Here is a 115,343-nt window from a genome sequence, read left to right as displayed (position 1 = left end):
GATCGCGCAGGGCGTCCGGTCCTTGTCATGCGCCCATGACATCAAGGGCAGCGACGCCATGACGAGGAACAGGCAGACCGGGACCATAAAGCTGGATTTCACTGACATCACTTCACGCCCCTTCTGCTGTCCTGTCTGTCGGCATCTGCACAGTCACCCCTTACGATACGGTGTGGTTCGTGCCGGCGTCAAATGATGTTGCCGGGCCGCGGGAGACGCCGCTTTACAGGCGGCAAAACGCCCTGCTGACAATGTTTTTTCGCCCGTGCCACATTTTATCCCGGCCATCGCAGCAATTTCGCGCCTGAAGATTCCATGACCCCTGCATCAACCCTGTTTCAAGGAGATGCAGATGAAAACGACAAAGCTTGTGTCAGTGATGATCATGGCCGGCGCGCTGTTCGGTGCGGCCCAGGCCAGCGGTCAGGTGATTGACGAAACCCGTACCGGCTATGTAACGGGCGTTGAAACTGTCTGGACACAGCGCATTGTCCAGGAACCCGTCACCACACGATCCTGCGAGACAGTCCGGTCGCATTCGCGCCTTCAGGGAAATGTTGGTGATATGGTTGTGGGCGGCCTTGTCGGCTCGGCCATCGGCAACAAGCTCAGCGACAATCACGGCGCTGGCTCGCTTGGCGCGCTGTTCGGCGCGATGGCCGCAATGGACCGGACATCGGGCGCCCGCAAGGTCTGCCACGACCGGACAACCTATCACCAGACAACCGAGCAGGTCGCCGATCACTATGTGATCCATGTTCGCTCTGGCGGCCGCGACCTGACATTCCGGTCAAACCACCGGTATCGCGTGAACCAGAGTGTCAGACTCTCCGTTTCCTCGAATTATGGTCTCCTGCGCTGATGCCCGACGCGCCAGCGCCCTCGCAATTCCGACATCTGAAGAAGCAAAGAAGGATTTCACCAATGAAGCGTCTTTCCCTCCCCATGATCGTTCTCGGCGCCTTTACGGTTGCCGCCTGTCAGCAGACGGCCCTGACGTCGTCGACACCAACCGTCTCGGTCATTGATCGTGCCAACGAGATGCAGAACGTCCTGAATTTCGATTCCTGTTTCAGCAACGGGCTGGAACAGGACGCCCAGGCGGCTGCCACCGATGAGCGTGGCCAGTATCTTGCCAGCGCCGAAACCCTTGCCGGATGTGATTCCAAACTTCGTGATTCCGCCTCGCTTGTGCAAATCGAGACGCGGATGCAGGCCAAGGCAATCGCCGTTCAGAACTACATCAAGGGCGGCGATATTCAGGCCGCACGACTGGCCCTGATCGATTTCGAGACAAGCTTTGACGGGGCCGATCTGGTCTATGCCGACGGCAGTTCCTTTACCGACACGATGCGGGTTCTGCTGCACCGGTTCGATGACCGGGTCGGGTACAAGCTGGCGTCGCTGAACGCCCGCCGCAAGGTCAAGGACGAGGTGCGTCGCGCCTGGTACTGGCAGACCAACTGAACCGGCAGAAAGGATCAAACGCCATGAAACACCTTCATCAGATTGCGCCGCGTGCCAGATTTGCAGTCACCATCGCCACGGGGATGGCCCTGGTGATCTGGACGCCGGCCTTCGCCAAGAGCAATGCCGGCTGGCAACCCCAGATCAGCGAAAAGGTGCTGGTTCTGCCACAGAAACAGCTGGAACGAGCCATTCAACGGGACTTTGCCGCCTCACCGCTGGCAAGTGACATGATGGATATCGATCAGCAGATCGCCTCGGAAGTGACCAATATCCAGTCGTTGAATGACTCCCTTCATCTCTATGAAGGTGACGCCGCGATCGAAGCAAAACACCAGACCCTGGCGGCAAAGCGCGCCTATATCGGGCTGATGGGCGAACAGATTGGTCTGAAGCGCGCCAAGCTGAAGACCAAACTGCGGCTGTATCAGCATCTGACGCGCACCGCCAGGCGCAACGCCAGCAGCCTTGAGGACCAGCGCGAGATGACCGCCGCCATCGACGCGGCGCAGGAACGGGCAGGCAAGGTTGAAAGCGCCCTTCGCGAGGAGCTGTTCTATTCGAGCAATCTTCCGGAAAGCAAATTCGGCGAGGATTATGCAGCCAACAGACAGGCCATTGAGGCGCTTCGCAACGCCATTGCAAATCATCCGCTGAACCAGATGGATGCCGGTATCGACGCGCCGGCAAACAAGATCGAGGAGCTGCAGAGACTTGCCATGAATGTCGAGGCACAGCTGGCAATTCTCGACATGGAGGATGAAGTGCTTGGCCATATGGCAAAGCTGCTGTCACTCGACGCCATGGCGTTTGCCGAAGAGGTGGCCGAACGGGCCTATCTCGAAAATGGTGAAACACCCGACATCACCGAAGACTTCAGGTCGCCATCCGCCGGCGTGAAGCTGTTCGTGAATTTCTGATCGTCCAGACCCATACGAAGTCAAACAACGCATGTTAGAGGAGACCCGAACATGACCAGACACATCATCTGCACCTGCCTTGTCGCAACCGCCCTTCTGGCTGGTGCGCCGGCCTTTGCCGGATCGCTTGAAAATATGGAACGCGAGCGGTCGATTATGGTTTCACATCTGCTTGACCCCGACCTGAATGTGGCTCAGCGCGAGGAGAAAATCGCCTTTTCCAAACGTCGGCTTGCCGATCTGGAACGGATCGCCCTGAATGACAAATCGCTGAAATCATCGCGCAGCCCGCTGGTGATGAAGGTGTTCAAGAATTACGAGATGTCCTTTCTTGTCCATTCGGCCGCCGAATCCGGTCGGTCGATGTCCACGCAATGGCTCGAGGGCATTGGTCTGTCGACCAGCGATCTGATGAATGCGCGGTCGATCCCATGATGGCTCTGGCAATCAGATCCCCGCGCAGGCTGCTGGCCGGACGCCCCGCTGCGGCCGGTCGGCAGACGAGCCTGATCGGACTGGCGATGCAGTCACTCAGCCTGTTCCTCGGCCTCGTCGTTGTGGTCACCGCGATGGCCACCTTTGCCACCGGCATGTCGCCGTCGCAGATCCTTGACTGGGCGCTCGACATGCTTGGCGGCGGCTTTCTGCTGCTGTTGTCAGCGCTGGTGCTGACGGCCATGTTCAGCTGTGTCCAGCTGATCCACAGCGCGCATCACCCACAGCCCGATCTTGAACGCCAGAAATGGCTGCAGGCAGGCCTGCAATCATGCAACGGCATCGCCACCCTGGCGCTGACATTCACGCTTCTTGGAATCAGCCTCGGCATTGGCCAGCTGTCGCACAGCAGCCTGACACCCGACAGCATCGACAAGGTGATTGCCACGCTGACCGATGATTTCAGCATGGCGTTTCTGACCTCGGTGATCGGCCTGCCTCTTTCGGCCATTCTTCGCACTGTTCTGATCGTTCTGAACGCGTCACTGGCGTTGACCAGCCGCCCCTGCAGCGATCCGGATACCGGCGATATCGAGGACAGCCCCCCCGTTTCTTCTTCCTGAACAGGAGATCACAAGACATGCGTTACCTCATCTTCAACATTACCGTCCTGTCGGCACTTGGGTATCTTTTCATGGCCTCTCCCGACCAGTCCTTCACCAGCTGGCTAGGCAAGGCGCCGCAGATGTTCGACGCGGCGCGCACCGCCGGTCGTGACGCCGGCGCGGCCGGTGATCCATCGGAAACCGCGGGCACGGCCCTGCTGGAAGCGATGGAACCTGTCATCGAGGAGGTGCTGTCCCCGAAAGCGCACTCCGCCGCCGACCGGGCCGCCTCTGACCGGGCCGCCTCTGACCGGGTCGTCGCCGACCGGATTGTCGCCGACGGCCCGACAGCGGGACAGGTTGCATCAAGCCGGCCGGCCACCGAGCAGGGCGCTGCGGCTGTCGACAGCGACAATCAGCCGGTCACCATGCGCGACATCGAGACGATGATCCGGGCACTGCTCGAAACAAGGACAGAGCCGGCCGGCACGCCGGATGCCGTGAATGCCGCAAATCACCGGTCCCGGCAGGCACCGGATGATGGAGGTGACAAGGCATCTGTGGAAAATCGACCGGCCATTGTCGACGCACCGCCAAAGCCCGTCGCATCAGAACTGGCTGCGGCAGCGCCAGCCGTCAGCGTTCCCGAACCCGATGTCGATACCGTCGGTCAACCTGTGGTTGCTGGCAACGGGTCTGGAACCACCGCGCCCGCCATTTCCGAGGAGATGAGTGATGCCGACATCGCTGCCGCCTTCGCACAGCTTCAGCAGTCAGCCACCGAAGGTGACGTGGCGACAGCCGGGCCGGCGACACCCGAACAGCCGGGTCCGGCAGGTGATGTTGTCGCGGCACCTGCGACCCCGGCATATATGTCACCCGGACAGCGTGCCGACAGTCTGGCCCTGATGGTTGAAGAGCTGCAGCTGATGTATCTGGAACGGACCGGTGGCTGATCGACGCGATATCAGCATCCCGGTCAATCTGGGATTTCTGCTGGCCCTGGTGGTGGCGTCGGCCTTTGTTGCGGCGCCATCACCCGACCAGACTGTCGACATGGCATCCCCCCCGCCGCCAGCCCAGTCAGCCCAGGCAGCGCCAGCGTCCGAACCTCTGCCTGCCGCCCCACCGCCTGCCGCCATACCATTGCGGCTGGCAGCTGTTTCGATGCCGCCGGTTCCGGATATGCCGGAGGCCGAAGCTGCAGCACAACAGCCTGCGCCGGACGCATTGCCAGCCCCGAAACAAACCAAACCCGAGCCGTCCAAGGCGCTCCCCGGTGCCCAGAAGCCAGCCATCCAGAAGCCAGCCACCCCAAAGCAGATCATCCCAGAGCCGATGATCCCAAAGCCGATGATCCCAGAGCCCGTCATCCCGAAACAGGTGGCCCAGCTGACGCCGATGGCACCACGTCAGGATAATTCGCCCCGGCGGGCACCGGTCCAGCCGGACCCTCTCGATCCGCTGACACCCTCGCAGCATCGCCGGACAGACCCGGCACCACCTGTCCTGGCAGCGATGTCTGCGGCCCCGGCAAAGGTACCGGCGGCGGTGTCACAGGCCGAAATACCGGCTGCGCCCTCTACCGATATCGGTGCCGATCAATTGTCGGAAACGATGCCTGCCCTGCAGCCGATGACAGCCGCGGCGACAACCGACATGAAGGTGAATGTCAGCGACAGCGCGCAGGACGTCACGGCCCCTCAGGCGGCCGACTGGCAGGTGGCGGACAGATTGATGGAAACCGCGCCGCAAAGGCTGTCACTTGAATTTCTGTGGCCTGCCGACAGGCAAAGCCATGCCCGGATCTACGCGCATCTTACCAGCTGCCTTGGGGTGGAAACCGGTGTTGTCGATGCGGCGAACAGGGTGCATATGGGTTCCGGCGGCGGCAGGTCGTTCAACGCCGCCCTGCATTCCCCGTTCATGCGGATTGTCGAGCGACCGGTTGACCCGCGCGAGCGCAGCGACATCGAGCGGATCAGGGACCGCCGGCAAGTTGGCGTTGACGGGGGGCGGGCTGTGCGTGTGTTCAGACGCTCGCATGATATGTGGCTGCTGGCGGCACTGAACCGGGCCTTTGGCGGTCTGCCGCCGAATGGCCGGGTGACAGCCGAATATGAGCTTGACCAAGGCGGCCTGTATCTTGGCAAGCTGACACTTGACGGGCGACCTCATGAAGGCCGGATATCACTCGACCGTGACAGCTGCGTCTGATCGCCGGGCCGTTCATCCGGTATGTCGATGCTGGCTAAAGGAGCTATCTCAGGTCGGCATTTTCCGGTTGCCGCGCCACCACAACGCCGATCCCGCTTCCGGTCAGTCGGTTGATATTGGCCTGCTGCACGGAACCGGCAGGGGTCCGGATCAGGTTTTCGAACCATTGACGCCATCCGAAATCCGGCCTGTCGGACACCACGGCATAGAGCGAGAGGCTGTTATTGGCGACGGTAAAGGGCGGGGTCTGGAATCTGTCCCCGGGCTTCAGGTCGGCGCCGCTGCGAAATTCCACATTCGTCGCGTCATCCCCGGTCCGGCTTGTTACGGCAAGCCAGACCCGAACCTTGTCAGAATGGCCGTTCTCCACCGAAAGCCGGATCGGACAGCCGGCTGCGGGCAACATCGGGAATACGGCACCAACCTTCTGGGGTGTGGCCAGTGCCTCGTTGCAGGCATTCGGCGTGCCGGTGCCCGCGGTTCCGGCTGTTGCGGCCTGTTCGAGGCTGTCATCCGTGCTGATCGAGATGTCGAGCGCGTCGCCAAGCTTTTGGGATCGCCCGCCAAGATAGAACACCTCGAAGAAATAGAAGGCGTTGGTAACAACCCAGTTCTTGCGTGCCAGGTTGGTTCTGATTTCCATCAGCAACGCCCTGTGCTGGCCCGCCTGTTCAAAGGCAAGGGCGTTCTGAAGTGCCTGTACAGGAAGATGATAGGCAATCAGGCCAAGCATCAGCGCAAGAATGCTTCCCCCCAGGGCAAGGCCGCGCCAGCGCCGTGGTCCGGGCCGGGGGTGCGGCGTCTCGATACCCGGTGACGGGGCAATCTCGACGCCGATCTGTGTCAGGGCATCCGGGATCGTCGATGCGGTGATGACCGTCCACCCGTCGGGGACGAGATCGACAATCTGGTCTGCATTCGACGGGTGTAGAAGCACCATGATCTGCTCGCCATCATCCTCGAGTGTCTGCAAGGTGGCACGTGACTCGGTGAATTTCTGACGCATATGGTCGACAGGCTTGATGTCGAGGGCGGGGCTGACCTCGCCGCTTGCCCAGATTGTCCGTCCGCCCCGCTGTGCGGCACGCGCGCCGGAAAACATGTCCGCCGCCACAATGATATGGGCCAGAAAGATCCCGAACTGCCAGCTGTCGCCTTGTGTGACCGGGGCGTCGAGGTCGGTCCGGTAGGATCCTTCACCAAGATATTTCTCGATAACGCCGGTTGGCCGCCGGACAAACTGGTCATAGCCGCTGCTGACGGGAAGTGCCTCGAAACTGCCCTCAATACACAGGACCGATCGGATGTCGGGAGCTTCCCTGGTTATGGAGAGGATCTGGACGGCACCTCTGGTTGTCGGGATAAAAACCTTGAAAGGGTTCACCGGATAAAGAACTCCGTTTCCGGGTCGCGGAATGCCTGCACGATATCGTGTGACTGATCTAGCATGATTTGTGCGGTCCCATCCACGATTTCAGGCAATCTCACCAGCGCGAACTGTCCACTGCGGTCGGCAAACAGCATGGTGGGGCTTGCCCGGTCGGGCCCGGACGGCCCCGATACCGTGCCGCCATCCGGTGTGGCGTGAAATTTGACCTGAAGATAGAGGATGCCGTCATTTCGTGACGAGGGCGAAATGATCAGATCAAACATCTGGCCAGGCCGTGTGGCGGTGGTCCCGGTATCAATCGAAGCTGCGGCGGCCTGTTGGTCCTGCCGCGCCACTGCTGTCATGCCAAGAATGTCACGGAATTGCCGGCGCGCGCTGAAGTCGGCCGAAATGCGCGCCAGCAGGGGCCGGGCATCGCCCTCGAAGGTGCCGGTGACGAGCTGGTGCATGATCCGATAGGTGATCCGCGAGCCGGCGTCCCGGTCTGTATTCTGTGCAGTCGGCGTCGCAAGCGCGGTGTGTACCGCCTCTGCCGACAGCCGATTTGCGAGCCGGGCTTCGGCGGTATCGCGGTCGATCCGCGACGGGCTGGATGGGGATGATGGGGTCATGCTGCCGTCTCGTGAAGCTGGGTAAACTGGGTGCCGAAAATGGTCAGATCACCGGTAATCCGGGATGCCGGCGACGGGTCGGGGTGGCTCATTCTGGTCAGCATGGCGGCAAGTTTCAACAGCCTGTCGCCGCCGCATGCCAGCGCGTGTGATCTGTCCGCAGCCTTGGTGGGCGGTTCGCTCCGGTCGGTGCTGCGCAGACCCTGCCGCCGATAGGACTGGGCTGTGCGTTTCATCTTCTGGCGCGTGATGGAAATCGCGCTGTCCGACGGCAGTTGATCCATCGCGCCAAGCATCTGTATCGCAAGCCGCGTCACCGGGTCGTCATCCAAATCCTCATCCGGGGTTTGGCTGGCAAGCTGGCGCTGAAGATCGGCGGCAATGCTGGCCATTTCCTGTCTTGTATCTTCATCCGCCTGTTGCGACAGAAATTCAAAAATGGCGACATCGCCTTCCTCCCACAGGCGCAGATAGGCGGTTGTCGCGATATCCTCGGCGACTGTCCGAAGCGCCTGCCAGCCTGCCAGCAGATCGGCATATATGGCATCATCCATCGCTGTCATTTCGCGCTCGATGTCAGCTGGCTGAAGTGTCTTGTTCCGGCTGGCCTGAACAAGCCTGTTCTGCAGCGGGCCGAAGGCTGCCAGCCTGAGACAGGTCAGCACAAGATTGTGGCCGGTACGTCCCGCCATCGCCGGGATCGCGATCTGCGCAAGCTCGGTCTTGGTGAGGAACTTTATCTCATCACAGGGTGGGCGCTGCAGGTCGGCAAGCCAGTTTGCGGGGGTGGCTTCGTCACCGACAAGCTGACCGAGAGCGGCTGTGGCGCCGTCACTGTCATCGCCGGCGCCAACCGCAAGCTGCGACAGCCTGTCGAAATCCTCATCCTCATGGGCGATGCTCAATGACAGGTGGATATCAAATCCGTCCCCGCGTGACCGGATCAGACAGTCGCGAAATGTCAGCCATGCTCTGGCAGCCGTGCCGAACAGCCTGAATGACATTGTTTCATCAAGGCTCTTGTCGAGCCAGAAATCCAGGATCAGCTGGTCGTCTATATCTTCCGCGGCGAAAGCCGGTGCGCCGACTTCAGCCTCCAGATGTTCGGCAAGTATGCGCGCCAGATTGCGTTCCGCCGCCTGCGGAAGATGCTCTCCGAGAAAATGGTAGAGCCTGTTCGAAAGATCCTTGGTGACCGCTTTTCGCGCGGCGGCACCGGTGTCATCCGCCAGGGTGGCAAAGGCCTCGTTGATGCGGGTGAATCCAAGCGCCTCGACCAGGAATTCAAGACATGCCGTGGCAAGGGGAACCTGCTGGCTGCCGAGCTTGAAAACAGGGTCTTTCGTCCCCGGCTCGACAAATTCCAGCATACCGTCATTCACCTTCAGGGCCGGTGGCGGCGTGGCGGGGGACATCAGGATCCGCTGTGCCTGCCGGGCTGTCAGCGGCCGGTCGGTCACCAGCAGCTGATCAAGCCTGATCTCCATCATCGCCGCAGCCGACATCACATGCACGGTGCGGAACAGCAGCGGCCCGTATCCGCGGCTGGCAATTGTTGTGATCAGTTGTGTGACAATATCCGGCTGATAGGCGGGGTCGCCATTCAGCGCTGTCGCCTCGCCGACCGACCGCAGGCAGTTCAGGAAATATTCCGATGGCGGTGTGACGGTGAATTCCGACCAGCCACCCAGAATCTCGGTCGGATCTACCATGCCGCGCCGCCCTGGCTGGCCACAGGGCAGATGCCGCAGACCACGCCGACCGGGCGGCATTTCAACAATCGTGGCACTGCCTTTTCCATTCGCCCATAAACCCTGATAATCCGGTGCCGCCGCCATAGAAACTACCCCGATCATTGGTTTGCTTTCAACCAGTGACGAAAGGCGGTGCGATTTCCCTGCATGCTGGTGACAAGCTGTTCGGCCGGTCCGGTACCGCCGGTCAGCGCAGGCGGCGAGGGTGGATCGGCGGCAAGCGTTGCCCGGGCCGCGGCAAACCAGAAATCCGCTTCCTTCAGATGCTGCTGCCATGCGGCTGTCGCCGCCGGCACTGTGCCTGTCGATTGCCGATATGGGGCCTTGATATGGGTCTTGGCCTTGAAAGGGGTTTCGGCTGGCATTGATGGATTGTTTGCGGACGCAACTGCCCTGCCGGCACCGTCCCGGTCACTGATCACGCCGGCCCAGCCAGCTTCATAGGCCTGCGCGGCGGCAAGAACCTTGATGACATAGCCTCTGGTAACCGGGATGATTTTCGGCTCCGGACCGGCGGTGACCCGCGAGCCGCCATTATAATGCGACAGGGCCAGATCAATCCTGCCGTCATAGCGTGTGATAAGCTGGTCAAGGAAGGTCACGCCGGCCTTGATGTTGATTGCCGGGTCAAAAAGCTCTGTGCGGCTCAGCCCGAATACATCACGCCCCGTCTTCGGCATGATCTGCATGACGCCGATGGCCCCGGCAGAGCTGACGACGTGGGGCCGGAAGCCGGATTCAATCTTCGCAACGGCCAGCGCCACGCTTGGTGTGACATTGGCTGTCTTTCGGGCCTCCTGCACGACAAGCCGCATCAGGCTGTCCTTTGTGTGCAGCGATTGTGAAGGTGATGCTGCCTGTGCAGACAGCGTCAGTCCAAATGCCCCTGTGACGAGCAGGGCCGAAACCAGCAGATATCTCAGTAACAGTGAAATCATTGACCGGTCCTTTCCTGTGATGCGGCAAGCCGGGCCTGCCAGTCCGGTGTCAGTTCGGCAATTTCCAGGGTCAGACCCGGATGCTGGCGCTGGAAGCTGGTGAGGCTCGAGATTGGCATTCTGTCAGACACGGCAAGAATGACCGGCTGCTGCCGGTCGATGCTGGCCGGGTCGATCCGGGACAGCGTCGAGTCAAACAGACCGTCTTCGGTGTAGATGATCAACTGACGTTCCCGGTCATCGGTCGGTTTGGTGCTTTTGTCGGTGGTGATCTCCACCGTCGCGGCTGCGGTGGCCGTGCCGTCCGTCTGCGGTGCGTTCACCATCGCGAACAGCATCAGGATCATCAGGCTGAAAAAGGCCATGGCGAGGGCCAGAGCCACTTCGGCCAGGGGGTTTGCGCCATCATTGATCATTGGACTCTCCAGAAGCGTCTCTTTCTTCTGAAGACATGAAATTTTCAGGACTGTTTTTGGCTGATCCGGCCTGACGATCAGATGCCGGGCAGGGCGGTCAGTTGAATTTTACCGAGTTGCCGGTGCTGCCCTTGCGGTTGGCAATCGAAATGCGCCGAATATCGATGCGGTTGCCACTCATCACGAACTGCACATCCTCGCCGACATTCAATCCGATTTCCGCAAGCGACACCATGATCCATTCACCAAGCCGGTCAAGATCGGCGGTGGTGTGATAGCGAAGCCGCTGGCGCGGACCGGATGATTGCGAGCGGGTGATATCCACAAAGCCCGGAAATTCGTTGCGCATCAGATCCACCAGCTGGATCCGTTCATCCGCGCTGAGATCGATGAGTTCAACCTGAAGGATGGCAATCGCCCCGCCGTCACCGGCCAATGTGCCGCCCGGTTCCTGCAACAGAAACACAAGGCTTTCACCGAGCGTGTCGGCCATTCTTTCGACCTCGGCCTGCAGCGCCATCGCCTGGCAGTCGGCGGCACAGGGTGTTGGCGGCACAAGCGTGGTGTTTGGCACCGACCAGCTGGCGATGAGCTGCTGGCTTGCCGGCTCGTAGATTTCCGAACTCAGACGGATGTCATATCCGGGCGACCCGGCACCTGTTTCGGTGACTTCGAGATCAACCAGCACGATGATGGACTTGCCGATGATGGTCACGATGTCATTGCCGCGGGACATGATGTCGGATCGTGACACCACCGGGCCGATATTCAGCTTGTCGAGCAGCGGCGTCGGCGACGCCACCCTGTAGCCGGACCGGCTGAGGCGCGAGCCGACTGTCACCGCGGCTCTGGTCTGGACATCATTGTTCACCGTCGGGATGACGATAACCGTATCCTCGGCCTGCGCTCTGCCGATGCCGCCAATGGTCAGGCATAGCCATGCGGCAAGGCATATCAGGATGAGGTATGAAATCCGCATCGGTGGCCGCGCCGCACGGGCAGGGGTGGCAAGGCCGGTCACCATGCTGGCAGGGATTCGGGAGGTGGGATTTACTGAAGTCATGATATCACCCGTCACATAGCGGAGAGTAAATTCTTGTCGCGCGATCCTTCTGGATCCGGATGCTGTCATCCTTCACCAGAAGTCTGGATGTCGGCGAGGAGGCCAGGCCATAGGACACCATCAGCTGTTCCAGCCATTTCTGCATCCGCTGGCTGGTTGCCGTGCTGTCATAAAGATATATGGCGAAAGACGGATTGGGTGCCTTGACCAGTTCGATCGACACGAAGCCGGGAAATTCGGTCTCCATCGTGGCCAGAAGGCCGCGTCTTTCACAAAGGTCAAAGCCTTCCAGCGCCAGCCTGTATTGCGTCGTGCGACCGCCCCAGGGCTTTTTCGCGGCGGCGGACAGGACATACCCGTTCTGTTCGAGCTGGCGTGCCAGTGTGCGTGTCAGCGATGCTGCTGCGGCGGCAATGGCCATGTCATTTTCCGGCTCCAGGATCGGCAGGGTCGATGTTCTGGCCACCAGCTGGCCAAACTCGACATCGACCACCGAGGCGGCCGGTACCGGCAGGCTGTCAGGTCCGGCGGAGGTCAGCAGGTCGAATTCGACAGCCAGCAGTCTGCCCGGACGCTGCGCGGCAACCTGCCTGAGGACCTGCAGACGCTGCGAACGGTAATCGCCGGCTGCCGAGGCGTCGCCGGCGTTCTTTGGTGCCGGCATGAAATCAGGATCGATCGGCAGAACGCCGATATCCATGAATGCCGCGCCAGCCGCAAATTCAAGACGGGTCTGCAGGGATGCCAGATCAGCCTTGCCATCCGCCGCCGGGATGATCAGCAGGCTGTCGATGTCACTTGCTGCTGTCTGGGCGTGCGCGGCCGGGGCAAACCCGGCCAGCGGTGCCAGCGCCAGAATATATAGCAGCATCGCAACAGCCCTTGTTGTCGTCTTGTGCATGATCACGTCCCGCATTCTTTTTTGTACCCGTTCATTTCCATCGGCGCGGCATGTTTTTGTGTTATCGACAGCCGGCTCATATCCGGTAGATGAAATTTTCTGGCTGAATTTTGCATAGACCCTGAAAGTAACCGGCTTTGCCCCCAAACCAAAGCCAAGCTTGTTTAACAAATGGTGTTCTTGCTAATGTAGCTGATGGGGGACAATAGGAACATCGAACGTGGTGGATCATATGCGTTTCCAGAATATCTTCAGCTTCACTTCTGTCTCTGTCATCTCCGGATGGGTAAAAGCGGCACTGCTCTTTGGCGCCGTGACCATCGCCGGGCAGCAGGCGATGGCGCAATGCGTGACAGACCAGCCCTTTTACGGATCTGTCGAAACCGCCTATGAGGCGAAGAGCAATTTCAACAGCAAGCCCAAGGATGAAGACATCGCGGCGGCGCATGATCAGGCTGTTCAGAATGCCTGGCAAAGCTATGTGGGAAGCTGCATGGGCGCTGGCCGGATGCAGCAATATCTGGCCCAGCAGAATGACATTCTGCGCAACCTCGACACTTATCTGCTCAACAAGCAGGTTGCCCATGAGGTGGACAAGAAGGCAAAGACAATCATGGCCGAGGCGCTGTTGCTGGTGAACCAGCCGCTGATCGACGGCATGTTCACCAGTACATCGGGCGGCGGCGACGGCGATGGCGCCTATATGGTCTGGATTTTCGCGGCGAAGCAGGCGGTCTATACAAAGGAAAGCGACGTCACCACCTATGATGCGGACGTCTCCAAGCAAAGCAGTTCCAAATCCCTGAAGTCGGAAGAAACGGTCCTTGCCGAAGATGACACCACAACCGTTGAAACCACATTGAAGGAACAAAAGAGCAAATCGTCGAGCGGCGGTGAAACAACCCAGCGCGGCGCTGAACGCACGGCCGTGATCCGGGATTTCGATCTTGTTCCAACCCTGCAGTTCAATACCCAGTTCTCGGAAATCATGTCGCTCAACAATTATGAACCGACCGATTATCTGGATGTGCTGGACAGCTGTGGCGGCGAGGACCTCGAGGTCATCGAAGAAGAACTGGCCTTTGACGGCAGGATGAGCCGCGAGACACGTCGCGCGGTGATTACGGCTGTTCGCGACTGCGACGTCCAATATCTGGCCATCGGCACGATCGAGGTCAATCAGCCGAAAGTGTCGGTTGTCGACGGCTACACGGTGTCGGTATCGATCACCGGCGAGGTTCTGGATGTGTCGCGCCGGCTGCCGAAAAAGGTGGCCGCGATCGGCCCGGTTCTTGGACAGGCCGGTGGTGATGAAGACAACACCGCGGTTACAAATGCGCTGAAAATTGCCGGCGATCTTGCCGCCCAGGAAATTGTCAGCCGTCTCAACGCAAAGGGCGTCAACTAGACCCTCGGATCAGGAATCATCCGGCAGGGGCATCGCTCTGATGCCCCCCGCGGATATGATTATGGTGGAAATATCATGACTACAGCAAAAATGATGGCAGCCGGTCTGTTGTTCGGCCTTGTGGCCCTGGTCACCGGGTTTGTCTCGACGCCGGCCGAGGCGAGGGGCGGGGTTGAAATTGTCACCGTTCAGTCGCAGGGGCTTGGCATCTCGCAACGCGATGCCGTTCTTGACGGCGTCCGCGAGGCGGTGTCGATGGTCAATGGCATGGCCATTGCCTCGCAGACCGCGCTGGCCGAAATGACCACCGAGGTGACAACAGAAACCGATTCATCCTTTCTTGCCTCGTCAGCCTTCATGGAACAGATCAGCACCGCCACCAGCGGCATCGTGGAAAGCTACAACATCCTGTCCAGCGGCACAGATGCCGGCACAGGGCTGGTTACGGTCAATCTTTCGGTTCAGGTGGCGCGTTACCAGACGTCAAAACAGCTGGACAGGCTGCGGATGGCGCTGAGCGGTATCCTGATCGACAATGATGTTCAGGACCGGGCGGCGGCGGCGGAATTTGCCGAAGACCTGCAGGACGGGGTGATCGACTATCTGACCCAGACCCGCAGGTTCGCGATGATTGACCGGCAGCTGATGGCAGAAACACAGGCCGAGCTGAACTATGTTGCCACGGCCAATGTTCCGACGCGCGAGCTGGCCAGACTCGGCAATCGGGTCGGCACCGACTATCTGGTCGTGATCGAACTTCGCGATCTTGTGACAACGGTTACCGAACGTCAGATGGCAACCACCAACCGGGTCCGGCGCAAGACAGTCCTGACAAGCGAGGTTGGGGTGCGGATCATCGATGTGGCCACCTCGCAGATCAAATTTTCCGGAACGGTCGACACCAGCGCCACAACCGACTATCGCGATCTTGCCCGCAGCGCGGCGCGTGCGATTGGTCGCTATGTCCAGAATGCCATCTATCCGATCCGGATCGTGGCCATTGACGGCAACGTGCTGACGCTTGGTCAGGGTGGCAAGACGATCGACCAGGGCGAGCGTTACAGCCTGATCCGGCTTGGCGAGAGGATGTATGACCCCTATAGCAAGGAAAGCCTCGGCTACAAGGAAACCACCGTTGGCACGGTTGTCATCACAACGGTCAGAGCCAAACAGTCAAAGGCTGAAATTGAAACTTTCGACGGCGGCGATATGGCCTCGCTGACGGGCTATGAATATGTGGTCCGCCCGCTTGAACCGGCACCGGATGCCGATCTGAAGGCGGCGCGCGAACGTGTCAAGAAGGCCCGCGAACAGTCGCAGTCACTGAAGGACAAATTCGACAACTAGCTGGATGAGGCTGGCGGGATGAGGCTGGGCCGTATCTCGGCCACATGCCGGTCAATCGGTCGTGGCGTTGGTGGCGCTGCTGTCCGATACGGCCATATAGGCCGCAACGGCCTCTTCCATCACGGTTTCATATGTTGCCAGCAGATCCGGGTCCGTGACCTCGTCAAGCCGGTCAATCAACAGCTCGTCACGGGCAAAGCCGGCATCCAGATCACCTGCCTTCAGCGCACTGACAACCTCGCTCACAAGCATGTTGGGGTTGTCGGTATCCTCAAAAATCTCTCGATACCGTCTGGCGGCATGCTTGTATTCGGCGTCCGCAAACAATGCGCCGGCCACCGCCACCCGTGCCGCGACAATGTCGGACGGTGTGATCGTGACAGGCGCGCTGGTGACGCCCTGATCCGCAACCAGGCACAGCGTGACAGCGTAGTCTTCATCGGCAACGCGGCGGGTCAGGACTTTGGAGTCGACAATCTTGCCCCGCGAGCGCCAGGTCTTGAACATGCTGGTGGAAACCAGCTTGTCCGTCACCTGTCGTGTGAGCGCATCCTCGAACACGGTCTGTTCAGGTGTCAGCAGTCTGCTGCGGCAGTAGGGTTCGCCAATTCGTTCGGGCTTGATGCTGCCACGAACGGGAAAGGCGACAAGCGCATAGCGTGTTCCCTGCCGGGCGGCGAATTGTGAGGCCCGGCCACCAATGTCGCCAACAACGTCGCTGCCGTCGAAGATGTCCCGGAGCTTTTCGTCAGCCTGCCTGAAGTCCGACAGCAGCTGGATGCCCCTGTTGTCCTCGGCATTTGCGGTCGTGATTGTTGGCAGGGTGATGGCTGCAAGGGCCAGCCAGATACCGCCTATGCGGCCTGGCAAGCCTCGGCACCGGAATGCCGAGGTTTCCATTTGGGTGGGCATTGATCAGAAATCTTCCTTGTCTGATACCTGACCGGTCGGGCCTTGGGGATTGATGCTGCCGGCGTTCATACCGCCCTCGATCTGCAACGCCCGCGAGGTGCTTTTTGCGGGTGCGGCGCTACCCTGCTGCGACTCCATCTTGTCAAGCTTGCCTGCCGCAGCGGCATTTTCACGGCCGGCCTGACGCGCCTGGGCCGTGGCCGACTGCGAAAAGACGGCGACACTGAACTGCCAGTAGCCATCATCCGATTTGAAAGACCGTGTGCGCACACCGGGCGGCACCTTGCCGGCGCTGACGGTTGAATAGGCCTGGCTGTCGGTCAGGACGTTCAGGAAGACATTGCGTTCATTGTCCAGAACCTGCGGGTCGCCGACATTGCCGTCTTCATCGACCGGGATCTCGAACTGCTCGCTGCCTTCAATCTGGGATTCGTCAAATCCGCCTTCCCAATAGAGATTGTCACCTTGCAGAAACTGGACCAGCGCGTTGCGCGCCCGTGTCTCGGCATTGTTCTGGGCCGCCTTCGCCAGACGTTTGGCGACGTTCTTGTTCTTGTTGGTTCTGATAATGGACGAACCGAATCCGACCACAACCTGCTCACCTGTATCAGGGGCGGTGATCAGGCGTGCGCCCATTGGCGGGGTCGCGAATTTGGCGATCTCGACCATCAGGCTCTGGAAGGCGGCATTCGGATCACCGGTCTGGATCACCGCTTCGCCAAGGCGGGAAAAGGCGGACCGGGTCTTGGTGCTGGACGCAACCGAAATCGAGACTTCCTGTTCATTGACATTGTCGTCGACATCGAACACGACAAACGCCGCCAGAAGCCCGGAGATGGTCTCCTTGCACACTTCCGAGGTTTCGGTCAGCGTATTGGCGGCGGATTCGACGCCTGTCTGAAGGTCGACAAGATCGTCAGTGACAGCGCCCTCGCACTTGTTCCGGACACCTTCGAAATTGACCAGAAGCTGGCGTTTGGCTTCCTGATAGGCACGGAAATAGGCGCCGCGCTTGGACAGCAATGTCGCATTGAGATTTTGATAGGTGTTGTAGCCGACCGATGCGCGCGCGATCGTGCCAAGGCCGGTTTTGGTGCTGACCAGCAACACCCCGTCACCATCCTCCGCCAGCAACCCGTTGGCGGCGTTCAAGCCGTCCTGCATGGTTTCGGCATGGACGGTCTCGCCCACCTCGACATTGCCTTCAACAACGTCACTGCCACCCTGCACAGGCGCCAGAAAGCTGTCGAGATCGAGGTTCTGGGCCATCGCATGACCACTGCCAAACACCAGCGTGGCAACCACCGCTGCCATGCGCAAGCCGAGGGTTCCTGTTGGTTTCGCAACACGCTTCATCATCTTTCGACCATCCCTGTCTCTGTCTTCACACTCTTTAATTTACGACTCAATTGTTCTTGATATCCAGTGTCTTCCCGCCATTTGGTCGATGCGAAAACGCAAAACACTTTTCTGTTCCTGAGACACAAAACACCACGATGCTCTGTTACCATGAAAAATCCAGGACAGTTTTTTGCATTGAGGTTTGCCTATGTCTCCGAGACCATTTTTGTTTGTTGCGGTTGTTGTCATGCTTGTTGGGCTGGTCGCGCCCGTCGAGGCCAACCTGTTCAAGGATCTTAAGAAAGCCCTCGGTGATGTCGAGAAAAGTCTGGGGTCAAAGGGCAACGGCAATGGCAATGGCAACACCAACAATTCTACGCAAGGGTCAGGCGGGTCTGTTTCCGGATCATCATCCGGATCCGCATCGGCGGCGGCCTCGCAGCCTGACGATTTCGGCGACAGTGACTCCTTCATCAAGACCATCTGCGAGCCCATTCCAACCTCCAGCATCTACAAGAAGCTTGCCAAGCCCGACTTTGCGACCGTCGAAAAGGATTTTGGCCGGTCTGCGGACCAGCTTGATATCGCGTTCCGGAAGTTCAAGCCCATCTCGCATCCCTATCTGATCAATTTCGACGTGTACAAAACCGGCTTTTCCAGTGTCGAGGTCGAGGAGCTGTTTGCAAACTTCCTGCGCCGCCCGAATGCCAAGGATCTTGCCATCATGGTGGCGACGGCAAATGCAAATTCCTTCGATGCCAAGAAAAAGGTCTGGGCCGCCGATGCCAGATTTGCCTATGGGCTGGTCCACAGTTTCTTCCCTGACGCCGGCGGCAAGGAATCGCGCGGTGAGCAGTTGATCAAGGATGCCGCGAAATCAAACCAGTTCGCGGCGCGTTATGTCGAGGGGTTGCGCTGGTACAAGGGCTATGGTCGGCAGGTCAATCTCAAGAATGCGGTGTCCTGGATGCGGCCGGGCTATGAAGAGGCCCAGAACATGCCGGGCGATCTGGCCCATATCATCGAAGACACTTTCATGCGCCTGGTCGTCGAGCCGGGTTATGAAAACCGCGATCTCTATATCGGGCTGATAGAAGAGGCACAAAAGAACCGCGCGGCTCTCGAAGAGCAGATGAGGGCCAATTCCGGCAATTCGGCAGTCACCCAGTCGCTGCGACCGCAGGTCATGGAACTGACCAGAATGCGGGGCGAATTGCTGATTGATCTGGCGACGCTTGGTCAGGTCGGGGCCGATGTCGAGAAATACAAGGCGGATTACAACATGCTGGTCAGCCAGTCGGACCCGTCTGTGGCCACGGTGAACGAACTGATCGTCAAGACGCAGGCCTTTGACGATTTCCTGAAACAAAAGCAGAGCAATTTTGCGACCCTCGAGGCTGGGGGACAGGAAAGGCTTCAGGGAATCTATCAGCGAACCGAGGCCTATGTGATCAAGGCGCGGACAATTGGCGCGACATTCGCCTTTTCCTTCATGATGGGGGGCAGTGGGGCCGGGGATCTGCTTGATGAAGAATCGATCGCCCTGTTCAAGGAGGTCGCGCAGTCGCGGCCATATGCCTGCGAGCTGAGACGTTCCATTCTTGCCTATGCAAAGCAGGTGAATGCAAAGCTGGAATCAAAGCCGGTTGCGTTCAATGAAAATGTGCTTCCGACCCGTACAGGCAAGAAAAAGCGGCGTTAGGAGCCGATCAATCTGGCCCTGACCCCGCCTGGCGCGCAATGCGCAGGGCAAGGGGGTCAGGCGCCAAAGGCCCGTGGCAGCAGAGCCGCGACATCATCGCATTCGCCGCTCATGATATCCCAGTCCTCGCTCAGCGCTTCCAGATAATAGGCTTCATCCGCCTTCTGCTGTATCGACAGCCCATCATAGAGCTGGCCGCGCATATCTTCATTCAGGATGGCGTCAAAGGCACGATCCAGCAGCGTTTCGTGAAGCAGATAGATGCGGCTTCGCCGATCCATCTGGAACTCGCGCTCTGCATATTCCAGAAACGCCCATTGGCCGAAGAATTGCTGTGTGAAGATCGGGCGCCCGCCATCTATCTCGAAAATCTGGATCTCGATGCGCGCGCCAAGCGTCACTTCAACCTGATTGAAATCCACCAGCGATTCATTCTGCAGGCTCTTCAGCTGGCCAACTTTCATGCGCCCCTGCAATTCAACGTCGGCTTCCTGGAATTCCCATCCATGATTGACCAGACGAATGCCGATCTGCGCATCGGCAAGCGGAAGGCGGGTGTTCAGCGCCGAGCTGCCGGTCGCGGTGGCGATTGTCATTTCACGGCGCATGCGCCGGTTCACCGCGCTTGTCTTCCTGTAAGGCACCACCGGCACCTTCAGCTTTTCGGAAAAGGCGGTGGTGACAACAAGCGCCATTGTCTCTCCATAGGCCTCGATATCGAGCCCGATCAGATCAGCCGCCACCGCGGCAAACTCGGTATTGACCGTCTCGATATACTGGAAATTCTTGCCCCGGTATTTGACGTCATATTCGTAATTCAGCGCGATGTCGGTCATGAAGCGGGCGATGCTGCCGCTGTTGTTCTTGTTGGCCAGAAGGTCGAAGAACAGCTTTGGCAGCGCGTCATCGCCGGCCTTTCCGGCAAGGGCCGTGAAATAGCGGCCCCGCACGGCAAAGGTCGCAATCACCCGGTTGTCAACGATATCAAAGACAATATTGTAGCCGGTCAGGCGCAGATTGAAGGCTGTGGCGTCTTCGGATGGTCTGTAGCCGCTCTGCAATACGGTTTCGCGGGACAGGCCGAACACCATGCCGTATCGCGTTGTGGTCTTGTCCATGCCGGCCCTGAGGTCAATCCCGGCGGATGACCAGTCGGCCCCGCGAATGGCCTCAAGCAGCGCCCTGTTGACAGTCTGGCCTGTGGGGCTGGTATTGGCTGTCATTGCCAGCGCGGCCTTTGTATGCGGCGTCCGGTTGGTCTCCTCATCCAGCAGATAGGCGCCGCCCCATGTTACCGTACCGGGAATTGCCGCGTTGGCGGATGTTACAAACGGCAGATGACGGTTGATGCCATAGAGGCCGCCCGTGGCGGTGGCGAGGCCAAGAAATGTACGACGCTTCATGGCGACAGACTCCGGCTTGCAACAAATGACAGACGACTACAGGCCGCAACTCAGGCCGCGCGCCTTGGCTTCCTTAACATAGGGCTGCCAGCGCAGATTGTCGTCGTTCCAGCGCTTGATGTTATCCTCTTCGAATATGGCAAGACGGCACAGATCATCAGCGTTGCACACCGCCGGGTCGGTCACGCAGCTGTCGAGCCCGCCATAGGTTACCGCCGGTTCCGACGGGCCGCCGCAGGCAGCCAGTGTGGCCGCACCGCAGGCAAGCAGGCCAGCCGTGACGAGACCTCGGATCCGGGCGGCATGGCCTGAGCTGTCGGGGGTTGCGGCGGGTTCAGGGGAAAACAGATGACGTGACGACATAGATCAAAATCCTTATCCAGAAAAACGAACCGACAGGCTGCATACAACCACATGTCGGTCTGGCATATTTCAGTCTGGCATATTTCAGTCTGGTTTAATAGATCCCGGACAGTGTCCTGTCCGGCTGTCCGGCGTCATCCGATTTCAATTGGTGACGGCATTTGCTAGAGTGATCCAAGGGCTGTGGGTGTTGTGGCCGACTGTGTATGTGGAATGATGTGAATATGAAACCCGATTGGAAACCCTCGCTGGTTGGTCTGCCCCTATATCTGCCCCTGTATCTGCCCCTGTATCTGTCTTTATATCTGGTTGCATGCTGTGGGCTGGTCCTGTCCGGGGCCGCCATCGCGGCGGAGAAATGGAACGGCGCGATCAGCGCCCAGTACCCGATCAGTTTTGAAATGTCGCCAAAGGAGGCGTGCGAGAATGCCGAGGAACAGGCCAAGCTCGACGCGATGAGCCTCGCCGGATGCGAGACATTGTCCTTTCGGCAGGTCGAAACATGTGAAAGCTCGGATGACAGCGAGAGATGCGCCTTCTTTCAGGAAACGTTCAACGCATATGACAATTGTTTCATTGCCAAATATGACCTTCTGGACCGGAACACCAGAAAGCTGGATATCAACCAGAATCAGGTTTGCGAGGTCAGGGCGGAGATTGCTGTCAGGGGGTTCAGAAACAATCATGACCCGCAATTGATCGTTCGGGTTGATGATACGCTTGGCCGTGTATTCAGGCCGGGTGAAGAGGTGGTCGTGTCCGGCCAACTGAGTCAGGCGGCCTATGTCAATGTGCTTGGGTGGTATCCTGAAATCGATCAGGATCACCTGTACAGGCTGCACACCGATCAGGCGCTGGACTCACCGAGATTCAAGACTGATTTCCTGTTGCCGCCCGAAACACAGGTCGAAAGATGGTGGGCCGCTCTGGCTGATGATTACCAGCGTAACGAGAGCAATGAATTCCTGATCGTGCTGGCGTCCAAGACGCCATTCAAGGTTTTGGAAAAGGAGTCGCGGTCCGATTTCTTCCGACGGCTCGACGAATTCGGGCGTGAGAACTGGCGAATTGCCAGATACAGCTACCGTATAGTGAAATGATAATGATGATGACCAAAATGACATCACGCCAGCTGCCTGTCGTGACCATGCCCGTGACCATGACCATGACTGTGGCGCTGGTGTTGCTTGCCTTGCTGGCGCCGGTTACGGGTGCCAGTGCGCTCACCTTCAAAAAGGATGGAAGCGTCATCCAGAAGGATGGCAAGGTGGTGCAGCCATCCGATGCGCCCGCCAGCACCGGTTCCGCCCCGACAGCGGCGCCGGCCACCACAACAGCGCCAGCCAGGGCAATGGCGGCGGGGCGAATTCCCGATTGGTGCGCGTCGCCGCCCGAAAATACGATTTTCAGGGTTTCAGCCTGTGGCACCGCCAGCTCCACCTCGCTGTCGATGGCCAAGAACAGGGCGCTTCTTGACGCCAAAAGACAGCTTGCCGATGTGGTGAATGGCGCGATCGAATTTGCCAATAACAGCATCGTCAGTTCGGCCAATGAGGTTCCGATCCGCGGTTATCGCCGGATTTCGGAGGAAACGATGACGATCAAGGGCCGCCTTCACCATTTCGTGCTGTTGCAGATGGAAATCGGCCCGGCTGCGGATCTGATGACAAAATCGCTGGAATACAGCATCGACAGGTTCAAGAGCATCTGTCCGGATGGCTGGACGACGGTTGATGGTGGGTGCGTCATCTACTGACGGGGGTATCTACTGGCGGGGGGCGCTATTCGAACCTCACCAACACACGGTCGGCATCTCCCTGCAATTCCGGCGTCTGGCTTCCCGATGATTGCTGGATGACGTTCTGCTGAACATAGGCGTGAAGCTCGCCGGCGGTGATCTGCCGGTCATTGTTGGCATCGGCGCCGCCTTCCATTCCCTTCATCAGGAAATAGCTGAACATGCCGTGCTTGACTTCTTCCAGTGGCTTGGCCGTCTGTTCGCCGCCGGCGGCGGTCATGACGGTAAAGCCGTCTGGAATGGCCTGTTCCCTTGCCCGGATGGCGATCGGGCGGCTGGCAATCAGGCTTTCAGTGCCCCGTGTCGTGCCGGAATAGCAGGTGTCGAGAAATACCGTTACCGAGCGCGGATTGGCGGCGGCAATATCAGCAAACAGTTCCTTGCGCAGCAGCGCGGTGCGATCAAGCAGCCGCGGCGAGCCGTCATGCGGAAGCAGATACATGTCCTTGCCGTCTTCGCTCGCCAGCCCATGTCCGGCAAAAAATACATAGATGTCGGACTTACCGGGACGGTTGGCGCGATACAGCCAGTCCTGGACGGTGAGCAGGATACCCTTTTCGTCTGCCACATCATCGACCAGTGTCTTGATGCGATTGCTTGGAATGCCAAGCTTGTGCGCCGCATAATCGGCAAACACGCTGGCATCACTGTTGGCATAGGCGGCCTTGACCGGTGTTTCGGTGTAGGTTTCCACCCCGATGATCAGCGCCAGCGCGTCCTTGTTCCGGGCTGCCATCTGACCAAGCGGGTTCAGCCTGTCAAAGGCAATGGCCGTTGATACGGGCGCGGCAACACGGTCCAGCTGGACATCGAGGCTTTTTGACGTGCCGCGCATGTTTACCGCCACAATACGGACGGTCACCCCACCTGTCGGCACATAGGTCTGCGCGCTGAAGCTGCCATTACCCGCAAGGGGCACCAGACGACCATCGATCCGCAGTTCGGCGATGCCGGCGCTGTCGGTAACCTGCCCGCTGACCGTGCCCTGCGGGCCGACAGAGGTGGCGCTGACGATGGTAATTTCGGGTATCGTGGGTTCAGGTGCCGGTGTTGGTGCCGGTATTGGTGGCGTTACTGCTGCTGTTGCCGTTGGGGGTTGCGTCGGGGCGATCTGATCCTGCGCATTGGTTGCCAGATCGGTTTCGGCGGCTGCAGGTTCTGCAGGTTTCGCCGCTGTCAGGGTTCCCGCAATGGCACAAGTCAACTGACGTGACCTGGCTTCATCAACAAAGGCGGAAAAGGCTGCGCTCTGGCGCAAGCCGCCCTTTTTGTCGGTCGCCAACCGGCACAGCGCCATATCATCAAGCTGCTGCGCCAATGCCATGGTCGGGCTGGCCTCTGCGGCGGGCTGGCGCGCAGCCACTGCCGGCGGCGGTGCCTTGTCCGTTGTTCCGCCAGTCGCGACCGGGTCATCCGACCTGGATGGAGATGCCGCGATGACCGGCGGTGTTTCAGCTGCCTCTGGAACTGCCTCTGGAACTGTCTTTGGGGTTGCCTCGGCAACTGCCTCGGGGACTGTTTTCGGCGTGGCGGCCGGTGTTACGGCCGGCGTAGTGGCTGGCTTGGCTGTCGAGCGTGACAGCAGGTTGCCGTCACCGTCGCAGGTGATGCCGCGCCGCAAGACCTCGGTGCGCCACACCGGCAGGACCATGGCGAATTTACACACCGCCTCATCAGACTTCGAATCTGGATTGATCAGCGTTGACCCGTTCTGCGACAATGAATTGGCACTGGCCGTTGCGACCGTGAGGGCAAGCAGGCCCATCATTGAAAACGCAATGGCATATCCCCACATCCGGGCGATGCTGGACAATTCTTTCTGTCCTGATAGTCTATCATTTTGGAGTATCTTGATCATGCGACTGTCTAAATTCTTACTCGTCAAAAGCTGGATTCTTGCTGCGTTTCTACTTGTTCCCTCAATGCAGGCTGTCGCTGTCGAGGATGGGGCCTATGTAGGATTTTTTCAAGTCACATACGCCATTCCCGAGGCGAACAGGGAACTCAACGATACCGGTGAACTTCTGCTTGTCATCGAAGACAACAAGATTGTCGATATCCAGTATGACGATGAAGGATTCGTGAAGGGCAAGGTTACATACAAGCTGAAGATTGACAAGAAATCGGGAAAGCTGAGTGGCTATTTTATCGAGCGGGACCGCCTTTACGAGGGCAACAGGCTGACGCTTCGCTGGCAGATGAAGGGTGTCTTTGCCGGTGAATATTTCGCTGGTAACGCCTCTATCTATCTGACGCAATGGAATGGCCAGACCCCGGAGGCCGGGATGCTGAAAATCGCCACATATGCGTTTGAAAGCCCCTGATCCATTGTTGGCCAGGTGGCGTCATCACCGGTGATTCCCCTGTTCAAAACAGGAACAATATCGCCTAGGGTAAGCGGCTGATGACCGGAAGAGGTGCGCGCCCATCTGGCGAAGGCCGCCCTGCTTTTCCCGGTTGAGCTGGTCCGAGGGTTTTGGCAGTGCATCCCAAGATTGACATCCTGTCCGGGCCCACCGCGCTGGAGCCGGCGCGCGCGCTTTCAGACAGGCTTGATATAGACCTTCACATCAAGCGGGATGATCTGGCCGGGCCGTCTTTCGGCGGCAACAAGTCACGACAGCTTGAATATTATTTCGGTGAAGCGGCGTCACAGAATGCCGACACAATTCTGATTACCGGCGCGGTGCAGTCGAATTTCACACGCACTGCTGTTGCTGTTGCGCGGTCGCGTGGCATGCGGGCCATTGTGCAATTCGAAGATCGGGTAAGGACCACGTCGGAGCTGTACAGGAAATCTGGAAATGTCCTGCTGTCTCGGCTCATGGGCGCGGATATCGAATTCTATCCGGATGGCGAGGATGAGGCTGGAGCCGACGCGGCGCTCGACCACAGGGCCGGGCAACTCCGTGCCTCGGGTCGGCGGCCCTACATCATTCATCTTTCCGAGACGCACCCGCCTCTTGGCGCGCTGGGCTATGTCGATGCGGCTGCTGAAATTCTTCAACAGAAGGCCGATTTCGATGTGTTTGTGGTGGCATCGGGAAGCGGTGCCACCCATGCCGGTTTGCTGGCTGGACTGCGCGGTGGCGGGTCCCGGGCGCTTGTCATCGGCAGCTGTGTAAGGCGGACGGCTGATCTGCAGGGACCACGCATCGAACGGGTGATGAAACGGCTGGCTGCGCTCTATTCCCCGGCAGGTGAGGTGACGTCAGACGACATATCGGTCTGGGACGGCGCTCTTGCTCCGGGCTATGGCAAGCTTGGCAAGACCAGCTTTGAGGCCATGCGGATGATGGCCACCACTGAAGGCCTGTTTCTTGACCCGGTCTATACAGCAAAGAGTTTTTCAGCCGTGCCGGCGCTTGTAGAGTCCGGTCACATTCCAAAGGGCAGCCGGGTATGTTTTGTGCATACTGGCGGCCTTGCCGCGCTGTATGCGTATGAGGATCAGATTTCCCCGATGCTTGACCAATTCGCCGAATAGATGTCCCGGGCGAAAGCGTATTTGACCGGGGCTCGGCTCTTTTCACTTGAGATGAAGTGCGGTTTTGGGCTTTCATGAAGGCATGAGGGGGGATCATCGATCACTCTGCGACGGCATTTTTGTGACGGATGGCTTGCGCTGTTCTTTAGCGGATATGGCAAGGCGTAGTCAGGTCGGTTTTGAGTCTCCCCAGGTTTCAATATGACCAAGCCAGGGAGTTACATAATGAAAAAATGGGTTAAATTGGTCGCGACCCTGCTTACGGCAAGTTTTGCCTTTGCGGGTGTGGCGTCAGCACAAGAAATGCGGTTCTTCAAAATCGGAACCGGCGGCACCGGCGGCACCTATTACCCGATCGGTGGTCTGATCGCGAACGCGATTTCCAATCCTCCGGGTTCCCGCCCGTGCGACAAGGGCGGCAGCTGTGGCGTGCCTGGCCTCGTGGCCATCGCGGTATCGACAACAGCATCCGTTTTCAACGCGAACGCCATTCAGGCAGGTTCGCTTGATGCCGGTCTTGCCGGCGCGCAGACCGTTGTCCAAAGCTATAATGGCGAAGGCAAATTCGTTGATAACAAAAAGGACAAGATCCGCGTTATTGCAAACCTGTATCCGGAAAGCATGCACCTTGTGCTGAAAAAGGGTACCAAGCTGAACAGCCTGAAAGACCTGAACGGCATGAAGGTTGGCGTGGCTGCGGCCGGGTCTGGAACCCAGGTTTCCGTGCGGATGATCCTGAAGCATTATGACATCAAGGCAGATGAGTATGAGCTGAATGTCGGTCAGAGCGCGCAGCGTCTTGCCGACGGCCAGATCGATGCCTTCTTCTACGCTGCCGGCACACCGCTGTCGGCGCTGATCCAGCTTGGTTCGACAAAGGGCTTTGATCTCTACAGCTTCTCTGCTGCCGAGCAGAAGGCAATCAACGAGATCATTCCTTACTATGTCGAGGATGTCATCCAGTCGGGTGTCTATGAAAATATCGGCTATGACGTTAACACCGTTGCTGTGAACGGCCAGCTCATCACCTCGATCGATCAGCCTGAAGATCTGATCTACGACATCACCAAGGCATTGTGGAACGACAATACCCGCAAGCTGCTGGACAAGGGTCACCCGAAAGGCAAGGCCATCCAGCCTTCGACCGCTCTGAAGGGCGTTCTCATCCCGCTGCATCCGGGTGCAGAGCGCTTCTACAAAGAAGCAGGCTTGATGTAATAATTGTCAGTGAGGGCGCTTCGGCGCCCTCATTTTTTTTGCGTGAGGGTTACTATGGAAAAGTTCAGTCTGGAGCGGGCGCTCTCCTTGGAGAGTAAATATGATGACTCATTGCAAACACGCCCCATCGGCGACTGGCTCGCGAAATTTGTTCTTTGGTTCAGTGTTCTTTTTGCCCTTTATCACTATGTGACTGCCGGCATTGGTGTGCCGGTGGATTACTGGCATATGGGCGCCCATATGTCGGGCGTCATCATCCTGATTTTCATTTCCTTTCCGGCGTTCAAACGTCTGAAACGCAATACTGATGAACAGACCGTCACCGGGATGCTGTCAGGCGTGCCGTTCTATGACTGGGTGTTCATGATCGTCGGTGTGGCCGCGTCCCTCTATGTCGGGATCACGTGGTATGGCGTTGATCTGAACCTCTTCGGCTTCAGCTATTCCATTCCGGAGCAGGTGCTGCGCATGGGCGTGCCGCTGCCGGTGGATGTTGTGTTTGGCACCTTGTTGATCCTTGTGCTGCTTGAGGCGGTGCGAAGGACCATTGGCATTGTCGTGCCGATCATCATTCTGGTGTTCATCAGCTATGCTGTGCTTGGCCCCTATATTCCGGTGCAGATCCTTAAACATCCAGGGCTGAGCTGGTCGCTGTTCGTCAACAACATGTATTTCCCGGATCTGGGAATCTACGGCGTTACCCTCTGGATCGTCTCGACGGTGGTGTTTCACTTTGTACTGTTCGGCGTGTTGGCGCAGCGCATTGGCCTTGGCCAGTTCTTTGTCGATCTCGCCACCGTGGCTGCCGGTCGGTATACAGGCGGTCTGGCCAAGGTGTCGGTGGTGTCATCGGCGCTGTTTGGCACGATCTCCGGTTCGTCGATTGCCAATACGGTATCGACCGGGTCGCTGACCATTCCAAACATGAAGAAGAGCGGGTATCCCGGCCATTTTGCCGGCGGTGTCGAATCGGCCGCCAGTGCCGGGGGCCAGATCACCCCGCCGATCATGGGGGCGGCTGCATTTGTGTTGGCCGAGTTTCTGGAGATTCCCTACAGCACAGTGGTTATCGCCGCCGCTGTTCCGGCCGCAATGCACTATATCGGCGTTATGTCGATCGTGCATTTCAAGGCCAAGAAGCTTGGCCTGAAGGGGCTGTCGGCTGACCAGATCCCGCAATTCATCGAGGTCATCAAGCGTGGATGGATGACAGCCATTCCGCTGCTGGTCCTGATCTATGTGCTGTTTTCCGGCTATTCACCGCATATGGCAGCGTTCTGGGGCATCACTGCGGTGCTGATTGTGGGCTTCATCAATCCAAGTCATCGCATTGGTCTTGGCGACCTGATCGCCGGTGCCTCGCAGGGTGTGAAATATGCGCTGTCCGTCGGGGCCGTCTGTGCGGCGATTGGAATTGTCGTTGGCGTGGTGAACGCCACCGGTCTTGGATTCAGGCTCGGCTTCATGGTCACCAACAGCGCGCTTGGCATGGGTGAATCCATCCTGCCGCTGTTTTCCTACATCCCGTTTGCTGAATTCACGCTGAATGATATCACGCTCTTCATTTCGCTCATTCTCATCGCGGTGACCTGTATCCTGATGGGGGCCGGTCTTCCGACAACGGCCCTGTATGTGATGCTGGCCACGGTCGCGCAGCCGGCGCTGGCTAATCTCGGCATTCCGCCGCTCGCATCGCATCTGTTCGTGCTGTATTACGGGGTGATTTCCGAGATTACGCCGCCGGTCTGTGCCTCTGCATATGCCGCTGCGGGCATTGCAGGTTCGAACCCGTTCAAAACAGGCCTCTCGGCCTTTTCCCTTGGCATTGGCAAGCTTCTTGTGCCGATGGTGTTCGTCTATTCACCGGCCATGCTCATCGTTCTGGATGATTATTTCACCTGGCAGGAATTCCTGCACACTGTGGTCACCTGTGGTCTTGGTGTCTTCCTTCTGTCGGCGTCGGTTGCCGGGTATTTCCTGGCCAATATGAACGGTCCGAGCCGGGCTTTGTTCGGTCTTGCCGGGATCTTCCTTGTCGCGCCGTCCTGGAGTTCGACCCTGTATGCGGCGTTTTTCGCCGCACCGGTGCTGGTGATGCAGATCGCGGCATATAAGCGTCAATCCCAGTCCGAAGCGGTCACCGGGTAAAGATACCAACCTGTGAAGCGGGACATGGAGAGCCTGCGCAGGCGGAGATAGGCGATGGCAGCGCAGCACAGGCAGGACAGCACAGACGTTGTCGTCATCGGTGCCGGCATTGTCGGCGTATGTTGTGCCTTGCAGCTTGCTGAACGCGGGCTTTCGGTCACCGTCATCGACAGGAAGCCACCTTGCGAAGAAACAAGCTTTGGCAATGCCGGTGTCATCTCGCCATGGAGCTGCGTGCCGCAATCCATGCCGGGTCTGTGGCGGAAACTCCCGAAATGGCTACTTGACCCGCAGGGCCCGGTCTTTGTCCGCACGCGCCACGCGCCATTCTTTCTGCCCTGGGCGCTGAAATTCCTGGCTGCCGGCAGACAGGGCAGGGTGGATGGGATCGGCGATGCGATGATGGCGCTCAGCCGCAATTCACCGTCAAATTACCGGGCGCTTTTGCAGGGCACACCGCATCTGGAGCTGATCAGGGACTCGGTCTATGTCTTTGTCTATAAACAGGCACAGCAGGCGAATCTGGACCAGCTTGGATGGCGTATGCGAAAGATGCGCGATGTTCCGGTGAGTCTCATAGGCGCAGGTGAGCTGCGCGAACGTGAACCCCATATCTCGCCGGAATATGAAGCTGCCATTCTCATTCATGGCCAGGGGCGGGCGATGAACCCCTCGGCGATCGGCAAGGCGATTGCCGACAAGGCGCGGTCACTTGGGGTGCGTTTCGTGCTGACGGAAACGCGGGCGATTTCCCGCAAGGGGGATGGCTGGTCCGCGGTCTGCGAGACCGGGAGCTATGACGCCGACAATCTTGTGCTTGCCGCCGGTGTGTGGTCGGCCTCGCTGCTGAAGCCGTTTCGGATCAATTTGCCGCTCGAGGCTGAACGTGGCTATCACCTGATGTGTCGTGACCCCGGGATCACGGTCAACAATTCCATCATGGATGTGGAACATATGTGTGTCGCCAGCCAAATGGCATCAGGGGTTCGCGTTGCCGGAACGGCGGAATTTGCCGGCATTCAGGCGGCGCCGGATCACCGGCGTGCCTTTGTCTTCAAGGCGGCGCTGAAAAGCCTGTTTCCCGGAATCAATCTGGACAAGGCCGAGCCGTGGATGGGACGAAGACCGACATTTCCCGACAGTCTGCCCTGCATTGGTCCAGTTGAAGGCCAGGCCCGCCTGTTTGCGGCATTTGGCCATTCCCATTACGGCTTGGGCCAGGCACCAACCACCGGGCGGATCATTGCCGACTGTGTTACAGGTTTCAAATCCGACATAGATCTTATGCCTTATCGACCATGCAGGTTCACATAAAACAGAATTACGACACGATTGTTGTTGGCGGCGGCCTTGTGGGCTTTGGCATTGCCTATGGGTTGGCGCGGCTGGGCCTTGATGTCGTGCTGTTGGACGCATCAGACACCGACTTCAAGGCGGCGCGGGGAAATTTTGGACTTGTCTGGGTTCAGGGAAAGGGGTCCGGATTTGCCGCCTATGCCGATTGGACCATGCGGTCATCCGAGCTGTGGTCGTCGCTGTCTGCTGAATTGCAGGAAACAACAGGGCGCGATCTTGGGCTTGAGCAGGACGGCGGCATCCATATCTGCCTTAGCCAGGCGGAATATGATGATCGCAAGGCAAAGCTCGATGTGCTTCGCGCGCATCAGAATGGCCGCTTCCAGTATGAGATGCTCGACCGGCAGGCGCTTCTCGACATCCAGCCCGGTCTTGGCCCGGATGTGGTTGGCGGTTCCTGGTGTCCAGCTGATGGCCATGTCAATCCGCTCTATCTGCTGCGAAGTCTGCATGACGGGTTCCTGCGTCATGGCGGAACGGTGAAGTCGGATGCCGAAGTCAGCGATATCGCTACCGGTCAGGGCCTGTTTGCGGCCAGCAGCAGGAAAGGGGTGTTCCATGCGCCCCGTCTTGTACTTGCGGCCGGCCTTGGCAACCGCAGGCTGGCGCCCTTTATCGGCCTCAAACAGCCTGTCCAACCCCAGAAGGGGCAGATCCTGGTGACCCAGAAGACCGACAAGCTGATCAGAATTCCGATGACCCTGCTCCGTCAGACTGCCGAGGGCAGCATCATGATTGGTGACAGTAAGGAGGATGTGGGGTTTGATATCTCGTCATCGGTCGATGTTATGGCACAGATTGCCAATCGGGCCGAACGGACGATGCCGGTCCTCAAACAACAGCAGATTATCCGCAGTTGGGGCGCGCTGCGGGTGATGTCGCCGGATGGATATCCTGTCTATGACCAGTCACCCACACATCCCGGGGCCTTTGCCGTAACATGTCACAGTGGGGTAACGCTGGCGGCGGCACATGCGTTTGACCTTGCCGCGGATATCGCGGCTGGCGGTCTTTCCCACAATTTGCGTGAATTTACCGAGGGGAGGTTTGATGTTTCGCCGGATTAGGCCAGCACAACCAAATGTCACCATCTATATCGACGACAGGCCCCACAGGGTGAATGCCGATGAATCAATCGCCACCATTCTTGTGAATAGCGGTGTCTCTGCTGTTCACAATGCCCCGGATGGCGCGCCGCGCGGTCCCTATTGCATGATGGGCGTCTGTTTCGACTGCATGATCACCCTTGAGGATGGACGGGTCGAGCAGGCCTGCCAGATCCATGCGGCGGAGGGCATGCGGATTTATCTGCCAGCAACCGGAAAAACCGGGTCAGGCCGATGAAGCAGGGATCCTATCACGACCTTGTCATTATCGGGGCGGGTCCGGCCGGCCTTGCAGCGGCCATCGAGGCGTCGGCGGGTGGTCTGACAACGCTTGTTCTTGATGATCAGCCGGCACCAGGTGGCCAAGTCTATCGACAAATTGTCCAGAACGCGAACAGCCGATCCGCACGCGGCTATCTTGGTGCGGATTACTGGTCGGGTCACGAGCTGGCAGATGCCTTCGCCAGGTCACTGGCAGAATTACGTTCCGAATGCCGGGTTTGGCAGATTGGCAAGGACAGGGATGTGTTCTTCAGCCAGCATGGCAAGGCCCAGAAGGTAAGGGCGGGCGCGGTGCTGATTGCCACCGGTGCGATGGAACGTGCGATGCCGATAGCCGGGTGGACGCTGCCGGGTGTGATGAGTGTCGGGGCAGCGCAGACCATGCTGAAATCCAGTGGAAGCGGTGCTGACGGGGCGGTGTTTGCCGGGTCGGGTCCATTGTTCTATCTGACAGTTTGGCAGTATCTGCAGGCCGGTCTGACGGTCAGGGCGGTGATCGATACTGCTCCTGCCAGACTGGGGCTGCGGCATTACTGGCTCGCCTTGCCGGCGTTGCTGCAACCGGGGCTGCTGCTAAAGGGGGTGCGCTGGCGGCGCGAAATTCGCCGGAAAACCAGATATATTTCCGGGGCAAGGTCAGTCGGCATTGTCGGTGACAGTAGGGCAACCGGCATCCGCTTCAGGGATGCTCGGGGGGGCGAGCTGACGATTGCAGCGGAACATATCTTCATTCATCAAGGCGTTGTTCCCAATGTGAATCTCACCATGGCGACAGAGTTGGACCATAGATGGTGTCCCCGCCAGCTATGCTGGCATCCCCGGACCGACATCTTTGGCCAGAGTTCGGTAGCGGGCGTATTTGTCGCCGGCGACGGTATGGGAATTGCCGGTGCTGGTGCGGCGGTGTTATCCGGCAGGCTTGCCGCAAGGCGGATTCTGGCCGGAAAGAACGGCAGGTCATCGGGGGTCCCCCTTTTCTGGCGATTGCTGAAATTTCGGCAGACGGCCATACGGCCCTTTCTTGATACCTTGTTCACGCCACCACAGGAGTGGCGCACCCCAGAGGATGACACAACAATTGTCTGCCGCTGCGAGGCCCTGACAAAGGCGGATGTCATGGCCGCCATTGCGATGGGTGTTTCCGGGCCAAACCAGCTGAAGGGATATTGTCGGGCTGGCATGGGTCGGTGCCAGGGGCGGATGTGTTCCCTCAGCGTTCAGAACCTGATCCACGATCATACCGGTGTGCCCGAGGATCGGATCGGCCATCTGCGTATAAGGCCGCCAATCCGGCCCCTGACAGTTGGTGAACTGGCGGCGCTGGTGGATGAAGATGCGTCTGAATAGGGATCGGGTCATCATCATCGGTGGCGGCATTCAGGGCTGCGCCGCGGCCTATTTTCTTGCCAGGCGCGGACAGGACGTCACTTTGATCGAGAAGGATCACATCGCGCGTCACGCCTCCGGGGTCAATGCAGGCGGTGTGCGGCGGCTTGGTCGTGATCTGGTCGAAATTCCGCTGAGTCTCGCCTCGATGGATATATGGCAGTCGCTGGAAAGTGACATCGGCGTCCATGCCGACGCATTTCATCCCTGTTTCTATGTCAAGGTGGCGCTTGACGAGGCCGGGCAGAAGCTTGGCCTTGACCGGATAGACAGCTTGCGCAAAGCCGGCTTCCAGCATGAATGCTGGCTGGATGATGCCGATATCCGGAAACGGCTTCCCCATCTGTCCTGCCGGACACGCGGCGGCATCCTTGTCGAGGGGGATGGCTGGGCGGTGCCGTGGCGCATTGTTCAGGGTTTCGCAGCCGCAGCTGCAAGGCATGGTGCAAGCCTGATCGAGGGGTGCCGGGTTCTGAACCTTGAGTTTGACAAGGAATGCTGGCAGGTGACAACGTCACAGGGCCTGTTCGAGGCTGGGCAGGTTGTCAACTGTGCGGGCGCATGGGCCGCCGACCTTGCCAGACAGGCAGGAGAGCCGGTGATGCCGTTATCGGCGCACGCACCGATGCTGGCGGTCACGGAAAGACGGCGTCCCATCCTGCCGGCCGTGATGGGGGTGTTGGGCCACACGCTGTCATTGAAGCAACTTGATACAGGTCAATTCGTGATTGGCGGCGGTGTCAGGGCCCGCGCCGATATGCAGGCAAACAGGGGCGAGGTCGCCATTCCGGAACTGGCGGCATCAATGCGACTTGCAACAACGTTGTTTGCCGATATTGCCAGTGCGCCGATCATCCGTTGCTGGTCGGGAATTGAGGGATATATGCCAGACAATCTGCCGGTGATCGGGCGTGGCAGCAAACCCGGACTTGTGCATGGGTTCGGCTTTTCGGCGCATGGCTTCCAACTGGGGCCCGGCGTTGGCGAAGCGCTGGCTGATCTTGTCATGGGCCAGCAACCGCGGATCTCGCTCGAACCGTTCCGTCCGGACCGGTTTGAAGCCGACACATGATCAGCCTCTATTTCGTGCTGGCGGCAAGCCTGTCACGAAGCTTGTAATAGGTCATCGCAAGCGGCATGAACCAGGGATCGCCGTTATAGAATGGCACGGTGTGCATGCGCAGATTGCTGAAAACACTGTCGCCGTCCTCACCCAGGATCATCAGTGCCGCCTTTTGACCAAGCCAGCGCGCCCACACCGTCCCTGATCCGCAGAAACCGGTTGGATATATAATGCCGTCCCTGACGGCCAGCTTTGGAAGCTGATCAAAGGGAAAGGCCACAAAACCTTGCCAGTGTGCATCAATGGCGGTGTCACCCAGAGCCGGGAAAATCGTCACAAGAGCATCCCGCAGTTGGCGTTTTGCCTTTTCCCTGTCGGTATGCGCACGTCTACCGCCGAGAAGAATCCGCTCGCCATCAGGCGAAGGCCGGTAATAATAGCCAAGTTGCTTTGACTCGCCGAACATTGTCAGCTTTGGCATCAGCGATTGAACACGGTTTCGACCGATTTTTTCGGTTGCGATCATCTCGGATACCACCGGCACAAGACGCCGTTTCAACCAGGGCTGTCCACGATCCGTATAGGCATTGGTGGCCGAGATCACATGCTGTGCCGTGACCTGTCCCCTGTCGGCCCTGACAGTAAAATCCGATGGCTGCGTCTGGATCTGCAGCACCGCTGTCTCGGCGAATATCTTCACGCCGGCTTCCAGCGCCAGACGCAGCATTTCGTGAAGAAGTTTTGCAGGATGGATGCCGCCGATATCGGGTCTCAGGATGCCCCCCTGATAAATCGATGAGTCGGTATAGTCGGCCATTTCCTGTTTTTCGATAAAGACAGGGCTGATGCCGTATCGTGCCTGAAAGGCGGCGTTGTCACGCTTGATGCTGTCTGCCGAAAACTGGCCTGTCAGACCGACCACACGGCCGACCGGTTGAAAGTCGCAATCGATCTTCTCATCGTGGATAAACCTGGCAAGATCGGCCCGCGCCGCAACCGCCTCATCAACAAACTGCTGCGCGCCTTCGGTCCCGAAACGCCGTTTCAGCTGCGCTGCCGACAGTCGGATATTGCCGCTGGTAATGCCGCCATTGCGCGTCGATGCGCCCTCGCCAATCAGGCCCTTTTCGAGGATGACGACCTGTCTGCCGGCGCGCGCAAGGATGATCGCAGCTGACAATCCGGTAAAGCCGCACCCGACAATGGCGATGTCCGTATGCTGTTGCCAGTCGGTCGTGGGGGCTGTTGTGGGCGGGCATTCCTGCCACCAGTAACAGGAGTCTGATGATGACGTTTCCATCATGCGACGATGTCAAATTTCAAAATGACAGTCAAATGGATGTGACGTTGTTTCCGAGGGGGCTGGCTGTCATCACCGGCCTGCTTGATACCCTGCGTTGGGAAATCTGGGCAAATCCCAAATGTGACGCGGTGCGACCACTTGAACTCTTGAAACTCGCTGCCTAACTCTGAAAAGCTATACTCGTGATGGTTATCATGAATAATCCTCGGAATTATTTGGCACGCAGACAACGGAGTGGGAAGCGGATGACAATCAGCAAGCGGCTCGGCCGGGATTTCCTTTCATCGCTGATCCTGTGCCTGTTTCTTTTGCCCGGCGGATCGTACAGCGCCGGTGCGAATGACGCGCTGGATCTTGAAACGTTCCTGGAGGGCAAGAAAACCGCCAGTTTCATGGAGATGAAATTCTCCAAGCCGAAAAAGAGCGAACAGGTCATTGCCATCATGTCTTCCCTGGAGTCATCCTCGATTGACATGATGCTGGTGTTCAAGGACGACCGTTGCGCCGGCCAACTGCGACATAGCAATGGCACCGGATCATTCAAACTGACCTGTCTTGGTGGTGGCGAGATCAAATCCAATTTTTCATGCTCCTCTGCCGAACAATGTTTCATGCGTGGAAAACACTCGCAGCGGGGCAAATTCATTTTCAATTTCAAACACCGTACGCAGGTCATGACGCTGGCCGAGATACAGGACTTTGCAGACCAGATGCCACCTTCGGGCACCCAGGTCGCCAGCGCACCGCAGTCTGACACGGCGTCTGGAGCGCAGTCGCCGACTGTCAGCCTCGCCACGCCCACACCGGCCCCGTCGACGAAAGTGACAGCCGGCAATTCCGAGCAGGCAAACACGGGCGCGACGTCAAGGCCGGCGTCGTCTGACGGGATACTGGAACTGAGACAGGCGATTGCCGAGACCCTTCAGAAATCCGGCGGCTTTTCAGAGGCGATCATCTTCGGACGCGAAAAGATGGAGGGGTATCTGTTTGTGGATATCACGGAGCAGGAAGAGTGGAAGCAAAAAGTCGTTCTTGTCGCTGGTGACTTTGAATGTCTGTCGCAACCTGAACGCGATCTGAGCGTGGCAAAATTACGCTGTCTCAATGGAGACGAATATCTTGGCGTGGCGCAGGATGCCGGTGAGGGCGCAAGGGTGACCGGCGCATTCAGGGATTATGGAGATGCCAAGATCGTGGTGCCGTCATTCAAGCCGGGAAGTCTGAAGGATTCCCTGAAAAATGTCGATCGCGCCGCATATGACCGGATTGCCGCGCTGGCCGATCCGACGCCAACAGCGCCAAAGACCGAGCAACCGGTCCAGGTCGCCTCTGCTTCACCCGGCATCCAGCCGGCGCAGACAGCCGGCGCCGCCGGTGTGTCTTCATCTGCCCCCGCAGTTGCGGCCGTTCCTGTCATTTCAATCAGCGGCACATCGCTGACAGGGGCGCGGGGCGTTCTGGAAGGCAGTGTTTCAGATGCCGCCAGCATTGCAGAATTGCGGATCAATGGTCGTGTCACGGAAATCGACAGCGACGGCAGGTTTGCTGTCACAACCTTTGTCCCGATTGGCGGTGCCGATGTGGTTCTGGAGGCGTTCAATCTGGCTGGACTTTCCACTACCAGGACGGTGCGGCTTGAACGGGCGGACAGCCAGCGCACCGTATTGTCCTTTGATCAGCTGAACCCCTTGAAACGCAAGGCTGCCAGGAATTCCGATGCCATCGCCCTGATCATAGGTGTGGCCAATTATGCCGGGGCCGCCGCGCCGGCGGTCTATGCGGATACCGATGCCCAGGTTTTCCACGATTATGCGGTGGAAAAACTGGGTGTTTCCGCCGACCGTATCGAGATGCTGATCAATGATGCGGCGGATGAAAAGGGCATGTTGCTGGCGGTCAAACGGTGGCTGACCCGTGTCGCAAGGGGTGGCAAATCGGATATTTATGTGTTCTTTGCCGGTCACGGGCTTGCCACCGATGACGGCGAGAACATGTATCTGCTTCCCTATGACGGCACGCCCGAGCTTCTCGAAAAAACAGCCATCCTGCGTGATGAGCTGTTTCAGGACATCGCCGCCACCAGCCCGCGCAGCGTGACGGTCTTTCTGGACACCTGCTATTCAGGCGCGACACGCGGCGAAGAGATGCTGATCGCCGCGCGCCCGATCGCCATCCGGGCAAAGGAAAAACCCATTCCGGACGGCTTTACGCTGATTACCGCGGCGGCAGGTGACCAGACCGCCAAGCCGCTGGAGGAAGCCAGGCATGGCATGTTCAGCTACTTTCTGATGAAGGGGCTGGAAGGCGACGCAGATGGCAATGGCGACAATCGGATCACGGCGGGTGAGCTGCATGCCTATGTCCAGCAGAACGTCATGCAGCAATCATCGGGCAGCCAGACTCCCACGATCACGGGGGATATGGACCGCGTATTGGTGCGCTTCCAGTAATCCCCTGTTTCCGCCGCATCCATATGTGTAGCCGCACCTGGACAGGGCCACATGCCAAATGCCCCTGGACGGGGGTGTGTGCCGGAACCTTGAAGGCGGTGCCGGGTGGACAGCTTGACGGTGATCCGCCAACACGCAACACTGGGTTCATGAAGGGTTGCATCTCGATAATGGTGCGTCCCCGCGTGCCGGCATGTCGTGTGGCGTCATCTTGTTTCAGGATTGGAGAGTGAACAATGTCCAAGGGATATCTTGTTGCCAATATCAGGGTCACGGATCAGGAAAAGTTTCAGGAATTCTCCGGCATGGCAGGGCCAGCCATAAAGAAATATGGCGGCAAGGTGCTGGCGCGCGGTCCAGTGGCCGACAGGCTGGAAGGTGATGTCAGCGGCATTGTGATGATGATTGAATTTGAAAGCAAAGACGCCGCCAACAGGTTTTACTTCAGCGAGGAATACCAGGCCGCAAAGGCTGTCAGGGACGAATGTTCCGATACGGATCTGATGATTGCTGAAGGCGTGTCTGAATAAATTTCCGCCCACAGGTCCGCCTGCCAATCCTCGCCAGCCTCAATCCCTATCGGCAATCGTCAGGACGCTGGCTGCGGGATATGACCTGTCGTGATCGGGCAAGTCGGTTTGGGCGTCTGCCCGTGCCTGTCGTTTCCGGCGCAGGGACAGCGGTTTCATTCAGGTAATGTCAGGGGTTCCCAATGAGTATGGGGACCGTGACCACCCGGGTGACAGCCGGTGTGAACGTCCGGCTGGCTGGTCAATGTAAATGCACGAAATGAAAAGCCGGATGGCAGATGCAAGGCAGCCTGTCAGGCGCTCTGGTCAGTCACGATCATCATCGTCGCTGTCATTGTCATCGTTGTCGCTACGATCATCATCGCGGTCATCGTCGCTGTCATTGTCATCGTTGTCGTCACGGTCGTCATCGCGATCATTGTCGCTGTCATTGTCATCGTTGTCGCTACGATCATCATCGCGATCATTGTCGCTGTCATTGTCATCGTTGTCGCTACGATCATCATCGCGACTATCATCGCGGTCATTATCATCGTTGTCGTCATCAGTGGCAGCACCGGATGTGGTGCCAAGCGGGGAGCCGGATATGATCCGGGATGAGGCCCCGGAAACCGCTGTGCTGTCCTGCCTGTTGAACAACCGGCTCAGATCAAATCCGACGCCGCCCTTCTTTGAAGCAGGTGCGTCGGCACTGAATGCCTGGAGGGCGGAGGCTACATTTTCGCTGTCCATCTGTTCGTAGATCTGGCGCAAGACCTTGCCGTCCTCATTGCGCATAAGGATGTCGACCTTGGCACCCTGCTCGCTGAAGGCCATGACCTTGGTCTCGCTGGTGCCCCGATCAACGAAAAAATACTGAAAGCCGTTGGCGAACAGAAAATCGATTTTCTCATCCACGGCGTCGGCAAAGGCTGTGGATACCGATGTGATCAATGACATTGTGATCACCAACAGCATTGTTGTGACAGGTCTGAACAAAAGATTGGTCCTCAAGGAAATCGGGGGCGGGAAGGTCGATGGGTGGATTATGAAATATTTTGGGACAGTCTTGCAACCGACCTGACCACGTCCCCGGGACGGCGGGTGACCCGGGGGCAGGGATATGCGAGTCTGCGTGGTGGCAAGGACGGGCCGCGCATCACGCCGCAGGCTCAGCCGGGCAACGGTTGGTTATTGAAATGAAAAACGGGCGCGCGTCGGTGCCAGTTGCTGCTTGCCCAGAATATGGTCGGCGATGCGAGAAGCCATCATCTGTGTGGGGCCGTTCAGATTGCCACCAATGATGCGCGGCATGATTGAGGCATCGACCACGCGCAACCCCTCGACACCATGCACCCGGCCCCATTCATCCACCACCGCATCGTCATCATATCCCATGCGACAGCTGCAGGACGGGTGATAGTCGGTGGCACATTCATTCATGATAACGGATTTGATCTCGTCATCCGTACGCGCCCGCGCCATGGCCCCGGTCTCGCCTCCATTCAGCCCGGTAAAGGCGGGGGCCTGCGTCACCGCCCGCGCCTGTTTCACCCCATTCATGATGCCCGTCAGGTCAGCCGCGTCATCCATATAGTTGAACCGGATCACCGGCTTTCCGAAATGATCGCCGGGGTCGAGTTCGACCCGTCCGCGACTGCGGGGATACAGCAGGTCGATATGGAATGAAAAGCCCTGCGTCACCCGGAAACTGTTGCCCTTTTCGGCAAATCCGGTGGGACTGAAATGATACTGGATATCCGGCAAATCGGCGTTGTCATGGCTGCGGACAAGACCGCCCGCCTCCCAGATATGCGAGGTGGCGATCCCCTCTCTCCGTGTCATCCAGTTCCATCCGGCGCCAATCTTCTGCAGGGGATTGTTGAGGCCATGCATTTCAAAGGCCTTCCTGCTCGCGAATTGCAGGACCATGGTCGGATGGTCCTGCAGGTTGCGGCCGACGCCGGACAGCCTGACCTTTGTTGCAATGCCGACCGCCTGCAGATGGTCCTCGGGGCCAATGCCGGACCGCAGCAATATCTGCGGTGAATTGATGGCCCCGCCGGACAAAATCACCTCGCGCCGGGCCCGCGCCGTACAGGCAACCCCGCGTTTCTGGTAATGTACCTCATTCGCCCTGTTGCCGCTGACGCCGACATGACGCACCGCTGCCCCTGTCTGCACCGTCAGATTGCGTCGCCCGCGCGCCGGTTTCAGATAGGCCACCGCCGCGCTGCACCGCTGGCCGTTGCCGATCGTGGCATCAAGGCGGCTCAGCCCTTCCGGCCTGTAGCCGTTCAGATCCTCCGACTGTCCCTGTCCTGTTTCGGCGCCCGCTTCCAGGAATGCGTCGATCAACGGGCTCTGGTGACGGCTCTTGCTGACCTGAAGCGGCCCGCTGTCACCGCGCCAGGAATCCGCCCCGCGATCCGATGTTTCACCAGCGCGAAAATAGGGAAGGCAGTTTTCAAATTTCCATGCCGGCAGGTCGAAATCCCGCGCCCAGCCATCATAATTGCTGGGGTGGCCGCGCATATACACCATGGAATTGATTGATGACGACCCGCCCAGCACCTTGCCGCGCGGCGTCCAGATGGACCGGCCATTCAGCGCCGGTTCTGCGGCGCTGGCATAGTTCCAGTTGATCTTCGGATTGCGATAGGCGCTATAGACGCCGGCCGGAATATGGATCATCAGGTTGCGGTCCGGCGGTCCCGCCTCCAGCAACAGAACCTCGAATTCGCCCGACGCGCTGAGCTTGCCGGCCAGCACACATCCCGCCGAACCGGCCCCAATGATGATATAGTCGAATTCCACCTGTTCCGGCATGGCGCGCACCGCTTGTAAAAGCCCTGATGGCATTGGGACGCCGTTTTGCAAAAAAGATCAAGTGATCGACATGTCGGATCCGTTGCGCGCCCTGTCTTCCGGCGCACAGATCTTTGACCACTTGTCACCCGGAATGCGGGATGGGCACCAGCCATATGCTGGACCTGCAGTTATCCTTGGAATCTCACTTGCATAGTTACCTTCATACCTCACCTGAACTGCCTTTGATATCCCAACACCCACCCCATGCATGGGCCATTGGATAGCCGTTGAAATGTGTCAGTGGTCAGGTGGCGGCGGGCAAATCTCACAGAGGATTTGTCTTTCTCAATTTGGTGTGCATCATTTGATCATGGGCCCTTTGAGAACACATCTTTGCCTCGCACTTGCCGCTGCCTTGATTTGTTATTTTGGTTTGATGGCGGGTGTAGCGGCAAGCGATGAGCAGAAAAAAATTGAGCAACTTGAAACCCTCCTCCAATTCTACATGCAGGAAAATGCCACTCTGAAATCGAGAGTGAAGGAACTTGAAGCGTCAGCCAAGATAGGTGGGGCGTCAGCAAAAACCGGGAATGCTGAAAGTCATGACCAACAGTCGGAAACGGCAGCAACATCGAAACCGGTGAACGCAAAACAGCACATACAAAAAACCACATCCGATTGGCTGGAAGCTGAACGGACCAATATTCTTTTGCTGGATAGCGGCGCTGTGTTTCAGCTGGCGCAACGATACTACGATGCCTGGCCATCCAAATGGTACCAACCTGACCTGAATGGTGATGGCAAAGCAGATTTGGTCATGTTCGGTATCAGAACGCCATCTAATGTGGCGAAGGAATATCTCAGTGATTATGACATGTGCGGTCTGGTCGAATGTAAAGATTGGGCCGTGGCACCCTTTATGATGATCGCCGAAAGGGTCAGCAACAGGACGATTCAATTTCGCAAACCAGTTGATGATGAGATAAGCGACAAAAGATTGATCGCCCGCACCAGTGGGGGCAAGACCATTTTTGCTGATTTCAACGGTGATGGATTAGACGATATATATGTTCCAACTTGGGGTTTGGGCGCGAATAAGGGCGCGATGGACAGTTTGTTGATGTCGTCAAGCAACGGCAAGTATGAAGATTTGGCGCTCACCACTCCAAGGATGAATGTCCGCTCGTTGAGGCACTGGGCCTCTGCAGGGGATATCGATAATGATGGTGACATTGACATCATTGCAGGAGATTTAGGGGGAAATAATGGGCGCGATGGCGCACAGGTTGACTGCTTCTCCAATGATGGAAAAGGTAATTTTTCCCATTCATTTTGTCTGAAGCTAAATTCCTTTTCCGCTGACAGATATAGAAGCTGGGGCGGCACATTATTCGACCTTGATGCGGATGGGGATCTGGATTTGTGGGTAAGTCTCGAGGGAAAGAAGCCAGCGGTATTTCTTGGTGATGGCACCGGACACTATTCATCAAATGCAAAAATTGACATTGAGTTCCCAAAAAGCTGGCCAGCCAAAATGCGACAGATCGGATACGTCATGGCGGCGGATGTTGAAGATGATGGGTTCGTGGATATATTTTTCAGCGTTCAAGGGAAATCCGAATGCGGCAAGACATACTGCGGATCATATGTCGGATATTTCAAGAATGAGGGTGGCAACTTGAAGTTCAAAAGCTTTATCGAAAAGGTGGAGGAGGATGAGCCTTTGATTTGGAGCAGAACCTCCATGATTGTTGTCAAAGATCTGGACGGTGACGGTTTGAAAGATGTCTATCTGAAGCGGAATTACAGCAATCCTATTTACCTGCAAAATGATGATGGCTTCTTCGAATCATCCAGATCAACGACCAGCCTGATATTAAAAGACCCGGTGCCAGGCAGCACAGTTGGTGACTGATCCGCTACCCCCCGCCACACACATCAAAATAGGTACGCACCCCCATCGCCCATGAGAGTGATTGGCAGAGGTTTATGGACACCTTGTGATTGTTGTCATTCTTGACATTCTTGTCATGGAAGGTGCGGACAGGGCAGCCGCGCACAGACAGGCATAAACATGGATCGGCATTTTGCGCCAACCTCCTGGATCAGCTGCGCGCTGGCTGGCCGTTGTCCGGGACCAGCCCCTTGGCATGACAAAACAGGGTCAGAATTTCCAGTGCGACAGTGCCCGCCAGAAACGCTGTCATCCCACCAACATCATGGGGCGGTGACACCGTATTGATGTCAGCGCCAACCACATTCAATCCCGAAAGCGCCTGTAAAAACCCCAGCCCCTCGCGCGCAGTTGCGCCGCCCCAGGTCGGTGTGCATACACCGGGTGCGCAGGACGGATCAAAAAAATCCATATCAAAACACAGATACACATCGCGGCCCTGCAGATCACTCACAAGAGAGTTGGCCATATTTGCAAGGCCGGTTTCAAAAAGTTCATGACCGTCAACAAGCCTGAAGCCAACGTCACGCGTATAATCGAAAACCGTATTGTCGTTGGTTGGTCCGCGGGGGCCGACATGCATTGATGCGGCAACATCCATCAACCCTTCTTCCGCAGCGCGGGTAAATGTAGTGGCCACATTGTAGCGCATATAATCCTGATTGCTGTCGCTGCGGTAGGTGTCGGTGTGGGCATCGATATGAACAACCACAAGGTTTGGGTAATATTTATGCGCCGCACGCAGCAGTGGCAGTGTGATATTTCCATCGCCACCAAAAGCCAGGGGAGAGGCTCCAGCCTCATATATTGCGCTGGCGGCGGCTTCGATTTCAGTAAAACTGTCTTCGATGATGCTGGGCGTTGTGTCGGCATCCCCGCAATCAACCAGCCGCAGCAATTCCAGTGGATTATAGGTTGCGTGGGGTGGTTGGAAGGGCCGAACAAGCTGTGACTGTTCGCGGATCGCCGCCGGACCTGTCCGCGAGCCTATTCTTGTCGGGTGAAGGCCACCGTCATAGGGAACGCCCAATATGACCGCCAGAGCTTCGGTAAAGTCGGTTGAATAGGGCACATTCATGAATGTCTGCGGGCCGATGAATGGACCTGTCTTTTGCGGAGCTGGAACGCCGATTTTGGCCATAGGCACCTCTTTGCCGCTGAATTAAAATAAAAGCTTATGGAATCTGTTTGCTGGAAGCAAACGCGTCTTCATGCCTTGCCTTCCCAAGGCACACTGACAATAGACGCTGCAATGCCAACTCGGCGTCCAATGCGCTGAACAAATGACTTCAGACATGCCGTGCGTGACCGTCTGAGAGCTGTCACTTGTCCATCAGAGATGATTGTCTTTGATGAACAACCACCCAACCAATTAACGGCACTCAGATAAAGGTGCGAATTAAAACAACGCTTAAGCCAAGAATTGGAAATAAAGTCAGAACAGTTCCGCCAACCCTTAAAAACATGTTCCTTTCTAAAAAACCAAAACAGACACCATGCATTAAACGACCCAAAACAAACACCGATCCGTACCAATGTACAGACGTGACATCCAGGCCAGATGCCTCAACGAAATATAGAAGGATAAGGAAAAAAGGTGCGTATTCAGTCAAGTTGCCATGACCACGAATAGCACGCTGCAGGGATATGTCTCCCAGATTGCCAAGCGAGAACCATTTGAATGCTGGATTTCCTCGAAGGGCAATCACTCTCAATGACAGGACAATAAGCCAAATGCCAAGCAACGCTGCATAAAAACCTGTAACCATCTTTAATTCACCCACACCTTCATCGAAACAACAACAATGTTTCGATTACAGCGTGTCAGCACATCAATTGTGATGGTGCGTGGTGCCCGGGAGACGTGATGGTTCTCGGTGTGGGCACCAGTCAAATGCTGTAACCAAAGCCGCGGCCAGACTCCCATTTGCGTGGACACTCGTCAACGCACTGTTTTGGTCTACCCGGTGGTCTACCCAAATTGTGTCACACTGACCCTTACCGTTTCCAGTACAGCACAGGGAAGTGACCATATCGGTGACAGCTACCCACCTCTGGATAGACACCTTCATGCCTCACCTCACCCGCCTTTGACATCACAATACCCACCCCATGCATGGGCCATGGGGGTGTGTACGTATTTTGATGTGTGTGGGGGGTGGCGGGTCAGTCGCCAATTGTGCGCTCAAAGATCTGTGCGCCATGCTGTATGCCACATGACCTGTCAGCACATAAAATGCCGACATATCAGTGATATACATGGATGAATGGTGCCCAGGAGATGGGTTCGACGCCCTACCCAGGGACCATTCAAGACCTGACTTTCAATCTATTCAGTATCTTAGCTGATCAGCGCCTGTCAGCCAACGCCCTATTTTGGATAACAGTCTGGATAACAGCCCTGGACCGTGGTCCGGGGACAGAGTCTCGCGGTTAAAGCTTCGCGACTCCCGCCTCCCGTACGCCGGACCGGGTTACTGGGAGTGGTTGCTAGATCTTGATCGTTTTGGGCCGAGGGGGTCGGGCGTATGCTTGGGGGTGGTCCTGCCTCGGACCTCGGGCGGGTGATGGATGGGCAGAGACGGGGTGGTATTTTTTCATTTATTTACCACATCTGGTCTTGTCAGCGATTCTCGACGTAACATATAGTGTTATGAGTTGCACCGCGCCGAAGTAAGCGGAAACACGCAACTGGCCGCAGGTCGAAACGAATACCAGCCCCCTGACAAGGGCACAGACCACCTCTTCCGGCAGGAAGGCCACAGCACTCGGCACTGCAAGTGGCAAAGGGCGAAGTCTCTAGACGTTGTAATCAATGCGTCAGAGGCATCCCTATACATTTCGAATGTCTCTGGCACCAAGCCCAAAGGATTCGAAATGGCTTCTTCAGAACTAAACAAAACACTAGCCGCAGCACTGCAAAGTGCGCGTGCCCTATCCAATCAGACGCTGGTTAGGCCCAAAGAGGCCGCCGCGATGCTCGGCATCAGCCGCAAGCATCTATACGCGCTTGCCGATCAACCAAACTTCCCAAAACGCATTCATGTCAGTGACCGCGTTGTCGCTTGGCGTGTCGCTGATATCGAAGCCTGGATAAACACCAGGGCGCAGGGAGGTATGTGATGGGGAGTAATATTGCTAATGCACTCGAACTGTCCTCACGGTTTGGCTGGAGGGTGTTTCCAGCCAAACCGACAGACAAGTCTCCCTATATAAACGGATGGAAGCAGCGAGCTACAGCAGACGCCGACGAGATCGAGCGGCTGTTTGAACCGTTTCCAGACGCAATGATTGGGCTGCCGACCGGGCCGATCAATGGCCTGACCATTCTTGATCTTGATCTCAAGAATGGTGTGGATGGCTTGCAGTCATTCCGCAGCTTTGCACTTCCTTGCAGCACAAGGGCGGTCGTAGAAACGCCGAGTGGTGGCTTCCATCTCTATTATCGAACTTGGGACACGGTCCTGCCATCGCCAGTCGGTATATTGCCTGGCATGGACATCAGGTCGAGTGGTGCATATGTCATCGCACCAGGGAGCATTGGTAATACGGGCGCTTACAACTGGGTAGATGTGGATCTAATAGAACCGCAAGACATCACCAGGCTCTGCGGTGTGCTGGAAAACTTCATCCAGAACCCCCCGAAAAAGCAGTTTGGCAAAGGCCAGCGCCGAGGACCCCGGGTAGATTTGCTTGCGCCAATCTACGAAGGTAATCGGGATTGTGAGATGACACGTCGGTGCGGCTACTTGTTCCGCAAAGGCTATGCCGAGTGTGAAGTCGAGGCCATGCTTCTCGAGATCAACTCACGATGCGTCCATCCACCCCTACCTGATAGGGACATCCAGCGCATCTGCCGCTCTATCGCAAAGAGGGAGGCACGTCATGGACGCGTTGCATGAACTCCAACAGTTAGCAGCGAACAACAACGGACAGCGGGAGAAACGCCCGCTGTCCGGGTACGTGATGTCACAAGCTGATCTAGCGAGTGCAGACGTACCGACGCGCGAGTTCCTAATCGCGAAGTGGCTCCCGATGGACAGCTACGGGATGGTCTATGCTGCAAGAGGTGTAGGCAAGTCGTGGTTCTGTATGGCTCTTGCCGTGGCAATAGCTGAAGGCAGGCAGCGTTTCCTACCATGGGATCTGAATGGACAGCATACTGTTCTCTACATCGATGGTGAGATGACTACAGCGGACCTAAAGGAACGCTTCTCCGAACTATGCCGAGCACCGCTGCATAATCTGTTCATCATGCCATCGGAAAAGCTGTTTCGCGACGGCGTGCCCATATGTTTGGACGAGCCAGAAGAGCAGTTACAGTTCGAGAAGATGCTCGAGGAGTTTGAGGCCGCCGATAAGCGGCCTCAAGTTCTGATCTTCGACAACCTGTCTACACTCAGGCGCGGCGTCTCCGAAAACGACAATGACGAGACACGGTTCTTGAACGATTGGTTCATCAAGCTTCGGTCTCAAGGGTACACCGTTCTGATCGTCCATCACGCTGGCAAAAGCGGTCAGCAGCGTGGCGCGTCCATCATCGAAGTGGCTATGGATTATGTGGTTAAGCTTGTGCAGACGGACAAGAACAAGGTGCCATATAATCAGGAAGCTCGCTTCGAACTGTCGTTCGAGAAAGTTCGCAATCGACGACCAGCAAATGATGAACTTTCATTGTCACTTCGTCCTGACAATGACGGCATCACGAAGCTGTTCTTCGAGGCGAACGAGGATACGATTGAGCCGCGATACAGGCTTCTGAAATACTTGGCCCAGAAAGGCCGAGAAACCTATCGCAAAATCAGTGATGATCTTGGCATCGGCACAGGCACCATTAGTGGGTATATGCACAAGCTGATGGAAGAGAAGTTCCTGGAAGGCTTAACTCGGGATCCTCGTATTACATCGAATGGTTGGCACCTACTTTACGACCTGTGGCCGGATGAATTCGATCAGCCGCAAGAACTCAATCTTGTTCATGATGAAGATCTACCCTTCTGAACAAGCCTGTTCACATCCCTGTTCAGCCGGCACGAGCCGGCTGAACAAACCAGGGTTTCTGCTGATTTGCGGCTGTTCAGTCTGAACGACCAACTGAACGCCAGTGTTCATGTTCACCCCCCGTAAGGGGGGTGAACACTGAACGGAATGAAAAATTTGGTGAATGAAAAAGCACCTTGGTCAGTGAGGTATCATCGTTCTGCTTGCGACAATACCTATGACAGGAAGCTATCCCGCCAGTGCTTGTCGAGCAGCCCACCGGCGATCAACTCGCGCTCCATCTGGCGAAGCTCCTTCCTGATTTCCCGTCCCTTGGCCGTGTTCTCACGCCGCTTCTCTAGCTTGTCCTTGGTGAACTTCCCGTGACGAAGGTTCGCCGCCGAGATCCGCGCTAACCCATCTTCAGTCTTAGCGCCAGTGCTGGCCCCGCCATGAAGCCGGCAACGTCCATTCTTCTTGTTGGCAGGACGCTGACACGCGGTGCCCCGACGTGTCTTCGCACCGCACTGCTGCCCAGGCCAGTCAGGCCCAAACCGCCACTCGATACCGATGGTCACGTTGTCTTTTGTCAGCATGAATAGCACCCCGCTAAAGAGGTGTTATTATACCGCAAATTTAGTGGCGCTTCGAGGCAGGTGGAACCCAGTTCTAGAAAAAAGTCCCGCGGTCCACAAGCCGCGAAACTCGAAGCCTTTTGCTAATGAAGGTCAGTTTTAGGCTATAAAAAAAGAGACTATCTTTAGAAAAACTAGGCTGAAGATATAGTATTAGTCGTAAAAGTCGTAACTATCTAAGACAAATTACATTAGGCCTAATTATCAATGTTGTTAGAAGTGACAACATGCTTATTTTTTTTCCTAGGTTCAGGCCAATGTGATCGGTCTGGCACAGATAAGCCTGCAAAAATGTATGCTGAGGCAGTGGCTGACTATTATCGGGCGTTGGATGTTTCTGATCTTTCTAGCCTGAGTGATCGGGAAAAAGTACGCTTGCTACGGTCTGCATATCAAGACCTTGCAAGGATCATTCTTGAACACCCTCAAAGTAGAGAAGCTGAGTTTCTTAGGAACAATGCTCCAGAGAAAATTGGCCTTCGTCATCTGGAAAAGCGATTAACAAAATTAGATTCTAATTTCCAACCCTTAGAATTTACGGAAATAATTCACACGGATACGCCTTTGCATTTTTCAAATACACTTGTTTCGTCGAGTGAATTTGTCGTCAGCAAATTAGCTTCCGCTGGGAATGCATCTACTGATGCCAAAAAGAAGAGTGTTGTCTTAGGGAGCAAAGCGACCCAAAAGGAAAGTGGCCCTGAACTAGTCTATGAAAAGCATTCAACTATCGAGACGCTAGGTGTGGCACTAGAAGCGGGTATTAAATTTGTCAGACATTCCATTACACCAGACATAAATATGGAGCAAATTCGATTAGATCGGGTTTGCAAATTATCTGACAATCACAACAGTCATTCTATCCTGCCTGTTCATCATTTATATGCTCAGCCAAATAGTTGGCAGGCACCAACATCGTCTGTGACGCTGTTGACAAGCCCTGATAGAAAAAACTTAACAAAAGTTAAGACAACTCAGCATGAGGTAGTCCCCTCGATTACTGGTGTCGTTCACACAGCAATTTTTCAACTCAACAGCTATGCAATTCGCGATGAGGACTTTGCAAAGCTCGATCAGCAGGCAGCCAACTTAAACGCTAACCCAGAACTTGATGTGTTGATTGAGGGGCACGCTGACGAGGGGAGAACGAACGATGACAATATCGTGCTTGGATTAAAGAGAGCGCAAAGCGTCCGCGCATATTTGGTCGCAAAAGGCGTGAATACCAATCGGATTAAACTTGTTTCCTATGGCAAAGAAAAACCGCTTATTAAGGCCTCTGATGAAACAGCTTGGGCGAAGAACCGGCGGGCAGTCACGGAAGTTTTTGAGCATATATCTCTAGAAAAACAGTTGCCCAAAGTAAGAATGGCTGAGAACAACAACTCCACCAAAATCCAAAATACCGAAACTTCAAAGGATACGAAGGATAGCTTTTCAAAGTTTGAGGATGAAAAGCCTACAATTGTGGGCGAACAGATTCTCGTACCCCTAGTTGCTGCCGCTGGCCAGGCGAAAAATGATGACAAAGACGTAAGCAGTGCGATCGAGCAAAAAGCCGAGGAATTGGCACTTTCAAAAGTCGAAGAAAAATTTCGCAAGGCCCTGCCTAATACTGAAGTTTCTTTGACAGGCCGAGAGGGCGGCAAACCAAAAATCTCGGTAACAACCGTTCAACCGATATTGCAAACCGAAGGCGACAGAGACACCGTTTTTGTTCAAGGATCTGCCGCATCATCCGATGGTGGAAACCGCCACACAGCCAACCTTGGCTTTGGGTACAGGCGACTATCTAAAGATGAAAGGTGGCTTTTTGGGGCAAATACATTTTTGGATTACGAGTTCCCCTATGATCATAAAAGAGTTAGTGCTGGTCTAGAGATTAAAAGCGCACCAATTGAGCTAACGGCCAACAAGTACAAAGCACTAACGGGATGGCGGCCTGGTCCAGGTGGGGTGACTGAGCATGCGTTGGATGGGTATGACCTCGAGGTCGGAGTTCAGGTGCCATACATGCCGTCCAGTCGCGTTTATGTGAGAAAATACAAATGGGATGGAGTTGGTGGATCTTCTGATCTTGAGGGGCGCGAGTATAGTTTGGCTGTGTCAGGATTTCTTGGTGACGGCTGGACATTGGAAGCCAAACACGATGTACCCGAACAAGGTATTTCGACTAATTCGGTAGGTTTAACTTATCGGATAAAAATTGGTGAGATCGACGGTGATAATGTCGGTGCACCACTGATTTCGAAACAAGCATATCAATTCGGTTCAGTCCGCCACAAAACTCTGGAAAAAGTCCGGCGCGAAAATGAAATAGTCAAAGTGCAATCTGGACTGACCTTGTCGTTCCGATGAGGCCAATAGTCCAAATTAGATTGTGTCTTTTGACAGTTGTGATTGCTCTTGCACTAGCAACAGCACAAAAGGCCTTGGGTGGACAAAACCTTACTTTTGGCATCCGACTCGGTAAACCAAAATGCTAAGCGGGACCAAAACAACAACTAGTAAATTGGTGTATCGTGCAGCCAAGGCCTTCGCAGTGCTTTGTTTGTTTGGAATTTTAGATGCTACAGCACTCGCACAATCGATAACCGCACCATCTAGTTTTAAGGTTGAAGATAATTCAGTTTATAATCTAGTTAGTGGGAGCGGCACGTCAGTGTCGGTTTCTGGCTCCGATCCGATAGTGGTTTATGTTTATGCCTCTTCAGGTCTGGTCAAAATCACAACCACATCTGGTTTGACAGCGCCATCTACCCATAATTCTTCACAGTGGACTGGCAACTCATCAATTGCTTTTTCAGGCTCCATAAGTGACGTCAACGCAGCACTTGCCAGCCTTTCAGTCAAAGGCTCTAGCTCAACAATTTCTATTCATGCACTACCATCTGGTGGTGCATATAATTTTACCAACGATCACTATTATGTTCTTAGCACAGTTTCAAATATAGGTTGGTCTGCTGCCAAAACTGCTGCAGAGGCAAGTTCAATCAGAAGTTCGCAAGGATATTTAGCCACTTTAACTTCTGCTGACGAAGAAAGTTTTGTGACAAATCATCTGAATCTTGCCACCTCAGGACTTTATAATGGGACATGGATTGGTGCATCAGACATTGCGAACGAAGGACTTTGGATTTGGGACTCAGGGCCCGAGTCTGGAACGCAGTTTTGGAGTGGCAGAACTGCAACATCAGGCGGATATGCAGTTAGTGGACTCTACAGCAACTGGCATTGGTCCCAGCCAAGTGACACCAAAGCCACAGAAAATGGTGCTTCAATATATTTTCATCCTGCAGACCTGGCGTGGGTGTGGGTTGATGCACGAGTGGATGGTTTGAATGGTCAGGTAGGGCCTTATATCACTGAATATTCATCTTCGCCTGTTGCATTTGTGGTAGATCTTTTAACATCTCATTCGATATCGATGTCTGATATTGAGCGTGAGTTGGATGATGGATCGTTCACCATTGCTGATCCGTCATCAGCTTCGAGCGGTGCGTTTAGCTATTCGATCAGCAACAGCGGCGTTGCTACGATCTCGGGCAACACTGTAACGCCGGTTGGCATTGGATCAGCCACGATAACGGCAACACAAGCTGCTGACTCAACATACGCCTCAACTTCTACGACATTCACTCTGACCGTCACCGAGAATGGCACATCCGTCACAAGCTGCTCTGACGCTGCCGCCAGGGCAGCACATTACATAGCCACCGGCAATAGCGGCTACTGTGGTGGAACCCTTACAAAGGCAGCGGCTTACATCTATGAGATATGGCTGGGTGATAGCTCTGCAGGCATGACAGCATCCTGCCGCATTTGGATAGGCACTCTTCCTGTAATGCGTCACCAGTATCAAGCTGGCGAAAAAGCCCAAGGTGGCCCTATCGACGTAAAGAACTGCTCTGATGGCACCTACGATACCATCCACCTAATCAAGTCCAGATATCTGCAATTTGCTGGATATGCGAGCTATCCAGCACCATCAGGCAGTGCCAGCCATGGCAATACAGCAAGATCAACGACCACCTTTGCAACAAGCAATGCTGATCACGCTGTTCTGAGTGATTGGCTTGAAGACAGCACAGGCTTTGCTGCAAGCAGTCGTCCCTACGTCAGAACAACGTCATCAGCAACGAGCATCTACAAAAAGTTGGCTGCACAACCCTCATCAAGCGACCTGTCAGGCGCATCTGATGCGGATATGTATTTTGATGAATACAAGAGACTGACTGCATCACAGAACAACACATTGTCAGGTTGGTTATGTGAAGGTGCATCCTCACAGACAGTTTGTGCTCAAATCCTCTCAAACGACACAACCCGGCTTGAATGGCGTTATACAAATGCCGCCTCTGAGGTAAGCGGCTTGCCGATTAGCCTGAGCAATGCAAAAGGATGCAACCTGACAATCGACCTTAGCTACAAGTCTGCAGATACAAGCAACAATCAGAACACTGGTATCAACTTCCTCTGGCGCAACAACAGTGGGACTGTCGAGATGGTTGGCGTCAAACCCGATGACGGCGACATCAACATCTCACTCGGTAAACCAAAATGCTAACAAAAGAATTTAGAATTGGATTTAACACTCCATCACCCGCCCGAGGTCCGAGGCAGGACCACCCCCAAGCATACGCCCGACCCCCTCGGCCCAAAACGATCAAGATCTAGCAACCACTCCCAGTAACCCGGTCCGGCGTACGGGAGGCGGGAGTCGCGAAGCTTTAACCGCGAGACTCTGTCCCCGGACCACGGTCCAGGGCTGTTATCCAGACTGTTATCCAAAATAGGGCGTTGGCTGACAGGCGCTGATCAGCTAAGATACTGAATAGATTGAAAGTCAGGTCTTGAATGGTCCCTGGGTAGGGCGTCGAACCCATCTCCTGGGCACCATTATCTCCAAGATTCGTGGTTCAAGGTCCTGATTTTCAAGCATCGTGGTTGTTTGTCCACGGTGCACGAACCATGCTTATTCAACGCACTTGGACAATGGTACCGTTGCGACGGTCTCGCCGCCTTGCAATTTCACAAAAGTGAAAAAGAAATGAAATGACCATGCAATCTTCATGGGACATCTTTAGTGCTAGATTACGGCATTTTTCGGGGCAGTTCTTTTGCTTGATGAAAGCGCAAAGCCGCTCACATACCGCACCATTTGGATCTCCGACATTCACCTAGGGACTCCCGGAGCGCGGGCACTTGAGCTCCTGCATTTTCTGAAACACACCCACAGCGACAAGCTGTATCTCGTCGGTGATGTTGTTGATGGCTGGCAACTGAAGAAAAAATTCTACTGGCCACAGGAACATAACGATGTAGTTCAAAAGCTGCTTCGAAAAGCACGCCAAGGCACAAAGGTTGTCTACATTCCGGGCAACCATGATGAGGCTGCCAGGCAATATCTTGGCGTCAACTTTGGTGACATAGCGATCAAGGCGGAAGATATTCACGAGACAGCCGATGGTTTGAGGTTCTGGGTCGTGCATGGCGACCTGTTTGACAACGTGATCCAACATGCGCGCTGGCTGGCCTATCTCGGCGACTACAGTTACACCCTGTTGTTACGGGTCAATCTGATCTTCAACTGGGTCCGCAACAAGCTGAACCTGCCCTATTGGTCGCTCTCACAATATTTGAAGCACCGGGTCAAATCAGCAGTCTCGTTCATCTCTGCGTTTGAAACTGCAATGGTTACCGAAACGCGCCGTCGAAATTGTGATGGCGTGGTTTGCGGACATATTCATAAGCCTGAAATACGGCAAATCGACGGGATACTCTATGCAAATGACGGGGATTGGGTGGAATCACTCTCTGCGCTTGCGGAGCATCATGATGGAACATTGGAGTTGCTTGATTGGCAGAATGCAACCCCAAGGACTGAATTCCAGCTTGCCACGGTAAGCACGGACGTGTCTGGCCCTGCGTTCGAACCGGTGACCAAACCATGAAGATCGTGATCGTCAGTGACGCATGGTATCCACAGGTCAATGGTGTCGTTCGCACATTGACAAAAACGCGCGAAGGGTTGGAGTCGCTTGGGCACCAGGTGCTTATGATCACGCCAGAGGCGTTTCGCACAATACCCTGCCCGACTTATCCGGAGATCAGACTTTCGATTTTCCCCGGTCGAAAAGTTTCAGCATTGATTAACGAGTTCAATCCCGACCATCTGCATATCGCGACTGAAGGGCCGCTTGGGCTGGCTGCGAGAGCTTTTGCGGTACGATGGCAAATGGCCTTTACGACGGCCTATCACACGCGTTTTCCTGAGTATATCAAGTCCAGAATTCACCTGCCGCTCGCTTGCACCTATTTCTTCCTCCGCTGGTTCCACAAGCCGGGCAATGCCGTCATGGCCCCAACAAACGCTGTTCTGGAGGATCTCAAAAGATGGCGCATCGGCAAGCCGGTGATTTGGCCAAGAGGTGTCGACCTCGATTTGTTCAAGCCGGACCAGGAACCCTGCTCGAAACCGCAAAATAAGACGCCAATTTTCATTAATGTTGGCAGGGTTTCAGTCGAGAAGAACCTTGAGGCATTTTTAGATCTACCCTTGCAAGGGGAAAAATGGGTTGTCGGAGATGGTCCTGCGCTGGACGGTTTCAAAAAGCGGTATCCCGAGGTGCGTTTTTGGGGCTCAAAGCAAATGTCCGAACTGCCAGCGATCTACAATCAGGCCGATGTCTTTGTCTTCCCGAGCCGCACAGATACTTTTGGTCTGGTGCTTTTGGAGGCTATGGCTTGCGGGCTGCCGGTAGCAGCTTATCCTGTCACTGGGCCGATTGATGTTATTGGCTCCTCAGACGCCGGCGTCCTTGACGAAAATCTTGGAAAAGCCTGCGCCAAGGCCCTTAAGCTGAGGGGCGAAGATGCTCGTGCCCACGCAGAGACATTTTCCTGGGAGATTGCCACCGGCATCTTTGCCAGCCATCTAGTCGTCGCGGGCCACTCTCAGGACAGCTACCGAGTGGAGGATAATCCCCACAAATCCAATCATGGTCTGGGCCGCGCCATCTCTGCTGCAAAGAACAGTTGGGCCGGGCTGGTCTACGCGGTGAAAGAGGAAAGCGCATTTAGACAGGAACTTGTGCTGGCTGCAATTCTGGCCCCACTGGCAATCTGGATGCCAGCCACCACCCTCGAGACCGGTGCAATGCTTGGAACGTTGTTGTTTGTTCTCATTGTTGAATTGCTAAATTCCAGCGTAGAAGCAGCGGTCGACCGTATTTCCTATTCCAAACATGGTCTTTCCAAGCGCGCAAAAGATTATGGAAGCGCCGCGGTAATGTTGGCGCTGCTTCTATGCGGCCTGACATACGCGGTCATTTTCACGAAATACTTCCTGTAGCCATTTGCGGATGTGATGCCGCTCGAAGTTTTTCTACCCGTTCAGGGAAGCGATCCTTTCCATCCATCTGGCTTTGACCTCGAGACCATAGCCGCTGCCATATTTTTGGCCCACGCCTGCGGTGGTCCAACCGCCAATGGCATCAGCGATATCTGACGGGCATTCAACACGGCGTAACCTGTCGCGGAGGCTGTGGCGGAAGCTGTGAACTACACATCCGTCAGGGACGCGTGGCTTCAGCCATTTGTTGATAGCTGCGCTGGCAGAGTTTGCGTTGCAGCCTGAACTGTCCGTGTATCGTGGGAAGGCTAAATCTTGCTGGTTCTCAACAATGCGCCTCGCTGCCCAAAGCGACATGCCAACCAGCGGGATGTCGCGCTCACTTCCCCTTGTCTTGAGTGAACGCCAAGGGTGTTTGCGTAGTGCGATGTGGGGAATGTCGGCATTGAGCTTAATGTCCGATACCAGCAGTCCTGCAGCTTCTGCCAACCGCATACCTGTGTCACTGATCAGTGCCACCAGCCACCTGACATCATCGTCCAGTTCAAAGCACTCCTTCTGGATAGCCACAATGTTGTCATCGGGGATTGGCGAACGAATGGATGCCTTCTCATCATCCGGGATGAAGACGTTGGCGAACACATTGGGACAGGTGAGGCCATACTCTCTGATGGCAAGGTTGGTGATGGCTTTGACTGTGCCAAAGACACGGCGCACTGATGCCGCTGTCATACCCTTGCCAATCAGATAGTCACGGAAGCGTGCGGCATCAGAAGCCGATAGAGATGACAGTTCCTCTGCATCAGTTGCTTCTGTCATATAGCCAACGGCACGCTCTGCTCCCTGAAAGAAGGTCTTGCTTCGGCCAGCGCCCTTAAGGCGGAGATAGCTATCGAGCGCATCCTGAATGGAGACAGACACGTTACTTCGATCTGCCTCAACCTCCTGAACCAATGAAAGCCCAAGCTCCCTTGTGTGGAAGACTTCCAGACGAATGCTGTCCCAGTATCGCTCCAGCCTGTCAGACAGAGCAGCAGCAGATCGCTGCGCCTTAGGCAGCGATCTTGTATGCAGCGAGACGATCACCCGATCCTTATTGAATCGAGAGCGCACATCAGCAGGGACACGGCGGGAGAAGTAATAGATGCCATTACGGCGGATAAGATAGGCGTGATTTTGGATCACAGTTTGGCTCACACTTCCTGACGTCAAACATCAAAATGCTTGAAAATCAGGACCTTGAACCACGAATCTTGGAGATAATGGTGCCCAGGAGAAGACTCGAACTTCCACGGCCTAATGGCCACTGGCACCTGAAGCCAGCGCGTCTACCAATTCCGCCACCTGGGCATCGGGGCTGCACGCGATTGCTCGCTGTGCTTGGAGGCGCGCAGAATAGCCAGCCGGCCATGCTTGTCAACTGAATCTGTGTGCCTGACGACCATATATATCCCTGAATGGGGTTTCGTCGGCCGGTTCTGTCATGTGCGACGCCAAAAGGTGGCAATCTGCACTGGACGCCGGGTCGCCCTTGCCGCTATCACTCACTCTCAGGAAATGTTGTCGGGATATGGGGGTTGGCATGGGCAGAACGGTTGCGGTCATTGGCGGGTCCGGCTTTGTCGGGCGCGCTGTCGTTGAAATGCTGGCGCGGCAGGGCGCGCGCGTCATCGTGCTGTGCCGCAATGCCGAGCGTGCCAAGTTCCTGCGGACAATGGGAGTCGTCGGACAGGTGACACCTGTCGCCGGCAACGCGCTTTCGGACGAGGATCTGGAACAGGTGATGGGGTCCGCCGATTCGGTGGTCAATCTGGTCGGCATTCTGGCCGAGGGCGGCGCGCAGCGGTTCTCGACACTTCAGGGTGAATTGCCGGGGCGTATCGGCCTGATTGCTGCAAAGCGCGGCATGGGACATGTCGTCCACATCTCGGCCATCGGGGCCAGCGCCGAGTCGAACAGTGTCTATGCCCGCAGCAAGGCCGCCGGCGAGGCCGCCCTGCTGGCTGCCTTCCCAAAGGCCGTGATCCTGCGACCATCAATCATTTTCGGGCCACGCGACAGTTTCTTCAATCGCTTTGCCGGATTGGCCATGCTGGCGCCGGGTCTGCCGCTGCCGGGTGGCGGGCGCATGCGCATGCAGCCGGTCTATGTCGGTGATGTGGTCGAGGCGGTGGCGGCGGGACTTGGATTTCGCAAGACATCGTCTGTCGCGGGCGGGGTTTTCGAGCTTGGCGGGCCCGGCATCTTTACCTTCCGCGAGTTGATGGAGACCACGCTGGCGGCCATCGGACGCCGGCGGATGCTGGTGCCGGTGCCACTTGGCGCGATGTCGCTTGGGGCGATGATTACCGGCCTGTTGCCCAATCCGCCGCTGACCCTGGATCAGGTGCGTCTTCTGGCTGTCGACAATGTTGTTGCCGACGGGGCGCGTGGACTGGCCGATCTCGGCATTGTGCCAACGCCGGTGGATGCCATCATTCCGGGATATCTTGCCTGTTACCGCCCCGGTGGGCAGTTTTCCCGCCGCACCGACTGACCTGTCACAGGACGCCGGCGGCAATCAGCAGCAGCAGCGCGCCGCCAAGCGCCATCCGGTACCAGACGAAAATCCGGAAATCGGCCCGCGCCAGCCACCGCATCATCCAGCCGATGGCGGCAAGGGCAAAGCCAAACGACAGCAGCGCCACCAGCGCGGCATCAAGCCCGAGGGCGACATCCCCCTCGGCGGCGATGTCGAGACCTTTCAAAAGACCGGCCCCGGCAATGGTCGGGATTGACAGCAACAGCGAAAAACGTGCCGCCGCCAGACGGTCAAAGCCGAGATAGCGTGCCATTGTCATTGTCACGCCGGACCGTGACGCGCCGGGAATCAGGGCCAGGCATTGCGCCATCCCAACGGCAATCGCCGCGCCAAATCGCATATCCTTGATCTGCCGGCCAACCGCGCCACCCCTGTCGGCATGCCACAGCAGTCCGGCGAAGACCAGATTGGCCACGGCAAGTGTCCGCAGGTCGGTCAGCCAGACGGGATCGATGTCATTGACGGCAAAGCCGACGATGACGACCGGAAGGGTGGCAAGTGCCAGCAGCATGATCAACCGTCTGCTCGCGGCATCGCCGCCGGGCCGCAGCGCCATCAGCATCGCCAGAAGATCGGTGCGAAGATACAGCATCACCGCGCCAAGCGTGCCGACATGCGCCGCCACATCGATGGCGCGGCCCTGATAGGGCTGGTCGGTGACCAGTGGGACCAGCGCCAGATGTCCGGATGATGACACGGGCAGAAACTCGGTAAGCCCCTGCACGGCAGCGACAAGGACAATCAGCAATAGCGGCATCACGCTTCCTCGATCCGGCGGGTCGTCTCGGACAGGCTGCCGGGGCGGATATTATCCCGGCATCGTCGCCACCCTACGCCCAAACAGATCACAGGTCAAAAGCCGGCCCACCGGAAGATGGACCCGGAGGAGGGGCCCGGAGGAGGGATCCGGTCCAATTTAGTCCAATTTCGGACCTAAAATGATTCATTCGGCGATTCCTGTGCAAATTTGACACTGCGCCCTTGCCAGACGCAGGAAAAAAGGGTAACTATTGTTGACTTTTCTGACGCGGTGCCAAAGCTGAATTTGTCCTGTCGGGGCAATGCTTGACGGGCCGCGTCATTATTTTCTGGAAGAGGCACTGGAATATTCCAGGGCGGGACAGCGGGGCAAGGCCATGTCGAACAAGATGCTGAAATTCGTCACCACCGACAAGAAAATGCCGGACAAGCGTGGCGCGGATGCGCGCGTTCAGGATTTCGACGAGATCTATGACGAGTTCGACGTCACGGCTGCCGAAGATCAGGCATCACGCTGTTCCCAGTGCGGTGTGCCGTTCTGTCAGATCAACTGTCCGCTTCACAACAACATTCCCGACTGGCTGATGCTGACCGCCGAGGGGCGGATGGAAGAGGCTTACCGGATGTCGGCCCAGACCAACAACATGCCTGAAATCTGCGGCAGGATCTGTCCCCAGGACCGGCTGTGCGAAGGAAGTTGCGTGATCGAGAAGGGCTTTGAATCGGTCACCATCGGCGCGGTTGAAAAGCACATTACCGAAACAGCGTTCGAGAATGGCTGGGTCCAGCCACCGCAGCCGGTTGCCGAGCGGGCGGAATCGGTTGGCATCATCGGTGCCGGCCCGGCTGGCCTTGCCGCCGCCGACATGCTGCGCCAGCGCGGCTTTCAGGTAACCATCTATGACCGGTATGACCGTGTGGGGGGGCTGCTGATCTATGGCATTCCCGGTTTCAAGCTGGAAAAGCATGTTGTGCAGCGGCGTCACGATCTGCTGGCTGACGGGGGCGTGACCTTCCGCCTGAATGTCGAAATCGGTGTTGATATCAGCTTTGAGGAGATTCGCGCTTCGCATGACGCGGTGCTTGTCGCCACCGGCGTTTACAAGGCGCGGGACATCACCGCGCCGGGTGTCGGCATGCAGGGCATTGTGCCGGCGCTTGACTATCTGACGGCATCAAACCGGAAAAGCCTCGGCGATGCGGTTCCCGATTTTGACAGCGGCACGCTGAATGCCAAAGGACGCGATGTTGTTGTGATCGGTGGCGGTGATACCGCCATGGATTGTGTTCGTACCGCCATTCGGCAGGAGGCAAAGTCGGTGACCTGCCTGTATCGGCGTGACCGTGCCAACATGCCCGGCTCGCAGCGCGAAGTGGCGAATGCCGAAGAAGAAGGTGTGGTGTTCAAATGGCTGTCGGCGCCGCAGGCGTTTCTTGGCGACAATCATGTCCGCGCCGTACAGGCACAGAAAATCCATCTTGGCCAGCCTGACGCAACCGGCCGCCAGGTGCCGCAGATCATCGAGGATTCGTCGCATGACATTCCGGCCGATCTGGTGATCAAGGCGCTTGGCTTCGACCCCGAGGATCTGCCGGTGATGTTCAACGCGCCGGAGCTTGCGGTTTCCAAATGGGGCACGCTCGACATCGACTGGCGCACAATGATGACCAGTCTGCCCGGGGTGTTCGCTGCCGGTGATATTGTGCGGGGCGCGTCCCTGGTTGTCTGGGGTGTGCGCGATGGCCGTGATGCCGCCGCATCGATCGAATCCTACATCATGGCGCAGAGCGACGCGCCGCAGGCCGCTGCCCGCGCCTGAGTCGAGACAAGAGACAGGACAACATCATGAGCAAGACAAGCAGAACCCAAGACGGCATGTTTGACGCAGACGCCTATCTTGCCCGGCGTGCCCGGAACGAAGTCCGGCTGACCGATGCCGGTATCTATGGTCCGGAGATGGAGCATGATGCCTGTGGTGTCGGGTTCGTCGCGGCGCAGGATGGCAAGCCGTCGCGTGCTGTTGTCGATGCGGCTATCGAGGCGTTGCAGGCGATCTGGCACCGCGGCGCTGTCGACGCGGATGGTATGACCGGCGATGGCGCTGGGATCCATATCGAGATTCCGCGCGATTTCTTCATCGAACATATTGCCCGGACCGGTCATGATGATGATGGCGGGCGGCTTGCTGTTGGCATGGTGTTCCTGCCCCGGACCGACCTTGGGGCGCAGGAGCGTTGCCGGTGTATTGTCGAGCAGGAAATCCTGGCGGTCGGCCATTCCATCTATGGCTGGCGGCAGGTGCCCGTCGATACCAACGCGCTTGGTGACAAGGCCAAGGCGACACGCCCGGAAATCGAGCAGATCATGTTCTCGACGCCGGCTGATATCGACGAAACCGAGGCCGAGCGCCAGCTATATATCGTTCGTCGCCGCATTGAAAAGGCAGTGACAGCAGAGCTGATCTCGGATTTCTACATCTGTTCGATGTCCAGCCGGTCGATCATCTACAAGGGCATGTTCCTTGCCGAGCAGGTGACGGCCTTTTTCCCGGATCTGAAAGATGCGCGTTTCGTGTCGTCCTTCGCGATCTATCACCAGCGTTATTCGACCAACACCATGCCGACCTGGAAGCTGGCCCAGCCCTTCCGCGTGCTGGCGCATAATGGAGAAATCAACACCATCCGTGGCAACCAGAACTGGATGACCTGCCATGAGGATCGCATGGCGTCCGATATCTTCGGCGATGCCATCGACGATCTGAAACCGGTTGTGGCGAAAGGAAGCTCGGATTCGGCGGCACTGGACGCGGTGTTCGAACTGATGGGCCATGGCGGTCGCAACCTGCCGATGGTCAAGACGATGATGATTCCGGCTGCGGTCGATGTCGACAGCGACCATGAGCTGGCAAAGCTCTATGCCTATTGCAATTCTGTGATGGAGCCGTGGGACGGGCCGGCGGCGATTGCCGCCTATGCCGACAACTGGGTGATTGCCGGTATGGACCGGAACGGCCTGCGCCCGATGCGCTATGTGGTGACTGACAGCGGGCTGGTGATCGCCGGGTCGGAAAGCGGCATGGTCGTTGTGCCCGAGGACCGGATCGTCGAGCGTGGCCGTATCGGACCCGGTCAGATGATGGGTATCGATCTGAAACGTGGCAGGATACTGCGTGATGCAGAGCTGACCGCCGAACTGGCTGGCAAGCGTGACTGGTCCAAATGGGTTGGCCGTGCCAAGCAGATGGACGCCATTCTGGCCAACCATGCCGGCAAGGTGTCCGAGCGCCTGCCTGCGGTCGAGGCCCGCCGCCGCCAGATGATGGCCGGCTGGACGATGGAAGACCTTGAACTGATCCTCCAGCCGATGGCCGAGACCGGCAAGGAAGCCATCGGATCGATGGGGGATGACACGCCGCTTGCCGTGCTGTCGAACCGGTATCGTGGCCTGCACCATTTCTTCCGGCAGAATTTCTCGCAGGTGACAAACCCGCCGATCGACAGCCTTCGCGAGCGCCATGTGATGACGCTGCGCACGCGGCTTGGCAATCTTGGCAACATTCTGGATGAGGCCAAGGAACAATGCGATCATCTGGTGCTGAATTCACCGGTGATGACGGTGCCGGAATGGGACGCGCTTGTTGCTTATCTTGGCGACAAGGCGGCGATGATCGACTGTACCTTCGACATTGTCGGCCCGGATGACTTCACCGCCGCGATGGATCGCATTGCAGCCGAAGCCGAAGAGGCCGTCAGGTCGGGATGCGAGCATGTGATGCTGTCGGACCGCGCGGTGTCGCAGGACCGTGCGCCGCTGCCGATGATTCTGGCGACAGGTGCCGTGCATTCGCATCTTGCACGCCAGCAGCTGCGGACATTCGCCTCGGTCAATGTGGCGACCGGCGAATGTCTTGATGTCCACCACTTTGCCGTGCTGATCGGTGTCGGTGCGACGACGATCAATGCCTATGTCGCCGAAGAGGCCATTGCCGAGCGGCATGATCGTGGATTGCTGTCCGGTCTGACACTTCCCGAAGCGGTGGCGAACTACCGCAAGGCCGTGGAAGACGGTCTGCTGAAGATCATGTCGAAAATGGGCATCTCGGTCATCGCGTCCTATCGCGGCGGCTATAATTTCGAGGCGCTTGGCCTGTCGCGGGCGCTGGTGGCGAAATTCTTTCCGCCGATGTCTTCGCGGATTTCCGGCCTTGGCCTGACAGGCATTGCGTCACGGGTCAGTGAAATGCATCGCAAGGCCTATGATTCGGCTGACGTGTTTCTGCCGGTTGGCGGCTTCTTCCGCTATCGTCGATCAGGCGAGCGGCATGCGTTTGACGGCCAGCTGATTCATGCCATGCAGCATGCCTGCGACAACGGATCCTATGAGAGCTGGAAGAAATATTCCTCGCTGGTGTCAAGCCAGGGGCCGGTCAACCTTCGTGATCTGCTGGAGTTCAAGACCGGCCGCGCATCGGTCCGGCTTGAGGATGTCGAATCCATCACCCGCATCCGCAAGCGGCTGGTATCGCCCGGCATTTCGCTTGGCGCGCTGAGTCCGGAAGCCCATGAAACACTGTCGATCGCGATGAACCGGATCGGTGCAAAATCCGACTCCGGCGAGGGTGGCGAGGATCCGGCACGTTTCAAGCTTCGCGAGAATGGCGACAACCCGTCGAGCGCGATCAAGCAGGTTGCTTCCGGCAGGTTCGGTGTCACCGCCGAATATCTGAACAGCTGCACCGAACTCGAGATCAAGGTGGCCCAGGGTGCCAAGCCCGGTGAGGGCGGGCAGCTGCCCGGTATCAAGGTCGACAGCCTGATTGCGCGTCTGCGTCACTCGACACCGGGGGTAACGCTGATTTCGCCGCCGCCGCATCACGATATCTATTCGATCGAGGATCTGGCACAGCTGATCTATGACCTGAAGCAGATCAACCCCGACGCCAAGGTGTGCGTCAAGCTGGTGGCCTCGACCGGCATCGGCACCATCGCCGCCGGCGTGGCCAAGGCCAAGGCCGATGCGATTCTGGTGTCGGGCCATGGCGGCGGCACCGGTGCCAGCCCGCAATCCTCGATCAAGCATGCCGGCCTTCCGTGGGAGATGGGCCTGTCGGAAGTGCATCAGGTTCTGTGCATGAATGACCTTCGTGACAAGGTTGTGCTGCGCACCGACGGTGGCCTGAAGACGGGACGCGACATTGTCATGGCCGCGATGCTTGGTGCCGATGAATACGGGATCGGCACCTCGGCCCTGATTGCGATGGGGTGCATCATGGTGCGCCAGTGCCATTCCAACACCTGCCCGGTCGGTGTCTGCACCCAGCGCGACGATCTGCGGGCCAAATTCGAAGGCACGCCGGAAAAGGTGGTACAGCTGTTCACGCATCTTGCCGAAGAGGTTCGCGAAATTCTGGCCTCGCTCGGGTTTGCGTCGCTGGAAGAAGTGATTGGTCGGACCGATCTGCTGACCCAGGTCAGCCGGGGTGATGCCGCGCTTGACGATCTCGATCTGAACCCGATCCTTGTCCAGGCTGAACGCGATGGTCATCACGGCAGCCCGCGTGACCGCGAGCGCACAGCCGTTCCGGACACGCTCGATGCGCTGATGGTGCGCGACGCCAGCACGGCGCTGGAATTCGGATCGAAGATGCAGCTGTCCTACAATGTCGAGAACACGCAGCGTGCCATCGGCACGCGCCTGTCATCGCATATCGTCCGCAAATTCGGCATGACCGGTCTTCGCGAGGACCATATCGCGGTGCGGCTTCGCGGCACCGCCGGTCAGTCGCTTGGCGCGTTTGCCACACAGGGGCTGAAGCTCGAGGTGATCGGCGATGCGAATGACTATGTCGGCAAGGGTCTGTCAGGGGGCACCATCATTGTGCGCCCGTCGGCCGCGGCAAGCTTTGTGGCGCATGAAAACACCATCATCGGCAACACGGTGCTGTATGGCGCGACCTCTGGTCGGCTGTTTGCCGCCGGTCAGGCCGGCGAAAGGCTGTGCGTGCGCAATTCGGGTGCCACGGCTGTTGTCGAGGGTGCCGGCACAAATGCCTGTGAATATATGACAGGCGGCAAGGTCGTGATCCTTGGCGAGGTCGGTGACAATTTCGGCGCCGGCATGACCGGGGGCATGGCATTTGTCTATGACCCGAACGACAGTTTCAGGGCGCGTGTCAATCCGGACAGCCTGCAGATTGTGCGGATTGGCACCGCGCATTGGGAGGCCGAACTGAAGGCGCTTGTCGAGGCACATGCCGCGGCAACCGATTCAGCGCTGGCGGCACGGCTGCTGAATGAGTGGAATGTCGAGATCGGCAAGTTCTGGCATGTGGTTCCAACGGAAATCGTCGCGCGGCTCGAAATGCCGCTCGATGATGCCGCTGTGGCCGCCGGTGGGGTGACACCTGCCTAGTCCGGCAGATCACCCCGGTCCGGCCGTCCGCATGACCGACGCGCCAAATGGTTGCCGGCCCCGGTGATTTCCGGTAATCGGATGCAATGTCAGACATTTCCGTACAGACAGACCAGGATCTTCCGGCGATTGAGGCCCTGATGGCCGAGGCGTTCGGCCCGCAGCGTCATGACCGGTCGGTCTGGACCCTGCGGCCCGGCCCGCCGGTGCCGTCCCTGTGCCTTGTGATCCGTGACGGCACCGTCACAGTCGGATCGTTGCGGTTCTGGGAAGTGATGCTGGGATCGCAGGTCATTCTGCTGTTCGGGCCGCTTGCGGTACGTCCGGAGCTTCGTGGTCGCGGCTTTGGGCGGGCGCTGGTCAATGCCGGGCTGGAGCGCGCTGCCAAGGGCGACTGGCCGCTGATCCTCGTGTCGGGCGAGGTCGATTACTATCCCCGGTTCGGGTTTGTGCCGGCCGCGCCCTATGGTCTGGACTGGCCGGGCTTCATCGAGCCTGAACGGCTGCAATTCTACGAACTGAAGGCCGGCGCATTGGCCGCATTGCCAGCGGCCCCCCTTGCTGTCAGACCGCTTCCCGGCTAGTCTTTTCCTTGTTTTCAATTCTTTAACGGTTGTGTGTCCATGCGCGTTCTGCATCATCACCCTCTCTATGGCGCGTCACGGACCGTCAGGCTTGTGCTTGCCGAGCGGCGCGCTGTTTACCTTCCAAAGCTGGAATCTCCCTGGGATCGTCATGAGGATTTTCTGTCGCTGAATCCGGCCGGGGATGTGCCGGTGCTGGTGACCGAAGATGGCGACGTGCTGTGCGGCTGCATGGTCATTGCGGAATATCTTGAGGAAACCGGGGATGATGACGGGCGGCTGATCTGGGGAACCGCGAGCGAGCGTGCCGAGATCCGGCGGCTGACGGACTGGTTTGAACGCAAATTCGTTGTCGAGGTCGGGGCGCCGCTGCTCAATGAGAGATATCTGAAACGCGTGACCTCGCGGGGCAACCCCTCGTCGGAGGTAATGCGCGCTGCGATGACCAATCTTCACATCCATCTCGATTACATCGACTGGCTTGCCGAACAGGGAAACTGGCTTGCCGGCAAGGCGATCTCGCTTGCCGACCTCAGCGCGGCCGCGCATCTGTCGGTGACCGATTATTTTGGCGATATCAATTGGGACAGGCATCCCGAGGCCAGGCTCTGGTATGCGAAAATCAAATCACGGCCGGCGTTTCGCGACCTGCTTGAGGATGTTGTCGCCGGGCTGGCACCTTCGCCGCATTATACCGATCTCGATTTCTAGGCCGTCGGCTGGCGCGCCGCCATCCGGTCAAGCGCACCGCGAAGCAGGGCAAGCTGATCCGGTTCGGAAAAACGGTGCCCGGCAGCCTTGACCAGCGTTATCTCGACATCGCTGCCTGTCAGCGCCGTGGCAATGTTGCCAGCGGTCTGCCACGGCACCTCTTCATCCTGCATCCCGTGCAGAAGATGCACCGGCGCAGTGATGTCAAGATTACCGCGCAGCCGCAGGTTCTGTCGGCCGTCGGTGATCAGATGCCAGGGATATCTGACCGGTTCGTCCGAATAGGGGTTTGGCAGCGCAATCACGCCGTCGACCTCGATCTGCCGTCGTTGGGCTTCATCGAATTCCTGCCACAGCAGATCCTCGGTAAAGTCGGGCGCGGCGGCAATCCCGACAAGGCCGGCAACCCGGTGTGGCCGTGCAAGGGCGACGTTCAGCATCAGCCAGCCACCAAGTGACGATCCAACCAGAATTTGCGGACCGTCCGTCAGCTCGTCGAGCGCCGCCAGACAGTCATCGGTCCAGCTGGAGATGTTGCCGTCAAGAAAGGCCCCGCTCGACAGGCCGTGCCCGCGATAGTCGAATCGAAGGCAGGCGTGCCCGTGGTCGACAGCCCATGATTCAGCCTCCAGCGCCTTTGTGCCCTCCATGTCCGACCCATGCCCGCACAGGAACACCACCCCCGGTGATGACCCGGCGGTTCGCCGATAGGCAAGTGTCTCGCCTGTTGCAAGTTGCAGATAGTCCGGCGGCGAAAAGTCGGGCATCATTCACTCCTGAAAAGTCCTCTCGAATTTCCGGTGGCGCAATGCTATGACCCCAGCACGGAGACGCCAATGACCACTAACGCGCGGAATGCCCGCTTCGTCAAGACACACAGCCGGGACGGCAACGGCCCTGTCATTGTTCAGGTGCTGCCGGCACTTGTGCGCGGCGGTGTGGAACGGGGCACGATCGAAATGGCCAAGGCCATCATCGATGCCGGTGGGCGCGCCGTGGTGATTTCCGAAGGCGGGCCGCTGGTTCGTCACCTTGACCGGATTGGCGCAACGCATCACACGCTTGCCGTTGCCAGCAAAAACCCGCTTGGCTGGCGGGCGACGCGGCGGCGGCTGCGCCGGGTGCTGGTATCCGAGGGGGCGGATATTGTGCATGTCCGTTCGCGCGTGCCGGCCTGTATTGCTTTGCCGGCGGCCAGATCGCTCGGCCTGATCACCGTCAGCACCGTGCATGGCCGGTTCCAGAACAGCAATGTCCTGAAGCGGATGGTGAATGCCAGAATGCTGGCAACCGACCATGTCATTGCCATTTCGAACTATGTCCGTCATCAGATCGAGCGCCAGTTCGGTGACCGCGGCAAGACGCTGTCGGTTGTACATCGCGGCGTCGATGTCGAGATGTTCGACCCGGCGTCGGTGTCGCAGTCTCGGATCATCCGATTCGTCGACGCGATTGCGCTTCCCGAGGACGAGCCGGTGATCATGCTGCCCGCACGGCCGACAGCCTGGAAAGGGCACGAGGTTCTGCTGAAGGCGCTGGCCCGCATTTCCGACCGCAAATTCAACTGTGTTCTTGTCGGTGCCGCCGATGGCAAGCGCGCCTTTGTCGACCGTCTGACCGAGCTTGGCATGAAGCTTGGTCTGGAAGGCCGGTTCCGGCTGACGCACAGCGTCGATGACATGCCCGCCGCACTGATGGCGGCGGACATCGTTGCCATGCCATCTGTCACGCCGGAGCCGTTTGGCCGGGTCTCGCTTGAAGCGCAGGCGATGGGACGGCTGGTCGTGGCGTTCGATCATGGCGGCGCGGCGGAATCCATCATGCATGGCAACACCGGATGGCTTGCCACGCCGGTCGATATCGACAGTCTTGCCGAATGTCTTGGCAAGGCGCTTGATGTCACCGCCAGCCAGCGCCGTGCCATGGCGGTCGAGACCCGGCAGCATATAGAGGCCAACTTCTCGACCCACCGAATGTGCAAAAGCACCATCACCATCTATGCGCGCCTGTTGAAAGCCCGGCATCTGGAAACAAAATCCGGTCACCAGCAGGCCGGTCACCAGCATGCCAGTGACCAGCACGCTTGAGTTTCCGGCAGCCAGAAGCTAGGTTGCGCAACAGGCGTCGTTACCGGCGGCCTGTTTGTTTTGACAGTGTTGATAGCCAGGACCACAGCCAGCCATGCCAACCGTAACCCTACCCGATGGATCCACCCGTAGCTATGACGCGCCTGTTGCGCCGGCAACCATCGCGGCCGATATCGGCCCCGGCCTTGCCAAGGCGGCACTGCTGGCCATTGTCGACGGTCAGGAATGGGATCTGAGTCGCGAGATTGAACATGACGCCTCGCTGGCGCTGCTGACCGCCAGGGACGACGCCATTCTGGCGACCATCCGGCATGATGCGGCGCATGTCATGGCCGAGGCGGTTCTTGAGCTGTATCCCGAAACCCAGGTCACGATTGGTCCGTCGATCGAGAACGGCTTCTACTATGATTTCCACCGCGAGGCGGCCTTTACCGAGGATGATCTGGCGGCAATCGAGACCCGGATGCATGACATTGTCGACCGCGACGAGGCGATCATCCGCAATGTCTGGACACGCGACGAGGCGGTCGCCTTCTATCGGAAGAATGATGAACCGTTCAAGGTCGAGCTGGTCGAGACAATCCCCCAGGGCGAGACGGTCACCTTCTATAAGCAGGGCGATTTCATCGATCTGTGTCGGGGCCCGCACCTTGCCTCGACCGGCAAGCTTGGTCATGCGTTCAAGTTGATGAGCGTTGCCGGTGCCTATTGGCGCGGCGATTCCAACCGTCCCATGCTGCAGCGTATCTATGGCACCGCGTGGCGCACCGAAAAGGAACTGAACGCCTATCTGCACATGCTGGAAGAGGCCGAAAAGCGCGATCACCGCAAACTTGGCAAGCAGCTGAATTTCTTCCATCTGCAGGAGGAAGCGGTGGGATCGGTGTTCTGGCATCCAAATGGCTGGACCATCTATCGCGAGATCGAGACCTATATGCGTCGGCGGCTCGATGCCGGCGGCTATGAGGAGGTCAGGACGCCGCAGCTTGTCGACCGGGCGCTGTGGGAGGCGTCGGGGCACTGGGACAAGTTCCGCGAGAACATGTTCACTGCCGAGGCCGAAGATGACCGTACGCTGGCGCTGAAGCCCATGAACTGTCCCTGCCATGTGCAGATTTTCCGCCAGGGCATCAAATCCTATCGCGACCTGCCGCTGCGTATGGCGGAATTCGGGTCATGCCATCGCAATGAACCGTCGGGTGCGCTGCACGGGATCATGCGGGTGCGTGCCTTTACCCAGGATGACGCGCATATCTTCTGTACCGAGGATCAGATCACGGCTGAATCCGTTCGGTTCTGCGAGTTGCTGCAATCGATCTATGCGGATTTCGGGTTCGATGATGTCCGCGTGAAATTTTCCGACCGTCCCGAGGTGAGGGCCGGCGAGGATGATGTCTGGGACCGCGCCGAATCCGCGCTGACAGATGCCTGCGAAGCGGCCAAGCTTGAAACGACCCTGAACCCGGGCGAGGGCGCGTTCTATGGGCCGAAGCTGGAATTCGTGCTGCGCGATGCCATTGGCCGTGACTGGCAATGTGGCACCCTGCAGGTTGATTTCGTGCTGCCGGACCGGCTCGATGCCGAATATGTCGCGGATAACGGGGAACGCCGCCGGCCGGTAATGCTTCACCGTGCCATTCTGGGATCGCTGGAACGCTGGATCGGTATCATCATCGAACAATATTCCGGTCGCATGCCGCCCTGGCTGGCGCCGGTGCAGGTGGTGGTTGCCTCGATCACCGACGGGGCGAACGACTATGCCGAGCAGGTCGTGGATGCGGCACGCGAGTTGGGATTGCGGGCCGAAAGCGATCTCCGGAACGAGAAGATCAGCTACAAGGTGCGTGAACACAGTGTCATGAAAGTGCCGTATATTCTGGCCGTCGGGGGCCGCGAGGCCGAGGCCGGCACGGTCGCCCTGCGTCGTCTGGGATCAAACGACCAGCAGGTGATCGACCGGGACGAGGCGCTGGCGATGCTGAGGGGGGAAAGTCTGCCACCCGATCTGGCGCGCCGGGCCGGTGGCAGAGCGTCTTGACGCATCTTTGGCGATCCCTGCTTAGTGACTAGGCAAAACAGCCAGTTTTTGATATCTAGTCGTTGCAACGCGGCGCATGGCGTCACGTTCGGCTGATATTTGGCGCCTCGAAAGAGGCATTGTGGATGACAGGAGAAGGTAAATAGCTCGTCCCCATTCTAATGTGCCGCCCGTGCAGGACGGCCCACGCATCAACGGCGCGATCAGAGTGCCGCAGGTGCGCTGCATCGACCCGGATGGCAACCAGCTGGGTATTCTCGATACAAGGGAAGCTCTTGCCAAGGCCGAGGATTTCGGCCTCGACCTTGTCGAGGTGCAGCCAAATGCCGAACCGCCCGTCTGCAAGATCCTTGATTACGGCAAATATAAATATGAAGCGCAGAAACGCGCCAACGAAGCCCGCAAGAAGCAGAAAACCATCGAAGTCAAGGAAATCAAGTTCCGTCCGAATATCGACGAGCATGATTACCAGGTGAAGATGCGGAATATGACAAAGTTCCTGAGTGGGGGCGACAAGGTGAAGGTGACCTTGCGATTCCGGGGTCGTGAAATGGCCCACCAGGAGCTTGGCGCAAACGTTCTGGCGCGGGTTCGTGAAGAGACCGAGGAATTCGCCAAGGTCGAGGCGATGCCAAAGATGGAAGGCCGCCAGATGGTGATGGTGCTGGCCCCGCGGTAGAGTCAATATATTGACTAGGTGGTAAACACACCTATATTTGAGTCTCAGTTAAGCGGACCAGGGTATTCTTGGCTGCTAATGAAGGGCGGGTCTTGGTTTACTAAGGCCCGCCCGCTCAGTTTATGTGTTAGTGAAAAACAATGGAAAACCGCGTCTGCATTTTTGTAGACGGCGAGGATCTTCGTTTCACAATTAACAAGTTATTTTCACCGCGATTCTTTGATCCGTCTGAATACATACCAATCAATGCCAAATGGGATGATTGGTATGATACCTTGGCGCGCCAATCGGTTTTCGAAGCGCAAGTAAAACGTGTTCGAACCTACTGGTTTGTATCGGAAAATGTGTATTGTCATCCACCGCTAATTTATCGGGGTATGACAGACACCCAGCAATTGGAATGGTTGGAGATAAACGCAAACGCTATTCAATCCAGCAAGGTGATTCAAAATTCAGACAAAAGACAATTACGGTCTGGCTTGGACGGCGAAAGGCTCAGAATGTTGTATAAGGTCACCAACGATTTAAGGGGGCTTAAAGGTTGGGTGGAGAATGTTTTTAAGTCCAACCATCATCGACAGAATGAAATTGCGGAAAAATATCGGGCGATAGAATTCTGCCGCTCGGGCGAAATTACCTATCGACTGTTTGACAAGAAATTCGGCCAGGAAAAGACCGTGGATGTGAATTTGGCTCTGGCCATGGTTTTGCGCGCGCCGATTTATGACACGGCGGTCATTGTGTCCGGAGACCAGGATTACGTCCCGGCAGTCCAGCAGGTGAAAAATCTTGGCAAGAATGTCGTGAATGTAAGCTTTGAAAGAGAAAATGGCGGGCTTCTTCCGGGTGGGGCGAAGAAGCTGAACGAAATCACGGACTGGTCCTTGCAGATTCCGTTCACAGAGTTCCAGAAGGCGCTTGGCCTGACAAAAGAGATTCCGCCAAGGGACCAGGGCCAAACCAGCACTTGATTCATGCCGCGCCTGGCCCTATAACCACCGCTTCGCGCATGTCACGTCGCGTCCGGGCCTGAAAGACCATGTGAAAGACCATATGGTTGAAAATCGGGCATGCCCGGCCGGCATATTGCCACCAGTCGCCGCAAGGCGGCATTCGCGCGCGAACGTCATGGTGGCCACCTTGCAAGACGAAAGAGGTCAAAATGCCCAAGATGAAGACCAAGAGCGGAGCGAAGAAACGCTTCCGCCTGACAGCCAGCGGCAGGGTCCGTGGGTCTGCGGCGTTCCTGAGCCACAACCTGCGCCGCCGTTCCCAGAAGATGAAGCGCCAGGCCCGCGGGACGATGATCCTGTGCGACGCCGATGCGCGCATCGTCAAAAAATTCCTTCCATACGCGTAAGGGAGACGGGATATGGCACGAGTCAAAAGAGGCACCACAACCCACGCCCGCCACGCCAAGGTGATCAAGGCGGCGAAAGGGTATTACGGACGCCGCAAGAACACATTTCGCACCGCAACCCAGGCTGTCGACAAGGCACGGCAATATGCCTATCGCGACCGCCGCACCCGCAAGCGTGAATTCCGTGCTCTGTGGATCCAACGGATCAATGCCGCGGCCCGGATTCATGGCCTGACCTATTCGCAGATGATGGGCGGTCTGATCAAGGCCGGCATCGAGGTCGATCGCAAGATGCTTGCCGACCTCGCGGTCAACCAGCCGGCAGCCTTTGCCGCGCTGGTTGAAAAATCGCGCGCGGCGGCATAGTCCAGGACATCATCCGACACCAAACCGGGGCTGTCGCCTAGACCACTGATCCGCAGCCTTGCGGTCCGGTGGTCCGGAGCGGCAGCCCTTTATCTTTCAATCGGGTCTTTCAATCGGGTCGATGGCAGGACGGGCAGCATGCAGAATCTCGACAATCTGACTTCGGAAATCCTGGCCTGTATCGAGGCCGCGTCATCGCTTGAGACGCTCGAGGCGATACGCATCGACGCGCTTGGCAAGAAGGGCCGCGTATCGCTGATGATGCGCGAACTCGGCGGTATGGACCCTGAACAGCGCAAGACCGCCGGTCAGGCGCTGAATGCGGTCAAGGACCGGATCGCTGCCGCCATCGAAAGCCGTCAGGACATGCTGTCACGCGCCGCCCTCGACCAGCGTCTCGCTGCCGAGGCTGTCGATGTCAGCCTGCCATCCCGCCCGGAGACCGAGGCACGGCTGCATCCGCTGTCGCGCACCATTGAAGAGGTTGTCGCGATCTTTGCCGAGATGGGTTTCACCGTTGCCGAAGGGCCGGACATTGAATCCGACTATTACAATTTCACCGCGCTGAACATTCCAGAGGAACATCCGGCGCGCCAGGAACATGATACCTTCTATCTGCCGCCGGATGCCGAGGCAAAGCGCAAGGTGCTGCGCACCCACACCTCGCCGGTACAGATCCGCACGATGGAGGCGGCCGAACCGCCGATCCGGATCATCGTGCCGGGCCGCACCTATCGCTCCGACCATGACGCCACGCATTCGCCGATGTTCCATCAATGCGAAGGGCTGGTGATCGGTGACGGAATCCACATGGGGCATCTCAAGGGCTGTCTGATTGATTTCTGCCGTGCCTTCTTTGGTGTCGATGATCTGCCGGTGCGTTTCCGGCCAAGCTATTTTCCCTTCACCGAGCCGTCGGCCGAGGTTGATATTGGCTGTACCCGCGACGGGGGCGGCCTGAAGATCGGCGCCGGTGACGACTGGCTGGAAATTCTCGGATCGGGAATGGTCAATCCGCGGGTGCTGGCGAATTGCGGCTATGACCCGGAAAAATATCAGGGTTTTGCCTTTGGCATGGGGATCGAGCGGATTGCGATGCTGAAATACGGCATTCCCGATCTGCGGACCTTTTATGACAGTGATCTGCGCTGGATGCGGCATTATGGATTCCTGCCGTTTGACGCGCCGTCGGTTCATGCCGGCCTTGCCGGGGGGAGCGTCTGATGAAATTCACCCGTGACTGGTTGTTTGACCATCTCGAGACCGACCGCTCGCTGGCCGAAATTCTCGATGCGCTGCCGATGCTTGGCCTTGAGGTGGAAAGCTTCGATGACCCGACCCGGCGTCTGGCCCCCTTTACCATTGCCGAGGTGATTTCGGCCGAACAGCACCCCGATGCCGACCGGCTGCGGGTCTGTATGGTCAATACCGGCAGTGGCGATCCGGTTCAGGTCGTCTGCGGCGCGCCGAATGCCCGCGCCGGCATGAAGGGCGTGTTCGCGCCGGTCGGGGCCTGGGTGCCGGGGATCGAACTGGAACTGAAGGCCGGCAGCATCCGGGGGCAGGACTCCAATGGCATGCTGTGTTCGGAACGCGAGATGATGATCTCGGACGAGCATGACGGCATCATCGAACTTGCCGCCGATGCGCCCCTTGGCGAAAGCTTTGCCGCCTTTGCCGGTCTTGACGATCCGGTGATCGAGATCGCGATCACGCCGAACCGCGCCGACTGTCTTGGCGTTCGCGGTGTGGCGCGCGATCTTGCGGCTGCCGGATATGGCACGCTGAAACCGCTCGATACCAGCCCGCATGAGGGCGGGTTCGACAGCCCGGTGACATGGCGGCTCGACCTTGAAGGGGCCGAACATCTGTGTCCGCTGATTACCGGCATTGCCTTCCGCGGTGTCAGCAACAGGCCAAGCCCGGACTGGATGGCGCGCCGCCTGACGGCGATTGGCCAGCGTCCAATCAGCGCCCTTGTCGATATCACAAACTATGTGATGTTCGACCTTGGTCGTCCGCTTCATGCCTATGATACGGCGAAGATCGAGGGTGGCGAGCTGATCGTGCGCCAGGCACAGGGCGGCGAGCCGTTCGCCGCGCTGAACGAGAAAACCTACGAGATGCAGCCCGGCATGATCACCATCGGTGATGCCGGCGGTGTGGATGATCTTGCCGGCGTGATGGGCGGTGAGCGCACCGGCGTCAGTGATACCACAACCGACATGTTCCTCGAAATCGCGATCTTTGACCCGATTTCGGTGGCGACGACAGGACGCAAGCTGAATTTGAATTCCGATGCCCGCTATCGCTTCGAACGCGGGCTGGATTCCGAAGGCCCGATCTGGGCCGCCGGTCATGTTGCCCGTATGGTCACCGAGATCTGTGGCGGCGAGGCATCGGTGCCGGTAACAGCCGGTGCCGGTGTTGCGTGGCAGCGCACCATCTTTCTAGCATCCGGCAAGGTCGAGGCGCTGTCAGGCATGGTTGTCGCGGCGGATGAGCAGCAGCGCATCCTCGAATCGCTCGGCTTTACGGTCAGCGCTGTTGAGGGCGGGTTCGATGTCGCCCCGCCGCCATGGCGCGGCGATATCGACGGCAGTGCCGATCTGGTCGAGGAAATCGCGCGTATCCGCGGGTTTGACCATCTGCCGATGGAACATCTGCCGCGTGACGAGGTGGTGGCCAAACCGTCGCTGAGTCCGGCGCAGGCACGCCTGTTCCGTCTGCGGCGCACGCTGGCCGGTCGCGGGCTGATGGAAGCTGTCACATTCTCGTTCCTGTCCGAGGCGGACGCCGTTCGTTTCGGGGGTGGCAGCGCGGCATTGACGCTGGTCAATCCGATCAGTGCCGATCTGTCGGTGATGCGGCCGTCAATCCTGCCAAACCTTCTGGCCGCCGCGGCGCGCAACCAGGACCGGGGTGAATCCGATGCCGCGATGTTCGAGGTCGGGCCGGTCTTTCTTGGCGATGCGCCCGGGGACCAGCGCACCGCCACCACCGGTCTTCGTCATGGCAGCACCGCGCCGCGTGAATGGCATGGTGCGATGCGCCAGGTGGATGTGTTCGATGCCCGCGCCGATGCCGAGGCGGCGCTGGCGGCCCTGGGCATCAAGCTTGCCGGGGTGCAGGTGCATGGCCCGAAACAGCTGGACGCCATCCCCGACTGGTATCATCCGGGCCGGGTTGGCAGGCTGGTTCAGGGCCACACCGTGCTGGCAAGTTTCGGTGAGATCCACCCGTCCGTGGCCGAGACCTATGGTCTTCGCGGCCGCGCGGTCGGGTTCGAGATCCATGTCGACGACGTGCCGATGCCAAAATCCAAGGGGCCGGCGCGCCAGCTTCTGTCGCTGTCGGTCTACCAGCCGGTGACCCGCGATTTTGCCTTCATCATCGATTCTGACGTTACCGCCGGTGATCTGATGAAGGCGGTGAAATCGGGGGCCGGTCCGTTATTGACCGACCTGCGGGTCTTCGACCTGTATGAGGGGGCGAATATCGGTGAGGGCAGAAAATCGATTGCCGTCACAATCACCCTGACGCCGACAAAAGCGACGCTGACTGAGGCCGAGATCGACGCCATTTCATCCGAGATCGTGAAGATTGTCGGCAAGAATTGCGGCGGCGAACTGCGGCGGTAGGCTGGCAAGAAATTTACCAGAATCTTAGTGTTCTTAACGATATGCTAACTACCACTCCTTAAGATTAGGCCTTAAGGAGGAGTGTTGGTGTGATATACGAACACGGTGTGATATACGAACACCGTGTCGTCGTCTTTCATTTGTTTTCGGGTATTGCTGGCTGTCAGGAACCAAACAGGTGAGCTGGAGCCGGGTTGTCTTGTCTTGCCGAGGCGATTGTCGAGGGGCTGACCGCCGCCGATACTTCGCGCCTCGCCACCAAGACCGACCTTGCAGAGGTGAGGACAGAGATCGCCGATCTCAGGTCCGAGCTGAAGCTGGAGATCGCCGGGGTCAGGTCCGACCTCCTCAAATACATGATCGGGTTGTTTCTGGCGCAGGCGGGGCTTCTTGTCGCCGTTCTGAGATTCTATCCTTTGTGACCACCACCTGACGGCACGCCCGGTCGCACGCCTATTCGGCGGTGACCCGCCACAGCCCGCCCTGCGCCTCATCGCTCAGCAGCATGATCCGGCCCGCATGCGGGCCCTGCGGCGCCACCGCCACATCGCGCACCCGGCCGATCTGCCCGTCGAGGATGACGCGCTCATCCGCCGGGCGGCCATCCGGCCCCAGCATGACGAGATAGAGCCGCCGGAATTTCAGCGATCCGACAAGAAGATGCCCCCTAAAATCGGGGAACATGCCGCCACCCCCGTCATTGCCCGGTGCATCGTCCGGATAAAACGCCATTCCCGACGGCGCGATGGACGGCACCCAGACCCAGACCGGGTCGATATAGCCCGGCAGGCTGTCATGGCGGCTGACCTTCATGCCGGTGGCGTATTCGCGGCCATGGCTGACGGCCGGCCAGCCGTAATTCGCCCCGGGATCTGAATCGGGACGAAGGATGTTGATCTCGTCACCGCCGCGCGGCCCATGCTCATGCGTCCAGATCTCGCCCGTTTCCGGGTGCATCGTCATTCCCTGCGGGTTGCGATGCCCGATGGAAAAGATTTCCGGCGCCCAGCCGTTCTTGGCGCTGTCGGTGAAATGCGGGTTGTCCGGATGCGGCGCGCCGTCCGGCGTCAGGCGGATGATGCTGGCGGCATGGGTCGCCGGGTTCTGGCCATTGTCGCGATCGCCGCGGTCGCCAAGGCTCGCCCACAATGCGGTGTCGGTAACGTGAAGCCGGCAGCCGAAATGATACCCGCTGCGGGTGGCCTCGTTGCCGGTAAAGATGGTGCGTCGCCGGACCAGCCTGTCACCCTCGATCTCCGCGCGGTCGATGGCGGTTGCCGACCCGTCGGCAAGCACGGCGCTGTAACACAGCCAGACATGGCCGCCCGCAACGGCGACATCCAGCAACCCGCCCTGGCGGCGGTCATAGACATCCGGCGTGCCGGTGATGGGCCGCGCCGCGCCGTCGGACAGGCCGATCTTCCACAACGCCCCCTCGCGGGTCGTCACCAGAACGGTGTCGGATGTCAGGAAATCCATGCCCCAGGGATGCGCCAGCGGCGGGCCGACACGTTCAACCGTCATCGTCTGCGCCGCTGCGGCGACCGGGGCAAGCACATGGACAGACAGGGCGAGGGTGAAGATGGCGGAGGCAAAAAGGGCCGCGGCGTGATGCGCGGCCCTGATGTTCGGTTTGCGTGGCATTGTCCTAGAGCTTGTTCAGTGCCGAGACGACGGCGCGGATCGGTGCCATTGTGATCGAGGTGTCGATCCCGACGCCATAGACCGATATGGCCTTTCCCTCAACATCCTTCACCAGCTCGACATAGGCGGCGGCCTCGGCCTTGGAGGTTGCCGAGCGCGTATTCTGGCCGAAATCGGCAAGCCGGAATTCCAGCCCGAAACGGCTACGCATCGCCTCGACAAAGGCCGAAATCGGGCCGTTGCCGGTGGCGCTCACATCCACCTCCTCACTGCCGTCCGGGCTCTTGTGCCGGACCCTGGCCACAACACGCTCGCTGCTGCCGTCGGCGGTGGCCTTGCTGACATCAAAGCTCAACAGCTCGAACCGGCCGGTCGGGTGGATGAAATGCGCCTCGGCCAGTTCCCAGATCCGCTTGCTGGTGATCTCCTTGCCGGTGCGGTCGGCCTCGTCCTGGACGATGCCGGAAAACTCGATCTCGGCGCCGCGCGGCAGGCGGACATGGTGGTCGGCTTCCAGAAGATAGGCCGACCCGGCCTTGCCGGACTGCGAATTGACACGGATGATCGCCTCGAAGGTACGGCCGATATCACCGGGGTCGATCGGAAGGTAGGGCACCTCCCAGACATCGGAATTGGCCGCCGCGATGGCGTCCATACCCTTGCGGATGGCATCCTGGTGGCTTCCCGAAAAGGCGGTATGCACCAGCTTGCCGGCATAGGGGTGACGTTCATGGACAGGCAGCTGGTTGCAATGCTCGGCCGTCTCGACAAGGTTGTTGATGTCCGAGAAGGTCAGTTTCGGATCGACGCCTTGCGTGAACATGTTCAGCCCCAGCGTGACGATATCGACATTGCCGGTGCGCTCACCATTGCCGAACAGCGTTCCCTCGACCCGGTCGGCACCGGCCATCAGCCCCAGTTCGGTGGCGGCAACGGCGCAGCCGCGGTCATTATGCGGATGAAGCGACAGGATCACCGCCTCGCGGTTGCTGAAATTGCGGTGCATCCATTCGATCTGGTCGGCATGGATATTCGGGGTCGACATCTCGACCGTCGCCGGCAGGTTGATGATGGTTGGGTTGGCGGCTGTCGGCTGCCAGACATCCATCACCGCCTCGCAGACCTCCAGCGCGTAATCAAGCTCGGTGCCGGTAAAGCTTTCCGGGCTGTATTGAAGGCGCAGATTGTCCGCGCCGCATTTCGAGATGCGGTCGGCCACCATTTTCGCGCCATCGACGGCAATCTGCTTTACCCCGTCACGGTTCGACTTGAAGACAACCCGGCGTTGCAGCGTGCTGGTCGAATTATACAGATGCAGAATGGCGTTCGGCGCGCCGTCCAGGCTTTCGATGGTGCGGTCGATCAGATGTTCGCGCGCCTGGGTCAGCACCTGAATGGTGACATCGTCCGGCACATGGCCGTCCTCGATCAGTTCGCGAAGGAAATTATAGTCGGTCTCGGATGCCGAGGGGAATCCGACCTCGATCTCCTTGAACCCCATCGCGACCAGAAGCTTGAACATGCGCATCTTGCGCGCGCCGTCCATCGGCTCGATTAGCGCCTGGTTACCGTCGCGTAGGTCAACAGAGCACCAGATGGGCGCTGTTTCGATACGGTTGCCGGGCCAGGTCCGATCGGGCAGATCGGGGCCGACAAAGGGACGGTATTTTTCATGCCCGCCAACACCGCTGGCGGCGGCTGTCGAGGTGGCATGATCCGGGCTTGTCATTGGTTTCGAGTCCTCTTCCTTGGTGATAGACGTCAGGGTCATTCTGTCTTGTTTCGTGTCACGCCGGATATGGCCGCTTCGGGCCTTTTCCGGGCGCGCCTGACTATACTGCAACAAACTGGCCGAAAACAGCATTATGTTGAATTCGTGTCGGGCTGGGGTGTGCGCCATGCGGAATGCGAAAAATCCTTGCCGCTGCGACAAAAGACCGGCAAAACACTGCATCAAGATGGCGGCGGGACAGCGCTATGGATCATGGCGCAACGCCACCCGCCTTTCAGCACTGTTCAGGACATGCGATGACCGCGCCAAGCCAGATTCGACCGAGCCATATCCGGAATTTCTCGATTATCGCGCATATCGATCACGGTAAGTCGACCATTGCCGACAGGCTGATCCAGGTCTGCGGGGGTCTCAGCGAACGCGAGATGACCGAACAGGTGCTGGATAACATGGATATCGAGCGGGAGCGGGGGATCACCATCAAGGCGCAGACGGTGCGGCTGAACTATATCGCGGCGGATGGCGAGACGTATGTGCTGAACCTGATGGACACGCCGGGTCATGTGGATTTCGGCTATGAGGTGTCACGCTCGCTGTCTGCCTGTGAAGGCTCGTTGCTTGTCGTTGATGCCAGCCAGGGGGTCGAGGCCCAGACATTGGCCAATGTATATCAGGCGGTCGAGGCAGATCATGAAATCGTACCGGTTCTGAACAAGATCGATCTTCCGGCCGCCGAGCCGGAGCGCGTTCAGGCGCAGATTGAAGAGGTGATCGGCCTTCCTGCCGATGATGCCATTCCGGCAAGCGCGAAGACCGGCGTCGGGATCAACGAGATCCTCGAGGCGGTGGTGACCCGCATTCCGGCCCCCGAAGGCGATGCCGAGGCACCGCTGACGGCGCTGCTGGTTGACAGCTGGTATGACGCCTATCTGGGTGTGATGACGCTGGTGCGGGTGCGCGACGGGCGGATCCGCAAAGGTATGAAAATCCGCATGATGGGCACCGGCGCGACGCATGTTGTTGAACGGGTCGGCGTGTTTTCGCCCAAGCCCACGCCGGTGGACGAGCTTGGCCCCGGTGAAATCGGCTTTATCAATGCCGGGGTGAAGACAGTGTCGGACGCGCGTGTTGGCGACACCATCACCGAGGAACGCCGCCCCTGCGCCGAGCCGCTGCCTGGCTTCAAGCCGTCGGTGCCGGTGGTGTTCTGCGGGTTGTTTCCGGTTGATACGAATGATTTTTCCGGCCTTCGCGATGCGCTTGAGAAACTGTCATTGAATGATGCGTCATTTTCCTTCGAGGCGGAAACCTCGGCGGCGCTTGGCTTCGGGTTCCGGTGCGGGTTTCTCGGCCTTCTGCATATGGAGGTGATCCGCGACAGGCTGGAGCGCGAGTTCAATCTGGACCTGATCTCGACCGCGCCGTCGGTTGTCTATCAGATGACGATGACGGATGGCACCCGGATCGATCTCCACAATCCGGCCGATATGCCGGAAGTGACCAAGATCGCAACCATCGAGGAACCCTGGATCAAGGCCACCATCATGACGCCGGATGAATATCTGGGATCGGTTCTGACGCTGTGTACCGAGCGCCGGGGCGAACAGCTTGATCTGACCTATGCCGGCAACCGGGCGATGGCTGTCTACAGGCTGCCCTTGAACGAGGTTGTGTTCGATTTCTATGACCGCCTGAAATCGGTGACGCGCGGCTATGCCAGTTTCGACTATGCCATTGATGAATACCGCGCCGGCGATCTGGTGAAGGTGTCGATCATGGTGAATGGCGACCCGGTTGACGCGCTGTCGATGATCGTGCATCGCGAACAGGCCGAAACGCGCGGGCGCGCCATCTGTGTCAGGTTAAAGGATCTGGTGCCGCGGCAGATGTTCAAGGTGGCATTGCAGGCGGCGATCGGCGGCAAGGTGATTGCGCGCGAAACCATTTCGGCGCTGCGCAAGGATGTGACCGCGAAATGCTATGGCGGCGACATCACGCGCAAGAAGAAGCTTCTGGAAAAGCAGAAGGAAGGCAAGAAGAAGATGCGGCAGTTCGGCAAGGTCGACATTCCGCAGAACGCCTTTTTCGAAGCCCTGAAGATGGGCGACAGCTAGGCCGTCACTTCTCGCCGCGGCGTTTCAGGTCGCGGCCACGGATCCTGCGTTCGGCGCTGCCACGTATCAGCCGTGCGATGCCGGTAAAGACTATCATCAGAATCAGCATGACCAGCGCCGCTGGCCAGCCGAGAATGGTCGCAATGATCGGGTGCCACAGGAACGGCGCGCAGCCAAGCGCGACGATCAGACCGCAGGGGTCGATATAGCGGCTGACCACCGTTTCACCTATCAGCAGTGATGACAGGTGCCGGTCCGACCAGAACTGGCCAAGAACGATGCTTGGCGTGCCGGATGACGACAGGTCGAGCCATATCGCGTAAAGCGCGACAAGGCCGAAGCCATAACCGATGATGCGAACCGCTGTGCTGATCATGCTGCAAGTGTGACTGTCGGGCACCCCGGCTTCAAGCATAAAAATGCGTCTGCCGTCATGATGTCCCGGTCAGTAATCCGCTTCCTTGGGAATGCGCCCGTAATTGTAGCCGGGGCACACCTGCCGCGAATAGGTGGGGTCGATCATCAGATCGCCATTGGGAAATCTGGCACGTCTGCCGTTCGGCAGCCTGACATAGCGATGCTCTACGGTGCCGATGAATTTTTCGACCTGCCCGAGATGGACCCAGCCCGACTCTTCGGCACCACCGCAATCCGCATTGGGATACGCGCAATGTGGCGCGCCGCAATGGCCGCCGCAGGGAATTCTGAAATAGGTCATCCTGATTCCAGCCCGATCCAGTTGGCAGCTTCCACCATTGTCGACATCGCCGCCATGAAACCGGTAGCAGGAGATCCTGAGCTTGCCCTGTTCCTGTTCAAAGGAATAGCCGGACCAGAATGTGACAGCCGGGGTCCCGTCAAACGGGTTCCTGTAATGGTCAAGCCGGGGCCTCATGGCGTCCAGAAATTCGCGGCATGTTGACCCGGTGGTGATGGGTTCATTTGTGCCCGGCTTGCGCAGGCCGCTGTCGGCGCCGTTGAGAACGAGGTTGAAATCACGCTCGACAAGGTCCTCGATTGTCAGCTTCTGGACTGCTCCAAGCTTGGTATTGACGCTCTGCACATAGCCTTGATAGGCGACAATGGCGATTGCCCCGAGGCTGAGGACAATGATGATGACAATCAGCAATTCCAATACCGACACACCCGTCAGCACCTGCCGTGTATGCGGCCGGTCCGCCGGTTGCGGGTCTGTGAATACCTGCTTTTGAATCACGATTACACACCAACGCAAGGATCAACCGGCACCCTAGCATCGGGTAAGGTTGCTTCTCAACCGGTGACGCATCTGCCGCCCCGACCCAAGGCGGGTGGCGTCGGGCTTTGGCGCAGGGGACTGCAGACATAACCTCCGGAGGTGCCCCGACAGGTGACCAGTGGCAGGTGACCAGTGGCAGGTGATCAATGGCAGTTGATCAATAACAGGTCACCTGCTAGGTTCCGCTCCATTGTTCGCGCGGCGGCCATCATGGATGCCGCCGCCGCGGGGAGGGGTGGCCGAGCGGTTTAAGGCGCACGCCTGGAAAGCGTGTTGGGGTGAAAGCCCCTCCGGGGTTCGAATCCCCGTCCCTCCGCCATGTCTGATCTCAGCCATAGTCACCATTCAGGCGGGGCCGGGAGCCTGCCCGCCCCCTGAATCATGTCGACATGGCCCGGTGCAGGATGTCCAGATAGTCCTGTTCGGTGGCCCGGCGTGGATTTGTGGCCGACAGGTGATCGGTGGCGGCCTTTGCCGCGATGCCCGGCAGCTGATCGGCGCGCACACCAAGTTCGGCAAGGCCGGTCGGCAGCCCGATACCGGACACGAAACCGGTCATCCAGCTGTGCAGGTCGGTCGCCGGCGGCACCTTCATGGCATCGCGCAGATCGCCATAGGCATCATCGGCATATCCGTCATTGAAGCGCAGGATATGTGGCAGCAGCACGCCAATCAACGTGCCGTGGTGAAGGTGAAGCTCGCCAAGCGGGGTGGCCAGCGCGTGCGCGCCGCCAAGCGCCTTTTGAAGGCACATGCCGCCCATCAGCGAGGCCATCATCATGTGCCATCGTGCCTCGCGGTTCTGTCCCTCCTCGACCGCTACGGGAAGCCAGGCGGCGGCGCGGCGCACCGCATCTATGGCGATCGCCGCCGCGGGGGGATTGTCCCAGGGGCTGCAATAGGTTTCCACACCGTGGCTGAGGGCATCAATGCCGGTGGCCGCGGTCAGGTGCGCGGGAAGCGAAACTGTCAGTTCAGGGTCGCAGATCACCAGATCGGCAACCATGTTCAGATTCACCGCCACCATTTTGGTGCCGTCGAGAAGGCTCATCACACAGGCGCGTCCGACCTCGGCACCGGTGCCGGCGGCCGTCGGGATGGCGATCTGTGGCGACACCTTGCCAATACCAGCAGATCCCCCCGTCTTGACATTATAGTCTGCCAGCGACCCGCCATGGCTGGTCAGAAGCGCCACCGCCTTGGCAAGATCGATCGGCGATCCCCCGCCAAGCGCGATGACACCGTCACATCCCTTGTCCCGCCATATTTCAAGACAATCCAGCAGGGACTGCTCGGTCGGGTTTTCGGTTGTGCGATCATAGATCACCGGCTGGTGCGGTGCGGCGGCGTCAAGCGCGCGTTGCAGAATGCCCGCCCCGGCAATGCCGGCATCGGTAACAAGCAAGGGACGTTTCAGGCCAAGCCGGCTGATGGCATCCCCAAGCCCGGCAATGGCGCCAAAATCGAATTCAATCTGTGTCAGATAGTTGATCTGCGGCATCAGTCATCCGATTCCATGTAGATATGCTTGGTTTCAAGGAAGTCATTCATGGCTTCGATGCCGTGCAACCTGCCGATGCCACTTTCACGATAGCCGCCCGTTTCAACCTCGGCCAGAAGCCGGTTGTGACAGTTCATCCACACGGTTCCGAATTTCAGCTTGCGCCCCATGCGCATCGACAGGGCAAGGTCGTTGGTATAGACCGACGCGGCAAGTCCGTATCGGGTGGCGTTGGTGCGGGCCAGCGCGTCCTGTTCGTCGCTGAAGCGTTCAAGCGAGACGATGGGGCCGAACAATTCGTCCTGCACCAGATCATGATGCACATCCTCGATTTCGAACATCGTCGGGCTGATGAAATAGCCTGATGCCAGATCCCCGTCGCCAGCCTTGCCATGAACCACCATGTCGGCCTCGGCGGCGGCCCGGTCAATGATGCCGAGAAGCCGGCTGTGGTTTGCCCTGTCGATGATGGGGCCAAGCTGCGTGTCGCCGGCACAGGCGTCACCAAGCCTGACAGACAGAAAGGCATCGGCTAGACGCTGCTTCATGGCGTCATAAATCCTGTCCTGGACCAGTATGCGGCTGATGCAGGTACACATCTGCCCATTCAGCGCCAGCACCCCGCGTGTTATCTCGGCGGTGGCTCTGTCCAGGTCGGCATCGCCGAACACCAGCGCCGGTGCCTTGCCGCCAAGTTCCAGTGACACATGTTTGATCGTGCCGGCGGCGTTGGCCATGATGATCTTGCCGGTGCGTGAAGACCCGGTGAAGGAGATGACGTCGATCTCGGGGTGCGATGACAGCACGGCACCAACCTCGGTGCCATATTCATTGACCGAATTGACCACCCCTTTGGGAAGGGAAGACACCGCATCGAAACAGTCGATGACGGCGGCATTGGTCAAGGGGGTCTGCGGGGCCGGTTTGATCACCACCGTGCATCCCGCCGCCAGCGCCGGCGCAACCGACCTGACAAGAAGCGTCACCGGCGCATTCCACGGAACGATAACCGATACGACGCCGGACGGCTCGCGTGTCATCAGGCTCAATTTGCCGGCACCGCTCTCGAATGTGCGACCGAATACATTGCGCGCAACACCGGCATAATATCGTGCCTCGCCATAGCCGGCAGCGACTTCATGGCGGGCCTGCGAGAGAACCTTGCCGTTCTCGCGCGCCATCAGGGTGGCGATCTCGTCAGCGCGGCTTTCCAGAATATCGGCAAATTCCAGAAGCGCCGCAGCACGCAGGCGCGGCTCGCTGCCCCAGCTGGTGGTCTCGAACGCATCACGTGCCGCCATCACCGCCGCGGCGGCAAGATCGCTTGATCCATGCGGCGCGGTGCCGATGATCGAGCCGTCCGATGGATTCTCGACATTCGCCACGCCGTTTGGCGCATCGGCAAGCCACGCGCCGGCAATATAGTGATGTCCCAGTTTGGCTGTCATTGACTGTCTCCTGAATGTCCTGTGGCCCGGTCGAGAATGGCCTGTGCCCCGTGCCCGTCATCATGACCGGCCCAGGCAATGAAATTGTCCGGGCGGACAAGAATGGCCTGCGCCCCATAGGTCTTGGCAAGCGCGGCATCGGGATGGGTCAGAATGGTCAGCGGAATGCCGCGTGATGTTGCGGCATCCGCAAAACCGCGACACATGCCGGCCGCGCCTTCGAGATCTATCAGCGTAAAGCCGGTGCCAAGCAGATCCCACATATCCTGCCCATCGGCAAGGGGCCGCGGTGCCAGATGATGCCCGGCCCGTGCCGTGAAACCGTGCTGCCCCTTCGCACCGGAAGTGGCCCCCGGCGCACCGCAGACAATCGGCGAGCCGACATAATGCGGCAGATATTGCGTAACCAGGCTGTCGTCACCGGAGGCGCGCCGGGCCCAGGCGTCCTCGAACGCCTCGCGGTCCCGGTCGGGGTGATAGCGGTTGACGAAGGCACGATCCTCGAGGATGGATTTGACGATAAAATCATCGCGGGTCGAGGCGAATACCGGATGCCGTTCCGCGGTGTAGCTGTCAAGCAGCCGGTCGCCACCCCAACCGGCAAGGCGGGCGGCCAGTTTCCATGACAGATTGCGGGCATCCTCAAAGCCGGTATTGATTCCATATCCGCCATAGGGCGGGTGCGAATGGGCCGCATCGCCGGCAATGAACACCCGGCCCTGCTGATAGCTGTCGGCAAGGCTGAGCCGCAGGTCCCAAAAGCCGATATAGGAGACATCGACATCGACCCTGGTGCCGATGGCGGTGGCCAGAAGGGTCTGGAAGTCGAGATTTTCCCGTGTTGTTCCCGCCGGGACAGGGGCATGGAAAAACCAGTTGCCCTGCAGATCGACCCGCCCCAGGAATTGCCAGTAGCCGTCCATCTCGGGGCTGATGGCATTGTAGATGGTCTTGTCGCCATAGATGGAAAGTCTTTCATCCAGCTCGCGGGACTGAAAGACAAGCAACGCCATCAACCGGTCATGCGGATCTGTTGTCTGGGTTATGGCTGCCGCTTCGCGCACCGGTGAACGCGCCCCGTCACATCCGACAAGGAAGGGCGCGGTCACTGTTCTGGTTTGCGTGCCGTCCGTTTCGGCAATGGTTACCGTCACGCCGGATTGATCCTGGGTGAGTGAGGTGAAGCTCCATCCCGTCAGCATGGTGATGCTGTCGAATTCGGCGGCCCGGCCGCGAAGCACGGCCTCGGTTTCATATTGTGGCAGCCGTTCGTTGGTGGCCGCGTAGTAATCGACAATCCGGGCGCGGTTGAACCATTCATAATGATAGTCCGACAGATAGCTGCCGAAACAGGCCATGCCGCCGCCGCCCTTGCCGGGGGGGATTGGCGATGCGGCCCGGATGGCGTCGGTGACACCCCAGCGGCGAAAATGCTCGCCCGTGCGGGGGGTCAGATTCTGGCCCTTTGGAACCGGCTGGATGCGGTGATGTCTTTCGACAACAATCGACCGAAGCCCCTGCAGGGCCAGATCGATGGCAAGCCCGACACCAACAGGCCCGCCGCCAATAATAATCACGTCATACGTCATCTGTCGTCCCGCGTAAAAAACCGCTTCGTCAGCCTAGCCCCTCAGGTCAGTCGCCAGCCAGTAAAACCGACCAGTAAAACCGACAGTATTTCCGCTGTTTGTCAAACACCATGAACGGCGCGGCTGTACCGGCGGTGCCTCAGAACAATTCATGATATTCGGCCGGCGTACTGGAATGTTCGCGCATCATGTTGAAGGCGCGCGCGCCGTCGCCTGTCTCGATGGCTGTCTTGATGATCAGATGCTGGCTGTGGCTGACGATGATCTGGTTCAGCGACCAGGTTACACGGTCCGCGCCCAGCACCTCGCCGATGCCGCCCTCGGGAATGATTTTCAGGCGACGAAGACAATCTTCAATGAAGGGGTTGTCACTGCCCCGCATGATGGTCCGGTGAAAGATCAGGTTGGCGACCGAAAAGGCCTCAATCGCTTCATTGTCGACAATGCCCCTATTGATGATCGAGGCCGTCGCCTCGATTGATTTGTCCAGACGCTCGCGGTTCAGTCTGGACAGGCCGGCCTGGGCCAGACGCTGGGCGGCAAGCCCCTCAAGCACGCCGCGCGCCTCGGTGGCCTGATGCAGGGCATCTGTGCTGAATTGCCTGGCGCGATACCCGCGACCATCCAGCTTGATCAACAGCCCCTCGGCATGAAGAAGCTTCAGCGCCATGCGAACAGGGGTGCGTGACACGCCGAGCTGGCGGCTCAGATCACTCTCGGTAATCCGCGTCTCTTCATCAAATCGCTGTCCGGCAATCATGTCGCGGATGGTGTTGGCGACAGCTTCGTCACTATGATCCTGACGGGTGGTGTGGCGGATGGTCTGCCGTGTGGTCTGCCGTGTGGTCTGATGGGTGGGCATGCCGGGTTCCATAAGCCACCTCCTGTGTGCTGCGATTCGGCGTCGGACGCACAGTTTCAAATTCTATAAGGAATATTATGAATTCAAAAAATAGATAATCAAGTTCAATATGTCATTTAATCAAATAAATGAATTCAAATTTTGATATAATGAATTCATTAACTGGGTTCTGAGCAATTTGCTTTGCTGACCTGCAATAGTTTCCTAAGGTTTCTGCCACAAAAATATCCGCTATGGCCTGGCCTGGCGGTTGCCGATTCAGTTTTTGGAGGAAACCCATGTTGAAGATTGTCTTGAAGGGCGCGGCGCTTGCCATTTCGGCTTCGCTTCTGGCCTTTTCCGCACAGGCGGCGGATGTGATCAAGCTCGGTGCCGTGGCACCGAAATCCGGACCACTTGCCGGTGGTGCGACTGTAACCCAATGGCCGAATGTCGAGCTGTGGTCAAAGCAGGTCAATGCCCGTGGTGGCCTTGATGTCGGCGGCAAGAAGATGATGATCGAAGTCATCGAATATGACGACAAGACCAACCCCGGCGAACATATCAAGGCCGCCCAGCGTCTTGCCGAAGTTGACAAGGTCGATTTCATCGTCGCGCCCTATGGCACAGGTTTCAACCTTGCCGCGGCACCGATCTATGCAAAATATGACTACCCGCACATTGCGGTGTCGGCGATCTCGGACAAGATGCCCGAACTGACAGACCGCTATGACAATATGTTTTTCACGCTTGGCAATACGACATCCTTTACCGAATCGGTGATCGACATTCTGGATGACATGCGCGCCGCCGGCACGATCGGCAACAAGGTCGCGATGGTGAATGTTGCCGACGCCTTCGGTATCGAGCTTGCCGAGGCCGCGCGTCCCCGTCTGAAGGAAGCCGGGTACGACATCGTCTATGACAAGTCCTATCCGCTTGGCACACCCGATCTGTCGCCGATCATCAAGGGTGCCAAGGACAGCAACCCCGATGCCTTCATTGCCTGGTCCTATCCGCCGGACACCTTTGGTCTGACCGAACAGGCGATCATTCAGGATCTGGACGTGAAAATGTACTACACCGCCGTGGCGACCTGTTTCCCCGCCTTCGGGGGCAAGTTCGGGTCCAAGATCGAGGGTGTGTTCGGGGCCGGTGGCGTGAACCAGGATTCGCCGAAGATCCAGGAATATTTCAAGGCGCATCAGGAAATCACCGGCAAGGTCGCCGATGGGTGGGCATCCGCCAACACCTATGTGTCGCTGGAAATTCTTGGCCAGGCGATCGAGGGTGCCGGCACGCTCGACCGCAAGACGGTGACCGAATACATCAAGAACAACAGCTTTGACACGATCATGGGTCCAATCAGCTTCGAAAACCAGATTTCGAACAAGTTCTGGACTGTCGGTCAGTGGCAGGGTGGCAAGTTCCGCGGTGTGAAGTCGTCGCAGATGGACGGCGCTGCGCCAATCATTGCCAAGGATGGCTGGAACTAGTCACAACAAGTCTTGAAGCCGGCCACCGCTGCTGCTGTGGCCGGCTTCCCTCTCGTTTGATCTGTTGTCCCGTGAATCTGGTGTCGCCACGTCCCGGTAACTGGCGGCGCTGAGCGGAGTTTGCACCCTGGGGTGGGCTGGATGGATATCATCATCACAGGTTTGTTGCTTGGCGGCACCTATGCGCTGATCGCGTTCGGGCTGAACCTGCAATATGGTGTTGCCAGGATCATGAACCTTGCAAATGGCGAGTTTCTGGTGCTTGGCGCGCTGGCGGCTTTCTGGATTTTCGTTGCCGACGCCATCAGCCCGATCCTGACCATGCTTGTCGTGGCCCCGCTGGCCTTCTTCGGCAACTGGGTGATCTACACGGTTCTGCTGCGCCCGCTGGTCAGGCGCGCCAAGACGCAAGGTCATCTCGAGGTTGATTCGATCCTCGCCACATTCGGCATGAGCTTTGCGCTGGTTGGTATCATGGTGTCGATCCATGGCGAGTATTTCACCTATTCCTATCTTGCCGAGCCATTCGAAATCATGGGCGAGACATTTGCCCTGAACCGGATCATAGCTTTCTGTTTCGCCCTGCTGATCGGCGGTCTTCTCTGGCTCTGGCTGTATTTCACACGCCCCGGCATGGCGATGCGCGCGGTGTCAGTCAGCACCGAGGCCAGCGGGCTTGTCGGGATCAATGTTCCGAAAATGTCGGCGCTTGCCTTTGCGCTTGGCGGTGCGGTGACAACAATGGGCGGCACATTGATTTCAACCTTCATCACGCTTGACGCCTCGGTCGGGGTGATCTTCACGATGAAGGCGCTGATCATCATCATCATGGGCGGTGTCGGCGACATCCGGGGGGCTATCGTCGCGGCGTTGATCCTCGGGCTGGTTGAAACGATGGTGGCACGCCTCATCGATCCGGGGCTGACGCTGGCCGCGGCCTACGCCATTTTCGTTCTGATCCTGCTGTTCAGGCCCCAGGGATTGTTCGGAAGGAGGCCGTCATGAGCCGCGATTCCAGCATCTCGTCGCTTGTCTGGGCCGGTGTGCTGCTGCTGCTGGCGGCCTGTGTGCCGCTGGTGGCGAACGGCTACTGGATGTCGATCGCGCTGACCATCGCGATGTTCACGGTGCTGACCACAAGCTGGGCACTGTTTTCGGGGCCAACCCACTATATTTCGCTGGCGACGGCGGCCTTTTTCGGGGTGGGCGGCTATCTGGTCGGGACCGGCATGTCGGATTTCGGCATGGGGTTCTGGCCGATGGTGGCCATCGCCCCGCTTGTCGGCGCGGTGCTGGCCTTTCTCATCGGTATCGCGACACTGCGCCTGTCGGGCGTGTATTTTGTGATCTTCACGCTTGGCCTTGCCGAGATGATCCGCACCCTCGTGTCCTGGATCCAGAACAATTTCACCGGCTCGCGTGGCCTGTATGTGCTGACCGATCTGTCCGAGGCCGATATCTACATCTATCTGGTCATTCTGGCCGCGGCGGTCTATTTCGTCGGCTGGTGGGTCAACCGCTCGCGGCTCGGCTTTGCGCTGCGGATCATCGGCAATGATGAAACAGTGGCGCGCCATGTCGGCATCAACACGGCGATGTCCAAGGTCATTCTGTTTACCTTTTCCGGCTTTGTCGCGGCTCTTGTCGGGGCGCTGATCGCGCCGCGCTACACCTATATCGAGCCGAATGGCGTCTTTTCGCCGGAACTGTCTTTCATCGTCGTGATCATGGCGCTTCTTGGGGGAACCGGGCGGTTGTGGGGACCGATCGTCGGGGTGATCCCGTTTGCGCTGCTTCAGGAATATATCAACGCCAACTATTCGAACTATTCGACGCTGGTTCTGGGCATCGCCTTTCTGGTGATTGTCTATTTCCTGCCAAGCGGTGTCGTCGGGCGGATTGAACAGGCCCTTGCCAGGAAAGGGCGGTCCACATGGTAGCGACGGTTCTCAGCGTGGCGAATGCCACGAAACGCTTTGGCGGGCTTGTTGCTGTCAACAATCTGTCATTCGACGTCAATCGTGACGAGGTGATGGGGATTATCGGTCCGAACGGGTCCGGCAAGACCACGATGATGAACCTCATTTCCGGCGCGCTGCGGTTGAGTGAGGGGACGATCAGCCTTGACGGCCGGTTCATCAGCACATTGAAGGCCGATCAGATCAACCAGCGCGGCATTTCACGGACCTTTCAGCTGGTCAGGGTGCTGCCGGGGCTGAGCGTTGCGGAAAACTGCATGGCGGGAATGGTGTTTGGCCATCGACGCCTGTGGGGCGATCAGGCGCGCTATGAAGCCGGCAAGCTGCTGGATCGTGTCGGGCTGTCCGGCCAGGAATCCCAGCCCGTCGGATCGCTGACCTATATCGACCAGAAGCGTCTTGAACTGGCGCGGGCACTGGCCTCGAATCCAAAGCTTCTGCTGCTTGATGAATGGCTTGCCGGCTTGAACCCGACCGAACTGCAACAGGGGATCGAACTGATCCGCTCGCTGCGCGAGGAAGGCATCACGATCATTCTTGTCGAACATGTGATGGATGCCATTCGATCGCTCTGTGACCGGTGTATCGTGATGGCGGCGGGAAGCAAGATTGCCGAAGGGTCGCCGGATGACGTGCTGGCCGATCCCGAGGTTATTAAGGTCTATATTGGAGAGGATGTGTGATGCTGGAGGTCAGGAATCTATCAGTCGCCTATGGCCAGCACCGCGCGCTTGAAGATGTTTCGGTCCAGATCGCCAAGGGCGAGGTGGTTGTCATCCTTGGCGCGAATGGTGCCGGCAAATCATCCTTGCTGCGGGCCATTTCCGGGCTGTCCGAAGGGCATTGCGAAGGTGACATAAATTTCGACGGGGCACCGCTGCTTGGTGCCACGCCGGATGATATCGTTGCCGGCGGCATTGCGCTGGTACCCGAAGGCCGTGCCATTTTCGGCGATCTGAATGTCGAGGAAAACCTGCGGCTTGGTGCCTATAACGACCGCGCGCGCGCGAACGAGGCCGCCAATCTGGATCGCGTGCTGACGCTGTTTCCCAAGCTGCGCGAGCGGCGCAAGCAGATCACCCGCACCATGTCGGGCGGCGAGCAGCAGATGGTGGCCATCGGTCGGGCGCTGATGTCGGATCCGTCGATCCTGATGCTGGACGAACCCTCGCTTGGTCTGTCGCCGCTGCTGAGCAAGGAGCTTTTCCAGGCTCTCGGCCAGATCCGGGAGACCGGTCCGGGCGTGCTTGTGGTCGAGCAGAATGCGAAATTGTCGCTTGCCATAGCGGACCGGGGATATCTGATCGAGAACGGACATATTGTCGGTGCGAGTGACGCCGCCACCCTGTCTGCCGACCCGGCTGTGCAGGCGGCCTATCTTGGTGGCGGTGGCAAGGCCGCGCCGCGCCCTCGCGCCCTATCCACGCCGCCGGCCATGCCGCCCGGCACAGGATCGGACCTGACCTATGTCAAGCCGGCCGGGCTGGCGGCATCATCGGCCACGACGTCATCGCTCATCGGTGAAAATCTTGACGGGCTTCTTGGCCGGGCTTCACAGGCCGCCCAGCAGCGCGCCGACACAAAAGTGGCCGTGCCGAAACCGGCAACCGGCACCGCCCCGGCGGGATCCTCGCCGGTGCCGCGGGTGATCGAGATAACAGCGGACCCGTCTCCGGCGGCAGTGCCGCCACAGACAGGCGCATCGTCAGCCGGTGCCGGAGATGACCGGATTGCCAGCATGCTGGCCGAATTCGAGGCGGCGGCGGCGCGGGCGCGGCAACCGCGCGGTCACGGCCATCAGCAATCGCCGGACACGACACCACAGCCATCATCCGACCGGGGCGCGGATCTTCCCGATATCCCGGTATTTCGAAAATCACGGGTTGAAGTCTTCAAGCGCGACAAGGGTGGCGCGCTGGTGAAATCTAGGGAGGTCTGAATGGCCAGATCATTGGACAATCTGTTTATAGGCGGGTCCTGGGTGCCGGCAGCCGGTTCCTTTGACGACATCAATCCGGCGGACGGGTCGGTGTGGGCGCGGGTCGCCGACGGTGACAGCGCGATGGCTGTCCGGGCCATTGAATCCGCGCAGGCGGCCTTTGCCCACTGGTCGTCCCTGACCCACGCCCAGCGGGCGCATCACATGCTGAAGGTGGCTGACGAATTCGAGCGCCGCCGGGATGATCTTGTCGCGGCGCTGCAGGGCGAGGGCGGCGGCTGGTTCGGCAAGGGGATGTTCGAGTCCGGCTATGTCCCGGAGGTGTTCCGCGCCGCCGCGGCGATGAACTACAACCCGATTGGCGAAATCATGCCGTCGGATCATGGCAAGGTGTCGATGGCGATGCGCCGCCCGATGGGTGTGGTTACGGTCATCTCGCCCTGGAATTTCCCGACCCTGCTGACGGCGCGTGGCCTGGCATTCCCGATTGCCGCCGGTAACTGCGTTGTCCTCAAGCCTTCCGAGGAAACGCCCTTTACAGGCGGCATGATCTTTGCCGAGATCTTCGAGGCGGCCGGCGTGCCGGCAGGGGTGTTGAATGTGGTGACCTGCTCGCGCGAGAATGTGCCGACGGTCGGCGATGTGATCGTCGAACATCCGCTGGTCAAGGGCATCAGCTTTACCGGGTCGACCCCTGTTGGCCGGGTGATCGCCGCCAAGGCCGGCGCGCATCTCAAGAAATGCTGTGTCGAGCTTGGTGGCAAGGATGCGCTGATTGTCTGTGAGGATGCCGACCTTGAGCGGGCCACGGCAGCGGCCAATTTCGGAAGCTTCATGCATCAGGGGCAGATCTGTATGTCTGTCGAGAAAATCCTGGTTCAGGAATCGGTGTTTGACGCCTTCCTGACGCGGTTTGTCGAACGGGCGGCAAAGCTGAAGGTCGGTGATCCAACCGCCGACAAGGGCCATGTGATCGGTCCCCTGATCAATGACAAGCAGGCCGGCAAGGTCAGGGAACAGATCGAGGACGCGGTGGCCAAGGGCGCGCATGTGGCACTTGGCGGCGGCGTCAATGGCAGGTTTGTCGAACCGACCATCCTGACCGGTGTGACGCCTGATATGCTGGTCTATGCCGAGGAAACATTCGGCCCCGTGGTGCCGGTGATCCCCTTCCGAACGGATGAAGAGGCCATCGCGATTGCCAATGACAGTGAATATGGCCTGTCGTCCGGGGTCATCACCAGGGATGAATCACGCGGTCTGGCGATTGCGGCGGCGCTGGAAACAGGCATGTGTCACATCAATTGCAGTTCGGTAAATGACGAGCCGCATGTGCCCTTTGGCGGGTCGAAATCATCCGGTGTCGGTCGGCATGGGGGCCGCTGGTCCACCGAAACATTCACCGAGACGCGTTGGCTGACGCTGGAACGTGGCGGGCGTGGTTTCCCGCCGGTCTTCTAGGGCGCGGGGAGGAGGGATCATGCAGGATACTGACTGGGCGTCAAAGGACTGGACCTATGGCAAGTTGCTGCGCGACAAGGTCATTGTCGTCACCGGCTGTTCGTCCGGGATCGGCCGTGACACGGCAAAGCTGATCAAACAGCTTGGCGGGGATGTCATCGGCGTCGACCGCAACAAGACCGAGGATTATGTCGATGAGCTGTATCTGGCCGACATGTCGGACCGGCGCACCATCAAGGCGCTTGTCAACGCGCTGCCGGGACGGATTGACGGCATCGCCAACAGCGCCGGTGTGCCACCGACACAGCCGGCGGATATCGTGCTGAAGGTAAATCTTGTCGGGCTGAAATATTTCACCGAGCTGATGATCCCGAAGCTGAACGACAATGCCTCGATCGTGAACCTTGCGTCACTGGCCGGGTTTGGATGGCCGGAATCGATAGAGGCCATCAAGGCGTCCGAACATCTGGCGTTCGAGGATGTCGAGCGGTTCATTCATGACTACAACATCACCAATGAGGGCGGGCGCAGCTATTTCTTCAGCAAGGAGGCGCTTGTCGTCTGGACAATGAAGAATCGCTGGACCTGGCGTGATCGCGGCATTCGCATGAATGCTGTCAGCCCGGGACCGGTTGACACGCCCATCATGCCCGATTTCAAGAAGACGCTCGGCAAACGCGCCGAGGAAGATCTTTCGGTCAATGACCGCCCCGGCAGGCCCGAGGATATCGCGCCTGTGGTGTGTTTCATGTTGTCCGATATGACCCATTGGTTCCGCGGAGCCAACCTGATGCTTGATGGTGGAATGTCGTCGTACATCTACCAGAACATGCATCAATTCTAACCCGAGAAGGAGAGAATGTGATGTCCGCTACATCGATTATTCTTCTGGTCATTGTCATCGTCGCCATCCTGGTGGTTGTCGCGGCGTGGCTGTATGAACGCGCATCGCGTGAGACCTCATTGGTACGGACCGGCCTGGGAGGACGGAAAGTCGTCCTTGATGGCGGCGTGATCGTGCTTCCCTATTTCCACAAGGTCAGCAGGGTGAACATGCAGACGGTGCGTCTGGTGGTGCATCGGCATGGCGAACAGGCGCTGATTACCAAGGACCGTCTTCGTGTCGATGTCGGGGCCGAATTCTATATGTCGGTCGAGCCGACAGAGGAATCGATCGCGCGCGCCTCGCAGACACTTGGCAGACGCACATTCGATCCTGACAAGCTTCGCGAGCTGATCGAAGGCAAGCTTGTCGACACGTTGCGATCGGTGGCGGCGCAGCAGACCATGGATGAACTTCATGAAGGCCGCGGTGCCTTCGTCAAGGCCGTCAAGTCAGCCCTGTCCGAGGAGATCAGGCGCAATGGTCTGGAGCTGGAATCGGTGTCGCTGACGGCGCTTGACCAGACACCCTTCAGCGCGCTGGACGAGAACAACGCCTTCAACGCGGTTGGTATGCGCAAGCTTGCCGAAGTGATTGCGAATTCGAAAAAGGAGCGGGCCACGATCGATGCCGATGCCGAGGTTTCGGTGCGGCGTTCGGCGATGGAAGCAGCGAAGCGGACCTTGCAGATCGACCTTGAAGAGCAGGAGGCGCAGATCCAGCAGGTAAAGACGCTGGAATCACTCCGCGCGGCGCAATTGGCCGAAATCGCGGCCAGCAAGGCGGAATCCGAGATTGCCGCCAGCGCGGCAAAGATCGAGATGGAAAAGTCCATCCGTGCCAATGACATCCGGCGGGAAGAGGAAATCAGCAAGGCCGAGATAGCGCAGAAACTTGCTGTCCAGACAGCCGAACAGCAGCGCAACATCACCCTTCGCAAACAGAGCATGGATGAAGCCAGGGCCGAAGCGGCGGCAAGTGGTGCGCGTGCCGAGGCGGTAAAGGCGGCGGAGGATGTCGAAACGGCCAAGGCCATCGCCGCAGCCGAACGCGGCAAGAGTATCGACATCATCGCGGCCGAAAAGGAAGGCACCGTCCACGGGCTTCGCAAACGGCATGCCGCCGATACCGAGGCAACCATCATGGTGGCGCTTGCAGATGCCCGCCTGAAGGCCGCCAAGGCGGACAGCGATGCCGAGAAGGTGCGGTTGTCGGCGATGGCCGAGGAGCTGGCGCTGAAGGCGGAAAATGCCCGTGCCATGAACGAGGCCGAGAACGCAATGGCCCCCGAGATTGTCGAGCTTGCCCGTGACAGGGCGCGGCTCGAGGCGCTGCCGAAAATCGTCGAGCAGATGGTCCGCCCGGCTGAAAAGATCGACTCCATCAAGATCCATCATATCACCGGCGGTGCGCTTGATCGCGGCGGGTCCGGCGGCAGTGGCGGTGGCGGTGGCGGTGACAAGCCACCGGTAAACCAGGCGCTGGATTCCATCATGGACATGGCGGTACAGCTGCCGGCGCTTCGCAAGATCGGCGAGGATCTCGGTGTCAGTTTCGAGGATGGCATGAGCGGTATTGTCGATCCTGGCCGCAAGCCGGGAACAGACGATCCGGCCTGACCGGCGCACCGACAGGCACCAGCAGGAGAGCCATATGTTCAGCCAGGGCCAAGGTGACCGGCCGGTCACCACCGGGAACTATATCGACGGCGTTGCCCGTGCGGCAGAGGGGGGCAGAACCTATGCCCTCTACAACCCGGCACGGCCTGACGAGCTTGTCGGCCATGCGGCGCTGTCCTCGGTCAATGACGTCGATCTGGCGGTCAAGGCAGCCTACGCCGCCTATCCTGCCTGGTCACGGACAAGCTATGCGGAACGGGCGGCAAAACTGAACGAGGTTGCCGATTTTCTGGAGTCCGGTCAGGACGATGTCGACGCGCGCTCGCGCCTGTTCTGTCGCGAGCATGGGAAAATCATCAAGGAAACCCATCTCGAGGTGTCGCGGCTTGGTGACAGGTTCCGCACCACCGCCGCCTATGCGGACAGGCTGGCCCGTGACGAAATCGAGCATGGGCCGCCATTCGACACCATCATCACGCGCCAGCCGCGCGGTGTGGCGACGCTGATTGTGCCCTGGAACTGGCCGTTGTCGATCCTTGGCGCAAAGCTGCCACAGGCGCTGATGGCCGGTAACACGGTGGTGGTGAAACCGTCGGAGCTGGCGGTTCTCGCCCCCAGCATGACCTTGCAGAAGATTGCCGAGATGTTCCCGCCGGGTGTGATCAATATCGTCACCGGCGATGCCACCAGAATTGGCGACAGTCTGGTGTCACACCCGCTTGTCCGGTTTGTGAATTTCACCGGCTCGGTTCGCATCGGCAAGCATGTGATGAAAGTGGCGGCGGATCAGATGACGCCGGTGACGCTGGAACTCGGCGGCAATGATCCGGCCATTGTCTGTGCCGATGCGCGGCTGGATCAGAAGGCGTTCATGAATATGTATCTCGGCACCTTCATGTCCTCGGGACAGATCTGCATGGCGCTGAAACGGCTCTATGTGCATCGCTCGCGCTATGACGAGGTGGTCGAGGGGCTGAGCGCGCTGTGCGACCGGATGGTTGTCGGTGACGGCTTGCTTGCCGAGACCAATATGGGGCCGGTCAACAATGCCAGACAGCTGAAGGTCGTTACCGACATGATCGGCCAGGCGCGCGCCAGTGGTGCCGAGGTGAGGGAATGCGGGCAGGTGCCGGATGAAGAACTGTATCGACAGGGCCATTTCCAGAAGCCGGCCTTGATCTTCAATCCGGACCAGAGTCTGGATATCGTGCGCGAGGAGCAGTTTGGTCCGGCGCTGCCGATCATGCCGTTCGACAGTGAATCCGAGGCGATACGGCTTGCCAATGACTCGCGCTACGGGCTTTGCTCTTCGGTCTGGACCGAGGATCGTGACCGTGCGTTGTCGATCTCTCGCCAGCTTGAGGCCGGCTATACCTATCTGAACGGACATGGCCCGACAGCGCAGGATTTTCGTGGTCCCTTCGGCGGCTTCAAGGACAGTGGTATCGGACGCAATCTGGGATATGAAGGCGTCGTGCAGTTTCAGGGTTACCACTCGATATCCAGTGTCCCGGGATGGCTGTTCTAGACCGCCGTCATGACCTCGAGCCGGATTGGAATGGGTTGCCATGCGTGAACCGATAGAGCTTTACAGCAAGGAGATCGATGCGAACCCGTTCCCGGCCTATGCCCGGCTTCGGGACGAATTTCCCTGTTACTGGAGCGACAGCGCCGGGCTGTGGTTCCTGTCGCGCTATGATGATGTGGCAAATGCGGCGGTCGACTGGGAAACCTATTCCTCGCGCGGCGGCAATCTGATTGATGAAATACCGGGGCGGTCCGGCGGCACTTTGGGAACCACCGACCCGCCACGCCATGATCGCCTGCGGCGTCTTGCCAATTACGCCTTCGCCCGGAAGAACCTCGGCGAGGTGATTGATCATGCCGAGACAGTGGCAAGGCAGGCGGCCACAGATTGCGCCGGTCAGGCGGAGTTTGATTTCGTCCGGTCATTTTCCAGCAGGGTGACGGTGGACACGATCCTGCACATGCTGGGGCTTCCGCAGCGAGACCCGGCTGAAATCAGGTCGAAGGTGGTGCTGTCGATCTCGACAGACAAGGCGGCCAAAGGCAGAATCACAACGATGAATGATGCCTTTGCCGAGATATCGGACTATTTGCGGGACGCGGTCGCGGTCCGGCGCCGGAACCCGTCCGACGATCTGATCACCAAGCTTGCCGAGGCGGAAATCGACGGCGACGCGCTGTCCGAGCGCGAGATTGTCCTGACGACATCGATGTTTGTTGTGGCCGGTGTTGAATCACTGTCAAGTTTCATGAGCATTTTCGCGCTGAACCTTGCCCAGATGCCCGATATTCAGCAGGCGCTGCGGGCCGATCCCGGCCTGATCAAGCCGGCGATCGAGGAATCACTGCGCTACAATACCTCGGCACAGCGGTTCAAACGTGTGCTGACCCGCGATGTCGAACTGCATGGCCAGCGGATGCGGGCTGGCGATTTCGTGGTGCTGGCCTATGGGGCGGCCAATCGGGATGAACGCAAATTCCCCAATGCCGATATCTATGACCTGAACCGAAACCCGTCGGGCCATCTGGGATTTGGAACAGGCAAGCATTTCTGCATCGGCAACGACTTTGCCCGCATGGTGATGGAGCGGGCAATGTCGGTCTTTCTTCAGCAGATGCCGCATTTCAGCCTTGCCAGCACCAGCTTTGACTGGGTGCCATCGTCAAATTTCCGAAGCCCGGTGACCTTGCCGCTTGCGATGTGAACCCGGCCAGCCGGCAGGGCTTCAGGCCAGGGCTTCAGGCCAGGGCCAGCATCACGATGCCGACGGCAACCATGCCAGCCGCGATCAGGCGGGGGCGAACGGGGCCTTCACCAAACCAGATCAGGCCGATCATCGCGGCAAAGATCACCGAGGTCTCGCGCAATGCCGATACCATGCCAAGAGGGGCCTTGCTTTTGGCATAGAGCGCCAGTGCATATGCCAGCGCGGACAGGATTCCGCCGGCCAGCCCGATCACGATCTGCCGCCTTGTCTGCGCGCGAAGCCGGTCCCTGCGCGGCAGGAAGATATAGATGATCACGAACCCCTCGGCGATAAACAGCCAGACGATATAGCTCAGCGCCTGCTCGGCCAGGCGGACGCCGACACCATCGACAAGCGTGTAGAGGGCGATGGAGCCACCTGTCAGAAGCGCCATGATCAGGGCCGGTACCGGTGGGCCCTTGCCGGCGCGGCGAACCCCGAGGATCAGGATGCCTGCCGAAATGCAGATCATGCCGGCCCACGCCATCACCGGCAGCGCCTCGCCAAGCCAGATGAAGGCGGGAACCGCGACCAGCAGGGGCGCAACGCCACGCGCCACCGGATAGACCAGCGACAGATCGCCGACCCGATAGCCGGTATTGAGGAAATAATAATAGCCCCAATGGATGATCGTCGACGCGATGATATAGGGGATCATCACCGGGTCGGGCAGGGGCACGAACGGCGCCAGCGCCAGTGCCGGAATGGTGTGGCCTGTTGAAACGAGTCCGAAGGTGATGGTGCGGTCGCTTGCCCCCTTGACCACTGCGTTCCACAGGGCATGCATGATGGCGGCAAAGAGAACAATCATGAAAATATCAGGCGTCATGCCGACACTGTGACACAAAGCTGATATAGAACAAGCCTTGGTTGATATATAACAAGCCTTGATACCGCGCCTGTACCAGGCCACCCCCGATACCGGATTATTCCTGCGATGACAGACAAGAGTGACAATTGCTGCCCGCCATCGACCGAGCGGGCCGACCTGGCCGACCGGGCGGCGGTGACGGCTGATGACAGCGCCGGTCAGCGCCTGGTGCCGGACCATGCCGTCCGGATTCCGGGTGGGCGGGCCTTTGTCGGCACCGACAGGCGTGAACTTGCCGATGATGGCGAGGGCCCGATGCGGCGGGTTCGTGTAGCGCCGTTCCTGATTGGCGCAACCAGCGTCACGAACGCCGAATTTGCCGCCTTTGTCGAGGCGACCGGCCATGTCAGCGAGGCCGAGCAATGGGGCTGGTCCTTTGTCTTCTGGTCCGACGTGCCTGCGGCCATCGGGCCGACCGATGGTGTTGTCGGCAGCGAATGGTGGCGACGTGTCGATGGTGCCAACTGGCGCGAGATCCACGGGCCCGGCAGTGCCGATGCCTGGCATCCGGATCATCCGGTTGTCCACATGTCATGGAATGACGCCACCGCCTATGCCGCCTGGGTTGGCGGCCGGCTCCCCGACGAGGCGGAATGGGAACATGCCGCGCGGGGCGGGCTGGGCGATGTCCGCTTTCCCTGGGGTGATGAAGAACCGGATGACGAACGGTTTCTGCCCTGCAATATCTGGCAGGGGCGGTTTCCCCGGCACAATACGGCACGGGACGGCCATGCCGGCACCGCCCCGGCGGCGTCGTTCGCGCCGAACGGCTATGGCGTCTACAACATGGTTGGCAATGTCTGGGAATGGACCGGTGAGCCGTTCCGCATCCGGTCACTGAAAAAACGGGTCAGGGAACGGCTGCAGACGATGCAGGGTTTCAGGCTGGCCAAGGGCGGCTCGTTTCTGTGTCATCGAAGCTATTGCTATCGATACAGGATCGCGGCGCGGTCGGGCATCTCGCCGGATTCCACCGCCGCCCATCAGGGATTTCGCATCGTCTGGGATGTCTGAGTCCGGGGGACGCGGCATCGGGCTGCGGCGCGCCCACACGGCCCTGTCACCATCCAATTGACGTGCCGCCCCGCAGGTTGCTAGCGTCAGGCCATGACCGTTTTTACTGCTGACAGAATCGCCGAAACCCGTGACGAGCTGAAGGGGACGGTGATCCGTACACCGATCCTGCCACTGTGCAGCAGCAAGATCGCCCCCTATATCCCCAAAGGTGCCGAGCTGTTCCTGAAGATGGAGCTGTTCCAGCATGCCGGGTCATTCAAGGCGCGCGGTGCCAGCCTCGGTATTTCCTGGCTATCAGCAGAACAGCGCCAGCGGGGCGTTACCACCTTCAGCGGCGGCAATCATGCGCTGGCGCTTGCCTGGGCGGCGCAAAACGGGGGTGTTCACGCCAAGGTGGTGATGACCGAAACTGCCGATCCGTTTCGGATCGAGGGCTGCCGGGCGCTTGGCGCGGACATCGTGCTGGTGCCCGATATGATGGCCGCGGTGCCGACCCTCAACGCCATTGCCGAAGACGAGGGGCGGCAGATCCTGCATCCGTTCAATGATGCGAACATGGCCTATGGCGCGGCCAGCTGTGGTGCCGAGATGGTCGAGGATTGCCCACCACTCGATTTCGTTGTGCTGCCTGTCGGTGGGGGTGGTCTGATTTCCGGCATGGCGGCCGCGATCAAACATATGAGCCCGGCAACCACGGTTATCGGTGTGGAACCCGAAGGTGCCGACAGTCTTGGCCGCAGTTTCCGGTCAGGGCGGGCGGAGACGCTTGATCGGGTGGCGACAATCGCCGACAGCCTTGGCGCGCCGATGGCGATGCCGGAATCGCTGGCGCTGGCACGCCGCCATGTCGACGAGCTGATCACAATTCCGGATAGCCTGATGGCCGACACCATGCTGCTTATGCGGTATACCCTGAATCTGGTGGCCGAACCGGCCTGCACGGCCTCGCTTGCGGCAACGCTGGGGCCACTTCGTGACCGGGTCGCGGGACGGCGTGTCGGTGTGCTTGCCTGCGGCAGCAATATTTCGACAGAACGCTATGCCGCCTATACCCGGTCGGCAAACCTGCCATCGCCCCCCGACGCCTGACAGGCCGACCATCCGATCACCCGCAGATATGGCCAGCCTGCCGCACGCCAGCGCCACAGCACCGGCATCCCGGACTTTGGCTGAATGGTTAATTAAATTAGATTTTTGTCATGTTCAGGGTTTTACACAAAGCCGCACTCGCATCGATGCTGGTTGTCGGCACGCTTGTCGTGGCGGATGCCAATGCGTCCGGTGTGGCGCTTGTCTGCGAAGGTGAATTCCGGATCCAGCGTGGCACTGTCGAGGGCATCGCCGAAGACAGCTTTGCCGGCACCATGCATGTGGCGCTTGTCGCCAGGGACGCGGCAGTGGTCGAGGTGCGCCTGCAGACGTTTGAGGATGGTGCGCGTACACCTGTCCAGACCTTTGCCCTGCCGGTTGTCGAAGAGCCGCCGGAAGTCGGCGAGATGACGGTATTGTTTCCCGAGCTGTTTGTGGAGCAGCCGGTCAAGGCCAGCGCAACGCCGGTCGCCGCCGGGCCGGTCACGATACCGGGTGACCTGACCATTGATACGACAGACCGGGAAATCCTGCTTCGCCAGATTGTTGAAAGCGGGCCGATTCTGAAGGCACGGGTCAATGGCCGCCCGCTGGTGCCGACACGCCAGAAGATCGAGACGGTTGAAATGCGCCTCGACAGGACCGGCAGCCATATCAGCCTTGTCTGGCGTGATGACAGCGTTCGTGAACACAAGCGTCCCGGCGCGATCAGGGCAAGCAAGATCCAGCTTCGTGACGAGAAATCCTACAAGGCCGAGTGTATGCCGGTGCGCCAGCGCGCGTTCTGATGTTCCGGCGGCCGGCCCAGTTCACGGGCGGGCATCCCGGCCCGGATGTCACTTTCGCTGACAGGCCGTGATCAGCCGGGTGATCAGGCTGATCAGACCATCCTCGGTCTGGCGGTCGGCAAGCTGACCCCGCGCGGTAAAGGCCGTGGCGGCAGACGGCACCGTGACAAAGCCGGGAACAGCCACCATGCCAAGCTCGGCGACAACATCGCGAAGCCGGGGGATCGCCCGCACCCCGCCAAGCCGGCCTGGGCTCGATGCCATCAGCGCAACGGGCAGACCCTGAAAGACGGTTCCGAAATCATCACCCGGAGAGGGGCGCGATGCCCAGCACAGCATGTTCAGCAGCAACGGGGTGATAAACCCGTTATATTCCGGCGTGGCGATCATCATCCCGTCATGCGAGGCCACAAGATGCCGGAAATCGATAACCGGCTGGGGAATGCCGGACCCGGCCTCGAGATCGGCGTCATAGAGCGGAATTTCGAAATCCGCGAGGTCGACCAGTGTCGGTTTGCCCCCAACCCCCTTGACAAGGCTCGTGGCAGCGGCGGCAAGTTGCTTGGAATAGGCACCTTGCCGCGCGGAGCCGGCAAAGATCAGAATGCTGGTCATATGGTCTGTCCTGACGACACGAAAGATCGTCAGAATAGAGCAGCAAGGTTAAGGCATGGTTAACAGCGCGGAAGGCCCGGACTGTCAGCCGGCCCGCCCATCCGCGGTGGCATAGATCAGCGCTTCGATGAACATGTCCCGGTCACTGCTGATCGGCACCAGTTTGATGTCGTCCTCGACGGTGACGGTCACCTGTGTTGCGCCGGCCTTTGTCGCCCGCGCGGTCGCCAGATCCCGTGCCGCGTCACGGGCCAGATCGAGCGCCGCCGCCATCTCGCCAAGGTCTTTCGGTCCGTCGGGAAGATGCACCCGGAAGCGGCCTTCGGCAGGCTGTGTCACCGAAATGACAACGCGCTGGCGAACACTGCCGGCCGCCGCGCCGACGGCGCCGGCCACATCGGCATGGTCCGGCACGGTCAGATCGACCCCCATCAGGCTGGCGACATGGGGATAATGTGTGCCGGCAGACGCGCCAAGCGCCACCAGCCCGGTGCCGAGGGCAAGCGACAGGTCGACAAGCCCGCTGGCCTTGCCAGCAGCCTGGCGATAAAGGCCGGCCAGCAACGGGTTTGTGCTGGCCTGGTTCTCGCCGGCGCCATCATGCGCCAGCGCCGCATCCATAAGCGCAAGGCCCGACCGGCGGTGAAGCTCGGCCAGGGTCTGCCGGGCAAGGTCGGACTCGGATGTGGCAACAGGCTGGCCGACCCCGTTTTTCTGCCGGGCCATCAGTCTGGCACCAAGACCGGCGGCATCCCGATCGAAATCCGTGAAATCGCCGGTGACGTGAAGCGCATCGGTCGGGGTGAAGGCGGCAAGTGTCAGCAGACCGCGCGCAATCAACCTGTCAACCGCGCCCAGCGCCAGCTGCGTGCCGGCAATATCGGCAATGCTGACCGGCCCGGTCTCCAGCGCCTTTGCGGCAAGCCGTGCCTCGGAGCGGGTCAGCCAGTTGGGAACACCATGCGGCATCAGCGGGATCACAAAGCGGCCATCGGTTGCCATCGGCACGCTCACGTCGAGCTGCGCGGCAAGGCGTCTCTTGGCGTCCGGCCATTGCATCGCAAGAAGAGACAGCGGCACGGCCCGCCGCGGCCCCATTGTCAATCCGGTGGCGGTGCCGCGGGTCATCGGCCTGACCTCGCTGTCACCGCCGAGACCGCAGGTGCGGATGTCGGCGGCCTCGACCATTGTCTGCCATCCCCCGACAAGCGCCCCGTCGGCCTTCAGGCGCGGCGCCCCGTTCTGCAGCAGTGCGATATCCGTGGTCGTGCCGCCAATATCCGCCACAAGGGCGGTGTTCGTATTGGCCAGAAAGGCGGCCCCCGCCAGGCTGGCGGCCGGCCCCGACAGAACGGTCTCGACAGGCCGCGAGCGGGCGTAATCGGCCTGCAGCAATGACCCGTCACCCTTGACCACCATCAGCGGACAGGACAGGCCCCGCGCCGCCATGATGGTTTCAGTGGCGGTAATCAGCCGGTCCAGAAGATTGACCAGCCTGGCATTCAGCACGGCTGTCAGGGCACGCCGGGGCCCGCCAAGCGAGGATGACAGCTCGTGGCTGCAGGTCACGGGCGCGTTGCCAAGGTCAAGCAGCAGGTCGCGGGCGCGGATCTCGTGATCCGGGTTGCGGGTGGCAAAATGTCCGGCAACGGCAAAGGCCGAGATATCGCCCTTGGTTTCGCTGACGGCGGCGCGGATGGCGGCCTCGTCAAGGCGGGCCTGTGGCGAGCCGTCGGGGCTGTGCCCGCCAGCGATGAAGAAGACCCTGTCCTGGCCAAGCGCCCGCGCCAGATCGGCCCGGCCAAGGGCCGATTCATCAAAGCCGATCATGATCAGGCAGACGCGCCCGCCAACCCCCTCGACAACGGCATTGGTTGCCAGCGTCGTCGACAGTGACACAAGGCCTATATCACCGGCATTGCCGTCAAAACCGGCAAGCACCCGGTCGATGGCCCCGCCGACGCCGATGGACAGATCCTGGCGCGTGGTCAGGGATTTTCCAGTGCCGAGAACGGTGCCGGCTGCGGTGTCGAGAAGCGCGGCATCGGTGAAGGTGCCGCCGGTATCAAGGCCGATTACCAGTGTCATCCGTTTGTCCCCGACCTGAGGTGGCCGTGCCGGCCAGCGGCGATACGTTTTGGCGTCATGCCGCGGTCATACCCCTATGCGGCCACATTGCGCGAGGCGGCATGACGGGTAAAGAATTCGATGATCCAGCCGGCGATATCGACGCCTTCATGGCCGGCTTCCAGACTTTGTGTTGCCGAGGCCACATGATCCGCCCCCATCGAGTCGGTGCGCGCCGCCATCAACGCGGCGGTGTAATCGGGTTCGAACTCGGGATGGCCCTGCATGCAGAACACATTGTCCCCGATATAAAAGGCGGCATTCGCGCAGAAATCGGTCGATCCAAGGTGCGTGGCACCGTCGGGAAGGCGCGTGACCTGGTCCTGGTGAAGATGGATCAGCCTGACGCTGCTGCGTTCGGGCATCCAGCCCGGTGTGTGGTGAAGCGCCAGATCATAGACGCCAAGCCCCCAGCCGTGATCCCATTTCTCGGCCCGGCCGCCAAGCGCATGGGCGATGATCTGATGACCGAAACAGATCCCGACAAGCGGCTTGTCGGCTGCGTGGGCGGCGCGGATAAAGTCCTGCAGCGGCGAAATCCACGGATAATCATCATAGACGCCCGCAGCAGAGCCGGTGACAAGATAACCGTCGAAATCATCGACCGATGCCGGCAATGTCCCGTCGATAACCGCAACGTCTGTAAAGGTCATGTTGCCGGCGTCTGTTCTGGCGAATAACTGCCTGAACATATCGGGGTAGCCCGGAAAGCGGTTGGCGATCTCGGCATTGATGCGGCCTGTTTCCAGAATGGCGATATGCATGGGGCTCTCCACTTGGGACTCTCCACTGGGGATGCCTCGGCATCCCGGATGCGACGCTATCAATCTAGGGTGGCGATCTCTGTCCTGCAAGCGGCGGCCTTTTGTTTCAGTTCTTCCAGAACAAAAAGCCGGACAGCCGATGACAGGCCTGCCGTTCGCGTCCGGTCAATTTCGGTAATCAGTGCCGCCACCGAGATGCCGCGCGCGCGTGCGATGGCCGCAAGTTCATCCCAGAATCCGTCTTCGAGGGACAGGCTTGTCCGGTGACCGTGGATGCTGACCGACCGTTTCTTCATGACGGTGCGCCGCTGCCGGTGCGCGAAAACCCGGCAACGATCTCGACATGGCTGGAAAAGCGGAACTGGTCGATGATCCGGGGGCGGCCAATGCGATATCCACCGGCGATCAGGGTTGCCGCATCACGGGCAAAGGTGGCCGGGTTGCATGATACCATCGCAATCACCGGCACCGAACTGGCGGCAAGTCTGGCGCATTGTGCGGCGGCACCGGCACGCGGCGGGTCGAGAATGACCGCATCGAAACCGTCCAGATCGCCATCCATCAGGGGGGCTTCCATAAGGTCGGTCCGGATACAGGCAAGCTGTGCGCCACGCCCGGCGGCGCTGACCGCCTGTTTGAGAGCCGTCAGGGCGGCGTGATCGGATTCGGCGGCTGTCAGCTGTGAGAGCCCGGCAAGAAGCGGCAGGCCGAGCGTGCCGCAGCCGGCAAACAGATCAAGCACGCGCGCCGGCTTGCCGACGATGTCGACAACAGCCTGCTGCAGTGCGGCCTCGGCATCCTGCGTTGCCTGAAGAAAGGCACCGGGTGGCGGCGTGACGGCAATCCCGCCAAGCTGCAGGACGGGCGGTGCCGGTGCCAGCAATGTCAGCGGCGGGCCGCCGTCACTGACCGACAGCCGTGCCAACCCTGCCTCGACCGCCCAGCCGGCAAGCTGTTCGCGGAGTCCGTCATGCCACCCGTCCGGGCCGCTGAGCAGCAGACAGATCCCGTTATCGAGGCCGTTTGCCTGTGCGTCGATGGCAACACCAAGCGGAAAATGCCGCGATGCCAGCTCGGCAAGCCGCTCCAGCAGCCTGATCAGGTCGGCGCGCAGAACACTGCAATCCTGTGGTGCGATGATGCGGTTCGATCCGCGCTCGAGAAACCCGGCAGCCACGCCGCCGGCAAGTCGCTTCAGATGGAATCCGGCGCGCCGCCTGCTGCCGCGTGGCGAGATGTGTGGCGATTCAAAGCCGTCGATATCAACCCCGGCCCGGGCCAGAAAGCCGGCGACAAGATCCTGTTTCCATGCGGTCACGGCATCATCCTGCCAATGCTGCAATGTGCATCCGCCGCAAGCCGGAAAGACCTTGCAGTCGGGATCGCGGCGCTGCGGCGAGGGGGTCAGGATTTCGGTCAGTACGGTTTTCAGCCCCTGGCCACTGACGCTGACAGGCTGGGCCACAACCCGTTCGCCGGGAAGCGATGCCGGCACGAACACCGCATGGTCCGATGTGACGTGGTTGTGCCGCCATGATGCGGTGCCGACGCCGTCGCCACGCGCGCCGACATGGCTGATCTCGAGTTCCACCGGCGCGGCATTGCGGGGCAGGCGGCCTGTACGGTCACGCTTTTTGTCGGAATGGCGGCGTTTCATGAAACCTGTCCTCAGATGGTGCGGGCGAACCAGACAACCCGCCCGACGATATGAACCTCGTCGAGCCGACGCTGATAGTTGCTGTAGGCCGGATTGTCCGACGAAAGGCGGAGCTGCGGCGGCATGGTGTTGGGTATCGCATCCACCCGCTTGGCGACAAGCCCGACCCCGTCATCAAGGATGAAAATACCGGGTGGCGACGGCAGGAGCCGGCCGGTATCGATCATCACCAGATCGCCATCCTCCAATGTCGGCGACATCGAATCGCCACTGACAGACAGCAGTTTCAATCCACCGGCAGGCGCTGAGGTGATGCGGCGCAGCAGATCCGGCGGAAAGGCAAGGCCGGTGTCTGTCTCGTCACCGTCCTGGGCAAAGCTGCCACCGCCGGCCGCCGCATGTACGGCATGCAGGGGCACGGTGACCGATATGTCATGATGGGACGGCTGCCGCGCCTGAAGATCGGAATCCAGAAACCGCGACTGGTCAACGCCGGTCAGGTCGGCAAGGTGCAGCCGCAACGGTTCGGGCAGGCGGCGCGGCGATCCCCGATACAGATATTGCTGCAGATAGGCATCGTTGCGGCCAAGCAATCTGGAGGCCTGCTTCAATGTCAGGCCGGCCATGTCGATGGCCTGGCGAATGGCCTTGCGTGCCCGGTCCAGTCCGGGACCGGTTCCCGGCGCGCCGGCCATTTGTGCCGACTGGTGTGCCGGCTGGTCTGCCGGTGCGGGCGATGATGGGGGCTGTGTTGTCATCGGCATATGGGTCTGTCAGGCGTCCTGTCGGCTGGTTGGGGTGGACAGCTTCACGATCCGGAGAGCGGTGCCGGGATGATCCTTTCGGGTTATCGCGTCCTGCCACCAAATCATGATAGGAAAATTCCTACAACTTAGCAAGAGCAGAGGCAGACCATGACAGATATAGAGATGGATCGGGCGCCTGGCCCGACTGAGGCCGCGACCAGTCCAACAGATGGCAGGACGGATTCACGGCGGCTGACCGGCGACGTCGCCACCACGGGCGGGCCGCAGGCATCGCGCGCCATGGCGCTGCGCCTTGTCCGGGCTGTCGACACGCTTGACAGGTTGCCGATGAAGGCCGATACCCGGCCGGCCGGCACGCGCAGCGCCTGGCCGGAAATGATCCGCAAAAGTCGCTTTGCCATCGAGGCGACACGGCGCACCATGCCGGCGCGGCCAACGCCGACAGCGATTGACGATCTGGACAGGCTGGCCATGCTGATGTGGCAGCTGCCAGCCTATCAGCGCCAGCTGCTGTGGGCGCGCGCCTGCGGGGTCAGATGGGCCGAGCTGTGCCATCGCTACCGGCGAAGCCGCACAACGCTGAACCGTGACCATCGCCGCGCGCTGTTGGCCCTTGTGCTGGCGGAAGATGCGGCACCGGATCAGGAATCCGCTTGACAAATGACACAAAATAGGATATTTCCTATTATACACTGCCGATCAAACCACCTGCATCCCGACATAAATGACCGACCACCGCCAGCCTGATGCCGCCCCACCAGGCTGGCAGGAGGCGTTTCTGGATCATCTCCGTGCAACCGGCAATGTCAGCGCCGCGGCACGTGCCGCCGGCACCTGCCGGTCGCGTTGCTATGAATGGCGTCGGCGCGACGGGGTCTTTGCCGCCGCATGGGCGAACGCGCTGGAAGAGGCGGCAGACAGGCTGGAGATGGAAGCCTTTCGCCGCGCCGTGCAAGGTGTTGGCGAGGACCGGTTCTTTCAGGGCAGCGTGGTTGGCGAGGTGACCCGCTATTCCGACAGTCTGCTGATGTTTCTGCTTCGTGCCCGCCGCCCGGCCCGGTTTGGTGCCGGCGTGAACATGGATACGTCCGATACCGGAATGGAGAATGACGACAGATACCTGGCAGAGCTTCGCCGACGCATGGAAACGCTTTGTCGCCAGCGCAACGCCGCAGACGAGTGAGGCCTTTCTGTCGTCGCTGGCGCCGGGCGAGGCGGAACGGCTTGTCCATGCCTGGTCACTGTGGGCCCGGCCGGCGCAATTGCCGCCACCCGGGCGCTGGCGTGTCTGGCTGTTGATGGCCGGTCGCGGGTTTGGCAAGACCAGGGCCGGTGCCGAATGGGTGCGCCAGCTTGCCGAGACCGGCAAGGCCGGATCAATCGCGCTTGTCGGGGATACGGCAGATGATGTGCGCCATGTGATGGTTGAAGGGCCTTCGGGTCTTCTGGCGATTGCGCCACCATCCCGGCGGCCACAATGGCAGCGTTCCCTGCGCCGGCTCGAATGGCCGAATGGCGTGGTGGCGCGATGCTATGCGGCGGTGGATCCGGAACAGCTTCGCGGCCCGGAATTCGACCATGCCTGGGCCGATGAAATCGGTAAATGGCCCGATCCGGCGGCCTGGGACAATCTGATGCTGGCACTGCGCCGCGGGGCGGCACCACGCTGTCTGGCGACGACAACACCGCGGCCACGACAATGGCTTTGCGATCTTGCCGACGCACCGGACACCATTCTGGTGCGCGGCGCAACGGCCGAGAACGCGGCCAATCTTGCGCCGGGGTTCCTTGATGCCATGACGGCGCGCTATGGCGCCGGTCCGCTGGCCCGCCAGGAGCTTTACGGCGAGATGATCAATTCCGCCCCGGGGGCGCTGTGGCGGCGTGATGCGCTGGAAATCTGCCGCGCACCACCCCCGCAGCGGCGCGACCTGCAGCGCGTTGTTGTCGGGGTCGATCCGGCGCTTGGCGGGCCCGGCGAGACAGGCATCATTGTTGTCGGCAAGGATGGGGACGGCATGATCTGGGTGCTGGAGGATGCCAGCGCCGCCTTGCCACCGGCCGCCTGGGCGGCGCGGGTGGTGCAGTGTTTTCGGCGCTGGCGGGCCGAGGCCGTGATCGCCGAGGTCAATCAGGGGGGCGCGCTTGTTCGCAGCCTGCTGAACCAGGCCGGTACCCGCCTGCCGATCCGCGAGGTGCGGGCGATGCGCTCAAAGAGCCGTCGCGCCGAACCTGTCGCCGCGGCGTATGAGCGTGGCGAGGTCAGACATGCCGGTATGTTCCCGGTGCTTGAAGACCAGATGTGCGCCTGTGTTCCGGGACATCGGCAATCGCCGTCGCCCGACCGGCTGGATGCGCTTGTCTGGGCGGTGAATGCCTGTCTTGGCGGGATCGAGACCACCAGCCGTGAACTGGCGTTCTAGCCGCCGTTCCAAGGAGACCAAACATGCATGATGATTCAATCGCGGCGCCGGGTCTGGCGCACCGCGCGATGGCGCCTGAACTCGATCTGATCGCCGATCTGATGGGAGGCACTGCGGCGATGCGACGGGGCGGCCAGCGGTGGCTGCCGCGTGAGGCGAATGAAAGCTGGACCGCCTGGCGGGCCAGACTGCATCGCAGCGTTCTGTTCAACGGCATGGCGCGGACGGTGCTGGCACTTGCCGGTCGGCCGTTCGCGCGGCCGGTGACACTGGCGGATGCCAATCCGGCGCTGTCGGCGCTGGCTTCATCGGTGGACGGGTCCGGGATGGCGATTGGCGGCTTTGCCGCGATGGTGCTGCGGGCGCTGCTTACCGACGGGCTGGTTCATATCCTTGTCGACCGGCCGCGCAAGGGTGGCGCGCCCTATTTCGTTCTGGTGCCGGCGGCACAGCTGATCGGTGCGCGCCGCGATGCCGACGGGCTGGCGGATATCCGCATTCGTGAGGGGCATGCCCGCACCATTGGACGATTTGGCGAAGAAGCCGTCGAGGCGGTCCGCTTCATCAGCCGCCGCGACTGGTCATTATGGCAGTCTGGACGGCGTGGCTGGCATGTCAGTGAACAGGGGCAGCATGATTTTGGCGAGGTGCCGCTGATCACCCTGAACGCCGCGCCGACGGGATTCATGCGGGCCC

Annotated in this window: 100 protein-coding genes, 2 tRNA genes and 1 pseudogene (2 of these 103 running past the window's edge); 65 read left to right on the top strand and 38 right to left on the bottom strand. The window is 58.9% G+C overall.

The window, feature by feature from the left end; translation table 11 throughout:
* Positions 1–108, bottom strand: the beginning of a protein-coding gene (locus tag AB3X55_08300) for a hypothetical protein (protein MEX0503582.1). It extends 342 nt beyond the left edge of the window; the window shows 108 of its 450 coding nt (coding positions 1–108); its start codon is at positions 106–108; its stop codon lies beyond the left edge, outside the window.
* A gap of 244 nt (positions 109–352) precedes the next feature.
* Here AB3X55_08300 and AB3X55_08295 point away from each other — a divergent pair, with 244 nt between their 5' ends.
* The 7 genes from AB3X55_08295 (at position 353) to AB3X55_08265 (ending at position 5,644) form a co-directional block, all read left to right on the top strand.
* A complete protein-coding gene (locus AB3X55_08295; GenBank protein MEX0503581.1) occupies positions 353–862 on the top strand; it encodes a hypothetical protein in 510 nt (169 codons plus the stop codon).
* Positions 863–924: 62 nt separating this feature from the next.
* Entirely contained in the window at positions 925–1,467 is a 543-nt protein-coding gene (locus tag AB3X55_08290) for a hypothetical protein (GenBank protein ID MEX0503580.1), read from the top strand.
* 23 nt (positions 1,468–1,490) lie between these two features.
* Positions 1,491–2,387 carry a hypothetical protein gene (locus AB3X55_08285; GenBank protein MEX0503579.1) on the top strand — a complete coding sequence of 299 codons (897 nt, stop codon included), beginning with the start codon at positions 1,491–1,493 and terminating at the stop codon, positions 2,385–2,387.
* A gap of 51 nt (positions 2,388–2,438) precedes the next feature.
* Positions 2,439–2,822: a hypothetical protein gene (locus AB3X55_08280; protein MEX0503578.1), complete on the top strand. Its 384-nt coding sequence runs from the start codon at positions 2,439–2,441 to the stop codon at positions 2,820–2,822.
* Positions 2,819–3,445, top strand: coding sequence for a hypothetical protein (locus AB3X55_08275; GenBank protein MEX0503577.1), 627 nt, complete (start codon positions 2,819–2,821; stop codon positions 3,443–3,445). Before AB3X55_08280 ends, AB3X55_08275 begins: the two co-directional genes overlap by 4 nt.
* 17 nt (positions 3,446–3,462) lie before the next feature.
* Complete coding sequence (locus AB3X55_08270; GenBank protein MEX0503576.1) at positions 3,463–4,383, top strand: hypothetical protein; 921 nt, start codon at positions 3,463–3,465, stop codon at positions 4,381–4,383.
* A complete protein-coding gene (locus tag AB3X55_08265; GenBank protein MEX0503575.1) occupies positions 4,376–5,644 on the top strand; it encodes a hypothetical protein in 1,269 nt (422 codons plus the stop codon). Before AB3X55_08270 ends, AB3X55_08265 begins: the two co-directional genes overlap by 8 nt.
* Positions 5,645–5,687: 43 nt before the next feature.
* On the opposite strand, the gene AB3X55_08260 is transcribed toward AB3X55_08265, so the two are convergent.
* The 7 genes from AB3X55_08260 to AB3X55_08230 form a co-directional block, all read right to left on the bottom strand.
* A complete protein-coding gene (locus AB3X55_08260; protein ID MEX0503574.1) occupies positions 5,688–7,028 on the bottom strand; it encodes a hypothetical protein in 1,341 nt (446 codons plus the stop codon).
* Entirely contained in the window at positions 7,025–7,645 is a 621-nt protein-coding gene (locus AB3X55_08255) for a hypothetical protein (protein ID MEX0503573.1), read from the bottom strand. Before AB3X55_08255 ends, AB3X55_08260 begins: the two co-directional genes overlap by 4 nt.
* On the bottom strand, positions 7,642–9,501 hold the full coding sequence (locus tag AB3X55_08250) for a hypothetical protein (protein MEX0503572.1): 1,860 nt from the start codon (positions 9,499–9,501) through the stop codon (positions 7,642–7,644). The genes AB3X55_08255 and AB3X55_08250 overlap by 4 nt, the downstream gene beginning before the upstream one ends.
* Complete coding sequence (locus tag AB3X55_08245) at positions 9,498–10,337, bottom strand: lytic transglycosylase domain-containing protein (GenBank protein ID MEX0503571.1); 840 nt, start codon at positions 10,335–10,337, stop codon at positions 9,498–9,500. The genes AB3X55_08250 and AB3X55_08245 overlap by 4 nt, the downstream gene beginning before the upstream one ends.
* A complete protein-coding gene (locus tag AB3X55_08240) occupies positions 10,334–10,753 on the bottom strand; it encodes a hypothetical protein (protein ID MEX0503570.1) in 420 nt (139 codons plus the stop codon). Before AB3X55_08240 ends, AB3X55_08245 begins: the two co-directional genes overlap by 4 nt.
* A 97-nt stretch (positions 10,754–10,850) precedes the next feature.
* Complete coding sequence (locus AB3X55_08235) at positions 10,851–11,816, bottom strand: hypothetical protein (GenBank protein ID MEX0503569.1); 966 nt, start codon at positions 11,814–11,816, stop codon at positions 10,851–10,853.
* 4 nt (positions 11,817–11,820) lie between these two features.
* Entirely contained in the window at positions 11,821–12,717 is an 897-nt protein-coding gene (locus tag AB3X55_08230; protein MEX0503568.1) for a hypothetical protein, read from the bottom strand.
* Between the two features lie 232 nt (positions 12,718–12,949).
* On the opposite strand from AB3X55_08230, the gene AB3X55_08225 reads away from it, so the two are divergent.
* Entirely contained in the window at positions 12,950–14,125 is a 1,176-nt protein-coding gene (locus tag AB3X55_08225; GenBank protein MEX0503567.1) for a hypothetical protein, read from the top strand.
* Between the two features lie 75 nt (positions 14,126–14,200).
* Positions 14,201–15,472: a hypothetical protein gene (locus AB3X55_08220; protein MEX0503566.1), complete on the top strand. Its 1,272-nt coding sequence runs from the start codon at positions 14,201–14,203 to the stop codon at positions 15,470–15,472.
* 51 nt (positions 15,473–15,523) lie between these two features.
* On the opposite strand, the gene AB3X55_08215 is transcribed toward AB3X55_08220, so the two are convergent.
* Together AB3X55_08215 and AB3X55_08210 are read right to left on the bottom strand one after the other, a co-directional pair.
* Positions 15,524–16,342 (bottom strand): hypothetical protein, encoded by an 819-nt coding sequence (locus AB3X55_08215; protein ID MEX0503565.1) that lies wholly within the window; start codon positions 16,340–16,342, stop codon positions 15,524–15,526.
* 45 nt (positions 16,343–16,387) lie between these two features.
* Positions 16,388–17,743: a hypothetical protein gene (locus tag AB3X55_08210; GenBank protein ID MEX0503564.1), complete on the bottom strand. Its 1,356-nt coding sequence runs from the start codon at positions 17,741–17,743 to the stop codon at positions 16,388–16,390.
* Between the two features lie 229 nt (positions 17,744–17,972).
* Between AB3X55_08210 and AB3X55_08205 the strand changes: the two genes are divergently transcribed.
* Positions 17,973–19,427 carry a hypothetical protein gene (locus AB3X55_08205; GenBank protein MEX0503563.1) on the top strand — a complete coding sequence of 485 codons (1,455 nt, stop codon included), beginning with the start codon at positions 17,973–17,975 and terminating at the stop codon, positions 19,425–19,427.
* 56 nt (positions 19,428–19,483) lie between these two features.
* Here the strand turns inward: AB3X55_08205 and AB3X55_08200 are convergent, their stop codons facing one another.
* Both AB3X55_08200 and AB3X55_08195 read right to left on the bottom strand, forming a co-directional pair.
* Positions 19,484–20,830 carry a hypothetical protein gene (locus tag AB3X55_08200; GenBank protein MEX0503562.1) on the bottom strand — a complete coding sequence of 449 codons (1,347 nt, stop codon included), beginning with the start codon at positions 20,828–20,830 and terminating at the stop codon, positions 19,484–19,486.
* Positions 20,831–20,866: 36 nt separating this feature from the next.
* Entirely contained in the window at positions 20,867–21,193 is a 327-nt protein-coding gene (locus AB3X55_08195; protein ID MEX0503561.1) for a hypothetical protein, read from the bottom strand.
* Between the two features lie 224 nt (positions 21,194–21,417).
* Here AB3X55_08195 and AB3X55_08190 point away from each other — a divergent pair, with 224 nt between their 5' ends.
* A complete protein-coding gene (locus AB3X55_08190; protein MEX0503560.1) occupies positions 21,418–22,293 on the top strand; it encodes a hypothetical protein in 876 nt (291 codons plus the stop codon).
* A 2-nt stretch (positions 22,294–22,295) separates the two neighbouring features.
* On the top strand, positions 22,296–22,949 hold the full coding sequence (locus tag AB3X55_08185; protein MEX0503559.1) for a hypothetical protein: 654 nt from the start codon (positions 22,296–22,298) through the stop codon (positions 22,947–22,949).
* A gap of 25 nt (positions 22,950–22,974) precedes the next feature.
* Here AB3X55_08185 and AB3X55_08180 read toward each other — a convergent pair whose 3' ends face one another.
* Entirely contained in the window at positions 22,975–24,804 is a 1,830-nt protein-coding gene (locus tag AB3X55_08180) for a caspase family protein (GenBank protein MEX0503558.1), read from the bottom strand.
* Between the two features lie 43 nt (positions 24,805–24,847).
* Between AB3X55_08180 and AB3X55_08175 the strand changes: the two genes are divergently transcribed.
* The 9 genes from AB3X55_08175 to AB3X55_08135 all read left to right on the top strand — a co-directional run bounded on the left by AB3X55_08175 (position 24,848) and on the right by AB3X55_08135 (position 35,046).
* Complete coding sequence (locus AB3X55_08175; GenBank protein ID MEX0503557.1) at positions 24,848–25,315, top strand: hypothetical protein; 468 nt, start codon at positions 24,848–24,850, stop codon at positions 25,313–25,315.
* A 158-nt stretch (positions 25,316–25,473) separates the two neighbouring features.
* The gene (locus AB3X55_08170) at positions 25,474–26,478 is read left to right on the top strand and encodes a D-cysteine desulfhydrase family protein (GenBank protein MEX0503556.1); all 1,005 of its coding nucleotides are present in this window, start codon (positions 25,474–25,476) and stop codon (positions 26,476–26,478) included.
* Positions 26,479–26,703: 225 nt separating this feature from the next.
* On the top strand, positions 26,704–27,696 hold the full coding sequence (locus AB3X55_08165; protein ID MEX0503555.1) for a TAXI family TRAP transporter solute-binding subunit: 993 nt from the start codon (positions 26,704–26,706) through the stop codon (positions 27,694–27,696).
* Positions 27,697–27,750: 54 nt separating this feature from the next.
* Positions 27,751–29,844 (top strand): TRAP transporter permease, encoded by a 2,094-nt coding sequence (locus AB3X55_08160; protein ID MEX0503554.1) that lies wholly within the window; start codon positions 27,751–27,753, stop codon positions 29,842–29,844.
* A gap of 54 nt (positions 29,845–29,898) precedes the next feature.
* On the top strand, positions 29,899–31,158 hold the full coding sequence (locus AB3X55_08155) for an NAD(P)/FAD-dependent oxidoreductase (GenBank protein MEX0503553.1): 1,260 nt from the start codon (positions 29,899–29,901) through the stop codon (positions 31,156–31,158).
* Positions 31,143–32,267 carry an NAD(P)/FAD-dependent oxidoreductase gene (locus tag AB3X55_08150; GenBank protein MEX0503552.1) on the top strand — a complete coding sequence of 375 codons (1,125 nt, stop codon included), beginning with the start codon at positions 31,143–31,145 and terminating at the stop codon, positions 32,265–32,267. Before AB3X55_08155 ends, AB3X55_08150 begins: the two co-directional genes overlap by 16 nt.
* A complete protein-coding gene (locus tag AB3X55_08145) occupies positions 32,251–32,544 on the top strand; it encodes a (2Fe-2S)-binding protein (GenBank protein MEX0503551.1) in 294 nt (97 codons plus the stop codon). The genes AB3X55_08150 and AB3X55_08145 overlap by 17 nt, the downstream gene beginning before the upstream one ends.
* The gene (locus AB3X55_08140) at positions 32,541–33,935 is read left to right on the top strand and encodes an FAD-dependent oxidoreductase (GenBank protein MEX0503550.1); all 1,395 of its coding nucleotides are present in this window, start codon (positions 32,541–32,543) and stop codon (positions 33,933–33,935) included. Before AB3X55_08145 ends, AB3X55_08140 begins: the two co-directional genes overlap by 4 nt.
* Positions 33,922–35,046 carry an NAD(P)/FAD-dependent oxidoreductase gene (locus AB3X55_08135; GenBank protein ID MEX0503549.1) on the top strand — a complete coding sequence of 375 codons (1,125 nt, stop codon included), beginning with the start codon at positions 33,922–33,924 and terminating at the stop codon, positions 35,044–35,046. The genes AB3X55_08140 and AB3X55_08135 overlap by 14 nt, the downstream gene beginning before the upstream one ends.
* Positions 35,047–35,053: 7 nt before the next feature.
* Here the strand turns inward: AB3X55_08135 and AB3X55_08130 are convergent, their stop codons facing one another.
* A complete protein-coding gene (locus AB3X55_08130) occupies positions 35,054–36,340 on the bottom strand; it encodes an NAD(P)/FAD-dependent oxidoreductase (GenBank protein MEX0503548.1) in 1,287 nt (428 codons plus the stop codon).
* Positions 36,341–36,585: 245 nt separating this feature from the next.
* Between AB3X55_08130 and AB3X55_08125 the strand changes: the two genes are divergently transcribed.
* Positions 36,586–38,790: a caspase domain-containing protein gene (locus AB3X55_08125; protein ID MEX0503547.1), complete on the top strand. Its 2,205-nt coding sequence runs from the start codon at positions 36,586–36,588 to the stop codon at positions 38,788–38,790.
* A gap of 236 nt (positions 38,791–39,026) precedes the next feature.
* A complete protein-coding gene (locus tag AB3X55_08120) occupies positions 39,027–39,320 on the top strand; it encodes a DUF1330 domain-containing protein (protein MEX0503546.1) in 294 nt (97 codons plus the stop codon).
* A gap of 306 nt (positions 39,321–39,626) precedes the next feature.
* Here AB3X55_08120 and AB3X55_08115 read toward each other — a convergent pair whose 3' ends face one another.
* Positions 39,627–40,259 (bottom strand): hypothetical protein, encoded by a 633-nt coding sequence (locus AB3X55_08115; protein ID MEX0503545.1) that lies wholly within the window; start codon positions 40,257–40,259, stop codon positions 39,627–39,629.
* Positions 40,260–40,490: 231 nt separating this feature from the next.
* Positions 40,491–42,128, bottom strand: a complete 1,638-nt coding sequence (locus AB3X55_08110; GenBank protein ID MEX0503544.1) for a GMC family oxidoreductase — start codon at positions 42,126–42,128, stop codon at positions 40,491–40,493.
* 274 nt (positions 42,129–42,402) lie between these two features.
* Between AB3X55_08110 and AB3X55_08105 the strand changes: the two genes are divergently transcribed.
* Complete coding sequence (locus AB3X55_08105; protein MEX0503543.1) at positions 42,403–44,025, top strand: hypothetical protein; 1,623 nt, start codon at positions 42,403–42,405, stop codon at positions 44,023–44,025.
* A 190-nt stretch (positions 44,026–44,215) separates the two neighbouring features.
* On the opposite strand, the gene AB3X55_08100 is transcribed toward AB3X55_08105, so the two are convergent.
* Together AB3X55_08100 and AB3X55_08095 are read right to left on the bottom strand one after the other, a co-directional pair.
* The gene (locus tag AB3X55_08100) at positions 44,216–45,205 is read right to left on the bottom strand and encodes an arginase family protein (protein ID MEX0503542.1); all 990 of its coding nucleotides are present in this window, start codon (positions 45,203–45,205) and stop codon (positions 44,216–44,218) included.
* 241 nt (positions 45,206–45,446) lie between these two features.
* Complete coding sequence (locus tag AB3X55_08095; GenBank protein MEX0503541.1) at positions 45,447–45,833, bottom strand: MAPEG family protein; 387 nt, start codon at positions 45,831–45,833, stop codon at positions 45,447–45,449.
* 1,108 nt (positions 45,834–46,941) lie between these two features.
* Here AB3X55_08095 and AB3X55_08090 point away from each other — a divergent pair.
* Genes AB3X55_08090 through AB3X55_08080 form a run of 3 tightly spaced genes read left to right on the top strand, consistent with a single transcriptional unit; the run spans position 46,942 to position 49,065 of the window.
* Positions 46,942–47,187, top strand: coding sequence for a helix-turn-helix transcriptional regulator (locus tag AB3X55_08090; GenBank protein MEX0503540.1), 246 nt, complete (start codon positions 46,942–46,944; stop codon positions 47,185–47,187).
* Entirely contained in the window at positions 47,187–47,966 is a 780-nt protein-coding gene (locus tag AB3X55_08085; GenBank protein MEX0503539.1) for a bifunctional DNA primase/polymerase, read from the top strand. Before AB3X55_08090 ends, AB3X55_08085 begins: the two co-directional genes overlap by 1 nt.
* A complete protein-coding gene (locus AB3X55_08080) occupies positions 47,950–49,065 on the top strand; it encodes an AAA family ATPase (GenBank protein ID MEX0503538.1) in 1,116 nt (371 codons plus the stop codon). Before AB3X55_08085 ends, AB3X55_08080 begins: the two co-directional genes overlap by 17 nt.
* A gap of 215 nt (positions 49,066–49,280) precedes the next feature.
* Here the strand turns inward: AB3X55_08080 and AB3X55_08075 are convergent, their stop codons facing one another.
* Positions 49,281–49,640 carry an HGGxSTG domain-containing protein gene (locus tag AB3X55_08075; GenBank protein ID MEX0503537.1) on the bottom strand — a complete coding sequence of 120 codons (360 nt, stop codon included), beginning with the start codon at positions 49,638–49,640 and terminating at the stop codon, positions 49,281–49,283.
* Between the two features lie 246 nt (positions 49,641–49,886).
* On the opposite strand from AB3X55_08075, the gene AB3X55_08070 reads away from it, so the two are divergent.
* From AB3X55_08070 to AB3X55_08050, 5 genes and pseudogenes are all read left to right on the top strand, one after another.
* Complete coding sequence (locus tag AB3X55_08070) at positions 49,887–52,037, top strand: inverse autotransporter beta domain-containing protein (protein ID MEX0503536.1); 2,151 nt, start codon at positions 49,887–49,889, stop codon at positions 52,035–52,037.
* Between the two features lie 121 nt (positions 52,038–52,158).
* Positions 52,159–54,246: a lectin-like protein gene (locus AB3X55_08065; protein MEX0503535.1), complete on the top strand. Its 2,088-nt coding sequence runs from the start codon at positions 52,159–52,161 to the stop codon at positions 54,244–54,246.
* A gap of 553 nt (positions 54,247–54,799) precedes the next feature.
* Positions 54,800–55,633 carry a UDP-2,3-diacylglucosamine diphosphatase gene (locus AB3X55_08060; GenBank protein MEX0503534.1) on the top strand — a complete coding sequence of 278 codons (834 nt, stop codon included), beginning with the start codon at positions 54,800–54,802 and terminating at the stop codon, positions 55,631–55,633.
* A pseudogene (locus AB3X55_08055) lies at positions 55,630–56,619 on the top strand (glycosyltransferase family 4 protein). The gene AB3X55_08060 and the pseudogene AB3X55_08055 overlap by 4 nt, the downstream one beginning before the upstream one ends.
* 33 nt (positions 56,620–56,652) lie before the next feature.
* Complete coding sequence (locus AB3X55_08050) at positions 56,653–57,033, top strand: diacylglycerol kinase (GenBank protein ID MEX0503533.1); 381 nt, start codon at positions 56,653–56,655, stop codon at positions 57,031–57,033.
* Between the two features lie 33 nt (positions 57,034–57,066).
* On the opposite strand, the gene AB3X55_08045 is transcribed toward AB3X55_08050, so the two are convergent.
* Together AB3X55_08045 and AB3X55_08040 are read right to left on the bottom strand one after the other, a co-directional pair.
* Complete coding sequence (locus AB3X55_08045; protein MEX0503532.1) at positions 57,067–58,230, bottom strand: DUF6538 domain-containing protein; 1,164 nt, start codon at positions 58,228–58,230, stop codon at positions 57,067–57,069.
* A gap of 66 nt (positions 58,231–58,296) precedes the next feature.
* Positions 58,297–58,383 (bottom strand) — tRNA-Leu (locus tag AB3X55_08040).
* Between the two features lie 232 nt (positions 58,384–58,615).
* On the opposite strand from AB3X55_08040, the gene AB3X55_08035 reads away from it, so the two are divergent.
* On the top strand, positions 58,616–59,569 hold the full coding sequence (locus AB3X55_08035) for a complex I NDUFA9 subunit family protein (protein ID MEX0503531.1): 954 nt from the start codon (positions 58,616–58,618) through the stop codon (positions 59,567–59,569).
* Positions 59,570–59,573: 4 nt separating this feature from the next.
* On the opposite strand, the gene AB3X55_08030 is transcribed toward AB3X55_08035, so the two are convergent.
* On the bottom strand, positions 59,574–60,371 hold the full coding sequence (locus tag AB3X55_08030) for an undecaprenyl-diphosphate phosphatase (GenBank protein MEX0503530.1): 798 nt from the start codon (positions 60,369–60,371) through the stop codon (positions 59,574–59,576).
* A 379-nt stretch (positions 60,372–60,750) separates the two neighbouring features.
* Between AB3X55_08030 and AB3X55_08025 the strand changes: the two genes are divergently transcribed.
* From AB3X55_08025 to AB3X55_08010, 4 genes are all read left to right on the top strand, one after another.
* Positions 60,751–62,193: an NAD(P)-dependent oxidoreductase gene (locus AB3X55_08025; GenBank protein MEX0503529.1), complete on the top strand. Its 1,443-nt coding sequence runs from the start codon at positions 60,751–60,753 to the stop codon at positions 62,191–62,193.
* A 26-nt stretch (positions 62,194–62,219) separates the two neighbouring features.
* A complete protein-coding gene (gltB, locus tag AB3X55_08020; GenBank protein MEX0503528.1) occupies positions 62,220–66,785 on the top strand; it encodes a glutamate synthase large subunit in 4,566 nt (1,521 codons plus the stop codon).
* Positions 66,786–66,871: 86 nt separating this feature from the next.
* Positions 66,872–67,369 carry a GNAT family N-acetyltransferase gene (locus AB3X55_08015; protein MEX0503527.1) on the top strand — a complete coding sequence of 166 codons (498 nt, stop codon included), beginning with the start codon at positions 66,872–66,874 and terminating at the stop codon, positions 67,367–67,369.
* A 39-nt stretch (positions 67,370–67,408) separates the two neighbouring features.
* A complete protein-coding gene (locus tag AB3X55_08010) occupies positions 67,409–68,080 on the top strand; it encodes a glutathione S-transferase family protein (protein MEX0503526.1) in 672 nt (223 codons plus the stop codon).
* Here the strand turns inward: AB3X55_08010 and AB3X55_08005 are convergent.
* The gene (locus tag AB3X55_08005) at positions 68,077–68,850 is read right to left on the bottom strand and encodes an alpha/beta fold hydrolase (GenBank protein ID MEX0503525.1); all 774 of its coding nucleotides are present in this window, start codon (positions 68,848–68,850) and stop codon (positions 68,077–68,079) included. The genes AB3X55_08010 and AB3X55_08005 overlap by 4 nt on opposite strands.
* 66 nt (positions 68,851–68,916) lie before the next feature.
* Between AB3X55_08005 and AB3X55_08000 the strand changes: the two genes are divergently transcribed.
* From AB3X55_08000 to AB3X55_07960, 9 genes are all read left to right on the top strand, one after another.
* Positions 68,917–70,167, top strand: coding sequence for a glycosyltransferase family 4 protein (locus AB3X55_08000; protein ID MEX0503524.1), 1,251 nt, complete (start codon positions 68,917–68,919; stop codon positions 70,165–70,167).
* A gap of 94 nt (positions 70,168–70,261) precedes the next feature.
* Complete coding sequence (gene thrS / locus AB3X55_07995; protein MEX0503523.1) at positions 70,262–72,205, top strand: threonine--tRNA ligase; 1,944 nt, start codon at positions 70,262–70,264, stop codon at positions 72,203–72,205.
* Between the two features lie 163 nt (positions 72,206–72,368).
* On the top strand, positions 72,369–72,884 hold the full coding sequence (infC, locus tag AB3X55_07990; protein MEX0503522.1) for a translation initiation factor IF-3: 516 nt from the start codon (positions 72,369–72,371) through the stop codon (positions 72,882–72,884).
* Positions 72,885–73,024: 140 nt separating this feature from the next.
* The gene (locus AB3X55_07985; protein ID MEX0503521.1) at positions 73,025–73,855 is read left to right on the top strand and encodes an NYN domain-containing protein; all 831 of its coding nucleotides are present in this window, start codon (positions 73,025–73,027) and stop codon (positions 73,853–73,855) included.
* Positions 73,856–74,046: 191 nt separating this feature from the next.
* On the top strand, positions 74,047–74,244 hold the full coding sequence (gene rpmI / locus AB3X55_07980) for a 50S ribosomal protein L35 (protein ID MEX0503520.1): 198 nt from the start codon (positions 74,047–74,049) through the stop codon (positions 74,242–74,244).
* 12 nt (positions 74,245–74,256) lie between these two features.
* A complete protein-coding gene (rplT, locus tag AB3X55_07975; GenBank protein ID MEX0503519.1) occupies positions 74,257–74,610 on the top strand; it encodes a 50S ribosomal protein L20 in 354 nt (117 codons plus the stop codon).
* 138 nt (positions 74,611–74,748) lie between these two features.
* Positions 74,749–75,834: a phenylalanine--tRNA ligase subunit alpha gene (gene pheS, locus AB3X55_07970; GenBank protein ID MEX0503518.1), complete on the top strand. Its 1,086-nt coding sequence runs from the start codon at positions 74,749–74,751 to the stop codon at positions 75,832–75,834.
* Positions 75,834–78,251: a phenylalanine--tRNA ligase subunit beta gene (pheT, locus tag AB3X55_07965; protein MEX0503517.1), complete on the top strand. Its 2,418-nt coding sequence runs from the start codon at positions 75,834–75,836 to the stop codon at positions 78,249–78,251. Before pheS ends, pheT begins: the two co-directional genes overlap by 1 nt.
* 194 nt (positions 78,252–78,445) lie before the next feature.
* Positions 78,446–78,673 carry a hypothetical protein gene (locus tag AB3X55_07960; protein MEX0503516.1) on the top strand — a complete coding sequence of 76 codons (228 nt, stop codon included), beginning with the start codon at positions 78,446–78,448 and terminating at the stop codon, positions 78,671–78,673.
* Positions 78,674–78,704: 31 nt separating this feature from the next.
* Here AB3X55_07960 and AB3X55_07955 read toward each other — a convergent pair whose 3' ends face one another.
* Both AB3X55_07955 and leuA read right to left on the bottom strand, forming a co-directional pair.
* The gene (locus AB3X55_07955) at positions 78,705–79,895 is read right to left on the bottom strand and encodes a PQQ-dependent sugar dehydrogenase (protein MEX0503515.1); all 1,191 of its coding nucleotides are present in this window, start codon (positions 79,893–79,895) and stop codon (positions 78,705–78,707) included.
* 4 nt (positions 79,896–79,899) lie between these two features.
* Complete coding sequence (gene leuA / locus AB3X55_07950) at positions 79,900–81,624, bottom strand: 2-isopropylmalate synthase (protein ID MEX0503514.1); 1,725 nt, start codon at positions 81,622–81,624, stop codon at positions 79,900–79,902.
* Positions 81,625–81,923: 299 nt separating this feature from the next.
* Here leuA and lepA point away from each other — a divergent pair, with 299 nt between their 5' ends.
* Positions 81,924–83,741 carry a translation elongation factor 4 gene (lepA, locus tag AB3X55_07945; GenBank protein ID MEX0503513.1) on the top strand — a complete coding sequence of 606 codons (1,818 nt, stop codon included), beginning with the start codon at positions 81,924–81,926 and terminating at the stop codon, positions 83,739–83,741.
* A 4-nt stretch (positions 83,742–83,745) separates the two neighbouring features.
* Here lepA and AB3X55_07940 read toward each other — a convergent pair whose 3' ends face one another.
* Both AB3X55_07940 and AB3X55_07935 read right to left on the bottom strand, forming a co-directional pair.
* Positions 83,746–84,117 (bottom strand): hypothetical protein, encoded by a 372-nt coding sequence (locus AB3X55_07940; GenBank protein ID MEX0503512.1) that lies wholly within the window; start codon positions 84,115–84,117, stop codon positions 83,746–83,748.
* 69 nt (positions 84,118–84,186) lie between these two features.
* Positions 84,187–84,957: a type IV pilin protein gene (locus AB3X55_07935; protein ID MEX0503511.1), complete on the bottom strand. Its 771-nt coding sequence runs from the start codon at positions 84,955–84,957 to the stop codon at positions 84,187–84,189.
* A gap of 271 nt (positions 84,958–85,228) precedes the next feature.
* On the opposite strand from AB3X55_07935, the gene AB3X55_07930 reads away from it, so the two are divergent.
* Positions 85,229–85,318: transfer RNA gene (locus AB3X55_07930), tRNA-Ser, on the top strand.
* 60 nt (positions 85,319–85,378) lie between these two features.
* On the opposite strand, the gene AB3X55_07925 is transcribed toward AB3X55_07930, so the two are convergent.
* The 4 genes from AB3X55_07925 to AB3X55_07910 form a co-directional block, all read right to left on the bottom strand.
* Positions 85,379–86,500 (bottom strand): iron-containing alcohol dehydrogenase, encoded by a 1,122-nt coding sequence (locus AB3X55_07925; protein MEX0503510.1) that lies wholly within the window; start codon positions 86,498–86,500, stop codon positions 85,379–85,381.
* Positions 86,500–87,948, bottom strand: coding sequence for an aldehyde dehydrogenase family protein (locus AB3X55_07920; protein ID MEX0503509.1), 1,449 nt, complete (start codon positions 87,946–87,948; stop codon positions 86,500–86,502). The genes AB3X55_07925 and AB3X55_07920 overlap by 1 nt, the downstream gene beginning before the upstream one ends.
* Entirely contained in the window at positions 87,945–89,537 is a 1,593-nt protein-coding gene (locus tag AB3X55_07915; GenBank protein MEX0503508.1) for an FAD-dependent monooxygenase, read from the bottom strand. The genes AB3X55_07920 and AB3X55_07915 overlap by 4 nt, the downstream gene beginning before the upstream one ends.
* Positions 89,538–89,676: 139 nt before the next feature.
* Entirely contained in the window at positions 89,677–90,399 is a 723-nt protein-coding gene (locus AB3X55_07910; protein MEX0503507.1) for a GntR family transcriptional regulator, read from the bottom strand.
* Between the two features lie 278 nt (positions 90,400–90,677).
* Between AB3X55_07910 and AB3X55_07905 the strand changes: the two genes are divergently transcribed.
* The 10 genes from AB3X55_07905 (at position 90,678) to AB3X55_07860 (ending at position 102,487) form a co-directional block, all read left to right on the top strand.
* A complete protein-coding gene (locus AB3X55_07905; protein ID MEX0503506.1) occupies positions 90,678–91,874 on the top strand; it encodes an amino acid ABC transporter substrate-binding protein in 1,197 nt (398 codons plus the stop codon).
* A gap of 141 nt (positions 91,875–92,015) precedes the next feature.
* Positions 92,016–92,879: a branched-chain amino acid ABC transporter permease gene (locus tag AB3X55_07900; protein ID MEX0503505.1), complete on the top strand. Its 864-nt coding sequence runs from the start codon at positions 92,016–92,018 to the stop codon at positions 92,877–92,879.
* Complete coding sequence (locus tag AB3X55_07895; GenBank protein ID MEX0503504.1) at positions 92,876–93,814, top strand: branched-chain amino acid ABC transporter permease; 939 nt, start codon at positions 92,876–92,878, stop codon at positions 93,812–93,814. The genes AB3X55_07900 and AB3X55_07895 overlap by 4 nt, the downstream gene beginning before the upstream one ends.
* Complete coding sequence (locus AB3X55_07890) at positions 93,808–94,536, top strand: ABC transporter ATP-binding protein (protein MEX0503503.1); 729 nt, start codon at positions 93,808–93,810, stop codon at positions 94,534–94,536. The genes AB3X55_07895 and AB3X55_07890 overlap by 7 nt, the downstream gene beginning before the upstream one ends.
* Entirely contained in the window at positions 94,536–95,792 is a 1,257-nt protein-coding gene (locus AB3X55_07885) for an ATP-binding cassette domain-containing protein (GenBank protein MEX0503502.1), read from the top strand. Before AB3X55_07890 ends, AB3X55_07885 begins: the two co-directional genes overlap by 1 nt.
* Positions 95,793–97,253, top strand: coding sequence for an aldehyde dehydrogenase family protein (locus tag AB3X55_07880; GenBank protein MEX0503501.1), 1,461 nt, complete (start codon positions 95,793–95,795; stop codon positions 97,251–97,253).
* Between the two features lie 19 nt (positions 97,254–97,272).
* Positions 97,273–98,097: a coniferyl-alcohol dehydrogenase gene (locus tag AB3X55_07875; protein MEX0503500.1), complete on the top strand. Its 825-nt coding sequence runs from the start codon at positions 97,273–97,275 to the stop codon at positions 98,095–98,097.
* Between the two features lie 20 nt (positions 98,098–98,117).
* Positions 98,118–99,755: a flotillin family protein gene (locus tag AB3X55_07870; GenBank protein MEX0503499.1), complete on the top strand. Its 1,638-nt coding sequence runs from the start codon at positions 98,118–98,120 to the stop codon at positions 99,753–99,755.
* A 34-nt stretch (positions 99,756–99,789) separates the two neighbouring features.
* Positions 99,790–101,283, top strand: coding sequence for an aldehyde dehydrogenase family protein (locus AB3X55_07865; GenBank protein ID MEX0503498.1), 1,494 nt, complete (start codon positions 99,790–99,792; stop codon positions 101,281–101,283).
* A gap of 40 nt (positions 101,284–101,323) precedes the next feature.
* Positions 101,324–102,487, top strand: coding sequence for a cytochrome P450 (locus AB3X55_07860; protein ID MEX0503497.1), 1,164 nt, complete (start codon positions 101,324–101,326; stop codon positions 102,485–102,487).
* A 34-nt stretch (positions 102,488–102,521) separates the two neighbouring features.
* Here the strand turns inward: AB3X55_07860 and AB3X55_07855 are convergent, their stop codons facing one another.
* Positions 102,522–103,340, bottom strand: coding sequence for an EamA family transporter (locus tag AB3X55_07855; GenBank protein MEX0503496.1), 819 nt, complete (start codon positions 103,338–103,340; stop codon positions 102,522–102,524).
* Positions 103,341–103,466: 126 nt separating this feature from the next.
* Between AB3X55_07855 and AB3X55_07850 the strand changes: the two genes are divergently transcribed.
* The 3 genes from AB3X55_07850 to AB3X55_07840 all read left to right on the top strand — a co-directional run bounded on the left by AB3X55_07850 (position 103,467) and on the right by AB3X55_07840 (position 106,294).
* Positions 103,467–104,414: a formylglycine-generating enzyme family protein gene (locus AB3X55_07850; protein MEX0503495.1), complete on the top strand. Its 948-nt coding sequence runs from the start codon at positions 103,467–103,469 to the stop codon at positions 104,412–104,414.
* A 93-nt stretch (positions 104,415–104,507) separates the two neighbouring features.
* A complete protein-coding gene (locus tag AB3X55_07845; GenBank protein MEX0503494.1) occupies positions 104,508–105,506 on the top strand; it encodes a threonine/serine dehydratase in 999 nt (332 codons plus the stop codon).
* A gap of 110 nt (positions 105,507–105,616) precedes the next feature.
* The gene (locus tag AB3X55_07840; GenBank protein MEX0503493.1) at positions 105,617–106,294 is read left to right on the top strand and encodes a hypothetical protein; all 678 of its coding nucleotides are present in this window, start codon (positions 105,617–105,619) and stop codon (positions 106,292–106,294) included.
* Between the two features lie 48 nt (positions 106,295–106,342).
* On the opposite strand, the gene AB3X55_07835 is transcribed toward AB3X55_07840, so the two are convergent.
* The 6 genes from AB3X55_07835 to AB3X55_07810 all read right to left on the bottom strand — a co-directional run bounded on the left by AB3X55_07835 (position 106,343) and on the right by AB3X55_07810 (position 112,221).
* The gene (locus AB3X55_07835; protein MEX0503492.1) at positions 106,343–106,909 is read right to left on the bottom strand and encodes an NADPH-dependent FMN reductase; all 567 of its coding nucleotides are present in this window, start codon (positions 106,907–106,909) and stop codon (positions 106,343–106,345) included.
* Positions 106,910–106,993: 84 nt separating this feature from the next.
* Positions 106,994–108,997, bottom strand: coding sequence for a hydantoinase/oxoprolinase N-terminal domain-containing protein (locus AB3X55_07830; protein MEX0503491.1), 2,004 nt, complete (start codon positions 108,995–108,997; stop codon positions 106,994–106,996).
* Positions 108,998–109,071: 74 nt separating this feature from the next.
* Positions 109,072–109,800: a hypothetical protein gene (locus tag AB3X55_07825; GenBank protein ID MEX0503490.1), complete on the bottom strand. Its 729-nt coding sequence runs from the start codon at positions 109,798–109,800 to the stop codon at positions 109,072–109,074.
* Positions 109,801–109,859: 59 nt separating this feature from the next.
* The gene (locus tag AB3X55_07820) at positions 109,860–110,096 is read right to left on the bottom strand and encodes a ribbon-helix-helix domain-containing protein (GenBank protein ID MEX0503489.1); all 237 of its coding nucleotides are present in this window, start codon (positions 110,094–110,096) and stop codon (positions 109,860–109,862) included.
* Positions 110,093–111,457 (bottom strand): class I SAM-dependent RNA methyltransferase, encoded by a 1,365-nt coding sequence (locus AB3X55_07815; GenBank protein ID MEX0503488.1) that lies wholly within the window; start codon positions 111,455–111,457, stop codon positions 110,093–110,095. The genes AB3X55_07820 and AB3X55_07815 overlap by 4 nt, the downstream gene beginning before the upstream one ends.
* 11 nt (positions 111,458–111,468) lie before the next feature.
* A complete protein-coding gene (locus tag AB3X55_07810; GenBank protein MEX0503487.1) occupies positions 111,469–112,221 on the bottom strand; it encodes a helix-turn-helix transcriptional regulator in 753 nt (250 codons plus the stop codon).
* A gap of 150 nt (positions 112,222–112,371) precedes the next feature.
* On the opposite strand from AB3X55_07810, the gene AB3X55_07805 reads away from it, so the two are divergent.
* The 4 genes from AB3X55_07805 to AB3X55_07790 all read left to right on the top strand — a co-directional run.
* Positions 112,372–112,881 carry a DUF6362 family protein gene (locus tag AB3X55_07805; GenBank protein ID MEX0503486.1) on the top strand — a complete coding sequence of 170 codons (510 nt, stop codon included), beginning with the start codon at positions 112,372–112,374 and terminating at the stop codon, positions 112,879–112,881.
* Between the two features lie 67 nt (positions 112,882–112,948).
* Entirely contained in the window at positions 112,949–113,407 is a 459-nt protein-coding gene (locus AB3X55_07800) for a hypothetical protein (protein MEX0503485.1), read from the top strand.
* Positions 113,331–114,647, top strand: a complete 1,317-nt coding sequence (locus tag AB3X55_07795; protein MEX0503484.1) for a DNA-packaging protein — start codon at positions 113,331–113,333, stop codon at positions 114,645–114,647. The genes AB3X55_07800 and AB3X55_07795 overlap by 77 nt, the downstream gene beginning before the upstream one ends.
* A 23-nt stretch (positions 114,648–114,670) precedes the next feature.
* A protein-coding gene (locus AB3X55_07790) for a DUF4055 domain-containing protein (GenBank protein ID MEX0503483.1) crosses the window boundary here: on the top strand, positions 114,671–115,343 show its 5' portion. Its footprint extends 641 nt past the window's final position; only the first 673 of its 1,314 coding nucleotides appear in the window; it begins with the start codon at positions 114,671–114,673; the stop codon falls past the right edge of the window.

The sequence above is a fragment of the Alphaproteobacteria bacterium LSUCC0719 genome (assembly GCA_040839025.1).
Classification (GTDB): domain Bacteria; phylum Pseudomonadota; class Alphaproteobacteria; order Puniceispirillales; family Puniceispirillaceae; genus UBA8309.
Note: the sequence above shows the minus strand (reverse complement) of the source record. Positions and strands in the feature narration are given on the sequence as shown.

Bases quoted from the DNA above. Each gene is read 5' to 3' on its own strand.
- AB3X55_08030 (MEX0503530.1), bottom strand. From the start codon at position 60,371: ATGCCGCTATTGCTGATTGTCCTTGTCGCTGCCGTGCAGGGGCTTACC.
- AB3X55_07845 (MEX0503494.1), top strand. From the start codon at position 104,508: ATGACCGTTTTTACTGCTGACAGAATCGCCGAAACCCGTGACGAGCTG.
- AB3X55_08010 (MEX0503526.1), top strand. From the start codon at position 67,409: ATGCGCGTTCTGCATCATCACCCTCTCTATGGCGCGTCACGGACCGTC.
- rplT (MEX0503519.1), top strand. From the start codon at position 74,257: ATGGCACGAGTCAAAAGAGGCACCACAACCCACGCCCGCCACGCCAAG.
- AB3X55_08115 (MEX0503545.1), bottom strand. From the start codon at position 40,259: ATGTCATTGATCACATCGGTATCCACAGCCTTTGCCGACGCCGTGGAT.
- AB3X55_08200 (MEX0503562.1), bottom strand. From the start codon at position 20,830: ATGAAGCGTCGTACATTTCTTGGCCTCGCCACCGCCACGGGCGGCCTC.
- AB3X55_08255 (MEX0503573.1), bottom strand. From the start codon at position 7,645: ATGACCCCATCATCCCCATCCAGCCCGTCGCGGATCGACCGCGATACC.
- lepA (MEX0503513.1), top strand. From the start codon at position 81,924: ATGACCGCGCCAAGCCAGATTCGACCGAGCCATATCCGGAATTTCTCG.
- gltB (MEX0503528.1), top strand. From the start codon at position 62,220: ATGAGCAAGACAAGCAGAACCCAAGACGGCATGTTTGACGCAGACGCC.
- AB3X55_08240 (MEX0503570.1), bottom strand. From the start codon at position 10,753: ATGATCAATGATGGCGCAAACCCCCTGGCCGAAGTGGCTCTGGCCCTC.
- AB3X55_08110 (MEX0503544.1), bottom strand. From the start codon at position 42,128: ATGCCGGAACAGGTGGAATTCGACTATATCATCATTGGGGCCGGTTCG.
- AB3X55_07825 (MEX0503490.1), bottom strand. From the start codon at position 109,800: ATGCATATCGCCATTCTGGAAACAGGCCGCATCAATGCCGAGATCGCC.
- AB3X55_07875 (MEX0503500.1), top strand. From the start codon at position 97,273: ATGCAGGATACTGACTGGGCGTCAAAGGACTGGACCTATGGCAAGTTG.
- AB3X55_07865 (MEX0503498.1), top strand. From the start codon at position 99,790: ATGTTCAGCCAGGGCCAAGGTGACCGGCCGGTCACCACCGGGAACTAT.
- leuA (MEX0503514.1), bottom strand. From the start codon at position 81,624: ATGACAAGCCCGGATCATGCCACCTCGACAGCCGCCGCCAGCGGTGTT.
- AB3X55_07870 (MEX0503499.1), top strand. From the start codon at position 98,118: ATGTCCGCTACATCGATTATTCTTCTGGTCATTGTCATCGTCGCCATC.
- AB3X55_07920 (MEX0503509.1), bottom strand. From the start codon at position 87,948: ATGACAGCCAAACTGGGACATCACTATATTGCCGGCGCGTGGCTTGCC.
- AB3X55_08035 (MEX0503531.1), top strand. From the start codon at position 58,616: ATGGGCAGAACGGTTGCGGTCATTGGCGGGTCCGGCTTTGTCGGGCGC.
- pheT (MEX0503517.1), top strand. From the start codon at position 75,834: ATGAAATTCACCCGTGACTGGTTGTTTGACCATCTCGAGACCGACCGC.
- rpmI (MEX0503520.1), top strand. From the start codon at position 74,047: ATGCCCAAGATGAAGACCAAGAGCGGAGCGAAGAAACGCTTCCGCCTG.
- AB3X55_08185 (MEX0503559.1), top strand. From the start codon at position 22,296: ATGATGATGACCAAAATGACATCACGCCAGCTGCCTGTCGTGACCATG.
- AB3X55_08065 (MEX0503535.1), top strand. From the start codon at position 52,159: ATGCTAAGCGGGACCAAAACAACAACTAGTAAATTGGTGTATCGTGCA.
- AB3X55_08195 (MEX0503561.1), bottom strand. From the start codon at position 21,193: ATGTCGTCACGTCATCTGTTTTCCCCTGAACCCGCCGCAACCCCCGAC.
- AB3X55_08075 (MEX0503537.1), bottom strand. From the start codon at position 49,640: ATGCTGACAAAAGACAACGTGACCATCGGTATCGAGTGGCGGTTTGGG.
- AB3X55_07955 (MEX0503515.1), bottom strand. From the start codon at position 79,895: ATGCCACGCAAACCGAACATCAGGGCCGCGCATCACGCCGCGGCCCTT.
- AB3X55_07850 (MEX0503495.1), top strand. From the start codon at position 103,467: ATGACAGACAAGAGTGACAATTGCTGCCCGCCATCGACCGAGCGGGCC.
- AB3X55_08000 (MEX0503524.1), top strand. From the start codon at position 68,917: ATGACCACTAACGCGCGGAATGCCCGCTTCGTCAAGACACACAGCCGG.
- AB3X55_08165 (MEX0503555.1), top strand. From the start codon at position 26,704: ATGAAAAAATGGGTTAAATTGGTCGCGACCCTGCTTACGGCAAGTTTT.
- AB3X55_08015 (MEX0503527.1), top strand. From the start codon at position 66,872: ATGTCAGACATTTCCGTACAGACAGACCAGGATCTTCCGGCGATTGAG.
- AB3X55_08090 (MEX0503540.1), top strand. From the start codon at position 46,942: ATGGCTTCTTCAGAACTAAACAAAACACTAGCCGCAGCACTGCAAAGT.
- AB3X55_08175 (MEX0503557.1), top strand. From the start codon at position 24,848: ATGCGACTGTCTAAATTCTTACTCGTCAAAAGCTGGATTCTTGCTGCG.
- pheS (MEX0503518.1), top strand. From the start codon at position 74,749: ATGCAGAATCTCGACAATCTGACTTCGGAAATCCTGGCCTGTATCGAG.
- AB3X55_07985 (MEX0503521.1), top strand. From the start codon at position 73,025: ATGGAAAACCGCGTCTGCATTTTTGTAGACGGCGAGGATCTTCGTTTC.
- AB3X55_07885 (MEX0503502.1), top strand. From the start codon at position 94,536: ATGCTGGAGGTCAGGAATCTATCAGTCGCCTATGGCCAGCACCGCGCG.
- AB3X55_08100 (MEX0503542.1), bottom strand. From the start codon at position 45,205: ATGGCCAAAATCGGCGTTCCAGCTCCGCAAAAGACAGGTCCATTCATC.
- AB3X55_08120 (MEX0503546.1), top strand. From the start codon at position 39,027: ATGTCCAAGGGATATCTTGTTGCCAATATCAGGGTCACGGATCAGGAA.
- AB3X55_07840 (MEX0503493.1), top strand. From the start codon at position 105,617: ATGTTCAGGGTTTTACACAAAGCCGCACTCGCATCGATGCTGGTTGTC.
- AB3X55_08140 (MEX0503550.1), top strand. From the start codon at position 32,541: ATGAAGCAGGGATCCTATCACGACCTTGTCATTATCGGGGCGGGTCCG.
- AB3X55_08250 (MEX0503572.1), bottom strand. From the start codon at position 9,501: ATGATCGGGGTAGTTTCTATGGCGGCGGCACCGGATTATCAGGGTTTA.
- AB3X55_08145 (MEX0503551.1), top strand. From the start codon at position 32,251: ATGTTTCGCCGGATTAGGCCAGCACAACCAAATGTCACCATCTATATC.
- AB3X55_08130 (MEX0503548.1), bottom strand. From the start codon at position 36,340: ATGATGGAAACGTCATCATCAGACTCCTGTTACTGGTGGCAGGAATGC.
- thrS (MEX0503523.1), top strand. From the start codon at position 70,262: ATGCCAACCGTAACCCTACCCGATGGATCCACCCGTAGCTATGACGCG.
- AB3X55_07820 (MEX0503489.1), bottom strand. From the start codon at position 110,096: ATGAAGAAACGGTCGGTCAGCATCCACGGTCACCGGACAAGCCTGTCC.
- AB3X55_08220 (MEX0503566.1), top strand. From the start codon at position 14,201: ATGACTACAGCAAAAATGATGGCAGCCGGTCTGTTGTTCGGCCTTGTG.
- AB3X55_07900 (MEX0503505.1), top strand. From the start codon at position 92,016: ATGGATATCATCATCACAGGTTTGTTGCTTGGCGGCACCTATGCGCTG.
- AB3X55_07910 (MEX0503507.1), bottom strand. From the start codon at position 90,399: ATGCCCACCCATCAGACCACACGGCAGACCACACGGCAGACCATCCGC.
- AB3X55_07895 (MEX0503504.1), top strand. From the start codon at position 92,876: ATGAGCCGCGATTCCAGCATCTCGTCGCTTGTCTGGGCCGGTGTGCTG.
- AB3X55_07805 (MEX0503486.1), top strand. From the start codon at position 112,372: ATGACAGATATAGAGATGGATCGGGCGCCTGGCCCGACTGAGGCCGCG.
- AB3X55_07905 (MEX0503506.1), top strand. From the start codon at position 90,678: ATGTTGAAGATTGTCTTGAAGGGCGCGGCGCTTGCCATTTCGGCTTCG.
- AB3X55_08190 (MEX0503560.1), top strand. From the start codon at position 21,418: ATGAAACCCGATTGGAAACCCTCGCTGGTTGGTCTGCCCCTATATCTG.
- AB3X55_08150 (MEX0503552.1), top strand. From the start codon at position 31,143: ATGCAGGTTCACATAAAACAGAATTACGACACGATTGTTGTTGGCGGC.
- AB3X55_08295 (MEX0503581.1), top strand. From the start codon at position 353: ATGAAAACGACAAAGCTTGTGTCAGTGATGATCATGGCCGGCGCGCTG.
- AB3X55_08290 (MEX0503580.1), top strand. From the start codon at position 925: ATGAAGCGTCTTTCCCTCCCCATGATCGTTCTCGGCGCCTTTACGGTT.
- AB3X55_07830 (MEX0503491.1), bottom strand. From the start codon at position 108,997: ATGACACTGGTAATCGGCCTTGATACCGGCGGCACCTTCACCGATGCC.
- AB3X55_07890 (MEX0503503.1), top strand. From the start codon at position 93,808: ATGGTAGCGACGGTTCTCAGCGTGGCGAATGCCACGAAACGCTTTGGC.
- AB3X55_08070 (MEX0503536.1), top strand. From the start codon at position 49,887: ATGTTGTTAGAAGTGACAACATGCTTATTTTTTTTCCTAGGTTCAGGC.
- AB3X55_08235 (MEX0503569.1), bottom strand. From the start codon at position 11,816: ATGACTTCAGTAAATCCCACCTCCCGAATCCCTGCCAGCATGGTGACC.
- AB3X55_08245 (MEX0503571.1), bottom strand. From the start codon at position 10,337: ATGATTTCACTGTTACTGAGATATCTGCTGGTTTCGGCCCTGCTCGTC.
- AB3X55_08025 (MEX0503529.1), top strand. From the start codon at position 60,751: ATGTCGAACAAGATGCTGAAATTCGTCACCACCGACAAGAAAATGCCG.
- AB3X55_08160 (MEX0503554.1), top strand. From the start codon at position 27,751: ATGGAAAAGTTCAGTCTGGAGCGGGCGCTCTCCTTGGAGAGTAAATAT.
- AB3X55_07795 (MEX0503484.1), top strand. From the start codon at position 113,331: ATGACGACAGATACCTGGCAGAGCTTCGCCGACGCATGGAAACGCTTT.
- AB3X55_08275 (MEX0503577.1), top strand. From the start codon at position 2,819: ATGATGGCTCTGGCAATCAGATCCCCGCGCAGGCTGCTGGCCGGACGC.
- AB3X55_07835 (MEX0503492.1), bottom strand. From the start codon at position 106,909: ATGACCAGCATTCTGATCTTTGCCGGCTCCGCGCGGCAAGGTGCCTAT.
- AB3X55_07855 (MEX0503496.1), bottom strand. From the start codon at position 103,340: ATGATTGTTCTCTTTGCCGCCATCATGCATGCCCTGTGGAACGCAGTG.
- AB3X55_08210 (MEX0503564.1), bottom strand. From the start codon at position 17,743: ATGATGAAGCGTGTTGCGAAACCAACAGGAACCCTCGGCTTGCGCATG.
- AB3X55_08005 (MEX0503525.1), bottom strand. From the start codon at position 68,850: ATGATGCCCGACTTTTCGCCGCCGGACTATCTGCAACTTGCAACAGGC.
- AB3X55_08080 (MEX0503538.1), top strand. From the start codon at position 47,950: ATGGACGCGTTGCATGAACTCCAACAGTTAGCAGCGAACAACAACGGA.
- AB3X55_07880 (MEX0503501.1), top strand. From the start codon at position 95,793: ATGGCCAGATCATTGGACAATCTGTTTATAGGCGGGTCCTGGGTGCCG.
- AB3X55_08205 (MEX0503563.1), top strand. From the start codon at position 17,973: ATGCTTGTTGGGCTGGTCGCGCCCGTCGAGGCCAACCTGTTCAAGGAT.
- AB3X55_08225 (MEX0503567.1), top strand. From the start codon at position 12,950: ATGCGTTTCCAGAATATCTTCAGCTTCACTTCTGTCTCTGTCATCTCC.
- AB3X55_08085 (MEX0503539.1), top strand. From the start codon at position 47,187: ATGGGGAGTAATATTGCTAATGCACTCGAACTGTCCTCACGGTTTGGC.
- AB3X55_08285 (MEX0503579.1), top strand. From the start codon at position 1,491: ATGAAACACCTTCATCAGATTGCGCCGCGTGCCAGATTTGCAGTCACC.
- AB3X55_08155 (MEX0503553.1), top strand. From the start codon at position 29,899: ATGGCAGCGCAGCACAGGCAGGACAGCACAGACGTTGTCGTCATCGGT.
- AB3X55_08270 (MEX0503576.1), top strand. From the start codon at position 3,463: ATGCGTTACCTCATCTTCAACATTACCGTCCTGTCGGCACTTGGGTAT.
- AB3X55_07860 (MEX0503497.1), top strand. From the start codon at position 101,324: ATGCGTGAACCGATAGAGCTTTACAGCAAGGAGATCGATGCGAACCCG.
- AB3X55_07940 (MEX0503512.1), bottom strand. From the start codon at position 84,117: ATGATCAGCACAGCGGTTCGCATCATCGGTTATGGCTTCGGCCTTGTC.
- AB3X55_08105 (MEX0503543.1), top strand. From the start codon at position 42,403: ATGTGTCAGTGGTCAGGTGGCGGCGGGCAAATCTCACAGAGGATTTGT.
- AB3X55_07800 (MEX0503485.1), top strand. From the start codon at position 112,949: ATGACCGACCACCGCCAGCCTGATGCCGCCCCACCAGGCTGGCAGGAG.
- AB3X55_07915 (MEX0503508.1), bottom strand. From the start codon at position 89,537: ATGACGTATGACGTGATTATTATTGGCGGCGGGCCTGTTGGTGTCGGG.
- AB3X55_07810 (MEX0503487.1), bottom strand. From the start codon at position 112,221: ATGCCGATGACAACACAGCCCCCATCATCGCCCGCACCGGCAGACCAG.
- AB3X55_07925 (MEX0503510.1), bottom strand. From the start codon at position 86,500: ATGCCGCAGATCAACTATCTGACACAGATTGAATTCGATTTTGGCGCC.
- AB3X55_08230 (MEX0503568.1), bottom strand. From the start codon at position 12,717: ATGCACAAGACGACAACAAGGGCTGTTGCGATGCTGCTATATATTCTG.
- AB3X55_08135 (MEX0503549.1), top strand. From the start codon at position 33,922: ATGCGTCTGAATAGGGATCGGGTCATCATCATCGGTGGCGGCATTCAG.
- AB3X55_08095 (MEX0503541.1), bottom strand. From the start codon at position 45,833: ATGGTTACAGGTTTTTATGCAGCGTTGCTTGGCATTTGGCTTATTGTC.
- AB3X55_08125 (MEX0503547.1), top strand. From the start codon at position 36,586: ATGACAATCAGCAAGCGGCTCGGCCGGGATTTCCTTTCATCGCTGATC.
- AB3X55_07815 (MEX0503488.1), bottom strand. From the start codon at position 111,457: ATGAAACGCCGCCATTCCGACAAAAAGCGTGACCGTACAGGCCGCCTG.
- AB3X55_08280 (MEX0503578.1), top strand. From the start codon at position 2,439: ATGACCAGACACATCATCTGCACCTGCCTTGTCGCAACCGCCCTTCTG.